Origin of the sequence: Saezia sanguinis (assembly GCF_003991585.1) — a bacterium.
Classification (GTDB): Bacteria; Pseudomonadota; Gammaproteobacteria; order Burkholderiales; family Burkholderiaceae_C; genus Saezia; species Saezia sanguinis.
On record NZ_PQSP01000002.1, the window covers coordinates 115,343 to 230,685 of the forward strand.

The 115,343-nt window shown below is 53.6% G+C and carries 92 protein-coding genes and 1 tRNA gene (1 of these 93 cut by a window edge); 56 read left to right on the plus strand and 37 right to left on the minus strand.

Annotation, left to right across the window (positions count from 1 at the left end; genetic code table 11):
* The first annotated feature begins 422 nt into the window (after positions 1-422).
* Entirely contained in the window at positions 423-11,084 is a 10,662-nt protein-coding gene (locus tag CUZ56_RS04650) for an autotransporter-associated beta strand repeat-containing protein (RefSeq protein ID WP_126978759.1), read from the plus strand.
* A 68-nt stretch (positions 11,085-11,152) separates the two neighbouring features.
* Here the strand turns inward: CUZ56_RS04650 and CUZ56_RS04655 are convergent, their stop codons facing one another.
* The 7 genes from CUZ56_RS04655 to ffh all read right to left on the minus strand — a co-directional run bounded on the left by CUZ56_RS04655 (position 11,153) and on the right by ffh (position 20,688).
* Positions 11,153-12,502 carry a biosynthetic peptidoglycan transglycosylase gene (locus tag CUZ56_RS04655; protein ID WP_126978761.1) on the minus strand — a complete coding sequence of 450 codons (1,350 nt, stop codon included), beginning with the start codon at positions 12,500-12,502 and terminating at the stop codon, positions 11,153-11,155.
* A 21-nt stretch (positions 12,503-12,523) separates the two neighbouring features.
* On the minus strand, positions 12,524-13,978 hold the full coding sequence (xrtQ, locus tag CUZ56_RS16160) for an exosortase Q (protein WP_239442044.1): 1,455 nt from the start codon (positions 13,976-13,978) through the stop codon (positions 12,524-12,526).
* Positions 13,979-14,043: 65 nt separating this feature from the next.
* Positions 14,044-16,089, minus strand: coding sequence for a VIT domain-containing protein (locus CUZ56_RS04665; RefSeq protein ID WP_126978763.1), 2,046 nt, complete (start codon positions 16,087-16,089; stop codon positions 14,044-14,046).
* Between the two features lie 143 nt (positions 16,090-16,232).
* Positions 16,233-17,738: a two-component system sensor histidine kinase CreC gene (creC, locus tag CUZ56_RS04670; RefSeq protein ID WP_126978765.1), complete on the minus strand. Its 1,506-nt coding sequence runs from the start codon at positions 17,736-17,738 to the stop codon at positions 16,233-16,235.
* A gap of 19 nt (positions 17,739-17,757) precedes the next feature.
* Positions 17,758-18,531: a two-component system response regulator CreB gene (gene creB, locus CUZ56_RS04675; RefSeq protein ID WP_126978767.1), complete on the minus strand. Its 774-nt coding sequence runs from the start codon at positions 18,529-18,531 to the stop codon at positions 17,758-17,760.
* A gap of 129 nt (positions 18,532-18,660) precedes the next feature.
* The gene (hemG, locus tag CUZ56_RS04680; RefSeq protein WP_204250827.1) at positions 18,661-19,329 is read right to left on the minus strand and encodes a menaquinone-dependent protoporphyrinogen IX dehydrogenase; all 669 of its coding nucleotides are present in this window, start codon (positions 19,327-19,329) and stop codon (positions 18,661-18,663) included.
* Positions 19,330-20,688, minus strand: a complete 1,359-nt coding sequence (gene ffh / locus CUZ56_RS04685; RefSeq protein ID WP_126978769.1) for a signal recognition particle protein — start codon at positions 20,686-20,688, stop codon at positions 19,330-19,332.
* Positions 20,689-21,036: 348 nt separating this feature from the next.
* Between ffh and CUZ56_RS04690 the strand changes: the two genes are divergently transcribed.
* Genes CUZ56_RS04690 through ampD form a run of 4 tightly spaced genes read left to right on the plus strand, consistent with a single transcriptional unit; the run spans position 21,037 to position 25,181 of the window.
* The gene (locus tag CUZ56_RS04690; protein WP_126978771.1) at positions 21,037-21,303 is read left to right on the plus strand and encodes a PP0621 family protein; all 267 of its coding nucleotides are present in this window, start codon (positions 21,037-21,039) and stop codon (positions 21,301-21,303) included.
* Between the two features lie 10 nt (positions 21,304-21,313).
* Entirely contained in the window at positions 21,314-23,083 is a 1,770-nt protein-coding gene (locus tag CUZ56_RS04695) for a sensor histidine kinase (RefSeq protein WP_126978773.1), read from the plus strand.
* A 3-nt stretch (positions 23,084-23,086) separates the two neighbouring features.
* Complete coding sequence (locus tag CUZ56_RS04700; RefSeq protein ID WP_126978775.1) at positions 23,087-24,613, plus strand: sigma-54-dependent transcriptional regulator; 1,527 nt, start codon at positions 23,087-23,089, stop codon at positions 24,611-24,613.
* On the plus strand, positions 24,603-25,181 hold the full coding sequence (gene ampD / locus CUZ56_RS04705) for a 1,6-anhydro-N-acetylmuramyl-L-alanine amidase AmpD (protein ID WP_239442046.1): 579 nt from the start codon (positions 24,603-24,605) through the stop codon (positions 25,179-25,181). Before CUZ56_RS04700 ends, ampD begins: the two co-directional genes overlap by 11 nt.
* A gap of 114 nt (positions 25,182-25,295) precedes the next feature.
* Here the strand turns inward: ampD and CUZ56_RS04710 are convergent, their stop codons facing one another.
* Positions 25,296-26,840: a YifB family Mg chelatase-like AAA ATPase gene (locus CUZ56_RS04710; RefSeq protein ID WP_126978779.1), complete on the minus strand. Its 1,545-nt coding sequence runs from the start codon at positions 26,838-26,840 to the stop codon at positions 25,296-25,298.
* A gap of 311 nt (positions 26,841-27,151) precedes the next feature.
* Here CUZ56_RS04710 and glnK point away from each other — a divergent pair, with 311 nt between their 5' ends.
* Together glnK and CUZ56_RS04720 are read left to right on the plus strand one after the other, a co-directional pair.
* Positions 27,152-27,490 (plus strand): P-II family nitrogen regulator, encoded by a 339-nt coding sequence (gene glnK / locus CUZ56_RS04715; RefSeq protein WP_126979644.1) that lies wholly within the window; start codon positions 27,152-27,154, stop codon positions 27,488-27,490.
* A 20-nt stretch (positions 27,491-27,510) separates the two neighbouring features.
* Complete coding sequence (locus tag CUZ56_RS04720) at positions 27,511-28,815, plus strand: ammonium transporter (protein WP_126979646.1); 1,305 nt, start codon at positions 27,511-27,513, stop codon at positions 28,813-28,815.
* Between the two features lie 113 nt (positions 28,816-28,928).
* On the opposite strand, the gene CUZ56_RS04725 is transcribed toward CUZ56_RS04720, so the two are convergent.
* The gene (locus CUZ56_RS04725) at positions 28,929-29,771 is read right to left on the minus strand and encodes a carbon-nitrogen hydrolase family protein (protein ID WP_126978781.1); all 843 of its coding nucleotides are present in this window, start codon (positions 29,769-29,771) and stop codon (positions 28,929-28,931) included.
* A 121-nt stretch (positions 29,772-29,892) separates the two neighbouring features.
* Positions 29,893-34,053 carry a YhdP family protein gene (locus CUZ56_RS04730; protein WP_126978783.1) on the minus strand — a complete coding sequence of 1,387 codons (4,161 nt, stop codon included), beginning with the start codon at positions 34,051-34,053 and terminating at the stop codon, positions 29,893-29,895.
* A 258-nt stretch (positions 34,054-34,311) separates the two neighbouring features.
* Here CUZ56_RS04730 and CUZ56_RS04735 point away from each other — a divergent pair, with 258 nt between their 5' ends.
* The 3 genes from CUZ56_RS04735 to folE2 all read left to right on the plus strand — a co-directional run bounded on the left by CUZ56_RS04735 (position 34,312) and on the right by folE2 (position 39,117).
* Complete coding sequence (locus tag CUZ56_RS04735) at positions 34,312-34,989, plus strand: replication initiation protein (RefSeq protein ID WP_126978785.1); 678 nt, start codon at positions 34,312-34,314, stop codon at positions 34,987-34,989.
* A gap of 247 nt (positions 34,990-35,236) precedes the next feature.
* Positions 35,237-38,077, plus strand: a complete 2,841-nt coding sequence (gene glnE, locus CUZ56_RS04740) for a bifunctional [glutamate--ammonia ligase]-adenylyl-L-tyrosine phosphorylase/[glutamate--ammonia-ligase] adenylyltransferase (RefSeq protein ID WP_239442048.1) — start codon at positions 35,237-35,239, stop codon at positions 38,075-38,077.
* 212 nt (positions 38,078-38,289) lie between these two features.
* Positions 38,290-39,117, plus strand: coding sequence for a GTP cyclohydrolase FolE2 (folE2, locus tag CUZ56_RS04745; RefSeq protein WP_404948028.1), 828 nt, complete (start codon positions 38,290-38,292; stop codon positions 39,115-39,117).
* 273 nt (positions 39,118-39,390) lie between these two features.
* Here the strand turns inward: folE2 and corA are convergent, their stop codons facing one another.
* Positions 39,391-40,377 carry a magnesium/cobalt transporter CorA gene (corA, locus tag CUZ56_RS04750; RefSeq protein ID WP_126978789.1) on the minus strand — a complete coding sequence of 329 codons (987 nt, stop codon included), beginning with the start codon at positions 40,375-40,377 and terminating at the stop codon, positions 39,391-39,393.
* A 312-nt stretch (positions 40,378-40,689) separates the two neighbouring features.
* On the opposite strand from corA, the gene hpf reads away from it, so the two are divergent.
* The 3 genes from hpf to hprK all read left to right on the plus strand — a co-directional run bounded on the left by hpf (position 40,690) and on the right by hprK (position 42,794).
* Positions 40,690-41,028, plus strand: a complete 339-nt coding sequence (gene hpf, locus CUZ56_RS04755) for a ribosome hibernation-promoting factor, HPF/YfiA family (protein WP_126978791.1) — start codon at positions 40,690-40,692, stop codon at positions 41,026-41,028.
* Between the two features lie 281 nt (positions 41,029-41,309).
* Positions 41,310-41,780, plus strand: coding sequence for a PTS IIA-like nitrogen regulatory protein PtsN (ptsN, locus tag CUZ56_RS04760; protein WP_126978793.1), 471 nt, complete (start codon positions 41,310-41,312; stop codon positions 41,778-41,780).
* 45 nt (positions 41,781-41,825) lie between these two features.
* Entirely contained in the window at positions 41,826-42,794 is a 969-nt protein-coding gene (gene hprK / locus CUZ56_RS04765; RefSeq protein WP_126978795.1) for an HPr(Ser) kinase/phosphatase, read from the plus strand.
* Positions 42,795-42,838: 44 nt separating this feature from the next.
* Here hprK and fur read toward each other — a convergent pair whose 3' ends face one another.
* The gene (gene fur / locus CUZ56_RS04770) at positions 42,839-43,267 is read right to left on the minus strand and encodes a ferric iron uptake transcriptional regulator (RefSeq protein WP_126978797.1); all 429 of its coding nucleotides are present in this window, start codon (positions 43,265-43,267) and stop codon (positions 42,839-42,841) included.
* A 173-nt stretch (positions 43,268-43,440) separates the two neighbouring features.
* Here fur and CUZ56_RS04775 point away from each other — a divergent pair, with 173 nt between their 5' ends.
* The 14 genes from CUZ56_RS04775 (at position 43,441) to CUZ56_RS04840 (ending at position 56,857) form a co-directional block, all read left to right on the plus strand.
* On the plus strand, positions 43,441-44,040 hold the full coding sequence (locus CUZ56_RS04775; protein WP_126978799.1) for an outer membrane protein assembly factor BamE: 600 nt from the start codon (positions 43,441-43,443) through the stop codon (positions 44,038-44,040).
* Positions 44,041-44,115: 75 nt separating this feature from the next.
* Entirely contained in the window at positions 44,116-44,940 is an 825-nt protein-coding gene (dapB, locus tag CUZ56_RS04780; protein ID WP_126978801.1) for a 4-hydroxy-tetrahydrodipicolinate reductase, read from the plus strand.
* A gap of 104 nt (positions 44,941-45,044) precedes the next feature.
* Positions 45,045-47,705, plus strand: coding sequence for a leucine--tRNA ligase (gene leuS / locus CUZ56_RS04785; protein ID WP_126978803.1), 2,661 nt, complete (start codon positions 45,045-45,047; stop codon positions 47,703-47,705).
* A 47-nt stretch (positions 47,706-47,752) separates the two neighbouring features.
* Entirely contained in the window at positions 47,753-48,247 is a 495-nt protein-coding gene (locus CUZ56_RS04790; RefSeq protein WP_126978805.1) for an LPS-assembly lipoprotein LptE, read from the plus strand.
* A gap of 18 nt (positions 48,248-48,265) precedes the next feature.
* Positions 48,266-49,384 (plus strand): DNA polymerase III subunit delta, encoded by a 1,119-nt coding sequence (holA, locus tag CUZ56_RS04795; RefSeq protein WP_126978807.1) that lies wholly within the window; start codon positions 48,266-48,268, stop codon positions 49,382-49,384.
* A 117-nt stretch (positions 49,385-49,501) separates the two neighbouring features.
* On the plus strand, positions 49,502-50,050 hold the full coding sequence (locus CUZ56_RS04800; protein ID WP_162615256.1) for an ATP synthase subunit I: 549 nt from the start codon (positions 49,502-49,504) through the stop codon (positions 50,048-50,050).
* Complete coding sequence (gene atpB, locus CUZ56_RS04805) at positions 50,040-50,942, plus strand: F0F1 ATP synthase subunit A (RefSeq protein WP_126978811.1); 903 nt, start codon at positions 50,040-50,042, stop codon at positions 50,940-50,942. Before CUZ56_RS04800 ends, atpB begins: the two co-directional genes overlap by 11 nt.
* Before the next feature lie 77 nt (positions 50,943-51,019).
* Complete coding sequence (gene atpE, locus CUZ56_RS04810) at positions 51,020-51,268, plus strand: F0F1 ATP synthase subunit C (protein ID WP_126978813.1); 249 nt, start codon at positions 51,020-51,022, stop codon at positions 51,266-51,268.
* Between the two features lie 84 nt (positions 51,269-51,352).
* Entirely contained in the window at positions 51,353-51,823 is a 471-nt protein-coding gene (locus tag CUZ56_RS04815) for a F0F1 ATP synthase subunit B (RefSeq protein ID WP_126978815.1), read from the plus strand.
* Positions 51,824-51,838: 15 nt separating this feature from the next.
* Positions 51,839-52,381: a F0F1 ATP synthase subunit delta gene (locus CUZ56_RS04820; protein WP_126978817.1), complete on the plus strand. Its 543-nt coding sequence runs from the start codon at positions 51,839-51,841 to the stop codon at positions 52,379-52,381.
* 34 nt (positions 52,382-52,415) lie between these two features.
* Positions 52,416-53,969 carry a F0F1 ATP synthase subunit alpha gene (gene atpA, locus CUZ56_RS04825; protein ID WP_126978819.1) on the plus strand — a complete coding sequence of 518 codons (1,554 nt, stop codon included), beginning with the start codon at positions 52,416-52,418 and terminating at the stop codon, positions 53,967-53,969.
* A 48-nt stretch (positions 53,970-54,017) separates the two neighbouring features.
* The gene (atpG, locus tag CUZ56_RS04830; protein WP_126978821.1) at positions 54,018-54,899 is read left to right on the plus strand and encodes a F0F1 ATP synthase subunit gamma; all 882 of its coding nucleotides are present in this window, start codon (positions 54,018-54,020) and stop codon (positions 54,897-54,899) included.
* A 29-nt stretch (positions 54,900-54,928) separates the two neighbouring features.
* Complete coding sequence (gene atpD, locus CUZ56_RS04835; protein WP_126978823.1) at positions 54,929-56,329, plus strand: F0F1 ATP synthase subunit beta; 1,401 nt, start codon at positions 54,929-54,931, stop codon at positions 56,327-56,329.
* Positions 56,330-56,431: 102 nt separating this feature from the next.
* Positions 56,432-56,857 carry a F0F1 ATP synthase subunit epsilon gene (locus CUZ56_RS04840; protein WP_126978825.1) on the plus strand — a complete coding sequence of 142 codons (426 nt, stop codon included), beginning with the start codon at positions 56,432-56,434 and terminating at the stop codon, positions 56,855-56,857.
* Positions 56,858-57,042: 185 nt separating this feature from the next.
* Here CUZ56_RS04840 and CUZ56_RS04845 read toward each other — a convergent pair whose 3' ends face one another.
* The 3 genes from CUZ56_RS04845 to CUZ56_RS16260 all read right to left on the minus strand — a co-directional run bounded on the left by CUZ56_RS04845 (position 57,043) and on the right by CUZ56_RS16260 (position 58,440).
* A complete protein-coding gene (locus CUZ56_RS04845; protein ID WP_126978827.1) occupies positions 57,043-57,279 on the minus strand; it encodes a hypothetical protein in 237 nt (78 codons plus the stop codon).
* A gap of 289 nt (positions 57,280-57,568) precedes the next feature.
* Positions 57,569-57,644, minus strand: a tRNA-Arg gene (locus CUZ56_RS04850).
* 151 nt (positions 57,645-57,795) lie between these two features.
* The gene (locus CUZ56_RS16260) at positions 57,796-58,440 is read right to left on the minus strand and encodes a TetR family transcriptional regulator (protein ID WP_126978829.1); all 645 of its coding nucleotides are present in this window, start codon (positions 58,438-58,440) and stop codon (positions 57,796-57,798) included.
* A gap of 270 nt (positions 58,441-58,710) precedes the next feature.
* Between CUZ56_RS16260 and CUZ56_RS04860 the strand changes: the two genes are divergently transcribed.
* Genes CUZ56_RS04860 through CUZ56_RS04870 form a run of 3 tightly spaced genes read left to right on the plus strand, consistent with a single transcriptional unit; the run spans position 58,711 to position 65,026 of the window.
* On the plus strand, positions 58,711-60,066 hold the full coding sequence (locus CUZ56_RS04860) for an efflux RND transporter periplasmic adaptor subunit (RefSeq protein WP_126978831.1): 1,356 nt from the start codon (positions 58,711-58,713) through the stop codon (positions 60,064-60,066).
* Positions 60,067-60,078: 12 nt separating this feature from the next.
* A complete protein-coding gene (locus tag CUZ56_RS16175; RefSeq protein ID WP_239442051.1) occupies positions 60,079-63,429 on the plus strand; it encodes an efflux RND transporter permease subunit in 3,351 nt (1,116 codons plus the stop codon).
* 28 nt (positions 63,430-63,457) lie between these two features.
* The gene (locus tag CUZ56_RS04870) at positions 63,458-65,026 is read left to right on the plus strand and encodes an efflux transporter outer membrane subunit (RefSeq protein ID WP_275427134.1); all 1,569 of its coding nucleotides are present in this window, start codon (positions 63,458-63,460) and stop codon (positions 65,024-65,026) included.
* Positions 65,027-65,088: 62 nt separating this feature from the next.
* On the opposite strand, the gene ptsP is transcribed toward CUZ56_RS04870, so the two are convergent.
* A complete protein-coding gene (ptsP, locus tag CUZ56_RS04875; protein ID WP_126978833.1) occupies positions 65,089-66,849 on the minus strand; it encodes a phosphoenolpyruvate--protein phosphotransferase in 1,761 nt (586 codons plus the stop codon).
* Between the two features lie 399 nt (positions 66,850-67,248).
* Here ptsP and uvrA point away from each other — a divergent pair, with 399 nt between their 5' ends.
* Both uvrA and CUZ56_RS04885 read left to right on the plus strand, forming a co-directional pair.
* Complete coding sequence (uvrA, locus tag CUZ56_RS04880; RefSeq protein WP_204250828.1) at positions 67,249-70,143, plus strand: excinuclease ABC subunit UvrA; 2,895 nt, start codon at positions 67,249-67,251, stop codon at positions 70,141-70,143.
* Between the two features lie 97 nt (positions 70,144-70,240).
* Positions 70,241-71,386 (plus strand): 2Fe-2S iron-sulfur cluster-binding protein, encoded by a 1,146-nt coding sequence (locus CUZ56_RS04885; RefSeq protein ID WP_126978837.1) that lies wholly within the window; start codon positions 70,241-70,243, stop codon positions 71,384-71,386.
* Positions 71,387-71,425: 39 nt separating this feature from the next.
* Here the strand turns inward: CUZ56_RS04885 and pyrF are convergent, their stop codons facing one another.
* The 4 genes from pyrF to tsaB all read right to left on the minus strand — a co-directional run bounded on the left by pyrF (position 71,426) and on the right by tsaB (position 74,464).
* Positions 71,426-72,274, minus strand: coding sequence for an orotidine-5'-phosphate decarboxylase (gene pyrF, locus CUZ56_RS04890; protein WP_126978839.1), 849 nt, complete (start codon positions 72,272-72,274; stop codon positions 71,426-71,428).
* 101 nt (positions 72,275-72,375) lie between these two features.
* The gene (locus tag CUZ56_RS04895; RefSeq protein ID WP_239442052.1) at positions 72,376-73,263 is read right to left on the minus strand and encodes a uracil-DNA glycosylase; all 888 of its coding nucleotides are present in this window, start codon (positions 73,261-73,263) and stop codon (positions 72,376-72,378) included.
* On the minus strand, positions 73,257-73,781 hold the full coding sequence (rimI, locus tag CUZ56_RS04900) for a ribosomal protein S18-alanine N-acetyltransferase (protein WP_239442054.1): 525 nt from the start codon (positions 73,779-73,781) through the stop codon (positions 73,257-73,259). The genes CUZ56_RS04895 and rimI overlap by 7 nt, the downstream gene beginning before the upstream one ends.
* Positions 73,782-73,792: 11 nt before the next feature.
* Positions 73,793-74,464 (minus strand): tRNA (adenosine(37)-N6)-threonylcarbamoyltransferase complex dimerization subunit type 1 TsaB, encoded by a 672-nt coding sequence (tsaB, locus tag CUZ56_RS04905; RefSeq protein WP_126978841.1) that lies wholly within the window; start codon positions 74,462-74,464, stop codon positions 73,793-73,795.
* Between the two features lie 158 nt (positions 74,465-74,622).
* Here tsaB and dacB point away from each other — a divergent pair, with 158 nt between their 5' ends.
* Together dacB and CUZ56_RS04915 are read left to right on the plus strand one after the other, a co-directional pair.
* Positions 74,623-76,110 (plus strand): D-alanyl-D-alanine carboxypeptidase/D-alanyl-D-alanine endopeptidase, encoded by a 1,488-nt coding sequence (gene dacB, locus CUZ56_RS04910; RefSeq protein ID WP_126978843.1) that lies wholly within the window; start codon positions 74,623-74,625, stop codon positions 76,108-76,110.
* Positions 76,111-76,170: 60 nt separating this feature from the next.
* The gene (locus CUZ56_RS04915) at positions 76,171-76,431 is read left to right on the plus strand and encodes a DUF4404 family protein (RefSeq protein WP_126978845.1); all 261 of its coding nucleotides are present in this window, start codon (positions 76,171-76,173) and stop codon (positions 76,429-76,431) included.
* A 3-nt stretch (positions 76,432-76,434) separates the two neighbouring features.
* On the opposite strand, the gene queF is transcribed toward CUZ56_RS04915, so the two are convergent.
* Together queF and CUZ56_RS04925 are read right to left on the minus strand one after the other, a co-directional pair.
* Positions 76,435-77,274: an NADPH-dependent 7-cyano-7-deazaguanine reductase QueF gene (queF, locus tag CUZ56_RS04920; protein WP_126978846.1), complete on the minus strand. Its 840-nt coding sequence runs from the start codon at positions 77,272-77,274 to the stop codon at positions 76,435-76,437.
* Positions 77,275-77,425: 151 nt separating this feature from the next.
* A complete protein-coding gene (locus tag CUZ56_RS04925) occupies positions 77,426-79,426 on the minus strand; it encodes a carbon starvation CstA family protein (protein WP_126978848.1) in 2,001 nt (666 codons plus the stop codon).
* A 365-nt stretch (positions 79,427-79,791) separates the two neighbouring features.
* Between CUZ56_RS04925 and CUZ56_RS04930 the strand changes: the two genes are divergently transcribed.
* Positions 79,792-80,295 (plus strand): pyridoxamine 5'-phosphate oxidase family protein, encoded by a 504-nt coding sequence (locus tag CUZ56_RS04930; RefSeq protein WP_126978850.1) that lies wholly within the window; start codon positions 79,792-79,794, stop codon positions 80,293-80,295.
* 59 nt (positions 80,296-80,354) lie between these two features.
* Here the strand turns inward: CUZ56_RS04930 and ychF are convergent, their stop codons facing one another.
* The 5 genes from ychF to alr all read right to left on the minus strand — a co-directional run bounded on the left by ychF (position 80,355) and on the right by alr (position 85,074).
* On the minus strand, positions 80,355-81,437 hold the full coding sequence (ychF, locus tag CUZ56_RS04935) for a redox-regulated ATPase YchF (protein WP_126978852.1): 1,083 nt from the start codon (positions 81,435-81,437) through the stop codon (positions 80,355-80,357).
* A gap of 92 nt (positions 81,438-81,529) precedes the next feature.
* Positions 81,530-82,897: a DNA repair protein RadA gene (radA, locus tag CUZ56_RS04940; RefSeq protein ID WP_126978854.1), complete on the minus strand. Its 1,368-nt coding sequence runs from the start codon at positions 82,895-82,897 to the stop codon at positions 81,530-81,532.
* 36 nt (positions 82,898-82,933) lie between these two features.
* A complete protein-coding gene (locus tag CUZ56_RS04945; RefSeq protein ID WP_126978856.1) occupies positions 82,934-83,314 on the minus strand; it encodes a hypothetical protein in 381 nt (126 codons plus the stop codon).
* A 107-nt stretch (positions 83,315-83,421) separates the two neighbouring features.
* Entirely contained in the window at positions 83,422-83,877 is a 456-nt protein-coding gene (locus tag CUZ56_RS04950) for an acyl-CoA thioesterase (RefSeq protein WP_239442055.1), read from the minus strand.
* A 108-nt stretch (positions 83,878-83,985) separates the two neighbouring features.
* Positions 83,986-85,074 carry an alanine racemase gene (alr, locus tag CUZ56_RS04955; RefSeq protein ID WP_126978860.1) on the minus strand — a complete coding sequence of 363 codons (1,089 nt, stop codon included), beginning with the start codon at positions 85,072-85,074 and terminating at the stop codon, positions 83,986-83,988.
* 272 nt (positions 85,075-85,346) lie between these two features.
* Between alr and lplT the strand changes: the two genes are divergently transcribed.
* The 6 genes from lplT (at position 85,347) to nsrR (ending at position 92,232) form a co-directional block, all read left to right on the plus strand.
* Positions 85,347-86,642 (plus strand): lysophospholipid transporter LplT, encoded by a 1,296-nt coding sequence (lplT, locus tag CUZ56_RS04960; protein ID WP_126978862.1) that lies wholly within the window; start codon positions 85,347-85,349, stop codon positions 86,640-86,642.
* A gap of 156 nt (positions 86,643-86,798) precedes the next feature.
* Complete coding sequence (locus tag CUZ56_RS04965) at positions 86,799-87,296, plus strand: glutathione peroxidase (RefSeq protein ID WP_126978864.1); 498 nt, start codon at positions 86,799-86,801, stop codon at positions 87,294-87,296.
* A 72-nt stretch (positions 87,297-87,368) separates the two neighbouring features.
* Entirely contained in the window at positions 87,369-88,565 is a 1,197-nt protein-coding gene (locus CUZ56_RS04970) for an amino acid aminotransferase (RefSeq protein ID WP_126978866.1), read from the plus strand.
* A gap of 247 nt (positions 88,566-88,812) precedes the next feature.
* Positions 88,813-90,483 (plus strand): hydroxylamine reductase, encoded by a 1,671-nt coding sequence (gene hcp, locus CUZ56_RS04975; RefSeq protein WP_126978868.1) that lies wholly within the window; start codon positions 88,813-88,815, stop codon positions 90,481-90,483.
* Positions 90,484-90,548: 65 nt separating this feature from the next.
* Complete coding sequence (locus tag CUZ56_RS04980; RefSeq protein WP_162615257.1) at positions 90,549-91,598, plus strand: hybrid-cluster NAD(P)-dependent oxidoreductase; 1,050 nt, start codon at positions 90,549-90,551, stop codon at positions 91,596-91,598.
* A 145-nt stretch (positions 91,599-91,743) separates the two neighbouring features.
* Complete coding sequence (gene nsrR / locus CUZ56_RS04985) at positions 91,744-92,232, plus strand: nitric oxide-sensing transcriptional repressor NsrR (RefSeq protein WP_126978872.1); 489 nt, start codon at positions 91,744-91,746, stop codon at positions 92,230-92,232.
* A 30-nt stretch (positions 92,233-92,262) separates the two neighbouring features.
* Here the strand turns inward: nsrR and CUZ56_RS04990 are convergent, their stop codons facing one another.
* Positions 92,263-93,993: an AMP-binding protein gene (locus CUZ56_RS04990; protein WP_126978874.1), complete on the minus strand. Its 1,731-nt coding sequence runs from the start codon at positions 93,991-93,993 to the stop codon at positions 92,263-92,265.
* Between the two features lie 170 nt (positions 93,994-94,163).
* On the opposite strand from CUZ56_RS04990, the gene CUZ56_RS04995 reads away from it, so the two are divergent.
* The 7 genes from CUZ56_RS04995 to CUZ56_RS05025 all read left to right on the plus strand — a co-directional run bounded on the left by CUZ56_RS04995 (position 94,164) and on the right by CUZ56_RS05025 (position 100,974).
* Positions 94,164-94,676, plus strand: coding sequence for an NUDIX hydrolase (locus CUZ56_RS04995; RefSeq protein WP_126978876.1), 513 nt, complete (start codon positions 94,164-94,166; stop codon positions 94,674-94,676).
* Between the two features lie 65 nt (positions 94,677-94,741).
* Positions 94,742-95,872 (plus strand): tRNA 2-thiouridine(34) synthase MnmA, encoded by a 1,131-nt coding sequence (mnmA, locus tag CUZ56_RS05000; protein ID WP_239442056.1) that lies wholly within the window; start codon positions 94,742-94,744, stop codon positions 95,870-95,872.
* A 524-nt stretch (positions 95,873-96,396) separates the two neighbouring features.
* Positions 96,397-97,611, plus strand: coding sequence for an amino acid ABC transporter substrate-binding protein (locus tag CUZ56_RS05005; RefSeq protein ID WP_239442057.1), 1,215 nt, complete (start codon positions 96,397-96,399; stop codon positions 97,609-97,611).
* Between the two features lie 28 nt (positions 97,612-97,639).
* Positions 97,640-98,503, plus strand: a complete 864-nt coding sequence (locus tag CUZ56_RS05010; protein WP_126978880.1) for a branched-chain amino acid ABC transporter permease — start codon at positions 97,640-97,642, stop codon at positions 98,501-98,503.
* A complete protein-coding gene (locus tag CUZ56_RS05015) occupies positions 98,500-99,516 on the plus strand; it encodes a branched-chain amino acid ABC transporter permease (RefSeq protein WP_126978882.1) in 1,017 nt (338 codons plus the stop codon). Before CUZ56_RS05010 ends, CUZ56_RS05015 begins: the two co-directional genes overlap by 4 nt.
* Complete coding sequence (locus CUZ56_RS05020) at positions 99,513-100,265, plus strand: ABC transporter ATP-binding protein (RefSeq protein ID WP_126978884.1); 753 nt, start codon at positions 99,513-99,515, stop codon at positions 100,263-100,265. The genes CUZ56_RS05015 and CUZ56_RS05020 overlap by 4 nt, the downstream gene beginning before the upstream one ends.
* Positions 100,243-100,974, plus strand: a complete 732-nt coding sequence (locus tag CUZ56_RS05025) for an ABC transporter ATP-binding protein (protein WP_126978886.1) — start codon at positions 100,243-100,245, stop codon at positions 100,972-100,974. The genes CUZ56_RS05020 and CUZ56_RS05025 overlap by 23 nt, the downstream gene beginning before the upstream one ends.
* 103 nt (positions 100,975-101,077) lie before the next feature.
* Here CUZ56_RS05025 and minE read toward each other — a convergent pair whose 3' ends face one another.
* The 9 genes from minE to CUZ56_RS05070 form a co-directional block, all read right to left on the minus strand.
* On the minus strand, positions 101,078-101,356 hold the full coding sequence (minE, locus tag CUZ56_RS05030) for a cell division topological specificity factor MinE (protein WP_126978888.1): 279 nt from the start codon (positions 101,354-101,356) through the stop codon (positions 101,078-101,080).
* Between the two features lie 6 nt (positions 101,357-101,362).
* On the minus strand, positions 101,363-102,175 hold the full coding sequence (gene minD, locus CUZ56_RS05035) for a septum site-determining protein MinD (RefSeq protein ID WP_126978890.1): 813 nt from the start codon (positions 102,173-102,175) through the stop codon (positions 101,363-101,365).
* 208 nt (positions 102,176-102,383) lie between these two features.
* Positions 102,384-103,112: a septum site-determining protein MinC gene (gene minC, locus CUZ56_RS05040; RefSeq protein WP_126978892.1), complete on the minus strand. Its 729-nt coding sequence runs from the start codon at positions 103,110-103,112 to the stop codon at positions 102,384-102,386.
* 101 nt (positions 103,113-103,213) lie between these two features.
* Complete coding sequence (locus CUZ56_RS05045; RefSeq protein ID WP_126978894.1) at positions 103,214-103,774, minus strand: phosphatidylglycerophosphatase A family protein; 561 nt, start codon at positions 103,772-103,774, stop codon at positions 103,214-103,216.
* 187 nt (positions 103,775-103,961) lie between these two features.
* A complete protein-coding gene (gene thiL, locus CUZ56_RS05050; RefSeq protein WP_126978896.1) occupies positions 103,962-104,942 on the minus strand; it encodes a thiamine-phosphate kinase in 981 nt (326 codons plus the stop codon).
* A gap of 66 nt (positions 104,943-105,008) precedes the next feature.
* Positions 105,009-105,965, minus strand: coding sequence for a Ppx/GppA family phosphatase (locus CUZ56_RS05055; protein ID WP_126978898.1), 957 nt, complete (start codon positions 105,963-105,965; stop codon positions 105,009-105,011).
* 80 nt (positions 105,966-106,045) lie between these two features.
* Positions 106,046-107,329, minus strand: coding sequence for a sensor histidine kinase (locus CUZ56_RS05060; protein WP_162615258.1), 1,284 nt, complete (start codon positions 107,327-107,329; stop codon positions 106,046-106,048).
* Between the two features lie 19 nt (positions 107,330-107,348).
* Entirely contained in the window at positions 107,349-108,044 is a 696-nt protein-coding gene (locus CUZ56_RS05065; protein WP_204250829.1) for a response regulator, read from the minus strand.
* Positions 108,045-108,123: 79 nt separating this feature from the next.
* Positions 108,124-108,756: a Spy/CpxP family protein refolding chaperone gene (locus tag CUZ56_RS05070; protein WP_126978902.1), complete on the minus strand. Its 633-nt coding sequence runs from the start codon at positions 108,754-108,756 to the stop codon at positions 108,124-108,126.
* 218 nt (positions 108,757-108,974) lie between these two features.
* Between CUZ56_RS05070 and CUZ56_RS05075 the strand changes: the two genes are divergently transcribed.
* From CUZ56_RS05075 to hisH, 8 genes are all read left to right on the plus strand, one after another.
* Positions 108,975-109,922, plus strand: coding sequence for an ABC transporter ATP-binding protein (locus CUZ56_RS05075; RefSeq protein ID WP_126978904.1), 948 nt, complete (start codon positions 108,975-108,977; stop codon positions 109,920-109,922).
* Positions 109,919-110,680: an ABC transporter permease gene (locus CUZ56_RS05080; protein WP_126978906.1), complete on the plus strand. Its 762-nt coding sequence runs from the start codon at positions 109,919-109,921 to the stop codon at positions 110,678-110,680. The genes CUZ56_RS05075 and CUZ56_RS05080 overlap by 4 nt, the downstream gene beginning before the upstream one ends.
* Positions 110,677-110,928: a BolA family protein gene (locus CUZ56_RS05085; RefSeq protein ID WP_126978908.1), complete on the plus strand. Its 252-nt coding sequence runs from the start codon at positions 110,677-110,679 to the stop codon at positions 110,926-110,928. Before CUZ56_RS05080 ends, CUZ56_RS05085 begins: the two co-directional genes overlap by 4 nt.
* A 93-nt stretch (positions 110,929-111,021) precedes the next feature.
* Entirely contained in the window at positions 111,022-112,296 is a 1,275-nt protein-coding gene (murA, locus tag CUZ56_RS05090) for a UDP-N-acetylglucosamine 1-carboxyvinyltransferase (RefSeq protein ID WP_126978910.1), read from the plus strand.
* Complete coding sequence (gene hisG / locus CUZ56_RS05095; protein ID WP_126979660.1) at positions 112,296-112,955, plus strand: ATP phosphoribosyltransferase; 660 nt, start codon at positions 112,296-112,298, stop codon at positions 112,953-112,955. Before murA ends, hisG begins: the two co-directional genes overlap by 1 nt.
* On the plus strand, positions 112,952-114,277 hold the full coding sequence (hisD, locus tag CUZ56_RS05100) for a histidinol dehydrogenase (protein WP_126978912.1): 1,326 nt from the start codon (positions 112,952-112,954) through the stop codon (positions 114,275-114,277). The genes hisG and hisD overlap by 4 nt, the downstream gene beginning before the upstream one ends.
* A gap of 229 nt (positions 114,278-114,506) precedes the next feature.
* On the plus strand, positions 114,507-115,097 hold the full coding sequence (hisB, locus tag CUZ56_RS05105) for an imidazoleglycerol-phosphate dehydratase HisB (protein ID WP_126978914.1): 591 nt from the start codon (positions 114,507-114,509) through the stop codon (positions 115,095-115,097).
* A gap of 74 nt (positions 115,098-115,171) precedes the next feature.
* Positions 115,172-115,343 carry the 5' portion of an imidazole glycerol phosphate synthase subunit HisH gene (hisH, locus tag CUZ56_RS05110; protein ID WP_126978916.1) on the plus strand. 476 nt of this gene lie beyond the right edge of the window, so only the first 172 of its 648 coding nucleotides appear in the window; it begins with the start codon at positions 115,172-115,174; the stop codon falls past the right edge of the window.

The following is a 115,343-nucleotide window of genomic DNA, read 5'->3' on the forward strand; positions in this document are numbered from 1 at the left end:
TTATGAAAAAGCTGGCATAAGCTGTGGGTGGAAGTAGAGTAGCGTTCGAGTGGACTCAATAACGCGAACAGAGAAGCCGGTTATACGGGCATGAGGCATTGCTGTCATAGGCGAATAACTGTATAAAAAAGTAACAATTCTCAGGCAATGCTTTCTTAAAGTTATATAACTGCTTGATCAAAAAGCGAAAAGTCATGCTTGAATATACCGCGTGGTTTTTCGCCAAAAAAGTGTGTTTCATAGGCATACTTTCAACTGTTGTCCCCAATTCACACAAGGTTTTTCTTTCTGTATAAAGGGCCTGCGAATCAAAAGCAATATTCGGGCAGGTGTAGCTGGCTGCAACCTGCCAAGGCCCAGTGCTTTTCTATGAAAGAAGAATAAAAAATTACAGTTGTCTAAGACTGTTACTAAGGGCTCTTATGAACTGCATCTATCGCGTTGTCTGGAACCATTCCCTGGGGTGTTTTCAAGTTGTATCCGAACTGGCCAAGGGCAGGTCAAAAAATAAATCTTCACGTACTTCGGCTGATAAACCTTTACGCAGCAGATTGCAGCGGTTTACGCTCAGCACTTTAGGTGCTGTTTTTATGCTGGGCTCCAGTGGTGCATGGGCTGATAGTTACTGGAATGCCGAAGGCGGTGTGGGTAATCTGGAAGGGGGCAGTGGAACCTGGTCAACAACCAGCGATGTGTGGACGGATTCGACTGCCTCAACACCAAATACTGCAATGGGCAGTGCAGATAACGCTATTTTTGCAGGCAATACGGCGGGTACGGTCACTATATCAGGTACGGTGGAGGCGACAGGACTGAGTTTTCTGCTGGATGGTTATACGCTGATCGGTGGTACATTAACCCTGGTGAGCGACGGAGTGAGCCCACAGTCTGCTGTGGATGTCGGGGCCGGTAACACCGCCATCATCCAAAGCGTGATCGCAGGCAGCAATGGATTGGACAAAACCGGCAGCGGAATTCTGGAACTGACCGGAAGCAACACTTATACCGGTGGCACCACAGTCAGTGCTGGCCGTTTGAAAGGCAATGCAAGCAGTCTGCGTGGCGCAATTGTCAACAATGCGGAGCTGGAGTTTAACCAGACCGCCAATGGAACGTTTGCCAGCACCAGTTCAGTGACCGGGACAGGCAATATCTATAAAACCGGTAGCGGAACACTCACTCTTCAAGGCAGTTGGACAACAACAGGTTCTGGCAGTACACAGATCCAGGACGGCACGCTGACCAGTGTCGCTGGGGCGCTGCAGGGCAATGTGGTGAACAACGCGACGCTGGTGCTGAATTCGTATTCGTCAAGCGGCACCTATACGCTCACGGGAGACATCAGCGGCAACGGTCAGGTGGTCAAGAACACAACCGGGACGTACATTCTGGTGGGCAACAACAGTTACAGCGGCGGAACCGTGATCAACAATGGCACGTTGCAAGGGGATGTGAACAGCCTGCAGGGGGCGATCACATTTGCAGACAGCACCAGTAGCAAAGGCCTGACGTTTGCGCAAGGCAGCGACGGTGTTTTTTCCGGCAACATCACCAGCCAGGGCACGGGCAGCAGCAACACGGTGACCAAGAACGGGGCGGGCGTGCTGACGCTGCTGGGCACCGGCACAGTGACCGACTACAAAGGCAACGTGGTGCTCAATGCCGGTGGTCTGACCGCGGGCAACGCGAGCGGCCTGTTGCAAGGGGCGAGCTACGCGGTCAACGGTGGGGTGCTGAACCTCAATGGGCATGCCCTGCTGGCAGCAGGCCTGTCTTCAGGCACCAGCAGCAATGGCGCGGTGGCGCTGAGTTCGGGGGCAAACCTGACGATTGAGCTGGCCAGCGGCACCTCGACGTACTATGGCAATGTGACCGGCAACGGTGCGCTGATCAAGACCGGGGTGGGCAATCAGATTCTGAGTGGTTTGTATGGCGGTGTGGCAAGCCACAGTGGCGGTACGCAGATTCAGGGCGGCACGCTGACCAGTGTCGCTGGGGCGCTGCAGGGCAATGTGGTGAACAATGCGACGCTGGTGCTGGACTCGTATTCATCAAGCTACACCTATACGCTCACGGGAGACATCAGCGGCAACGGTCAGGTGGTCAAGAACACAACCGGGACGTACATTCTGGTGGGCAACAACAGTTACAGCGGCGGAACCGCGATCAACAATGGCACGCTGCAAGGGGATGCGAACAGCCTGCAGGGGGCCATCACATTTGCAGACAATGCCAACAACAAGGGCCTGACGTTTGCGCAGGGCAGCGACGGTGTTTTTTCCGGCAACATCATCAGCTTGGGCGCTAATGCAAGTTACAGCACTGTTGCCAAAAATGGGATTGGTACACTGACATTCAGTGGTGACAATACCAGTTATGAAGGGAAAATCAATCTCAATGCCGGTGCGCTGGTGGGCAGCGCCAGCAGTTTGCACAGTGCTGAAATCAATGTGGCTGCAGGTACCCGGCTGGAATTCAACCAGGTTGCGGATGGCCTGTATGCTGGCAACCTGAATGGCAATTATGCCAATGCCTCGTTGGATAAAACAGGAGCTGGTTCGCTGGTACTGAATGGTACAGCCGGAACATTTAACGGGCAAACAACGGTTTACGGTGGGGCATTGCTGGTTGGGGCTGATACGACCGACAGTGCAGCCAAACTGGCAGGCGCTATTACGGTTAACAGCGGCGCAACGCTGGGCGGGCACGGCAGCGTGGGTACAACCGGGAAAACGGTCACGGTTGAAGCCGGCGGTATTTTGGCCCCGGGTAATAACAGCAGCATTGCTGGTGCAGTCATCGGCACGTTGACGGTTGAAGGCAATCTTGTACTTGCTCAGGGCAGCCGTTTGCAGTTTGATTTTGATGCCCCTGGAGCGTCGGCACTGATTGCAGGCGCGTCAGACAGCGTTTATGTCAAAGGCGATTTGACGCTGGACGGCACGGTGCTGGATATTACTGATGTGGCTAATTTCGGCAAAGGTCTGTACCGTCTGTTTGACTACGATGGTACGCTCACTACGACCAATGGTGGTATTTTGTTGGGGACGGTCCCATCGGGTAATCGGGTGCAGATCCAGTACCTGGCTGGTGATAAACAGATCAATCTGGTCAATGACACCGATGGTGTCGTGTTCTGGAATGCCAATGGCCTGGCCAGCACTTCCCGTCTGGGCGGCGGAACAGGTACCTGGGTTCAAAATGCCACTAACTGGGCTGATCATAAAGGAAATCCGGGCGTTATGGATCCGTTCCCCGGCTTTGCTGTTTTCGGTGGCGATGTAGGCACAGTGACCATTGATAATTCGCAGGGGGATATTCAGGCCACCGGTATGCAGTTCGCCGTGGATGGGTACATCATGGATGGACAGGCACTCACACTGGTCAGCGGAGATGACGGTGAAATCCGTGTGGGCGATGGCAGTGCTGCGGCCAGTACCTACGTGGCAACCATTCGCAACGAAATTGCGGGTTCGCAAACAGTTCAAAAAACAGGGGCCGGCACACTGATCCTGACTGGCAGCAACAGCTATACCGGCGGCATCATTGTGGCAGACGGCACCTTGCAGGGCAATACATCCAGCCTGCTGGGGGATATTGAAAACAATGCCACGCTGGTGTTTGACCAGGGTATTCTGGGGAATTTCTATGGCGACATCAGTGGCACCGGTAGCTTAACCAAGCAGGGCGCAGGCGAGCTGATTTTGCAGGGTGCCAATACGTATGCAGGTGTAACCACGGTTAATGCGGGCACATTGACTGCGGGCAGCACAACAGCACTGGCGCAAAATGGTGCTTACGCCATCAACAATACCGGGCAGTTGAACCTGAGCGGGCATAGCCTGACGATGAGCAGTTTATCTGGTAACGGCGGAACGGTTACTCTGGCCGGGGCTGCTTTAACCGTGAACCAGACTGGCAATACCAGTTATGCCGGCAATATCGAAGGTGCTGGCAGCTTCACTAAAAATGGCAGTGGATCGCTGACGCTTTCTGGCAGTAACAGCTATACAGGCCCCACCACGCTCAGTGGCGGCACACTGACGGCAGGCAGTGCCAGTGCGTTTGTCAACAATGGCGCCTATGTGGTGAATGCGGGTACGCTGAATCTGGGTGGGTATGACCTGACCATGAGCAGCCTGTCAGGCACTGGTGGTGAGGTCAGGCTGGATTCAGCCACGCTGACGGTGAATCAGGCTACCGACACCACTTTTGCCGGCAACCTGCGCAATGCGTCCGGAACGGCTGCAGATACCGTTTTCATTAAACAAGGTGCAGGAACCCTGACACTGACGGGTAACAATAACAGTTACTACAGCGGTAAAACATGGCTGCAGGACGGCACTTTGAGGGCAGGGAGCACCAATGCGTTCTCTTCTTCAAGTGCGTATGAAATCACGGGTGGCATTCTGCATACGGGGGGCTATAACGTCAGTATTGGAACGCTTTCCGGTACTGGCGGCACACTGAATATCAGCGGTGGTTCCTTGAGTATTTACCAGCAGGCAGATGGTGCGTATGCCGGTGCTGTTGCAGGTTCGGGGACTTTGTCCAAACAGGGAACAGGGCTGCTGGTGCTCAATGGCAGCAATACGCATACCGGTGCGGTGTCTGTCAATGCCGGTACATTGCAGGCCGGTAATGCTGGTGCGCTCTCGCAGAATGTGGCGTATACCGTGAACGGCGGTACGCTGGATATGAATGACTATGCGTTAACCATGTCTTCGCTGAGCAGCAGCACAGGCGCTACAGGTATCATCGATATGGGTAGCGCCCAGTTGACAGTTAACCAGTCAGGCAATACAGATTATTATGGTACCGTTACGGGTACGGGGGCGTTTGTCAAACAGGGCAACGGTGCCCTGGCACTCAACGGTGTGAATACCTATACAGGCAACACCACGGTTTCGGGCGGGACGTTGATTGTAGGCAGTACAAATATCTATGCATCAGCACAGTTGAACAGTGCCAATGTCACGGTACAAAACAATGCTACTTTGCGTGGGCATGGCACAGTCAACGGCAACGTGCTGGTCAACAGCGGCGGGCATCTGGCCCCAGGGGGCAGCAGAACGGATACAGCGTTGTTTACCATCAATGGTGATCTGACGCTGGCTCAGGGCAGCGTACTGGACTTTTCTTTCAAGAATATCGGCGTCAACGACCAGGTGTACGTGGATGGCGACCTCACGCTCAATGGCACCACACTGAACGTTGCGGATGCAGGCGGTTTCGGGCCTGGGTTGTACCGGCTGTTTGATTACAGCGGCACATTACAGCAAAGCAATGGCGGCATATTGTTCGGCACGTCACCGGCAGGCTATGACCTCGATCTGCAATATCTGGTCGGGCAGATCAATCTGATCAGTACGGCAGACGGTACGCTGAATTTCTGGAACGCACAGGGAACGGCGGGTTCGGCTGTTGTTGGTGGCAGCGGTACCTGGTCAAAAGATGCACAAGTCTGGTCTGATAAGGATGGCTACAGCAAAGATGCGATGAACCCTTATCCAGGGTTTGCCATTTTTGACCAGACCGCAGGTACGGTAACCCTCAGCGATGCGGATGGTCAGGTACAGGCTTCCGGGCTGCAGTTTGCCACCAGCGGCTATGTGTTGCAGGGCACCAGTCTGGAGCTGGTTAGCGGCAGTAATGCAGAAATCCGCGTGGGCGATGGCTCGGCTGCATCGGCAGGCTATACCGCCACCATCGGCAGCGAGATCAAAGGCACCGAAGGTTTGCAGAAAACAGGTGCAGGCACGTTGATACTGACCGGCAATAATACATACACGGGCAATACCGTTGTCAATGCAGGTACGCTTCAGGGCAATACCGACAGCATCAGGAACAATGTGGTCAACCAGGCCAAGCTGGTATTTGATCAGGCTGCGGCAGGCACATTTGCCGGCAATATCAGCGGTGCAGGTGAATTTGCCAAAGAGGGCGCGGGTACACTGCTGCTTACGGGCAATAACACATATACAGGCAAAACCGTTATTGACAACGGCACGTTGCAGGCTGGCGGCAGCCAGGCACTGGTATCAGGCCGGTATGAGTTGAACAATACCGGTGCGCTGGATTTGAATGACTACAACCTGACGATGACAAGCCTGTCAGGGGCTGCGGGCACCACAATCGACTTGGGCAGTGCACAGCTTACGGTCAATACGTCTGGCCAGAGCATGTATTCCGGCACAATGATCGGTACCGGGAACCTGATCAAGTCTGGGGCCGGCAATCTTCTGCTGGATGGCGTCAGCAGTTATTCAGGCGGCACAGTGGTTCAGTCCGGCGCGCTGATTGTGGGTTCTACCAGTGCCATGAGCTCGGCCCGTGCTGGCTCTGCCGGCGCAGCCTTTACAGTGAATAATGCGGCAAGTCTGGGAGGCTTTGGTACGGTAGCAGGCAATGTCGAAATCAGAAGCGGCGGGGTGCTGACCCCTGGCTACAGCGGCATCGGGCAGTTGAATATTGATGGCAGTCTGACACTGCAGGCCGGCAGCATTCTGAACTTTGACTTTGGCGCCGCCGGAATGAATGACCAGGTGGCTGTGAGCGGAGATGTCACCCTCAATGGCACTTCTGTGCTGAACATCAATGATAACGGCAGTTTCGCCAGCGGTATTTACAACCTGATCAGCTACACAGGCACTAAATATGGTACCGGTGTGATTGATGCCGCAGCCGGTACGGTACCTTCCGGGTATACGGTTGAAGTCAAGAACAGCACCGGGCTGATTTATCTGGAAAGCTCCTACAACGGCGGGCCGTTGAATTACTGGAACCCGCTGGCATCAACCAACGCCAACAACATGGGCGGCAACGGAACCTGGTCGACCACATCGCAGACATGGTCCGACGCTGCAGCCAGCGTGACGCAGGCAATGTATCCGCAACCTGGGTTTGCCATTTTCAAGGATAACCAGGGCGCAGTAACCGTGTCCGGCAGTGGTGTTGCGGCGACCGGCATGCAGTTTCTGGTGAACTATACATTGATGGGGGATACGCTGACACTGGCGAGCAATGGCTCAGGCCAGCAGTCGGCCATCCGTACCGGTGATGGTACAGCATCGGTAACGCCTCATGTGGCCATCAACAACGTTATTGCAGGGACCAATGGCCTGGATAAACAGGACGCCGGGACGCTGTATCTCACTGCCAATAACACGTTCAGCGGTGGCGTCAGTGTTACGGGAGGCGTGTTGTCGGTTGGTCAGGACAGCAACCTGGGTGCGGCCAGCAATGCGGTGGCATTGAAGGGCGGTACGCTTGAGGTAACCGGCGGGTTTGCATCGGCACGCAATGTGGCGGTAACCGGTACAACCAGTGCCATTCGAACTGCCGGGGCAGGTGCCACATTAACGCTGAATGGCAATGTCACAGGAGCCGGTGCACTGACCAAAGACGGCGCGGGAACACTGGTACTGAATGGTAACAACACCTACAGCGGCGCTACAACAGTGGCCGCCGGTACCTTGCGGGCCGGCAGCAGCACCGGGTTTACGCAAAATGCCGAATATGTAGTCAACGGCGGCGTGCTGGACCTGAATGATTTTGCGCTGACCGCTTCCGGGTTGTCCGGGGCTGGCGGGCAGATTGATTTGGGCAGCGCTGCATTGACGGTGGACCAGTCCACCACCGCCAGTTTTGCTGGAGATATTCAGGGCACTGGCAGCCTGACTAAAACAGGTGCTGGCGCATTGACCTTAAGTGGCAACAACACTTACAGCGGTGTAACGACCGTAACCGGCGGCACTTTGCAGGCAGGCAGCAGCACGGGGCTGGCACAGAACACCGCGTATGTGGTGAACGGCGGCATGCTGAGTCTGAACAATTACGCACTGAATGTGTCAGACCTGTCCGGCACAGGCGGTCATATTGACCTGGGCAGTGCTTTGCTGACTGTTGATCAAAGCACCATGACCAGTTATGCCGGCATCATCGAAGGTACTGGCGGCCTGACGCACGCTGGTACAGGCACGCTGACGCTGAACGGTGTGAACACGTATACCGGCAATACAACAATCAATGCAGGTACATTGATCGTTGGCGACAGCACACACCAGACGGCCCGAATTGTGGGGGGAGTCCATGTCAACAGCGGTGCCACGCTGGGCGGCTTTGGCAGGGTTGGTGACACTGGCAACGATGTGATCGTTGCCAGTGGCGGCCGCCTGTCACCGGGGGCTGGTACTGGCTCTATCGGGCAGTTGACTGTGGCGGGCGATTTGAACCTGCAGTCCGGCAGCATTGTGGACCTGGATTTTGCCGCTGCAAGCAGCATACCGTCCAATGACTACATCAGCGTTGCTGGAGAGCTGACTCTGGGAGGCAGCACGCTCAATATTCACAACACGGGCAGCTTTGGCACGGGTGTGTACGCCATCATGGGTTATGGTACGCTTAACGGCAGTATCAGCAACATCACCATTGGTAGTACTGGCGGAGCCAACCCAAGTTATCTGAGCCTGAGCAACCAGAGCAACGAGATATACCTGAATAACATCAACAATGGCGTTGCACTGAATTACTGGAACGCTGCAGGCAGCACCGGTAATCTGGTCGGTGGTGATGGTGTCTGGAGCAGCGGGGCCGCCGTGTGGACCGATGCAACGGCCAGCGTTGCCAATGGCAACATGGTGCCGCAGCCCGGCTTTGCGGTGTTTGGCGGCAGCCAGGCCGGCAATGTGACGGTCAGCGGCAATATCCAGACGCTAGGCATGCAGTTTCTGACCGATGGTTATGTTCTGAACGGCGGCGCAGCAGATTCGCTGATACTGGAAAAAGAAGCAGGGCAGTCTTATGGACGCATTGTGGTGGGGACTAACAGCAATGCATCTGCCGGTTACTCGGCAACCATCAATACGGTCATTGCCGGTATTGACGGGCTGCAAAAAGAAGGCGCAGGCAAGCTGATTCTTACCGGGAATAACACATATACCGGCGGAACGGTGATCGCACAGGGCGTCTTGCAGGGAAATGCTCAGAGCATCCGGGGCGATGTGCTGAATTATGCCGAACTGGTGTTTGACCAGGTGGCTGATGCAACGTTTGCCAACAACATTACGGGCACCGGTAATCTGACCAAAGAAGGTGCGGGAGTTCTCACCCTGAGTGGCAGCAACACGTACAGTGGTGATACTCTGGTGAACCATGGCACGTTGCAGGCCGGAGGAGCCAATGCCTTGGCGCAAGGGCATTACAGCATCAGCAGCACAGGAACGCTGGATTTGAACGGCTATGACCTGACCATGAACAGCCTGAGCGGTGATGCTGGAGCTGTGGTTGACCTGGGCAGCGCTGAACTGACGATAGACCATACCAAAGACAGCACGTTCAACGGCACTATCGTGGGTGCGGGTAGTGCTGTAAAAACCGGCAGCTACACATTGATACTGGATGGTGTGGGCAACCACACGGGCGGCACGACAGTTAACGGGGGTGCCCTGATTGTCGGCAGCACGGCAGCCAACAGCGCTGCACAGCATAACAGCGATGTGACGGTGAATTCAGGCGCCCGTCTGGGCGGGCATGGCAGCATCGGTGGTCATGTGGTGCTTAACAGTGGTGCGATACTGGCGCCGGGCAATTCGATTGGCGAGCTGACGGTGAACGACATCACATTCAATGCCGGCTCGATTTATGAGTTTGAAGTTAATCCCGATGGTTCTCACGACCATGTGAATGCACTGGGCACGGCAACCATCAATGGCGGTCATGTGCAGGTGCTGGCCGGAGCAGGGTCTTGGGCGCAGGAGAATACCTACACCATACTGACAGCAGCCAGTCCGCTTGCAGGCACCGGGGCCAGCAAGGATGGGGCGTTTGACAGTGTCAGCAGCAATCTGGTGTTTATGACGCCGACGCTGACCTCAGACACCAATCATGTGTACCTGAACTTTGCACGCAACAGCATTTCGTTTGGTGATGTGGCCTATACGGTCAACCAGCGCCATACCGGCTGGGCCATTGACCTGCTGGGTGCCGCCAATCCGGTTTACCAGCAGATTGTCAGCATGGATGCCGCCAGTGCCCGCGCTTCGTTTGACAACCTGTCCGGTGAAGCATATGCCTCTACACGCAGTGCATTGCTCAGCAACAGCCGTTATCTGCGCAGTGCATTGAATAACCGCCTGCTGGCAACCAGTGACAACCGCAGCCATGTATTCAACGGCAGCAGCCAGCTTGGGCATCAGTATGCTGATGCCAGCGGTTACAGTGGTGCAGCGTCTGATCTGCAGGGCGGGGCGGTTCAGGCCAGCAGTTTGGGCGGCTGGGTGGATGCCTGGGGCCACGATGGTGAAATAGACGGTGACGGCAATGCCACCAAAGTGGATAACAGCGGTTATGGCTTTGTTGTCGGGGTGGATACCGCGGTGGGTGAAAATTTCCGCGTGGGTATTGCTGCAGGCTATGAGCACAGCAAGATGGAGGTTAACGATAACCGCTACTCCACATCTGAAGCTGATGCACTGCACCTGGCAGTCTATGGCAGCACCAGCGCCGGCCCGATTGATTTGAGGGGTGGGTTGAGCTATAGCTACCTGGATATTGATACCGACCGGAATGTTTGGGTGGGCTCTGTTTCCGGCAAGAACAGCTCCAGCTACAATGCCCATCTGTTCCAGATATTCGGTGAAGGTAGTCATACGTTTGAGCTGACGCCTCAGTTCAATGTGACGCCTTACCTGAATCTGGCCCATGTTTACCTGGATACAGATGACGCCAAAGAAGGCTGGAGCTACTCTGGGTTGCAGGTGGAAGGCGGCAGTGACCACGTGACCTATACCACGCTGGGCGCACGGGCGCAGTGGGATGTCTCCGACAAGACTTCTCTGCACGCCGACCTGGGCTGGCAGCACGCATTCGGCGATACCGACCCGCAAACAACCAACCGCTTTATGGGCAGTTGGAACGGGTTCAGTATTCAGGGTGCACCGCTGGATAGAAACAGTGCTGTGATTGGTCTGGGGGTGTCGTTTAGGCTGAACGATGCGGCGTCTCTGAAGCTGGGCTATCAGGGGCAGATTGGCAGCGATGCATCTGACCATGGCGCAAACCTCAGGCTGGATGTCCGTTTCTGATGGTTGTCATGGGTGTGGAGGCACTTTTTAAAGTGCCTCTGCCCGCCTTGAGGGTGGGTTAACACGCCCTAGTTTGGCGTTTGGGGTTTCATGCCCAGGCTGGGGTCACGGCGCAGCGCGTTGATCACGTTTTGCCGTGCGCGCGGCCCTGAATTGGGTGCATTGCGCACATATTCTGCCACCCAGACGGCCCGGCCAAGGTTAATGCGGCCGGTGCGCTGCCAGGCCCGCGCTTCGGCGACCGGGCTGTGCAGCATGGCAGCTAGCCACACGGCCTGTTCACGTTTCAGATTGGCGGCAGTCCGCCCGAAATAGTGCTGGGCAGCCGCTTCTGCGCCACAGAGAATTTTTCCATCGGGGTAGATGCCCCATGGCGCATTATCCAGATACAGTTGCATGATGCGGGTTTTGCCGAGCGTTTGCTCCATTTCCACCGCATAGAGCAGTTCACGCAATTTGCGCGTCAGTGATCTTTCCGAGCCGGTAAACAACAGCTTGGCAGTTTGCTGGGTGATGGTGCTGCCGCCACGTATGACGGAACCCTGTAGTTGGTTGGCATCGTGGGCCGCCATCAGTTCCTGCAGATCGTAGCCCGGGTGCTCTTCAAAACGCTGGTCTTCTGCCGACATGACAGCGCGTACCAGCCAGTGGTTCATCGGCAACTGGCTGGGTTTGCCGCAGGTCGATTGTGAATGAATCAGGCGTTCTGTTCCCAGCCCGCTGACAGTGAAATCATGTGTGCGGGGATTGGAGAGCTTAAGTTCGAACGAGGGAAGTACCACCTGCGCACCCAGGCTGATGGTGCCGGTAATCACCGCATGCTTGAGCTCCGGAATGTCGGGCACCAGCGTATAAAAAATATCTGAAATAGGTAGCTCATCGGCATTGATGTGCATGGAGAATGTGTCACGCTGTAACTCTCCTTCCCAGCCTAAATACAAATGGGGTTGTTCACGGCTGCCCAGCGAGATGGTGCCGGAAAAGAAATCCGGTTTGTCCTGATGGATAAAAGCCCTGACAACCGGAATGCGCAGAGGGGCAGATGCCACACCGTCCCAGTGAATCTGGCAGTCGTTGCATAGTACCAAAAGAGACTGGGTGGAATGATCCCAAAACAGGCCGAGCTTGCCGTATGAAGTCTGTTTGCTGAGGTTGACAGGCAGCCAGTCCAGCCACTGCCCGTAGGTTGGGTCGGAAAAAAAGTTCAGCGCTTTGCGAATGCTCAGAGGTATTTCATGCCTTCCGATGCGCCATGTGTACTGCCATTCGCCCGGTGCGGGTTTGAGCCGGGTATCGTACACATACCAGAGGCTGCCCAGGGCAAGTGCCACAAGCAACAGCACCAGAAACAGAAAACGCCATAGCCAGCGCCACGGTGAGCGCTTGCGGACAGTGTCTGGTGTGCTGGACGGGGGCATAGGGACTCATAAAACAAAAAATCAAATGGCAGGAGGTATGGTGTGCCCCATGCCTGCAGGCTGGGCAATGGTAATGGCGGTCCACGGACCGGATTGTGAGGAGGTCAAAGCCGACCAGTACCATGCCGAGGTATCAGTATAAGCGCGTCCATGTGTATCTTCAATCCGCTCACATACCTGCAAGGCGTTGCCTTGGCGTATGGCGATAAAACAACGCCATAGGCGGTTATCTGCGTCGGCTTGCAGTTGCTCGTTTTTAATCTGGTAGCCCAGCCCGCGGTAACAGTCTGCGGCCGGATGCAGCATGCGGGTTGGGGAGGTGACATGGCGGAACACCAGCATTCGGCTGCCATCGGTCATGCGGGCAATGGAGCCGGGGAAACCCTGGGCAAAACGTTGTTCCACTTCACTTAAAGCCAGGGGGCGCAGCGTATTCCCATGCCACTGGTGTGGCCATTCAACAAAAGTGCTTTGCCCTGTACCCGAGGTCTCTGGCTGAGCAACCGTGGTTTTGACTGTCCATAACGTGCACAAAACAAAAAAAGCAGCACCGGCATGGTAAATGAATGGGCGTTTTTTGCTTTTGAATCCAGATCGGGGCAGCGCGGTTTCAGCCTGTGCGGCTGGCGGGTTTGGTGTTGCGGTTGTCCGGTAACCGATCAGCAAACCAATGCCCAGGCAAACCAGGCCCAGTGCCAGCAGCCCGATACCCTGGTGTAACCAGTCTGCAACATGATGATGGCTGGCCTGCAGAGCCACCAGCACGCTGTTGCGCAAAATATTGCCGGATAAAACCAGTATGCCGACAAGCGGCAGGCGCAACAGAAACTGCCGGTTGGAAAGACGCCACCACAGTGCCGTGACGCAGGCGGTGAAATACCCCAGCCACGCCATCTGCACACCGGAACAGGGGGCATCCACCATGATCAGCCGGCCATTCACCAGCAGTGTGCTGCCTTCACGCTGGACTTCATAAAACAGTGTCAGCAGCCACAGGCTGATTTCGGCGGTAATGACCCTGAGCGGATAACCGGCATAGAACTGCAAGGAGGAAAGCAGCGGCAGTGCAAGAATGGCCAGGCCGATGACCGGCAGCCGGGCCACATCATCAGGCAGAAAAGCCAGCAATGTAGCTGCAATGGCCAGCATCGAAATAACACCGGTCAATAATGCAGGCAGCGTGCCGACCGAGGCCGTGGCAGCCAGTGTGGCGGCAAGCCCCGCAAACAGCCAGGACAGGCGCGGGGTTTGAATCAGCCGGTGCCGTATCTGCCAGACAGTGAATGCCAGGGCGGCAATTGCCAGGATGCCCAGCGGATCATCAGAGCCGTCAAACATACGGCGCGACATCCACACCCAGGTAGGCCACAGGGAGAACACCTGTGCGGCCAGCCACCACCACACAGACATCTGAAAGGAAGGTCGTTGCGAGAAAGCGTCATGCCTGCAGTTTGTGACAGTGGCGGGTTTTGACATGGTGATCTCCCTGGGCGCTGGGTAAAACGTGGTTTTATGGTCTGCCGATGTTTGCCGGCACCGTATCAGGACGTTAACCGGTCTTTGCGGCGGCGCTGATGGCGTGCCAGCATTGCCAGCACAGAGCCGGCCAGCAACATGGCACCCAAAGCAGCGGGTTCCGGTGTGCTGGGCACTTCAGAGCCAATGGCTGCATCGCTCACGCCTTCAGGCATGGGGGAGGGCTGATTGACCTGGGCGCTCTGGTTCGGGCTGGTGTTACGCACAATGCGGTCAACAGCGATAAAACTGGTGTAGGGGGTGAGCAGGTTGTATTTCAGCCCCAGGCTGGTGATTTGGTCTTGGTACATATGTCCTCCGGTTAAATTTTCCTGATCCATGAAGCTGTCAATCCGGTGCCGGGCCCACAGATAGCGCAGGGCAGATGTGTCCTGGCTGATCTGGCCGGATACAGGTATGACTTGGCGGTATGCGCCATTGGCGCTGCGGCCTTCAATGATGATGTTGCCGTTGGGTTCACCACGCCATTTGCCGAATACGATGACCGGGCGCTCACCCAGCACGTCGGGCAATTTAGCGGGTTCTACGTCGTAAACATCCAGCCCTTCAAAACGGGCTGTGACGCTGGTGAGTACAGGGGAGGCAATCATCTGATGGAACCGCTTGGCCTGTTCTGCGGCCTGGTTGGCGCTGGTGATAACAAACGGCTCACCCATACCGGCGCGCGCCAGCCCTTCAATCAGGTAACGGTTGACAGAAGAGCCAATCCCAAAGGCGAACACGTTGGCTTTATCCAGATTGCGGCGTACCAGGTCGAACGCTTCACGCTCTACACTGACAAACCCATCGGTAATGATAACCACCGTGCGCGAGACATTGGGGTCTTTGGGCAGGTCATACACGCGGCGCAACGCTGGAATCAGCTCAGTGCTGCCGCTGCCGTAATAGGTGCTCAGCATTTTAAGCGCCTGTTCAATATTGGCTTGCGTTGCGGGCACAGACTTGGGCGCCAGTGTGCTGCTGCTGCCGGAGAACAGCAGAATGTTGAATGTGTCGTTCGGGCGCAGGCCAGCCATCAGCTCCTGGAGTACCTTTTTGGCCGTGTTGAGCGGAAAACCACCCATCGAGCCGGAAATGTCCACCACGAAGATGTAATCACGCGGGGGAATCTCTTCACGCGCTACCGTTTTAGGCGGCTGTACCATGGCCAGGAAAAAGTTTTCATCCTGTCCGCGGTACAGCATGATGCCGGATTCTATTTTTTCACCAGCCAGTTGGTAGTCCAGAATGAAGTCACGGTTGCTGACGTGAAATCCCTGTTCCATTTCCACCATGGCGCGTTTATCGCTTTCGCTGCGTGAAATGCGCAAGGCATGTGAAGGAGATGCGATCTCTTTAATGCCCAGTGGCGACACAATGGTTGTCTTGATGTTGAACAAGGCGGTGTTAGGCGCGCCTTCGTGAAAGTACGGGTTGCTGGTAGCGGCTGCGGCAGCACGTGAGCTGGGGGCCTGTGCGTTCGGGCTGTTATAGCGCGGGCCGACCACCATCGGGAAAACAAACTGGTAGTTGCCTGCCTGTGGGGTCAGCAGTTCGGTGTAGCGCAATTCAACGCGGATATCATCACCCGGCATGATGTTGGCAACATTCATCTGAAATACGTTAGGCAGATGCTCTTCCAGCAGTGCCGCAGTACGGCCTTCGCTGCGGGCCGTGTCGTATTCAATGCGGGCCTGCTGCTTTTCACGGACATTGGCGGTAATCAGCCTGTCACCGATGCGCACATTCATCGCGTATACGGCAGCGCGGGTGGAGCCGGGGAAAACATATTTGGCTTCAATGGCGCGTGTGCCGGTGTTCTGGTAGTGCTGCACAATGGTGACGTCGGCAATGACGCCGGAGATGCGCACATCCACATCAGTGTCTTTCAATGGCAACTGGTCCACACCGGCCTGCCCGCCGGGAATATAGAAATAAGGGCTCTCGGTTGTCTGGCGTGGATTGTTTTGCGCCCATGCACTGGGGATTGCAAGAGACGCTACAACGAGCAGAGCAAACAGCGTCAGCCAGGTCAGTGGCTGACGGTAAAATGGATTTATTTTTTTGAGCATATTGACCTCACCTGGATAAACATGCGGTATTCGCATGCCTGCAGTGTGGCGGGTCAATGAGAAAACATTTTGAAGTGCAAAAGAATTTTGTGAAGTGAACGTGAAGTTTGCGTGAAGTCTGGTTGGCTGAATGCGCTGTCAGATCACATATTTTGCAGTTTTACGTCAGCAAGAGGTAGTGTCAGGCTGGCGATGGTTCCGGTTGTTTTTTCGTTGAGTGAAGATGCCGTGTGATTTTCTTGTGCCACATTGCGCAGCGCGACTGTGCCATAGTGCAAAATAGTAATTTCCTTGACGAAGGACAGACCCAGCCCAGTGCTTTTTTTATGACTGCCAGGGCGGGCGAGCGAATAGAACTTTTCAAAAACCCGGTCCTGCGCATAATCCGGTATGCCCGGGCCCTGGTCTTGGATGTGGATGCTGACGGTGCGTTTGTGACTTTGCAGAGAAACAAGAACCTCTCCGTTGTCGGGAGAGAAATCAATGGCATTATCCAGCAGGTTGCGGATCGCGCGGTGCAATAAAAAGCGGTCCCCTTCCACCGCCAGCGTGGCGCTGTGGTCGGGGAGTTGGAGTTTGACGTCAATGTGGCGCGCTGCAGCAATGGCCTGTGCGCTGCTGACCAGTTCATCGAGCAACGGTGCCAATGCAATGATTTGCGGGTCTTTGATCGAGCGGCGCTGCTCCAGTGCCGTCAGTTCCTGCATCCGGTCGACCAATTCCTGCACGCGCCGGGTTTCTCTTTCAATATTCTGTAAAAAACGTTGCCGTTGTGCTTCCGGCATGGGTTCTTGCAGCAATTCGGTAGCACCCCGGATGGCAGATAACGGGCTTTTGAGCTCATGGGTGAGCACCTGCACATATTTGGTAACGTAATGACGGCCGGCCAGCGCATCACGCATGTTTTCGTAGCCCTGTGCAAACAGGTCCAGTGCACGACGCCCCAGGCGCGGCAGGTTAATGGATTTTTGCGCACGCACATACCGGATGTATTCGGTAACCAGCCCTAGCGGCTGTGTCAGCCAGATGGCAACAATCAGTGCCAGCAGCGCAATGGCAATGGCAGAGAAGATGCCGACATAAAGAATCTGCTTGCGTGCATTGTCGATGTACTGGCCATAACTTTGCACCGGTTTGCCAACGGTGATGGCACCGATGATTTCACCGTTCCAGCGTATCGGTGCGCTGACGTACATGACCGCGCTGCTTTTGTCGTTGGGAATATCGGAGGTGGTTCTGGCACCATACTGTCCGCGCAGTGTCAAAGCCGTGTCGCGCCAGCCGGAATAATCGGCACCTGTATTTTGTCCCAGCGAGTCGTACAGGACGATGCCCTGTTCATCGACAACGTGCACACGCAATTCAACCCGGTTTTTCTGCACACCGTAAATGTTGGCGGAAAATTCGCGCGCGTGCAGCATCTGCATCAGGTCGCGCAGTGGCGAAACGTCAATAGCGCCTCTTTGAACGTATTGCTCGGTCACGCTGGCCAGCAGGTTGGCTGTTTCCACCAGGGAGTCTTCTGCCGATTCGCGGTAACGCGGGTCGATATTTTGTATCAGGTTATAAAGCAATGCGCACACGCCAATGGTGTATATCAGCAGAATACCAATAAAAATCCGGTTGCGTGGGGTTAAGCGTAGGCGCATGACATGGAGCCGCTGTACTTTAGCACTCTGAAGGGCGTTGTGGCCACTCTTCGCTGAGCGCATATCCTATGCCGCGAATGGTGCGGATGGCATCGGCATCCGGTGCAATTTCCCTGAGTTTGGAGCGCAGCGTTTTGATATGGGCATCTACCGTGCGGTCAAAGCTTTCGTTGCCCTGGTCCCATACGATCTGCAATAATTCCTCCCGTGAAAATACGCGCCCCGGACGTTGTATCAGCAGACGCAGCAGGCGGTATTCATAACGGGAAAGGTCAAGCTGCTTGCCGTAATAGCGGATCTGCATGCGTTGCTCGTCGTGCTCAAACGGCGCTGCCATGGCTGCATGGGCAGGCGTTTTTTCGCCAGAGGTTTCTGCCGGGAGTTCTGATGGTTTGAAATCAGCAGAAGCCCTTTTCTCCAGGCGGCGCAGGATGGTGCGCACACGTGCGACCAGTTCACGCGGAGAAAATGGTTTGGCAATATAGTCGTCAGCTCCCAGCTCCAGACCGGCAACCCGGTCAATTTCGTCACTGCGGGCCGTCAGAAACAGCATGGGAACCTGTGCCCCACCCGGAACAGCCTGAAGGCGGCGGAACAGCTCAAAGCCATGCATATCCGGCAGGCCAATATCCAGCACGACAAAAGCCGGCAGTTCGTTTTGAAACCGGGTCAGCGCTTCAGAGGCTGTTGCGCACCAGATTGGGGTAAAGCCGTCGGTTTCCAGTACGTACTGAATGGTGTCGGCAATGCTGGCTTCATCTTCCACAATCAGGATTTTAGGCGGGCTGGTCATGGTGTTCTTCGTTATTGAATCAATAGTCGCATTTTGCCAGCAATTGATCTAAAGGGATACGATTGTTTAGTGTCAACACACCCTAACCTGGGGGCGGAAGACCATGCCAGCGGAAATTCAGTTGCACATTTATTCTGAAAGGGGTTGGTTTGCCTGTTCGGTTTTCTGAGGCATTTGGGTGCCAAGCTGCTGGTGGATTTGCTGCGCCAGCATATGCACCTGTTCCCAATCGGTGTATTCATATTCCCGGCTGGTATCGGTATCGCCCTTCATCATGACCATGATCAGGCGAACCATAAAACGGTCGAAAAAATTGTAAATGGGGTAGCGCAGAGCGCCTGCCGTGATGCTGATGATAGACGGTTTCCAACCGGTTTTCGCAAGCAGTTTGCGGGTATAGCTGTTGGTTTCAATCTGGCGTTTTTCCTGCCGGCGGGCGATCAGGCAGACGGGTACAAAAACGCTGAGCTTTTGATTGAGTGCGGCCAGGTTCTGTTGTACAAATGCTTTCACACGCCGGTGAAAGTGACCGTAACGGATGGAGGCAACAATCACAATGGCAGCGTAATTGTCCAGCGGTTGGGCCAAGGTGACCAGTTTTTCGATGTTTTGCAGTGTGCAGATGTGTCCTGAACTGTTCAGGTGTCCGGCTAAACGTTCTGCAATGGTACGGCTTTGTCCGAAGCGGCTTGAATACAGCAGTAAAACCGGTGCATAAGATATGTCTTGGTACATGGCTGGTGCAGTATTTGAAGTGGATAAAAACATCGCGGCCGATGCCGCTGTACTGTTTTGCATTTACATGCCGGGCAGGCCTTTCATGCCACCCAGGCGGCGCATCATTTTCATGAGCCCGCCGCCTTTCATTTTTTTCATGACATCGCGCATCTGCTCGTATTCTTTCAGCAGGCGATTCACCTCCTGTACCTGTACCCCTGCGCCAGCGGCAATTCTGCGTTTGCGTGAGGCTTTAATGAGGTCCGGCTTGCGGCGTTCCTGTGCCGTCATGCTGTTGATAATCCCTTCTTTACGGGCAATATCCTTTTCGGCTTTGCCCATGTCAAGGTTCTGTGCACGGGAAGCCAGGGCATCGGGCAGTTTGTCGAGAAATCCGGACAGGCCGCCCATATTTTTCATTTGGGAGATTTGTTGCCGGAAGTCTTCCAGCGTGAACTCGCCACCTTCTTTGACTTTGGACGCCAGTTTTTGAGCGGCTTGCATGTCGACGCTTTTATGCACTTCTTCAACCAGCGCCACAATATCGCCCATGCCAAGTACCCGGCCGGCATGGCGTTTGGCATCAAATACCTCCAGCCCGTCGAGTTTTTCGGACACCCCTACAAATTTAATGGGGGCTCCGGTGATGGTTTTCACTGAGAGCGCGGCACCACCGCGGGAGTCACCATCCAGCTTGGTGAGCACAATGCCTGTTAAGGGTAATGCCTCCTTGAACGCTTTGGCGGTGTTGATGGCGTCCTGCCCCTGCATCGCGTCTACCACAAACAGGGTTTCAGCTGGATTGAGGACGGTATGCAGCTCGCGGATTTCCTGCATCAGGGTTTCGTCAATAGCCAGCCGTCCAGCCGTGTCAACGATCAGCACATCAAAAAAATGTTTTTTCGCATAATCCAGTGCCGCTGTGGCAATGGTTGCGGGTTTTTGATCTGGCGAGCTGGCAAACCAGGTTGCGCCGGCTTGCTGGGTGACCGTTTCCAACTGTTGAATTGCGGCTGGGCGATAAACGTCCGCTGAGACGGTCAGGACTTTTTTCTTGCGTTTATCCTGCAGCAGTTTGGCCAGTTTGCCGGTGGTTGTTGTTTTTCCGGCACCTTGCAGGCCGGCCATCAGAATCACTGCCGGGGGCTGCACTGACAGGTTGATGTCTGAAATGCCATCGCCCATGGTAGCGGCGAGTTCTTTTTCCACCACCCCGACCAGTGCCTGCCCAGGGGTGAGCGAGCCGATAACATCCTGCCCCAGCGCTTTTTCTTTGACGCGTGCAATGAACTCTCTGACAACAGGCAGCGCAACGTCTGCTTCCAGCAGCGCCATACGCACCTCGCGCAACATATCGGCGATATTGGTTTCTGTGATGCGGGCCTGTCCTCGCATTTGTTTGACGATGTGGGCAAGCTTGGTGCTGAGTGTGGATGCCATGCGTGTTCTGATCAAAAGAATGAAATGACGGCCAAAACCCGGCCTTATTGAGGGGCTATAAAATCGGAATAGCCAGTAGCAGATCAATAAGTACTGGAAGGTTCAGCCTCCAGCAAGTATTATATGTGAGGCAACCAATAAGCTTAAGTAAGTGTATTTAAAGCCATTTCGCACGGTATATGGGGTGCAGTATTTTGTGGATGAATGCGACATAATTGTTATGGACAAAAATGTCACTGGAGTGCTTGCCTTGTATTTGAAATCGAAAATATGTGACAAATTTGTCTAAACCGGTGAAAAATAAAACATCAAAAACGGTTTTTTAGCACGGTTGAATGAAAGCAGATTATGGGTATCTTGTTGAAATTGTTTATTTTTTTCATGGCGATCTGTGTTGGGGCGATGATATGGCGCGTGAATTGCATGAAGAAAATACAGGTAAGAAAAGCAAAGCTATCTCAAAAGGACCATCCGCATCGGCAACCTCAAACGATTTCAGGTTGCCTGTACTGTGGCGTTTTTATACCTCAGGGTGCTGCTGTTGCAGGTTCTGGCGGTGTGTATTGCTGTAAAGCACATCAAAAGCTCCATGAACAAACATTAACAAACAAATGATAGGTTGACTGTGGAGAAGGAGCAATTCACTTTATTTCGCGATCTTCAGCAGGAAGATGCCTCTGCTTCATCGGTGCGGTTGTGGAGTGTTTTTCTGACAGCCAGAATCGCACTGGCCATGGTGCTGGTGCTGATTCAGGCAACGCTGCATTCCATACAGGCCAGTAGTGGAGAGTCTAGAGCCGATTGGATCATGACGATCCCGTTGGTTGTCTATTTTGTTGAGACGATTATCGTACGGTGGATGCTGAGCAAAGGCTTATGGCGTCATCAGCGGTTATGGTTATGGGTGCTGACCGTCGGTGTGGACCTGCTGACGTTCTCGTGGCTGTACTGGAGCGGTACCGATACAAACAGCTATTTGTCGCTGTTCATGTTCTGTATCCTGATGGTGGCATCTCTGGGGCCGCGCTGGCTGATTTATCTGGTATGCTTGTTTGCCGCAGGTTTGCTGCTGCTGCGCAGCGGTCTTTTGCAGGATAACTTTCAGGCGCCTGCAGACTTTATTGGCATCCGGCCTGTATTGCTGGCCAGTCTGGGGCTGTTTGCATTAGGAGAGCTGATTTTTCAACTGGCCAATCGCATGCGCCGGGAAGAGCATCGCGCCTATGAGGGTATATCCAGCGCCAGGCTGCAGCAAGTCCTGAATCAGATGATTGTGGCAGAGATGGGCATGGGTGTTGTGGTGGCAGATCATGAGGCGCAGCTAAAAATGGTTAACCCGGCAGCAGCAGCATTGATTACAGGCAAAGAGTTGCAGTCGGAGACAACTGATTTGCTGCCGGTACTGAATGATGCATCGGGGTGGAAGCAATTGCAGGAAGTGGTGAAAACCTTGTTTGCAAATGATGTGGGGAGCCGTTGGCTGGTATTTGACTTTATGCTTGAGCAGGGGTCGCAGGGTGGTCGCCTGTTGCAGATCAAGGGACGACTGTTGGAAACCGGGGGGGCTGAGGGCCAGCGGCTGTGTGTCTTATTTCTGTCAGACATGCGTGAAGTGGACCGGCGTATGCAGCAGGAAAAGCTGGCGGCCATGGGGCGCATGTCTGCCAGTATTGCCCACGAAATACGCAACCCTCTGGCAACCATCACTTCTGCCAATACGTTGTTGTCTGAAGGCCTGCATGACAAAGGTAGCTTGCGGTTAACTGAAATGATTTCCACCAATGCACAGCGTTTAGCCCGAATTGTTAAAGATGTATTGGATGTGGCCCATATGCAGGAAGGCGGAGAGGTTGAAGCCATTGACCTGCTGTTTGCATTGCCTGAAATTGTGAGAGACTGGGCGCGCAACAACCAGCAGATGCATCGCGTCGCAACCAAATGGCCGGATGATATTTTCGGTGTATTCATTGCTTTTGACGAAGAACATTTGCGCCGGGTCTTGATCAATCTGCTGGACAATGCGGCGCGCTATGCCAGTCAGGAGTCCGACGCCATTGTGGTCTCTTGCCAGGTATACCAACTTGCCGATAATGAAATTGTGCGGGTGTCGGTGTACAGCGATGGGGCGGAATTGGCAGTATCAACAGAAAAATCACTGTTTGAGCCATTCTTTTCCACAGAGGTTCGCGGTACCGGGTTGGGCTTGTATATTTGCCGCAGCTTGTGCAACCGGTATGGCGCCAGTCTGGATTACCAGCGTATAGATTTAGACCGGCAGGGGGTCCTGCGTGGCTATAACGAATTTTATATTACAGCCAACCGGGTCGATCCGTTGCCGGGTGAAACTAAAATATTAATAGAACAAACGCGCCATCAATGGCCGGAAGAGGAATAGCATATGACAATGGGGTCGATTTTGGTTGTGGATGATGAGCCCGATCTACGGGCTGTTTATGAACTGGCATTGGTTCGGGAAGGATATGATGTGGATACGGCCGGGACCGTGTCTGATGCGCGTGAGTTGTTGTTGAAGAACCAGTATCAGGTGATGATTACCGATATGCGCCTGCCAGATGGCCTGGGGATTGAGCTGGTCAGAATGGTGGGAGAAAACAACCGGCCGGAGAAATGTCTGGTGGTGACTGCTTATGGCTCGGCTGAAAATGCCGTGGAAGCGCTGAAGGCCGGTGCGTTTGATTACCTGACCAAGCCTGTGAATCTGAAACAGTTGCGGCAAATTGTTGCCACAGCCATCCATATCGAAGGTGGCGGACATGCGGTTGCCCCCAATTCAGCGCCGGGTGCCAAATCGCCACCACCTGATGCGGCGGTTGCGACCAGGCAATTACTGGGGCATTCGGCGGTTATGCAGCAGGTGCGCAATGTCATTGCGAAGGTTGCGCCCACCATGGCGCCTGTGCTGGTGCTGGGGGAGTCGGGGACGGGTAAGGAACTGGTCGCACATGCCATTCACCAGAGTTCACACCGTGCGGATGGTCCGTTCATAGCGGTTAACTGCGGTGCCATTCCTGAAAACCTGATGGAAGCTGAATTTTTTGGTTACCGTAAAGGGGCGTTTACAGGAGCGAATGAGGACCGCGCGGGGTTGTTTGCATCGGCGGCAAACGGCACCCTGTTTCTGGATGAAATCGGAGAGTTGCCATTGGCCATGCAGGCCAAGCTCCTGCGTGTGATTCAGGAACGTGCCGTGCGACCTGTGGGAGCCAATATCGAAGAAGCGGTAGATGTCCGCATTATCAGTGCAACACACCGCAAGCTGGCTGAAGAGGTCAAAAAAGGGCGCTTCCGACAGGATTTGTTTTACCGTTTGAATGTCATTGAAGTGCTGGTGCCTCCTTTGAGAGACCGGCAGGGGGATATTGAGGAAATTGCCCAGTACATATTGCAAAGAATATGCCGTGAATCAGGCTTGTCTGCGCCACCCAAATTAACGCCCGAAGCATTGCAGGCGTTGATGAGTTATGGTTTCCCGGGGAATGTGCGTGAACTGGAAAATATTTTGCACCGTGCAGTGGCTTTGAGCAACGGGGTTGTGATTACAAGAGAAGACTTGTCTTTGGTACACGCCCCAGGTTCAGCATCTGCGGCGGAGCCTGCCACACATGCTGAACAGATGACCGAACATGTTTTAGCCGAAGCGAAAAATATGCCGTCTCTGCCGGTTGCGCCGGTCGTGGCTGCTGGCGCGGTTCTTCGTTCTTCTGATGAGCCATTGCCAACCAACTTGAGTGATCATCTCGACCAGATTGAGCGGGGTATGCTGGTACGTGCATTGGAGATGCATAATTTTAACCGTACAGCCGCTGCTGCTCAGTTGGGTTTAACGCTCAGGCAGATCCGCTATCGCATGGAGCGTTTGGGGATTGATGTGCCGGAGTCCAGGGATAACGATAATGCCTGCTGACACGATACTTTGGCAGGACGGCTGGTATCGTTATGCCAAACATATCCGTTCACCCAATTTCGGGCAGCGGCCTGATAGTGTGTTGCCGGAACTGGTGGTGCTTCATTCCATCAGCCTGCCGCCGGGGGTTTTTGGTAATGGTGCAATTGAAGCCCTGTTTTTGAATCAGCTGGACTGGTCGGCACATTCTTATTATGAAAAAATCCGTGGGACAACGGTCTCTTCTCATTTTGTCATAGACCGCCACGGTGTATTGACACAATACGTTTCATGCAACCAGCGGGCGTGGCATGCCGGGCGCTCCTGCTGGCAGGGGCGGTCAGAGTGCAATGACTGGTCCATCGGAGTCGAACTGGAAGGACTGGAAGGGTTGCAGTTTGAGGATTTTCAATACGAAACACTCTCTGCCTTGATTGGGGCGCTGTGTGAGTGCTATCCGATTACCTGGGTGGCAGGGCACGAACATATTGCGCCGGAAAGAAAACAAGACCCTGGTCCTGGTTTTGACTGGACACGATTAAAAGCCATGACTGGCCTGTCATCACAGGCGTTTCCTCCCGAGGTATAAAACTCTGGTGCTGTGACCGGATGATTCTGCAAAGGATGGGTTTTATCCCGCGACCTTTTTTTAAACAGCGGTGCAATGCAATGTGGATGGTGGGGGTTATCCGCCAGCAGCATTTCAATTTCGAATGTGCAGTGCACGCCGGTACTGAATGGCTTCGGACAGATGCTCCGTTGTAACCTGCTGGCTTTGTGCCAGATCTGCAATGGTGCGTGCAACACGCAAAACCCGGTGAAAGCTGCGCGCACTCCAGCCCAGTTGCGTGGCTGCGCGTTGTAAAAATTGAGCTGACGATGAATTGAGCTTGCAGGCGTGGTCAAGCTGCTTGCCGGATAACTTGTGGTTGGTATGGCCCTGCCGTTGTATTTGAATGTCTAACGCCTGTGTAACACGTGCAGCAATATGGGCGCTGGATTCTGCTACTGAAGGGTGCATCAGTTCTGAAGGAGGCAAAGCGCTGACTTCTACCTGCATGTCAATGCGGTCCAGAAACGGACCAGAAAGCTTGTTCTGGTAACGGGTAATCTGGTCTGGCGTACAGCGGCAATGGTGCGCGGTATCGCCAAGGTAGCCACAGGGGCAGGGGTTCATGGCGGCAATCAGTTGAAACTGGGCCGGGTATCGTGCCCGCTGAGCTGCCCTGACGATGGTGATCTCACCGGTTTCAAGCGGTTCACGCAGTGCCTCCAGCGCATTGCGTGGAAATTCGGGCAATTCATCCAGAAAAAGCACGCCATGGTGCGCCAAAGAAATTTCACCTGGCCTGGGGGGAATGCTGCCGCCAACCAGCGCGACGGCAGAGCATGAGTGATGTGGCGATCTGAAAGGCCGCTGGCGCCAGTGTTTCAGATCCAGATGGCCATCCACACTGGCGATGGCAGCGGTTTCCAGCGCCTCTTCAATGCTCAGTGTTGGCAAAATGGTGCACAGACGTTGCGCCAGCATCGATTTGCCGGTGCCTGGCGGTCCCACCAGCAGTAAAGAGTGCCGCCCCGCAGCGGCGATTTCAAGTGCCCGTTTGGCGGTCGTTTGTCCGTGCACTTCGCTCAGGTCAATGCCATAGTCTGGTGCTATCGGAGCATGTTCTGGTTGTATGCGGGTGCATCCGGCTGTGGCCGAAGCGTCTGAAGCCATACCTTGACGACATCCAGAAATAAGAAACTGCACCACATCTGTCAGATGTTGGGCCGCATAAACCTCAATATGGGTGACCAACGCGGCTTCATGCGCACTGTGGGCAGGCAGTATCAGGGCACGCTGCTGCTGTTTGTGTTGTTGCAGTGCCATGCTCAAGGCACCCCGGATCGGGCGCAATTCGCCCCCCAGCGAGAGTTCGCCAGCAAATTCATAGCCGTCGAAAACAGCAGGGTCCAGTTGCCCCGATGCAGCCAGAATGCCGAGCGCGATCGGCAGGTCAAACCGGCCGGAATCTTTGGGCAGGTCTGCCGGTGCCAGATTCACGGTTATTCGTTTATTGCTGGGGAATTCAAAACCGCTATTGATCAGTGCTGAGCGCACACGCTCCCGGGCTTCTTTGACCTCTGTATCTGCCAGGCCCACCAATGTGAAGCTGGGCAACCCATTGGCTAAATGGACTTCAACGGTGACTTCAGGTGCCTGAATGCCAATGACTGCACGACTGTGGAGGATTGCAAGACTCATGTTTGCACCAATTCTGGGAGGTTTGTGTGAGTGGCATGCACATGATTTGTGCATTGCAACATATTGGAGATACTTGATTTTAACGTCTGCAACACAGATAAAACAGTTGGATTCATTTTCACGCACATTCTGATAAAGAAAGAACACGGACGTTTGAGCAAGGTGAAATTTCAGGCTGGCATGATTTCTGCAAAACAATACTCAGAATATCTTTTTGAAGGTTAACGCCTCTCATGCTTTCAGCGGCGGAATGCCCTTCAGAAAGAAGTAGATGAAGTATGTGTGCATTTCAACAAACGAGGATCACTATGATGAAAATGATCACCGCCATCATTAAACCATTCAAGCTTGACGAGGTTCGGGAAGCGTTGTCAGACCTGGGTGTCCAGGGAATTACGGTTTCCGAAGTCAAAGGGTTTGGCCGTCAGAAGGGACATACCGAACTGTATCGGGGTGCCGAGTATGTGGTTGATTTTCTCCCGAAAGTAAAGATTGAAGCGGCCGTCAGCTCTGAAATGCTGGAGCAGGTCATCGAAGTGATCGAGGGAGCCGCCCGAACCGGCAAGATCGGTGACGGCAAAATTTTTGTGTACGACCTGGAGCAGGTTGTGCGCATCCGAACGGGTGAAACGGGTAAAGACGCTTTGTGATGGAAGTGGGGATTGACATGATGAATAAACGATGTGCTTTAGTGGGATTGGGGGCTTTGCTGAGCGTGTTTGCAACTGCTGCAAATGCGCAGGAGGCGGCTCCTGTATTAAACAGTGGTGATACAGCATGGATGCTGACCTCCACCATGCTGGTGATTTTGATGATCATTCCCGGTCTGGCTTTATTTTATGGCGGTATCGGGCGTGCAAAAAACATGTTGTCGGTATTGATTCAGGTGTTTGCCACGTTCTCGCTGATTTCCGTGTTGTGGGCGATTTATGGCTATACGCTGGCATTTGGTGCAGAAGGCGCGGTCTTTGGGGACTTCAGTAAAGCATTTTTAATCGGAATTACACCGGATTCTCTGGCTGGCAGGGCTTTTCCTGAACTGGTGTTTGTATCGTTCCAGTTGACATTTGCCGCCATCACCTGCTCGCTGATTGTGGGCGCGTTTGCAGAGCGCATGAAATTTTCTGCGGTACTGATTTTCATGGTGATCTGGTTCACGTTCTGTTATGTGCCGATTGCCCATATTGTGTGGGGGCCTGGCGGCTTTCTGGCAAAAGATGGCGCGATGGATTACGCAGGCGGTACCGTGGTGCATATCAATGCGGGTGTTGCGGGTCTGGTGGGTGCCTATCTGGTGGGGAAACGCATTGGTTTTGGGAAAGAAGTGCTGGCACCCCATTCGGTGACACTGACAATGGTGGGCGCAGCACTGCTGTGGGTGGGCTGGTTTGGTTTTAATGCCGGCTCGGCCACTGCGGCCAATGGTGGCGCCGGACTGGCGTTTCTGAATACCATCTTAGCCACCAGTGCGGCAACACTTTCCTGGCTGGCTGTGGAAGGGTTGCTGCGGGGCAAGGCTTCCATGCTGGGTGCTGCCTCCGGCTGTGTGGCCGGTCTGGTTGCGGTCACGCCTGCCGCCGGGTTTGTCGGCCCGATGGGTTCTATTGTTCTGGGCCTGATTGCAGGTGCTGCCGGATTCTGGGGGGTAAATGGTCTGAAACACATGTTGCGTGTTGACGATGCGTTTGATGTGTTTGGCGTGCACGGTGTGTGCGGAATCATTGGAGCCATTCTGACCGGTGTTCTGGCTGCACCTGCTTTAGGGGGGTATCCGCTGGATGCCGAAACGTATTCAATGGGTGCGCAGGTTTGGATTCAGGTGAAAAGCGTGCTGGTAACGATTGCCTGGTCCGCAGTGGTGGCTTTCATTGCCTATAAAATCGCGGACATGATCGTTGGTTTGCGCGTTGGCGAAGAGGCCGAGCGCAGTGGGCTGGACCTGGCGCTGCATGGCGAAGTGGCCTACCGCGATTAGTATCAGTTGTCTACGCTATCTCTTCTGAGATGGATATTGGCCCGGCACATGCCGGGCTTTTTTTATGAATTTGTGATGCGTCTGAAACTCACGGGCAGGCCATTACGGGCAGTTTAGTCCACCAGCATGCGGTGTTTCAGTGCCGGCAACTGGGTGCGGATGGTATGAATGTACTGGCGATCCATGTCTGCAAAAATAACGCCGGTACCTTCGGCCTGCATTGACAATATCTGGCCCCATGGATCGACGATCATGCTGTGCCCCCAGGTCCGGCGCCCGGTCGGGTGTATTCCGCCCTGTGCGGCTGCCAGGATGTAACACTGGTTTTCAATCGCACGTGCACGCAGCAGAATTTCCCAATGTGCCTGGCCGGTATGGCAAGTGAATGCCGAGGGTATCAGCATGAGGTCACAGGGCATGCTGCCGGGAGCCGATAACTGGCGGTACAGCTCTGGAAAACGCAGGTCGTAGCAGACGCTTAAGCCGATTTTCAGTGTGGCACCGTCCGCTGTTGGCATGGTGAATGTTTTGGTGGTGGTGCCTGCTTCATGAACAGTGGATTCATCATAATGTTCTGAGCCGTTGTCGTAACGGAACAGGTGAATTTTGTCATAGCGTATCACCAGCTCGCCTTTGGGGTCATAGACCAGGCTGCTGCTGCGCACCAACTCAGAGGAGTCTTCGCTGCGCAGGGGAATGGTTCCCCCCACAATCCAAATGCCTAAATCTTTAGCGGCTTTGGACAATGCCGATTGTATCGGGCCATGCTGAAGGTCTGCTTCGTATTCTGCATACTGCAATTTGTCATGATCTTTGAATCCCATGGCGCAGAAATATTCGGGTAAAACGGCAAGCTGAGCGCCCCCTTGTGCGGCGGTTTGCAACAGCCTGAGTGCGGTTTCGATATTTTCGGCGACCCGTGGGGTGCTGACCATCTGGATTGCAGCAATTTTCATGTACGATACCTCCTATGAGTTTCAATCATCCCTGAAACGGGCATTTTTGGCTAGTATGACCACATGCTCTGGTGAAGTGTTATGGCTGAACCATGTGACCACTTCCTGCGAAAAGGGATGGTTATTTCCGGTTGTCTGGCGCCAGATCAGGTACTGCTGGCGCAGGGTTGGCAGGTTCAGGCGACTGGTCCGTCACATCCGGCTCTTCCCAACTGCCCGAAATGTAATAGACTTTTGTAGCCATGCGGCGCAAAGGCTCGCGCAATACCAGCTGTGCAGCCAGTGAGCCAATGCCTACGGCAGGGTTGACCGCAGTCAATGCCAGCGAGGCTGCGCCGGCATTGATTTCAGGTGCTACCGTAACTTGAAGCTGCTGGGTTTGGTTGCGCAGGTCAATTTTTCCTGTGGCGTGAACCAGCGCATTAACGCCATTGAGCTGCAGCGTATGGATTTGCATGAGGCCGTTGTCTATCAGGAAATGCCCATCCAAAGCGTTGAATGCGAGCCCGTCTTTAAACACATCCCGAAAGTCCAGTGACAGGCGGTTGGGCAATGATTGCAGGCTTAAAACGCTGAGCAGGCGGCTGGCCCGCGGGTTGGCAACCAGCAGTTGTCCTTTGCCCAGTTGCAGTGTCAACTGGCCATGCAGGGTGTTCAAGTCAAAATGGTAGGGCGCGGCATGCCAGCTCAGTTCTCCTTTCAGCGTACCAGGCGCATTGGCAATGGAATGAGACAAGTCAAGCTGTGTCAACAGTTGCCCTGCATCGGGGGTATTCAGTGCCAGTTCAAGTGAAGTGGTCGGTGCCGGGGTGTTGGCCCAGTAGCCTTTGGCCTGCAAGGTGGACGCGCCGGTTGTCAGGTTGAGCTGGTCGATTTGCCAGCGTGGCGGAACCACGGTACGGTCAGTATGGGCGGTGAATGCCAGTTTACCTAAATCAAGGGCGCCGATGGAAAGGTGATCGATGTCCATCTGAACATCGGGTAAAAGTGTGAAAATATGGTCTGGCGAAACAGCAGCGGTTTCATCTGAACCGGCAGTGCTTTCCAGATCCAGTTCAGGCAGCTTCAGGCGCGAAAGCCGAACACGCAATAAGCCCAAAGCCGTATCGCTTGTGGCAGCCTGCCAGTCCAGTTGTCCGGCTGCTTCCCGGGTATTGATTTTGGCGCCCCAGTCCCGGTTCTGGCGCTGCATTTGAATCTCGGCCTGATGAAGTGTCAAATTCGGGCTGATGATGATTTGATCGATCTGGGCTTTGACAGACTGGGGCCACCACGCTGGCAACGTTAGCGTGGTTGAGCGTGATGCGCCTGTTGTCGCTCCCGGCTGTTTTGAAAGCTCGGCTAAAAATGCCTGCCATCCGGAAATGTCCAACTGCGGAAGCTGAATCTGGGCAGTTGTGCCGGCAATCGGCATGACCGGTTCCTGATTGATGCCGATGCTTCCTTGCGTGACCGTGATACCGTTGCTGCCGGAGTCTAAAACATAGTTGGCGTGAATGGTAGGAAGTTGTTGGGTGGCAGGGCGTGTCAACAGCTCTATGCTTAAGGGCCAGAAGGTGCCGTTCTGGGCCAGCGGAGTCAGCGTGATCAGCAGTGGATATGCATCCTGTTCGGCCTTGTCCAAAGGAGATGGCAGTTTCAGTTGCATACCCACCAGATCGCTTTGAATCTGAAGGATCTGCTGCTGATTTTCGGTCCGTGCCTGAATGGTAAAACCGGTTGAGCCTGCCAGCCACTGCTGGACAAACGGCAACTGGTGGCGCCAGTTTGGGTCGTTCAGCAGGCCTTGTGCGGTCAGCCGGCCGCTGGCTTGAATGCTGAGGCCTTTGTCGATGGTCCATTGGGCTTTGCCATGTAAGGCACCCCCTAAAGTTTGGGCCTGTATCTGGTCGATGAAAAAACCTTTTTCCGTAAAGTTCAATTGTCCTTTGACCTGCTGGAGCTGCGGCATGAATGGCCACAATGACAGCGTGTTATCGGCAAAGGTGATTTGCCCTGAGACGGTGGATTCATGTACTTTTTCAATACTGATATCCAGTTTGAGTTGCGTATCCGTTTTTCCCGAGGCGGTGGCTGATGCCAGAACGTCATCCAGCAAATGGCCAATGGCTGACTGGTTAATCGCGCGCAATTGTTCGCTCAGGGGGCCACTGACTGTACCGCTGACGCGAACATGTGTATCGTTGTGGTTCCAGTCTTCGATGGATGCCTCTTGTGCAGATAGCTGGATGTCCGGCGCATCCCGTACCTGGCCTGTCACATTTTGCAGCAGCATGCCCTGGCTGGTGAAACGAAGCTGGCCATTGACGTGAGACAAAACCGGCCAGGGGCCTTGTCCGGCGGAGCGGATCACCTCCGGGGCGTAATCGAAGGTGACATCGTGACCTTGCCCTTCAATCAGGAATGTGCCGGTTCCCGGTAAGTGGAAGGGAAAGTCTTTGAGTGGCCCTTCAATATGAAAATGCCCGTCAGAAGCGGTTCCTGCAATCAGTGCGGATTTCAGATAATCACGGATTTCCTGCGGAATGGACAGTGGCAGATAACGGTAAACGTGGGTGGCATTGCCCTGTTCCAGTGTGCCGGTCAGTTGCAGGTAACCGGCCTGATCGTCAGGGTGTTCTGCAGAAGGGCGTTTCCAGTCAATTTGGGCATGAACTTTTGCACTGTCATTGAGCAGGTCGAAGACGGGGGTGCTGATGTGCATTTCGCCATTGGCCTGTTGTTTCCAGTGAATTTCGGCGAAGGCCTGTTGCACCTGGATGTCGGGTTGTTCGAACAGTCCTGGGAGGGAAACACTGCCGTCATTGATGCGAAGTTGTGCCTGCCCATCTTTTTCGTTGAATGCAAATTCTGCACTGAGCCGGCTGACCCCCGGGCGCGCAATATCCATCTGGTGTGTATCGGGTGGCTGCGGCCTGGCGGTTCCCGGAGCCAGGTCCAAACGGTTGATTTGCCCGGAAACGTTGTAGGTCATGGCATGCGCTGCATGCTGTTGCCATTGCGCATTGAGGTATTCAACCTCACCCTGGGGGTTGGCTGAACCGAGCAGTGTCTGTGCTTTTTCCGGCAGTGGCAGCCGGCGTGCCAGCTGGGCCAGCAGCCCCAGGTTGACCCGGCCGGTTTTGATGATGCCGCCATCCAGGTTGCCTTCTGTGTCGAATCGCCAGCTGATGTCCAGATGGCTGGGGTTCCATACCTGCGTATCGACAGCGCTGTGATCGGGCTGAGTCTGGCTGGCTGTGCGAAATGTGAGGTCATCTGTTTGCAGGCGGTACGTACCTTGCTGCCACGATCCTGTCACTGTGCCTTTGAAATCCTGCAGGTGCAGAACAGGCAGTTCCGGCGCTGTCTGCAGTTCCACTTCTGTCAGGTTCAGTTTGGCGCGGGTTTCAGCAAGCAGTCCTTCCTGGTTGTACTGGGCCCATACTTCAACAGCGCCGTGGCCTTGAGTCAGTTCGATTGGAAGTGCAATATAGTTTTGCAGTTGTTCAATGTTGGCTTCAGGAAAGCGGGCGTAGGCAGCACCCTCCCAATGTTGCAGTTGCCGGGCGGAAGATGCATGCGGCTGAATGAAATTGCCCTGCAGCAAAAAGCGGCTGCCCCAACTGGCAGGGGGCGTCGCTTCAATTTGAATATGGTGGTTACGTCCCTGGCGGCGTATGGATATATCGGTTTCGGTCAGGTTGAAAACAGGCACATCCAGCAGATGGTCAGTCCATCGGACCTGCCCGTTTTGAATAACCAGTTCAGATTGTTCCAGTAACCACAGAACACTTTCCGGCAACAGGGCAGCACCGGTTTCGCTCTGAGCGGAAGGGGGCGCATCGAGCATGGCCGAAATATTGATGCCGGCAATTGAAATCTGCCCATTGCTTTGACGTTCGATGTCCAGTACAGGATTTTTCAAAATGATTTTTGAGAACTGAAGATCGAACAAAAGAAGTGTTTTAAAAGATGGCACAACAGCAATTTCATTCAGTGATAAGGCTGCCTGCCCGGTTGGATTCAGTACGCGGACGCCGTGCAATGTCACCACTGGCCACAAGCCCTGGCGCTGTGCGGAGATTTGCTCAATCAGAACGGGGGCGCCCAAGTGCGTGCTGGCAAGGCGCTCAATATCTGCACGATAGTGGTCAATCCGGGGCACAACCCAGAAGTTCAGTACAGCCCAGGCCGTGATGAGCAGCACAGCAACCGCAATGAGGGCGCCCGTGATCATCCGTTTCAGCAGGCGCAGTCGTTTTGTTGTGTTGGAAGCGGGCGGAGCGGATGGCGGCGTCATGCAAAAAAGTTTTAAGTTATATGGCTATGATAGTGCACAATGATAAAGGTTCTCATTATTGGATGCCTGACGATACCATTTTATCTCCCAAGAGTTTGACGGGGATGGTACGGTGAATGGTCTGTTGGGTCAGTGTTTGTGGAAAACTGGGGGTGAGAGATTGGGGGATGTTGAAAAATGCGCATTGAAGGCGTTTTAGCGGTAAAGGTAGCGTGCGTGCGCATACGGCACGCGTTCAAATGGCTTGGAATTACATTTTTGGCAGCAGTGCTTGCATTGGTTTTATTGTTATGCATGCGCCCTTTATTTGCCGAGCAGATCAATCTGGCGGGCTACAACGCACAAACAGATGCTGAGCATTATCTTTCATTGCCTTTTTCGGGAGCAAATTTTCGCGCCAATTCTGCAATCGGCTATGGGGCCGGACGCTACTACCTGAGAGGGAAGGCTGCGGCCACTGTGGCGGCTGCTTATGAAAAGCTGTTGCACCGTTTTCCGCATGTGCGCTATGTGTACGGCGAGATGGGTTGGAATGGTGGCGGGCGTTTCTGGCCGCACCGGACGCATCGCCAGGGCATGAGCGCAGATTTCATGACCCCTGTTTATACCCTGGATCAGGCTGGCAACAGGATGCCGGCCGTTCTGCCGACGAATGTCTTGAACCTGTGGGGCTATCATATCCGTCTGGATGAGCAGGGCCGCGTTGCCTCTTATCAGCTTGATACCGCTGCGATGATCGCCCACCTTGTGGCACTGAAAGAGGCCGGTGCTGTGTATGGGGTGCGCATCAGACAGGTGATTTTTGACCCGCCTCTTTTAAAACTGTTGCGTGCAGATCCGGCATTTTCAGCATTAAAAGGAGTGTCTTTTATGGAGCGGCAGGCATGGTTTCCCCATGACGGGCATTACCATGTGGATTTTGAAAGTGTGCGTTAGCCGGTTGTTTTGGTGCTGCTGTGATGCAGGGGTGTTTTTCAGTCTGGCAGGGGCAGTATATTTATCTGCAAAAGGGGTATCCTAATCCCAGGAAAACAATGAACTACTAAGGGTCGATGACGGCAATAAACGGGTTTTTAAATTAGTGTTACATTATTTAAATAATTAGTTATAAAACGCCGGGTGGCCTTGACCTTGCGGCCAAGGATTTAAGGGCAAAAACACTCGCATCACTCTTGTTTAGACAATGCAACTTGAAACGGATTCGGCTTTTCCTTCCTCCCTGTCTGATACCGTACAGGATGCCCCTGATTCGCGTTTAATGATGATAGACGCCCAGGCGGATTATTCGCGTTTTGTGCAGCGGATAAGGCGGCGTTATGGCTATGAACTGGGGTTACTGAGCCCGGGCGTGCCGCATGCACAAAGTATCCGGGAGGTTATCTCAAAGCTGCAGGATGCCGGCAATGCCTTGCCGGTTGCGTTGCGCATTGCCCGCCAGTTGGTGCTGGAGCGGCTGGTGGTGATGGATGTTGAACACCATGTGCCGCTGACGGACGTCACGCATACCATGACCGATCTGGCTGAGGTGATGATGGATGTCGCGCTGGGGCAGGCGCATGAAGAGCTGGATGCACAGTACGGCGCGCCGCTGTGTGCCGATGGCAGCCGCTGCGCGTTCTGGGTCATCGGCATGGGCAAGCTGGGCGGGCGGGAACTGAATGTCTCGTCTGATATTGATCTGGTGTATGTCTATGAAGAGGACGGGCATACTGCCGGTATTGAAAGCGACCCTAAATACACCCAGCGCAGCAACCACGAATATTTTGCTTATCTGGCCAAGCGCCTGTACGCACTGATTGGAGAAACCACGGAGCACGGGTTTGTGTTCCGGATGGATCTGGCGCTTCGTCCTAATGGCGAATCCGGCCCACCGGCAGTCAGTCTGCCCATGCTGAAAACCTATTTCCATATGCAGGGGCGCGAGTGGGAGCGTTTTGCCTGGATGAAGGGGCGTGTCATCGCTTCGCTGGGCGACCCGTTGCAGAGCAAGGAAAGCAAGCTGTGGGAGATTGTGCAGCCTTTTGTGTTCCGGCGCTATCTGGACTACAGTTTATTGGATGCGCTGCGCCAAACGCACCAGAAGATTCGCCAGCACGCGGTGCAAAGAGCCGCAGGGCGGCCTGAGAGAGCCAACGACGTCAAACTGTCGCGTGGCGGTATCCGGGAAATTGAATTCATTGTCCAGTTGTTTCAGGTGATTCGTGGCGGACAGTATCCTGAGATACGCACCCGCTCAACGCTGCAGGCACTGGATCGGCTGCGTGATGCGGGCTTGTTGAGCGCCGAGCGTGCCAGCCAGTTGCAGCAAGCCTACATTTTTCTGCGCCGTCTGGAGCACCGTATTCAGTATCTGGATGACCAGCAGACGCATATTCTGCCGGAGCGCGATGATGATTTGTGCTGGATTGCTTCCAGCATGGACATGGTGGTCGGGCAGGAGCACGATATGGGCTGTTTTGCCGGACTGTTTTCCGTGCTGGGGCAAAGCAGGGAATGCATTGCGGCCGAATTTGACGATCTGCTGCAACTCAACGACCAAATGGTGGATGGCGTCTGTGCCAGCGGTAATTGCTCTGCACCAGCGGCAATGCTGGGGGCGGAAGCCTTTGAGGCGATGTTGCCGCCGGCTTTGCAGGAACGGGTGCATAACTGGGCGAGCAGTTCGCGCATGCGGGACTTGAAGGACAGCACCAAAAACAATCTGACCTACCTGATATTGCGGACCGCGCAGTGGCTGGTCGACGGCATGATCACCGAAACTGCCGCATTGCGCTTCATCGACTGGCTGGATACGATTCTGCGGCGTGAGAGCTATCAGGTCTTGCTGCTTGAGCGGCCCTTGATCCACCAGCGTGTATTGCGTTTGCAGGGCATGGCCCGTTGGGCTGCGCAATATCTGGCGCGTTACCCGGGCGTGATTGATGAACTGGCCAGCGCCAAAGTGTATAAAGAGCGCTTTGATGGCGAGGCGTATGAGCTGGAGTTGCAAATACGCCGCCAGGCGCTGCAGGAGTCAGGCGAGGAGGATGAAGAGGCTTTGCTCAATATGCTCAGGCGGGCTCACCATGCAGAGCTTTTTCGCACTTTGACGCGCGATGTGGAAGGGTACCTGACGGTCGAGCAGGTGGCGGACGACCTGTCATTGCTGGCGGATATCACGCTGAAAATCGCCCTGAACTGGTGCTGGGAGTTTTTGAGCAAGCGGCACCAGGCGCATCCGAACCTGGCTGTTATTGCTTATGGCAAGCTGGGCGGGAAAGAGCTGGGTTATGGCAGCGATCTGGATATTGTTTTCATCTATGACGATGAGCATGAACGCGCCAATGAAATTTATGGTGCGTATGCGCGCAAGCTGATTCAATGGCTGACGATTAAAACCGCCGAAGGTGATCTGTTTGAGATTGATACCGCATTGCGTCCAAATGGCAATTCGGGGCTTTTGGTGACCTCTGTGGAGTCTTTTGAATCCTACCAACTGGGCCGCGGCAGCAATACAGCGTGGACATGGGAACACCAGGCGTTGACGCGTGCGCGCTGTGTTGTCGGCTCTCCTGAACTGATCAGCCGTTTTGATGTGGTGCGGCATCAGGTATTGAGCGCCAGGCGGGATGCGGTGGCGTTGCGGGAAGAAATTTTGAAGATGCGGGAGAAAGTCCGGCAGGCGCATCCGGTACGCGGTGGAAAAATTGATGTGAAGCACAGTGCTGGCGGAATGCTGGATATTGAGTTTTGTGTCCAATACCTGATACTGGCTTATGCCTGTGATTATCCCCAGCTCGAAGACGATGTCGGCAACATTGCGCTGCTTTTGCGCGCCGAGCAGGCAGGCTTGTTATCGGTGCCATTTGGGCAGCAGGCTTCTGACAGCTATCGTCTGTTGCGCCAGATCCAGCACCGTTCCCGCCTTGACGACGCTTCGGTGCTTTCAGATGAGCAGTTGCATGCCGCTTGCGAAGCCGGGGTGCGGCTATGGCATCAGGTTTTTGAAGGCGGCCATAACGCGAATTTATCACATGATATATAATTTGTGGTGAGGAACACGCTAAAAGTGGCTTTTTAACGTAGAAGTATCACCCTACAATCAGGCAAGGATTCTCAAACCTGCAACAATTTCACTTTGGGAGAATGTTGAATGAGATGTTTTCCTGATCTTTGCCGGGTGGGCGTGTTGATTAAAAAATGCAGAAATATGCCCATGCCGCGTCATCAAGCGGAAATTAAAAGGTATAACCACAAGTGAATGGATTTGATAAATTGATGATGTTGCCAGATGTTCAAGCCAGTGCAGACCCCCGCCATATTGCAATTGACAGGGTAGGGGTGAAGTCTGTGCACTATCCGGTGACGATTTTGGGCGCAGATAACCAGGCCAAGCCTTCTATCGGGCTTTTTGATCTGTATGTGGCTTTGTCGGCCGAGGTCAAGGGCACGCACATGTCGCGCTTCATTGAGCTGCTGGACAGCCAGTTGGAGCCATTGTCCGTTGCGTCCATGCGCTCGTTACTGGACGTGATGCTTGGGCGCCTGGAGGCGCAGGGTGGCTCGATCCATGTCAAAGCCCCGTTTTTTGTGCATAAAAAGGCGCCGGTTTCAGGGGTTGGCAGTCTGATGGACTATGAAGTCAGCTGGGATGCCCGGCGCGACCAAGGGACCCAAACCACATCTGTTGTACAAACTGTACAGGTGCCGGTGAAAAGTCTGTGTCCTTGCTCGAAAGAAATTTCGGATTATGGCGCCCATAACCAGCGTTCTCATGTTACGATCAGCGTGGAGCTGGCTGAGAATAGTACGTTGAGTCTGGAAGAGCAGATCCGGTTTGCTGAGGACAATGCGTCCTGTGAATTGTGGGGTCTGCTGAAGCGGCCTGATGAAAAGTATGTAACCGAGCGGGCTTACGACAACCCCAAGTTTGTGGAAGATATGGTGCGCGACGTGGCCGTGAGTTTGAATCAGGACGCACGCATTGTGGCTTACAAGGTGACATCCGAGAATTTCGAGTCAATACACAATCATTCGGCTTTTGCGTGTATTGAGCATCGTAAAAAAAATGATGGCGAATTGTGAGAAAAAGTTGTTAAAATGAACAAGTATTAAAAATAGATTAATATGGTAAAAGTTTTTTACTGTGGGGCCTGCCCAGGATTTCCTGGCTGATAAATCTGGAGCGATTTTCCTCCCTCCCTCGCTCGCTTCCTCTTCGCCCAGGTTGCCCCATGGTTTTTTATTAAAAAATGCCCTGTACTCAAAAAAGTGCAGGGCATTTTCATATTGCCGACCTGGCATTTTAAATGCCCAGATGTATCGCATAAAAGCAGATTCAGGGCTTTCCAGGGAGGCTTATTTCAACCAGCCTTTGCGCCAGAAAATGATGAAAGGTGCAGCCACCGTTAGTATCATCAGGCCCAAAGCGAACGGATAGCCATATTCCCAGTGAATCTCGGGCATGATGTCAAAGTTCATGCCGTAAATGCTGGCAATCAGTGTGGGCGGGAGCAGTGCAACGGAAACCACGGAAAAGATCTTGATGATCTTATTTTGGTTGATGTTGATGAAACCCACGGTGGCATCCATCAGGAAATTGATTTTTTCAAATAAAAATGCCGTATGAGAGTCTAACGAGTCGATATCTCGCATGATCTGCCTGGCATCTTCAAACTGTTCTGCATTCAAAATGCGCGAGCGCATCAGGTAGCCCACGGTACGGCGGGTTTCCATCACGTTGCGGCGAATGCGGCTGTTCAAGTCCTCCTCCAGTGCAATGGTGGAGAGGATTTCGCCAGCCAGTTGATCGCTCATGGTGCTGGTCAATACGTTGCGGCTGACCTTGTCCAGGTCGTCATATATGCCTTCGAGTGCCTCGGCCGAATATTCCACCTCTGTGGCGTACAGCTCTAACAAAACCTCTTTGGCGCCTTCTATCAGGCCGGGCATGCGCCGGGCACGCAACCGCAGCAGCCGGAAAACGGGCAGATCTTCCGTATGAATGGAAAACAGGCGATCGGGTTGCGAGCCGTCTTTGGAGAGTTGCAAAATAAAGACAACAGGGACGTTGCGTGGCTGTTTGTCGTCATCAATCAGGAAATTGCAGCGGATATGAAACGCCCCATCAATTTCGTCTTCAAAAAACCGGGCGGATTCTTCTAGGTCGTCATTTTCCAGGTCGGTTGGCAGGCGGACCCCATATTTTCGGGCAACCCATTGTTTTTCTTCTATGGTGGGCGCTTCCAAGTCAACCCAGATCGGGTGCAGTTGTGCCAGTGCTTCCTGATGTTCAATTTCTTCTTGGTGAAGACGGCCATTGGTTAAAGAAAAAACATTGAGCATGTAAGCACTCCGTTCATGTCTTGCGAGTCATCCGAGGTCCGAGCGCAATGTGACCCTTTGTGATTATCGCATCACCCTGAGGGAAAAGTGTGAATTGATGTTATATAAAGTGATACAAAGTGCGTTGGCCGGATGCACCGAGCACAAGGATTGACTTGACACAAGAGAATCCATCTTTTTAAAGGGCTTTCATTGCGCTTATCAGGGAACCAATGCACACTGTTACTTATCTGAATTAATAAGACACGAGCGGTAGTATGCAAATTAATTCAGATCGGTAATTGTATCCTTGATGGAGTCAGGAGGTTATATATGAATTTGACGATCAGTGGACATCATGTGGAAGTGACACCTGCACTGCGTGAATATGTCAGCAATAAGCTGGAACGGGTCATGCGCCATTTCGATCAGGTGGTTGAAATTATCGTGGTGCTCTCAGTTGATAATTCTAAAGAAAAGGATCGTCGCCAGAAAGTCAGTTGTACTGTGCGTGTCAAAGGACGTGACATTTTTGTTGAAAATACGGATGCTGACTTGTATGCAGCCATTGACATCCTAGTGGACAAGCTGGATCGCCAGGTTGGAAAATACAAGGAAAAACAAACCATGAAAAAAGGGGCTGAATCAGTCAAATACATGGAAAAGGAATAATCTTCTTATAAGAGCATAGTCTCTTCAATTTAGATTGAAAACAGGCGTACCTTTTATTCCACCAGTCTGGAATTCGGGTACGCTTATGTATTTTGAGCGTAACTATTTGTTATGCGTAGAGTTTTTGCGCCGTATGCTGGTTTGCAGCCAGCCGGTGCAGGTTACTTGAGTGAGCAGGGAACTCCAATTGGGCAAGGCCGCAACATGGCTTTGTTCAATGTTCCTTATAATGCTCTTTTGTATTGGATGTGCCGGGGTGGCAACGCCCTGGGAGTAAAGTTATGAATCGTTTTGCAGCCATTTTGTCTCCCGACCATGTTCAGGTAGATGTGAGCGCAACCAGTAAAAAACGTGTGTTTGAATATATTGGGTTGTTGTTTGAGCGGCTCAACGGCATCGCACGTGCGGATGTTTCCGATAATCTGTTTGCACGTGAGCGGCTAGGGTCTACCGGACTGGGGCATGGTGTGGCTATTCCGCACGGGCGTATCAAAGGGTTGACACAGCCTTTGGCAGCGATACTGCGTTTGCAGCAGCCTATTGGTTTTGATGCCCCTGACGAGCAGCCCGTTGGCTTGCTGTTTTTTTTGCTGGTTCCCGAAGCCGCAACCCAGCAGCATCTGGAGATTCTCTCCGAGATTGCAGAAATGCTTTCCAATCGGGAATTGCGCGAACAACTGTTCCAGACAGGTGATGCGCAGCAGTTATACGATATGATTGCCCAATGGGCTCCGATGCCGTCGGCAACCTGAGCTGCCATGGTTTGTTATCCACTTCTATAAGGCCGATAAAGGCGTATGCAATTTGCAGATGTCACCATTGATATGCTTTTTGAAGCCCATCGCAGTATGCTGCGCTGGCAATGGCTGGCCGGGCAGAGCGCTGCCGAGCGGAAGTTTGCGCCACAGGCCATCGAGCGGGCCAAGTCCAGTGCCGATCTGGCAGGGTATCTGAATTTTATCCATCCGCACCGGGTGCAGGTGCTGGGTGAGCAGGAAATCGCTTATCTCCAAAGTAAACCCCAGGATGAACTGGTCCAAAGTCTGAATGCCATTGTGCCTTTGGAGCCACCGGTATTGATTGTCGCCGATGCGCAACAGGTGCCCGAGCATCTGGTGCTTTTGTGCGAAAGAGCACCCATCCCCTTGTTTACCACCAACGAATCTGCGGCCTATGTGATTGATGTGCTGCGGGCTTGGCTTTCCAAACGCTTTGCCCAGCGCACCAGTGTTCATGGCGTATTCATGGATATTTTTGGCATGGGCGTTTTGCTGGTGGGCGAGTCCGGCCTGGGCAAAAGCGAACTGGGGCTGGAGCTGATCTCCCGTGGGCATGGACTGGTGGCGGATGATGTGGTGGATTTTGCGCTGGTTGCGCAGGGCATCATTGAAGGGCGCTGCCCGCCGCTGCTGGAGAATTTGCTGGAAGTGCGCGGAATCGGCCTGCTGGATATCCGGACCATTTTTGGTGAAACTGCCATGCGGCGCAAAATGCGCCTCAAGCTGATTGTGCATCTGGTTCGCCGGGAGGTTCTGGAACGTGATTTTGAACGCCTGCCGCTGGAGCCTTTGGAGCAGGACGTGCTGGGCGTCGCGGTACGCAAGGTGATGATTCCGGTGGAGGCTGGCCGCAACATTGCCGTGCTGGTGGAAGCGGCAGTGCGCAATACAGTATTGCAACTGCGCGGGATTGATACATTCAGTGAATTTTTAAGCCGCCACCACCGGGCCATGGACGATGGCGGACAGACTGAAAGCTCAGAGTAGGTTACGCTGACGCCCTGTGTTCAGGGCGGTTTTCTCAACCATGGTTATGGATTTTTCGCAGCACAGCTAGCACACAGGCCATACATGGCCAGCGCGTGCTCCTGCAACTGGAATTTATATTTTTTGGCAATTTCATATTGCCGTTTTTCAATTTCTGAATCGACAAACTCTTCCACTTTGCCACAAGAGAGGCACACCATATGGTCATGGTGTTCGCCCTCATCAAGCTCGTAAATGGATTTACCCGGCTCGAAATTGCTGCGGCGTAACAGACCGGCATGTTCAAACTGGGTCAAAACCCGGTAGACAGTCGCCAGCCCAATGTCAGAGTGGTCATTGATTAAAACGCGAAACACGTCCTCAGCCGACAGATGGCGCTGATTGCTGGTTTTGAAAATTTCCAGAATTTTCAGTCTGGGCAGCGTTGCCTTGAGACCATTACTTTTCAGGTTGTCAATGTTGTCAGAGCTCATGTTGTCCTAATCAGCGTTACAGCCAAGCCATTTCATGAAAACAGCTGCTAAGTTGAAGGGGAATGATGGGGTAAGTTTCAGGGTTTAAACCAATATGAGATGATCTGATCTTACCCAGATTGTATCTTCCCTATTACAATAGACCATTCATCATATAAGGTTTGTGCAACTTTATGTATAAACAACAGTGTATTCCACCATTATCTGTACGTCTATTTGCCGGCGGCGTTTTTTCGCTGTGCCTGCTTTTGCTTGCAGGATGCAGTGGCGTTGACAAGGCCTCCAATTCGCTGGTTTCTGCTTTATCCCCCTATAAAATGGAGGTGGTGCAGGGCAATTTTGTTTCCAAAGAGCAGGCAGCCCTGATTCAGCCCGGGATGTCCCGTAACCAGGTGCGTACCATTTTAGGCACCCCCTTGCTGGTGGATATTTTCCATCCCGAGCGCTGGGACTATGTGTTTTCCATCAACCGTCAGGGGGTAGATCCCCTGGAGCGACGCTTTACAGTCCATTTCAGCGGTGACACCGTGGCAAGTGTGGAAGCGTCAGGCGAACTTTTGAGCGAAGAAGAGTTTGTCCGCCATCTGGATGCGGTTGTGGAAGATGATGATGAAGTCGAAATTCCTGTACTGCAAGCCACGCCAGAGCAACTGGAAGAGGCGTCCAAAGCGGCACAGGCTTATCGCGACAGAATGCAGCAGATGCAAGGCGAGGCTCCGGATTCGGCAGCCAGACCTGCGGGGTATTACCCGCCGCTGGATTCCAACTACTGATCTGATTTCGGGCGGTTGCTGTACCACCGGGCTTGTTGCCCTGAACGCGAGTTGAAGTTGAAAAGGTAAGATGTCATGGGTGCTCCATCCACACAATTGCGTATTGCCATTGCCGGCGCTTCCGGGCGCATGGGCAAAATGCTGGTTGAGGCGGTGCTGGCCGCACCCGATTGTGAGCTGGCTGCCGCGTTGGTTCCTGCGGGCGAAGCGTTGATTGGTCAGGATGCGGGCGCCTTCCTGGGGCAAACCACGGGTGTGCTGGTTCAGGCCGATACCCAGCAAGCGTTGGCGGCTTCGAAAGCGCAGTACCTGATTGACTTTACCCGCCCTGAGGGCTCGATGGCGCATGTGCAAAGCTGCGCTGCGCTGGGTATCAAAATGGTCATCGGAACAACCGGGTTCAGCGAGAGCCAGAAACAAGAAATTGCTGCGGCAGCGCAGAAGATTGCACTGGTACTTTCACCCAACATGAGTGTGGGCGTGAATGTGACTTATAAACTGCTGGAGCTGGCAACGAAGGCGCTGCAGCCCGGGTATGATATTGAAGTGATTGAAGCGCACCACCGTCATAAAGTGGATGCCCCTTCGGGGACTGCCATTGGAATGGGAGAGGTGATTGCCCGGACTTTGGGGCAGCCGCTGGAAGATATTGCGGTGTATGAGCGCTACGGGCATACCGGTGAGCGCAAGCCGGGCAGTATCGGGTTCGCCACCATCCGGGGCGGCGATATTGTGGGCGACCATACGGTGATGTATGCCGGAACCGGTGAGCGTATTGAGATCAGTCACAAATCCTCTAGCCGTGCCACCTATGCACAAGGCAGCTTGCGGGCTGTGCGGTACCTGGCGCAGAAAACCGCTGGGCTATATGATATGCAGGATGTGTTGGGTCTGAAATAATATTTCAACGCTCTGACACATCACAAAGTGCTGTGACAGGCACTTTGTTTGTTTTTTAGCCGAATTAATTCAATAACCTAACCTTAACCAATAAAGTCAGCATCATGGAAGAGAAGTTTTCACCCAGCGCCATCGAACAGCAAGCCCAGTCCTGGTGGCAGCAGGGTGACGTTTACCGGGTAACAGAAGACCAGAGCAAACCTAAATTTTATGCCTGTTCCATGCTGCCCTATCCGTCGGGAAAGCTGCACATGGGGCATGTGCGCAATTACACCATCAATGACATGCTGACGCGGCAGTTGCGGATGAAGGGCTATAACGTCCTGATGCCGATGGGGTGGGATGCGTTTGGCTTGCCGGCAGAAAATGCTGCGATGAAAAGCAAGGTGCCACCTGCCAAGTGGACGTATGACAACATCGCCTATATGAAAAAGCAAATGCTGGCGATGGGGCTGGCAATTGACTGGTCGCGTGAAATCACAACCTGTTCGCCGGACTACTATCGCTGGAACCAGTGGCTGTTTTTGAAGATGCTGGAAGCCGGTGTGGCAGAACGCCGTACCCAGGTGGTGAACTGGGATCCGGTGGATCAGACGGTACTGGCTAACGAGCAGGTGATTGAAGGGCGCGGCTGGCGTTCCGGCGCACTGGTTGAAAAACGCGAAATTCCGGGCTACTACCTGAACATCACGAAATATGCCGAAGAGCTCAATACCTGTGTGGCCGATCCTGAAAATCCCAATTACCTTAAAGACTGGCCGGCACCGGTGCGGCTGATGCAGGAAAACTGGATCGGTAAAAGCCAGGGTGTGCGCTTTGCGTTTACGCACGGTATCAAAGGTGCTGATGGCCGGTTGATACAGGATGGCCGCATGTACGTGTTCACGACGCGTGCTGACACCATCATGGGGGTTACATTCTGTGCGGTGGCGCCTGAGCATCCTTTGGCACAACATGCGGCACAGGGCAATCCGGAACTGGCCGCGTTTATTGAAGAATGCCAAAAAGGCGGCACAACAGAGGCTGAGCTGGCACTGAAGGAAAAAGAAGGCAAGCCAACAGGGCTGCATGTAGTGCATCCGGTAACCGGTGAACAGGTGCCTGTGTGGGTCGGCAATTACGTGCTGATGAGCTACGGTGATGGCGCTGTGATGGGGGTGCCCGGGCATGACGAACGTGACTTTGCCTTTGCGCTGAAATACGACCTGCCGATCAAGCAGGTGATTGCGGTTGAAGGTGAAACATTCAGCAACACGGCATGGCAGGAATGGTACGCTGACAAGCAGCGTGGAGTCTGCGTGAATTCGGGCATACTCGATGGGTTGGGGCTTGAGGCCGCCGTGGATAAAGTGGCTGAATTGCTGCAGGCCAAAGGCCTGGGCGAAAAGAAAACCACGTTCCGACTGCGCGACTGGGGTATCAGCCGCCAGCGTTACTGGGGCACACCGATCCCCATCATTCACTGTGAAAGCTGTGGTCCGGTGCCGGTGCCGGAAAAAGATTTGCCGGTGGTGCTGCCCGAAGATCTGGTGCCTGATGGTTCGGGTAATCCGCTGAACAAGAGTGAAGCCTTCCTTAAAGTGAATTGCCCATGCTGCGGCAAACCGGCACGGCGTGAGACCGATACCATGGACACGTTTGTGGATTCGTCCTGGTATTACATGCGTTACTGTGACGCGCACGACGATACACAGATGGTCGGCGCTGGTACCAAGTACTGGATGCCGATGGACCAGTACATTGGCGGCATTGAGCATGCCATTTTGCACTTGCTGTATTCGCGTTTCTGGACACGTGTCATGCGTGATCTGGGGCTGGTGTCGTTTGATGAACCGTTTACCCGCCTGCTGACGCAGGGTATGGTGCTCAACCATATTTACCGGCGTAAAACAGTCGCGGGTGGCATAGAATATTTTTGGCCCAAGGACGTAGACAATGTCTATGACGAAGGGGGCAAGATTGTGGGCGCCAAATTAAAGTCGGATGGCTCGGAAATTGAATATGGTGGCATTGGCACCATGAGCAAATCCAAAAACAATGGCGTAGACCCGCAGGATCTGATTGAACGCTATGGTGCAGATACGGCGCGCTTTTACACCATGTTCACATCGCCTCCGGATGCGACGCTGGAGTGGAATGACGCGGCCGTGGAAGGCTCGTTCCGCTTCCTGCGCCGGGTGTGGGCGTATGTGTACCGGCAGGCCGGTGTCATCTCTCAGGCCGGCAGTGATTTTGCAGGCGCTGGCGCAGTGGTGAAAGCTTTGCGCTATGAAGTGCACAGTGTGTTGCAGCAGATAGACTTTGACTACGGGCGTATGCAATACAACACAGTGGCTTCCGGCGCGATGAAGCTGCTCAATGCGCTGGAAGGGTTTAATCCCGATCAGGTCGCAGTCGCCGAACAGCCAGCCGCTACAGCGGCAATGCGCGAGGGAACCAGTATTTTGCTGCGCACGCTGTATCCGGTTTGTCCGCATGTCTGCTGCGTGTTGTGGCAGGAACTCGGGCTGGACAAGCAATGGGGCAGCTTGCTGGATGCACCGTGGCCGCAGGTTGATGCTGCGGCATTGGTGCAGGATGAAGTTGAACTGATGGTGCAGGTCAGTGGCAAGCTGCGTGGCAAAATTACGGTGAGTAAAGATGCGGATCGGGCGACCATTGAGGCTGCTGCACTGGCCAGTGAGGCGTTCCAGAAATTTGGTGGTGATGCTGCACCGAAAAAAATCATCATTGTGCCAGGGCGTCTGGTCAATGTGGTGGTGTAAAGTTTACGTGTGTTGAGTGCGATGGAATCAAAGTAAAGGCTGCAAGTATGCAAAAACAAAACCGCCGTTATTTTCTTGGAGGGCTGGCTGGCGCCGTTGCTATGCTGGGTGGCTGTGGTTTTCAGTTGCGCCAGGCGCCGGAATTTCATTTCCAGAGATTGTGGCTGGGAGGCACTTCGGAGGTGCTGGTGTTTTTGCGGCGTGAGCTGGCGCGTGTAAGCAGCGTCAAGATTGTCAGTAACCCGGCAGAAGCAGAGGTGCTGCTGGAGATTATGTCTGACGTGCGGCGTGATTTCGCGGTTGGGCAAACGCCTTATGGCGAAGTGCGTGAAATCCAGATGCGTTCAACGCTGACATTCCGTTTGTGGGCACAGGGGCAGGATCCGCTGGCAACAGAGGATGAGCTGGAGCAGTACCGCGAATACAGTTATTCAGAAACACAGGCGCTGGCAAAAGGCGATGAGCAGGACCTGCTGTTCCGGGATATGAGCCAGAGCATGGCGCAGTTGCTGTTGTGGCGTTTGGCCTCCATGCGGCCTTGATGCTAACCGGAGCAATACATGGCCCAGGTTGCAGCCCGTCAATTGTTGAGTCTCTTGTCGAAAGCACTGGGCCGGCTTTATGTCTTGGTGGGCGAAGAACCTTTGCAGCAGTTGGAAAGCGCCGATGCTATTCGGGCGGCGGCACGTACGGCGGGGTTTACCGAGCGCACGGTATTTACGGTAACTGGCGCACGGTTTGACTGGTCTGAAGTGCTGGCCGCAACCAGCGCGCAAAGTTTGTTTGCCGACAGGCAGATCATTGAAATCCGCATTCCATCGGCTAAGCCCGGGCGTGAAGGCGGGGTTGCGTTGCAGCAGTTGGCCCAGCAAACAGATGCTAACGGCGATACGCTGGTGCTGGTTTCCTTGGGAGACCGGATGGACCGCTCAGCCAAAAATACCGCCTGGTTTAAAGCGTTGGAGCAGCATGGCACGGTTGTGGCATGTGATCCTGTTGACAGGGCGGCGTTGCCGCAGTGGATTACGCAGCGTCTTGCTGCGAAGGGGCTGCAACTGCAGCCTGCGGAGGAAGGCAAGAGAGCATTGTCTTTTTTTGCCGACCATGTCGAAGGCAATCTGCTGGCCGCACACCAGGAGATTGAAAAACTATCGCTGCTTTACCCGGCAACTGGGCAAGCCTCGCGGATATTGAGTTTTGAAGAGGTTGAGTCTGCCGTCATGGATGTAGCGCGCTACGACCTGTTTCAGTTAACGCAGGTGATTTTGTCCGGGCAGGCAGAACGTTCCATGCGCATGCTTGACGGGCTGCTGCATGAAGGGCAGCCGGCGGTGCGTATTCACTGGGTCTTGTCTGACGAAATTGCCACATTGTGGCGGGTTCGCCAGTCGCTGGAGCAGGGGCAGCCGATGCCTTTGGCGTTGCGTGAAAACAGGGTCTGGGGCGTGCGCGAGCGGCTTTATGAGCGGAGCGTTGGCCGTATGACAATGCAGGCGTGTCAGCAGTTGCTGGTCAGTGCACACATTTGCGATGGGCTGGTCAAAGGGCTGCCTTATCCTGGCTGGCCTTCCAATGTGATGGAGGCATTGAGGCGGCTGGTACTGGAGATGCTCGACGCGTTGTCTGCCCGTGAAAAAACAGGGGGCGGCATGACCGGCAAACTGGCTTTGCATGGATGAGGATGACGCGGGGTTTTTGCAGATATCTGTTGGAATGAGAAATTTTTCACGTATAATCCCGCTTTTATGCACAGTAGCTTCTCTGCGGAGGGTGCAAGAAGGCAGGTATTTGTATCCATGAATCAGGTTGCTGGCACCATGGGCACAGGACAGAGTAAAAGCGGAGTGATTGGGATGCCCTTTTATGACGCAAACAATGATGATGAGGCGCAGGAATTCAAAGTACTGAGCGCTCAGGAGGCACAAGTTTTACAGGCAGGAATGCCCAAACTATCGTTGTGGTCTGTTTTGTGGCTGCAGTTAGTGGCGGGATTTACAGTCATTGCAATAGCTTCGTTTTGGAGCGGCTATGCTGGCGTGATGTCTTCCGCGCTGGCTGGCGTGATGGCTGCATGGGTGCCGTCGGCGGTTTTTGTTTGGCGCATGGCTGCGCAGGCAGATAACAAAGCCGGGGCTCTGATTCCTTTGGCGCGTTTGTTGTTCTGGGAATTCGTCAAAATCGGATGTGCAGTTGTCTTCTTGGTGATGGCTGTGTTATGGGTTCATCCTCTGGTCTGGCAGGCATTGCTGGCAGGGTTTGTGGTGACAGTCAAAGCATACGGTATCGCATGCTGGCTGTTGTTGAATAGGAAACAAACAGGTAAAGAGTTGATCAATGGCTGCTGAAGGCGAAGCTCAAACCGCAAGTCAATATATCCAGCATCACTTGCAACCTTGGCAGGTTCACTGGGATTTGTCCCCGGCGCACCAGACTGCTATCGTTGATTTCAGTGTGATTAACCTGGACTCTGTCATTTATTCGCTGCTGATCGGCGTTATTGGCTGTTTTGTTTTATGGCGCGCTGCCCGCAAGGCGACCTCTGGTGTGCCCGGACGGTTTCAGGCCGCAGTTGAATTTCTGGTTGAAATGGTGGCCAATCAGGTCAAAGACACCATCAGTGTTGAGAAAAGTCGCAAGCTGATTGCACCTTTGGCATTGACGCTGTTTGTGTGGATTTTCCTGCTCAACGCGATGGACTTGCTGCCGGTGGATTTGTTGCCCTGGCTTTGGGCCAAGTTCTATGGCGCCATTGGCGGAGACCCTGCGCATGCTTATATGCGTGCTGTGCCGACAGCAGATTTGTCGGTGACTTTGGGCATGTCCATTTCCGTGCTGATTTTGTGTTTCTTCTACAGTCTGAAGATCAAGGGCCTGGGCGGCTGGACGCATGAATTGCTGACAGCGCCTTTTGGCATGAGCAAAAATCCGATTTTTGCCATTATCTTGGCTGTAGCAAACTTATTCATGCAGATTGTGGAGTACCTTTCCAAGACTGTTTCTCACGGGATGCGGTTGTTCGGAAATATGTACGCAGGTGAACTGGTGTTCATGTTGATTGCATTGATGGGCGGTGCCTGGGCCTGGAGTCCTGTTGAAGCGGGATTCTGGCTGGGTATCGGGCATGTCATTGCCGGCTTTGCCTGGGCAGCATTCCACATTCTGATTATCACGTTGCAGGCGTTTATTTTTATGACGCTGGCGGTGATTTATCTGGGACAGGCGCATGACCATCACTGATGATTGTGAATGGTTCTGACTGCTGATTTTTGTTTTAATTTTTTAACTAACACGCTTTTTCTCTCAAAGGAGTTATCATGGAAAACATCCTCGGCCTCGTCGCTCTGGCTTGTGGTCTGATCGTTGGTCTTGGGGCCGCTGGCGCATCTATCGGTATTGCACTGATGGGCGGCAAGTTCTTGGAATCATCTGCTCGTCAGCCTGAATTGATGAATACCTTGCAAACCAAGATGTTCATTCTGGTGGGTCTGATTGACGCTGCCTTCCTGATTGGTGTTGCGATCGCTCTGCTGTTTGCATTTGCTAATCCCTTTGCGCTGGCTTAAGAATTATTGTCAGTGCATGAGTTTGAAGGCCCGACAAACCAATATGTTTGTAGGAACATCAACTGAACGAGGAAAGGTGTTGTTGTGAGTATCAACGCAACCCTTATCATCCAGATCATTGTTTTTGCGCTGCTTGTGTGGTTCACGATGAGTTTCGTGTGGCCACCAATTGCCAAAGCCCTGGATGAACGCGCAAAGAAAATTGAAGAGGGGCTGGCAGCAGCAGACCACGCAAAGGCAGAATTGAATGATGCCAACAAGCGTGTGGAAGAGCAGCTGGCCCATACACGTGAAGAGTCCACCCAGCGGATTGCCGATGCAGACCGCCGTGCTCAGGATATCGTCAACGAGGCGAAGTCGCGTGCTGTTGAAGAGGCCAACAAGATCATTGCTGCAGCCAAGGCTGAGGCAGATCTGCAGGCAACGCAGGCGCGTGAAGCCTTGCGTGAGCAGGTCGCCGCATTGGCAGTTAAAGGTGCAGAACAGATTCTCAAGCGTGAAGTGGATGCCAAGGCGCACTCACAAATGCTTGAGCACCTGAAAGCTGAGCTGTAAAAGGGGTAAGGTGCTATGGCTGAACTTGCAACGATTGCCCGCCCTTACGCAGAAGCCATATTTCAGGTGGCTAGCGACCAAAAGCAGTTTGCCCAATGGGGCGAGGTGCTCAACAATCTGGCGCTTGCCTGCGATACAGATGAGCTCAAGCTGCTTGCCAACGACCCTAAAGTTTTGGGGGAGCAGTTGGTTGGTTTGCTGATGTCTGTGACCAAGTCCGACGGCTTGCCGACAGAAGCGGTTAAACGCTTTTTGGCAGAGCTGGTTGAATATGGTCGTTTATCTGCGTTGTCAGAGGTGGCTAAGCAATACCGTGTATTGTGTGATGCAACCAATGATGTCACGGAAGTGCTGATTTACAGCGCTTACCCGATTGGCGATGCAGAACTTGCGCAGCTTTTACCTGTACTGGAAAAACGGTTTGGCAGAAAACTGAAACCACAAGTGCAAATTGACGAGTCTTTGATTGGTGGTATCTGTGCAGTGGTGGGTGATGACACATTGGATATGTCTGTCAAGGCCCGTTTGGAACAAATGAAAGTGGCGTTGATGGCCTAAACGGGCCATACGCAAAAGGAATTAGGGGAACCCCATGCAACTCAATCCCGCAGAAATTTCTGAGCTGATTAAAAGCCGGATCGAAGGTCTGACACCCAGTGCAGACATTCGCAGCGAAGGAACCGTGATCTCCGTCTCTGACGGTATTTGCCGTGTTTATGGCCTGTCTGAAGCCATGCAGGGCGAAATGTTGGAGTTTCCGCCTGCACCGGACGGCACACCGACTTTTGGTTTGGCACTGAACCTGGAGCGTGATTCGGTTGGGGTCGTGATTCTGGGGGCTTATGAGCATATTTCAGAAGGTAACACGGTTAAATGTACGGGCCGCATTCTGGAAGTGCCGGTAGGCCCGGAACTGATTGGTCGTGTGGTCAATGCGCTGGGGCAGCCGATTGACGGCAAAGGCCCGATTAACGCCAAAATGACCGACGTGATCGAAAAAGTGGCGCCTGGCGTGATTGCACGTCAGTCTGTTGACCAGCCGCTGCAGACCGGTTTGAAGGCGATTGACTCCATGGTGCCAATTGGCCGTGGTCAGCGCGAATTGATCATTGGTGACCGCCAGACCGGGAAGTCAACCATTGCCCTTGATACCATCATCAATCAGAGGGGGCAGGGCGTTACCTGTATCTACGTGGCGATCGGGCAGAAGTCCTCATCCATTAAAAACGTGGTACGCACCCTGGAAGCCAATGGCGCGATGGACTATACCGTTGTGGTTGCTGCGCCTGCTTCAGATTCTGCTGCCATGCAGTATGTATCTGCTTATGCCGGCTGCACCATGGGCGAGTATTTCCGTGACCGCGGTCAGGATGCATTGATCATTTATGATGACCTGTCCAAACAGGCTGTAGCTTACCGTCAGGTTTCCCTGCTGTTGCGCCGTCCTCCAGGCCGTGAAGCGTTCCCTGGTGATGTGTTCTATTTGCACAGCCGTCTGCTGGAACGTGCAGCGCGCGTGAACGCTGAGTATGTTGAGAAATTCACTAACGGTGAAGTTAAGGGTAAAACAGGTTCACTGACCGCTTTACCAATCATTGAAACACAGGCGGGTGACGTGTCCGCATTTGTGCCGACCAACGTGATTTCTATTACCGACGGACAGATCTTCCTGGAAACCAACCTGTTTAACAGCGGTATCCGTCCTGCGATTAACGCCGGTATTTCGGTGTCCCGTGTGGGTGGTGCGGCTCAGACCAAACTGATCAAGGGTTTGTCTGGCGGTATCCGTACCGATTTGGCACAGTATCGTGAACTGGCTGCATTCTCACAGTTTGCTTCAGATCTGGACGATGCGACACGCAAACAGTTGGATCGCGGTGCACGTGTGACTGAAATGCTCAAGCAACCGCAGTATTCTCCATTGCCCATTTCTTTCATGGCCGCTTCGCTGTTTGCCGTGAACAAAGGCTACCTGGATGGCGTGCCGGTGGAAAAAGTGCTGGAGTTTGAAACCGGTTTGCACCAGTTGCTGAAAACCAGCTATGCCGGCTGGATTGAAAAAGTGGAAGCCGCCAAAGTCATGGATAAAGATGCTGAAGCTGAGCTGACTGCAGCGCTTGATTCATTCAAGAAAAGCTTTACCTGATGGATTGTGAGATTGTGATCAGCAGGCATCAATTCAAAGGAGCTGGGCATGGCATCAGGTAAGGAAATTCGCGGCAAGATCAAATCGGTGGAAAACACCAAGAAGATCACAAAAGCGATGGAAATGGTGGCCGCCTCCAAAATGCGCAAGGCACAGGATCGCATGCGCATGGGTCGGCCATATTCGGATAAGCTGCGTAACATTACAGCCCATTTGTCGCGCGCTAATCCGGAATACAAGCATCCGTTCATGGTTGCACCAGCCACGCCAACCAAAAAAGTGGGGCTGATTGTGATCAGTACCGATAAAGGGTTGTGCGGCGGCTTGAATACCAACATGTTTCGCGTTTTGACCAATAAGTTAACGGATTGGGACAAGCAGGGCATTGAAGCACGGGCGGTGACCATCGGCGCGAAAGGTTTTGGCTTTTTGGGCCGTATCAAGGTGAAGGTAGAGGCGCAGGTTTCTCAACTGGGGGATGTTCCCCAGGTGGATAAACTGGTGGGGCCATGCAAAGTGATCATCAAAGACTTTATCGATGGCAAGCTCGATGAAGTCTACCTTTGCTACACACGTTTTATTAATACCATGAAGCAAGAGCCGATCGTAGAGCAGTTTCTGCCTTTGGCTGAAAGCCGTTTTACTCAGACAGATGAGGAAAAGCGCTCGCACGCATGGGACTATATTTATGAACCGGACGCACCGACCGTTATTGACTTTTTGATGCGGCGCTATGCTGAGGCGCTGGTTTATCAGGCAGTGGCTGAAAATATGGCCTCTGAACAGTCGGCACGTATGGTAGCCATGAAAGCGGCAACCGACAATGCAGGTAATCTCATTAACGAATTGAAGTTGGTCTATAACAAGACCCGACAGGCTGCAATTACAACCGAATTGACGGAAATTGTGGCAGGTGCTTCAGCAGTGTAACGAATAAGCGTAATCAGAAGGAACCAATCATGGCAGAAGGCAAGATTGTTCAATGTATCGGTGCAGTGGTTGACGTGGAGTTTCCACGTAACGCAATGCCTAAAATTTACGAAGCATTGAAAATGGAAGGCTCTCCGCTGGTGCTGGAAGTTCAGCAGCAGTTAGGGGATGGTATTGTTCGCACCATTGCTTTGGGCTCGTCTGACGGCCTGCGTCGTGGCATGAAAGTGCAAAATACGGGTGATGGCATTACCGTGCCGGTGGGCAAAGCCACACTGGGCCGCATCATGGACGTGCTGGGCAACCCGATTGATGAACGTGGTGATATTGACTCCTCTGAAAAGGCGATGATTCACCGCAAAGCTCCGGCGTATGAAGAGCTGGCTCCTTCCACTGAACTGCTGGAAACCGGGATCAAGGTGATTGATTTGATCTGCCCGTTTGCCAAGGGTGGTAAAGTCGGCCTGTTCGGTGGTGCCGGTGTGGGCAAAACCGTGAACATGATGGAGTTGATCAATAACATTGCAAAAGCGCACTCAGGTTTGTCTGTGTTTGCCGGTGTGGGCGAACGTACCCGTGAAGGTAATGACTTCTATCATGAAATGATGGATGCCGGCGTTGTGAATAAAGACAACTTGTCCGAATCCAAAGTGTCCATGGTGTACGGTCAGATGAATGAGCCTCCAGGCAACCGTCTGCGTGTGGCGCTGACTGGGCTGAGTATTGCTGAATCTTTCCGTGATGAAGGCCGTGACGTCTTGTTTTTCGTCGATAACATTTACCGTTTCACACTGGCCGGTACCGAAGTATCTGCGTTGCTGGGCCGTATGCCTTCAGCGGTGGGTTATCAGCCGACTCTGGCAGAGGAAATGGGTAAACTGCAGGAACGTATTACTTCAACCAAAGTGGGCTCCATCACCTCGATTCAGGCAGTGTATGTGCCAGCCGATGACTTGACTGACCCATCACCTGCAACCACATTTGCTCACTTGGATTCCACCGTGGTGCTTTCCCGTGATATTGCTGCCTTGGGTATTTATCCGGCTGTGGATCCGCTGGATTCCACCAGCCGCCAGCTTGACCCGCACGTGGTGGGTGAAGACCACTATACCGTGGCACGTCAGGTTCAGGGAACGTTGCAGAAGTACAAAGAATTGCGCGATATTATTGCGATTCTGGGTATGGATGAATTATCACCGGAAGACAAACTGGTTGTGGCCCGTGCCCGTAAGATCCAGCGCTTCCTGTCACAGCCGTTCCATGTGGCTGAAGTGTTTACCGGTTCTCCTGGCAAATACGTTCCTCTGGCAGAAACCATTCGTGGCTTCAAGATGATTGTCAGCGGAGAGTGTGATGCGGTTCCTGAGCAGGCATTCTACATGGTGGGTACCATAGACGAAGCTCTGGAAAAAGCCAAAAAGATTCAATAATTCGGCTTCTCAGCAACTGGGCTGAAAAGCATATTGCAAACGCATGGCTGACTGCTGGTAGATTTAAAACGGTGAGCTGTGTGTTTGTTAGAGGAATAAATAATGGCGACTTTGCATGTGGATGTTGTCTCTGCCGAAGAGTTGATTTTTTCTGGAGAGGCTAAATTTGTGGCTTTACCTGGGGAATCAGGTGAGTTGGGGATTTTGCCGCACCATATTCCGTTGATTACCCGCATTAAGCCGGGCGCTGTGCGTATTAGGCGTGCCGATAACGATAAAGAAGAACTGGTGTTTGTCGCCGGAGGCGTGCTGGAAGTGCAGCCGAATATGGTTACGGTATTGGCTGACACAGCGATTCGCGGTGCCGACCTTGACGAAGCAAAAGCGCTTGAAGCACAGAAAGCGGCTGAAGAGGTGCTGAAGAATGCGCAAGGGGGCATGGAGCTTGCCAAAGCCCAGTCTGAACTGGCATTCATGGCGGCTCAACTGTCGACCATACGGCGCTTTAATAACAGCAGCCGAAAATAAAGCCTGTTTTATTTTTTTGCGGATAAAGAAAAAGCCATCTTCAGATGGCTTTTTTAATGGGTGGCTTATTTTAAAGATACAGTTTTTCTATACAGCGCTATCCCATGCAGGATGGTTGCAGATGTTATCCAATGTATCTGTTGAATCTTTCCAAATGAAAAGTGCAGAGCCTTACATCAACAAAATTATTTAGCTTCTTCTTCGTTTTCCAGCGCTTTGCATGAAGGCGCACAGACGAACTGCATTTGCCCCAGCAGTTTGCGGGCTTTCAGTTGTGCACGCGGACGATGTTTGCCGCATAGAAAACAGGACATGGTTGCGGCACCAAAAGAGCCGGAAGAAACGAATGGTGAGCCATTGACTTTTGAACGATAGCGCAAACCGTCATCTGCGACTTGGGTTTTGGTAGGTGCTTTAGACATGGATGATCAATAGTTCCAGTATCAAGTTGAAAACGCTCAAACAAAAATAGGGACTTCCTTTTAGCGTTAATCAGGAAATCCTGTAAAAGGAGGATGGTATTTCAATTTAATGATTTAACCATGACATCGGCATTTCTGTTACCAGATCTGGTGTATTTCAAACGTCCTGGTATCGACTGTTTAACCACACAGATAAAGCAGATGTTTTCGTCCTTTTGTTTCTTCTTGTCTTCACTCCCGCATGACATCAGACCCAGTAATATTCAAGTGTCCGAATTTTCTATTTGTTTGGTGCGGCTGGCGGGGATCGAACCCACGACCCTTGGCTTCGGAGGCCAATACTCTATCCACTGAGCTACAGCCGCAAAACAGATTCAACCTATGCTGTGTTCAGTGAAGATACATCAGCGTTACATAAAATATAAGCTACCTATTATACGCTAAAAGCAGCCTAAAAAGAGCTATTCGCATTAAGCGCATGTTAAATATATGCGTATTATGAAAATATCTGTGTGATCAGGCTGAGGGCTGACCAGAAGAGGAAGGATGTTTAAGCCCCTGCAAGTAAGTTTTCACGCTGTACAGGGTAATTTCACGCAAGTCGAAAGATTCAGAGTCGTGCATCCAGTTGTGAAACAGGCCATCACTTAAAGCCTGCAGGCCGCGTGCCGCCCAATGCACCTGCGCTTCTGTGATGTGAATTTCTTTTGCCTGGTTTGCCAAAAGCAACAGGCGTGTAAATGTGCCTAAAGAGCGTTGCAGATGCCGAAGATGCCGCTCACTCATGACGGCAAATTCATCAACCAGCTCAATTTTATGAAACACAATATCTAAAACATTACGGATTTGCGAATTTTCATTGACCAGCGAGGTCAATTCAGAAATTAATGCAAGAATGCGATTCAGGGGGGAGATGTCATTTTGTTTTTCGATGCGTGTGAAAATTTCGTCTGCAGATAATGTGGCGCGGTCTAAAAGGGCCTGAAACAAAGCCAGCTTATCGCTGAAGTGCCAATAAATCGCGCCGCGCGTTACATTGGCTGCCTGGGCAATTTGCTGTAAAGAGGTACGTGAAACACCCTGTTGCTGAAACAATGTTTCAGCAGCGTCTAAAATGATCTGCCGTGTTTGAAGTGCTTCTTCTTTGGTTTTGCGTGCCATAATAGAGGGCTCTGTGAAAAGCTTTGTAAAATTATGTAAAGAATCCTTATTCTATCTTACATACATTCAGAAATGTATATATACTATGGGCTTCGTACAGAAATAAGCACAGATTCCGGGATTATTTGTCTATCTGTTTATACCTGATCACACTGGGTATGGCGCGACGCCTGATACAGATAGTAGCGTTTCGTTGTCATTATGTTTTGGACAGTTTTATCGATTTCATGCTCCCACCAGAAGGAGCGGTTAGGGCTATTAAGGAAGATCATGTCGGCACAATCAGCACAGACTCAAAAGAATTCAGATCAGGGAAAGCGCCAGCCTCTGTTATGGCTGTTTGCGCCATTGGCAGTTGCACTGGCTCTTACGGCTTGTGGCAAAGATGAACAGGCGGCTGGGGCAGGGGCTCCGCCATCGGTTGGATATGTTACGGTGAAAGCGCAGAATATTGGTTTGACCACAGAGTTGCCTGGGCGCCTGCAAGCGTATCGGGTGGCGGATGTGCGTGCGCGTGTGCCGGGGGTGTTGCAGCGTCGGCTTTTTGAAGAAGGCTCTGACGTAAAGGCCGGGCAGCAACTGTTCCAGATCGATGATGCCCCCTATCGTGCCTCTTTGCAAAGCGCGCAGGCTTCACTGGCGCAGGCACAGGCCAACCTGATGCAGACCAAAGCACTGGCAGAGCGGTATCAGCCGCTGGTGGCGATCAATGCAGTCAGCAAGCAGGATTATGATAATGCCGTGGCAGCTCAGAGAGCCTCTGAAGCCAATGTGCTGGCGGCTCAGGCTTCTGTTGCAACGGCCAAAATCAACTTGGGTTATGCTGCGGTGACAGCACCGATTTCGGGCCGTATTGGCCAAGCATATGTGACAGAAGGCGCTCTGGTCGGGCAGACAGACATCACATTGTTAGCAACTGTGCAGCAGATTGACACTCTATATGTCAACTTCACCCAGTCGGCAACAGAAGTGATCAAATTGCAGCAGGATGTACGCTCGGGACGTTATAAGGTGGCCAGTGATGGTTCCATTCCGATTACCGTCATCCTGGATAATGGGCAGCCTTACAGTGAACCAGGGCATTTGATGTTCACGGACTGGACTGTTGACGAAACAACGGGTCAGGTCACCTTGAGAGCGACTGTGCCTAACCCTGAAAAGTTGCTGCTGCCTAATTTGTATGTCCGGGTCCGCTTGGAGCAGATTCAGGCTGAAAATTCTTTCCTGGTGCCACAGCAGGCGGTTACCCGTGCTGCCACGGGCGATACTCTGTATGTTGTGACCCCGGAAGATACGGTTGAGCCTCGCCAAGTCGTTGTTGGTGGGCGTAATGGACAGAATTGGGTGGTAACTTCCGGTTTGAACGATGGTGACCGCGTCATGGTGGATGGTTTCCAGAAGTGGCAAATGGCTGTGAGTGGCGCCATGCAGGCTGCTGCCGCACAAAAATCGGAGGAACCCGTTGTTGTGAAGGTACAACCGGTGCCATTGGATACGCAGCCAAATACCGCACCAGCAGGAAATGTACCGGCGGCTCAGCCAGCGTCAGGAACGCCGTCAGCGGATGCTCAATCCCCTTCAGACGCGGCTGCACCAGCAGCAGCAACTGAAGAAAACAAGTCGTAAGGAGCACGGCAGATGGCCAAGTTCTTTATTGATCGCCCTATTTTTGCGTGGGTGGTGGCAATCGTCATTATGATTGCCGGAGCCGTATCCATTACGCAAATGGCAATTGAACAGTACCCACCGGTGGCGCCAACGCAGATCACGGTGAATGCAACTTACCCCGGAGCTACTGCCCAGACGCTGGAAGAGAGTGTGCTGGCCGTTATCGAGCGGGAAATGAACAGCGCCAAAGGTCTGGCGTACATGGAAACGGTGAGCAATGCCAATGGTTCAGGTTCTATTACACTGAATTTTGAGCCGGGCATTGACCCCGATATGGCACAGGTGGACGTGCAGAATCTGCTGTCTCGGGCCACTCCGCGCTTGCCTGCAAGTGTGACGCAACAAGGGGTGATTGTTCGCCAGTCGCGCTCCAACTTCCTGATGATGGTGGTGGTTACCTCCACCAATCCTAACTACAGATCGGCTGAGCTGAATGACTATGCAGCACGCAACGTGGTCGATGAGTTGAGTCGTCTCAATGGTGTCGGACAGGCGATGCAGTTCGGTGGTGAACGTGCCATGCGTATCTGGGTTGATCCTACGCTGTTGAAGGGATACAACCTCTCAATGACGGATGTGAGCAGCGCCATTTCATCGCAGAATGCGCAGGTATCTGCCGGTACCGTGGGCGATGTGCCGATTGAAGAGGGGCAAACAACCTTTTCTGCCATTGTGGTGGATGGTCAGTTGAGCACCGAGGAACAGTTCAAGAATATTGTGCTGCGGGCCAATCCGGATGGTTCTACTGTCCGTTTGGGTGATGTTGCACGCGTTGAACTGGGCACACAGAGTTATAACTTCAGCTCGCTATACAACGGGCAGGAAACTGCCGGTATCGGTATACAGCTGTCTTCCAATGGTAACGCGCTGGCGACCGCCAAGCTGGTACGCGACAAGATGCAGGAGCTGTCCCGCTATTTCCCGGAAGGTGTTGAATTCCAGGTGCCTTATGACACCACGAAATTCATCTCGACCTCCATTGAAAAAGTGGTGCATACACTGTTTGAAGCCATTGCGCTGGTGTTTGTGGTGATGTTCATCTTCCTGCAGAATGTGCGCTACACCGTCATTCCAACCATTGTGGTGCCGATTGCCTTGCTGGGGGCTTTTGCCGCGCTGTATGCGATGGGGTTCTCCATCAACGTGCTGACCATGTTTGCCATGGTGCTGGTGATCGGGATTGTGGTGGACGATGCCATTATTGTGGTGGAAAACGTCGAGCGTATCATGAGCGAAGAGGGCCTTCCGCCGCTACAGGCAGCCCGAAAAGCCATGGGGCAGATTTCCGGCGCGATTATCGGCGTGACGGTGGTGCTGGTTTCGGTGTTTGTACCGCTGGCGTTTTTCAAAGGGTCTACCGGCAATATTTACCGGCAGTTTTCCGCGACCATGGCAACGGCTATCGGTTTCTCGGCATTTCTGGCGTTGTCGCTGACACCGGCGCTTTGCGCAACTATGCTGAAACCGGTTCAGGCAGGCCATCATGCAGAGAAGAAAGGCTTTTTCGGCTGGTTCAACCGCAACTTTACAAAGACGGCCAAGGGCTATGAAAGCATTCTGGCCAGGCTGTTGCAGCGCAGCGGGCTGATGATGCTGGTATATTTGGCGATTACGTTTGCAGCAGGGTATCTGTTTTTACAGATGAAAACCTCTTTCCTGCCCAATGAAGACCAGGGGGTGGTTATCGCCATGGTGCAGTTGCCAGCAGGTGCGACATCCGAGCGTACGGAGTTGGCATTGGACCAGTTTTCTTTGTATATGCGGGGGCGTCCGGATGCAGAGCTGACGGTACAAGGTAAACCGGAAATGATTCGGAACATGGATCCGAAGAATCCGGCACATTGCTCGGCATTGCAGGCCTATGTGGGTGACAATCAGGCGTTGTTTGATGGTCTGGTGAAACCGGCAGACCGCCAGAACTGCGATGTGATTTATGCACTGTTGCGGGGTAAACCTGAAGTGGCTGACATCGTGACGGTGCGCGGTTTCAGCTTTGCCGGACAAGGGCAGAATGCGGGCTTGTCTTTTGTGCCACTGATCGATTGGAGTGACCGTACCAAACCCAACGAAACTGCACAGGCACTGGCCGGACAGGCCATGGGAGAACTGGCTGGGATTCGCGATGCGTTCATCTACACGTTGAGCCCACCACCTATTCCCGAACTGGGGATTGCCGCCGGGTTTGAATTCCGCCTGGAAGACCGTGGTGCCAATGGGCATGAGGCGCTGCTGAATGCACGTAACCAGTTGCTGGGGATGGCCGCGGGAAGTAAGATATTGTCTGGCGTTCGTCCGGATGGTCTGGAGGATTCTCCGCAGATTTATCTGAATATTGACCGCGATGCAGCGCAGGCGCAAGGGGTTGATTTCAGCATGATCAACGCGGCACTTTCCACGGCGTTTGGTTCCAGCTATGTCAATGACTTCCTGAACCGGGGCCGCTTGCAGCGTGTGATTGTGCAGGCTGATGCGCCCCAGCGTATGCAGGCAGACCAGATATTGCAGTTGACGGTGGTGAACTCCAGCGGCAAAGTGGTACCGTTCTCGTCTTTTGCGACGGTGGAGCCAACCACCGGGCCAGTGCAGACGGTGCGCTTTAACGGCTACCCAGCCATGAAAATTGCAGGTAATGCGGCCGAAGGGTACAGTACAGGCGATGCTATGGCGGAGATGGAGCGGTTAGCTGCTCAGTTGCCGGAAGGGTTTGCTTATGAGTGGACCGGCCAGTCGCGCGAAGAAAAACAGGCTGGCTCGCAGGCGTTCATTGTGTATGCGTTTGCTATTCTGGCAGTGTTCCTGTGCTTGGCAGCGCTGTATGAAAGCTGGTCAATTCCATTCTCGGTGATGCTGGTGGTGCCGCTGGGCGTGCTGGGTGTGATTCTGGCGACGTTGCTGCGAGGCATGGAAAATGATATTTACTTCCAGATCGGGTTGATTACCATCATTGGTTTGTCGGCGAAGAATGCCATTTTGATCGTCGAGTTTGCCAAGGATCTGCAGGCGGAGGGCAAGAGCCTGATGCAGGCGGCGCTGGAGGCGGCACATCTGCGGTTCAGGCCGATTCTGATGACTTCACTGGCATTTACGTTCGGGGTCTTGCCCTTGTACTTTGCCAGCGGGGCCAGCTCGGCGAGCCAGCGTGCTATTGGTACCGGCGTGACTGGTGGTATGATTACAGGGACGGTGCTGGCAATTATCTTTGTGCCGGTCTTCTTTGTGGTGATTCGCAGCATTTTCAAAGGGGACCAGGATACGTCCAAAGATGAAAAGCAACCGCAGGCAGCCGATGGAAGCCAGCCTCAGCAAACACCTTCTGTATAAGGGGTGTGTCATGAAAAAGAGTGTAAACATGGCAAAACTACGTACAAATATGATTTTGACCCGTGTCGGGGTGTCTGCTGCAGCGCTGATGCTGGCAGGCTGTACACTGGCGCCCAACTATGAGCGCCCGCAGTCTCCGGTATCAGGCGCATGGCCTGACATGAGGATTGGTGTTCCGCCGGAAGATCAGCAGGGGCTGATTGCCAGCGACTTGTCGTGGCAGCAGTTCTTTGGTGATGAGCGGCTCAAGCGGTTGATTGAGGTGGCACTGGAGAATAACCGTGATATGCGCGTTGCCATCCTTAATATTGAGAGAGCGCGGGCGCAGTATCAGGTTCAGCGTTCTGACCTGTTGCCCAGCGTTGGCGCAAGCGGCAGCATCAACCGCCAGACGACCGGTTCGGGCGGGAGGTCTGTGCTGACAGATTCTGCGGGCAATGTGATTTATAACCCGTTGTCCGAGTCGGCGCAGAATGCCAGCAGCTACAACACATACCAGGCGGCCATCGGCATTACCTCATATGAGCTGGATCTGTTTGGCCGTGTCCGCAGTCTGAGTGCGGCTGCGCTGTCCAACTATCTGAGCACTGTGGAAACCCGTAAAGCCACCCAGATCAGTCTGATTGCCAGTGTGGCAACAGGCTACTATACGCTGCTGGCTGACGATGAACTGCTCAAGCTGACGGAAGAAACACTGAAGACGCGTGAAGAGTCTTTGCAACTGACGCAACTGAAGTTCGACCATGGCGTTTCTTCAGAACTGGATGTGCGTCAGGCAGAGACGCTGGTGGAAAGTGCCCGTTCAACACTGGCGCAATTGCGCCGCCAGCGTGCACAGGATGAAAACGCCTTCATGCTGTTGATCGGCGGGCCGTTGCCTGCGGATCTGCCGCAGGGCGTATCATTTGCCCAGCAGATGACGAGCCTGCCCGAACTCAGGGCCGGGGTGCCTTCTGATGTGCTGGTGCGGCGGCCGGATATTCTGGCGGCAGAGCAGCAACTGGTTGCAGCGAACGCCAATATTGGCGCAGCGCGCGCAGCGTTTTTCCCGAGCATCAGTTTAACCGCGTCGCTGGGCAAGGCGAGCGGAGATCTTGATAATCTGTTCAGCAGTGGACATGTCTGGACATTCATGCCGCAGATTACGCTGCCGATTTTTACGGGCGGACGCAACATTGCCAATCTGGAAGTTGCCAATGTGGACCGCGATATTGCTGTGGCGCAGTATGAAAAAGCGATTCAGTCTGCATTCAGGGATGTTTCAGATGCACTGGCAGGGCGTGCCACCTATGATGACCAGTTGACTGCCATGCGGGCGCTGGTGATGGCGACCCAGAAAACGTATCAGTTGTCTGACCTGAGATACCGCAATGGGGTATCCAGCTACATGGATCTGCTGGACTCTCAACGTGCACTGTTCGATGCGCAACAGCAGGAAATTACGGCACAACTGGCGATGCTGAACAACCAGATTACTTTGTATAAAGTGCTCGGTGGGGGCTGGAGCCAGCAGGATGAAGAAAGAATGTCTGAAGAGATGAACAATGCCGGGCGCTCGTCATCCGATGGAGATCAGCAGAGTGCTCAAACGAACTGATCAATGAATCAATAAAAATATGCTGATGAATAAAGGCCGCTTTATAAGCGGCCTTTTATCATTCAGGCATTGTGAAGTGCCTGCATGGCATCGTTCAACTGCTCTGTATCTTCAGCCTGAAGGACTTTTTGTGCCAAGGGTGCCAGTTGCTGTGTGTCACTGTGGAGAATCTCTTTTTTGACTGCCAGAATCTGCGAGGGGTGCATGGAAAAACTTCGCAATCCCAGGCCCAGCAAAAGCCGGGTCATGGTTGTATCCCCTGCCATCTCTCCACATACACTGACCGCTTTTCCGGCAGCATGGCTCTGAGCTATGGTATCTGCCAGCAAGCGCAGCACTGCGGGGTGTAATGGATCAAACAGATGGGCAACGCTTTCATCTGCGCGGTCAATGGCCAGCGTGTACTGGATCAGATCATTGGTGCCGACAGAAAGGAAGTCAAAATAGCGCAGAAATGTGGGCAAAATCAGTGCCGCTGCCGGCACTTCGATCATGGCGCCGATTTTGGCGTTGCCATAAGGGATACCTTCGCTGTTCAGGGCTTCCCTGGCCCGTTCCAGCAACGTCAGCGTCTGGCGTATCTGCCAGGTATGCGTGAGCATCGGGATCAGGATGTGCAACTGGCCATGAACCGCTGCGCGCAGTAAGGCTCGTAGCTGAACCAGAAAAATATCGGGTTCGCTTAAGCTCCACCGGATGGCGCGCAGCCCCAGTGCCGGATTCAGTGCATGGTTGTTCTCGCCATAATCGAGTGGTTTGTCTGCACCGATATCAATGGTGCGAATGACAACCGGCTTGTCAGGCATGGCTTCCAGGGCCGTTTTGTATGCCAGATACTGTTCCTGCTCGTCTGGCATTTGCTGCTGCGAGCCGGTGCGGTTCATGAACAAAAATTCCGTACGGAACAGCCCGATGCCTGCAACAGCGGCTTCATTGGCTTTGACGGCGTCCTGCGGCTGTTCAATGTTGGCCAGAATTTCAATATCCTGGCTGTCCAGTGTAATCGCTGGCGTATGGCGCAGGCGGTTGAGTTTTTCACTTTCAATGGAAAACTGGCGTTGCCGGAACTGGTATTCTTCTAGCAGCAAGGGGGTGGGGTCAACAAGGACCACGCCGGCATCTCCGTCAATGACAATCCAGTCGTCCTGGCGAATCAGGCGGCTGGCATAACGTGAGCCTACCAGGGCAGGAATACCCAGGCTGCGCGCAACAATGGCGCTGTGCGATGTTTTGCCACCCACATCGGTAATAAAGCCGGTAAAAACGCTTTGCTTGAAATGCAGCATATCGGCCGGAGAAATGTCATGCGCAACCATGATCAGCGGGTCCGTACCCGCCTCAGAGGCCCCCAGTGCGGCGCAGGCAGGCTGGTTGCCGTACTTCTGGCCGGTCAGCGCATTTTGCAGCAAATTAGCTATCTGCTCCAGATCTGCACGGCGTTCGCGCAGATATTCGTCCTCCATCTTTTCAAACTGGCGGGTCAGTGTTTTAAGCTGCGTATCGAGCGCCCATTCGGCGTTGTAGTGGCGCTCTTCAATCCAGTGCTGTATGCCATCGGTCAGCATGCTGTCGTGCAGCATCATGATGTGCACATCCAGAATGGCGGCAACTTCCGCCGGGGTGTCTTTCGGCATTTGCGTGCGCAGTGTCTGTAATTCTTCTAAAACCGCGTCACGGGCGCGTAACAGGCGTTGCAGTTCCTGCTGCTCCTGCCCGGCGTCAATAAAGTAGTGATCAATATCATGGCTGCGTGATGACAGCACGACAGCACGACCGATTGCAATGCCTCGTGAGACCGGAATGCCAAAAAGAGTAAAGGCCATATGTTACTTTGCAGTGGTTTTCATGACAACAAGACAGGCCAGCAACCGGCTGCACCTTGAATGCGGGCATGAAACGTTAAAACCTGACGAATTGACAAAAGGCCGTTTTATGAATGGCCTTTATACCCAACCCTGCATGTTGCGTTGGCAATGCAGGTTGCCTCTCTGTATGGGTGGATACTTTCGGCGAGTGAAAAGTTTCACGGTTGTCAGGAATTGTACCTTTCTTGAAAAAAATCATAAAGATTTATTGGTAAGAATGGCACCAGCGGCCAATTGCTTTCTATCTTGAAAAAGATACAGGAAGTGATGCGAAATCTGCTGATACAGGTTACTATGTAGGGTTTGGCAGATACTGGCACGAAAATGGCGCAGATTCCGGATAAAACAGCATTGGCAATGAAACAGATTGAGACAAAACCGCCCTTAATCAGTGTGCGCGGTGCACGTACACACAATTTGAAGAACATTGATCTTGATATCCCTCGCTACCAACTGGTAGTGATTACGGGGCTGTCCGGTTCGGGAAAGTCCAGCCTGGCATTTGATACCCTGTATGCCGAAGGGCAGCGGCGCTATGTGGAAAGCCTGTCAGCGTATGCCCGGCAGTTTTTGCAGATCATGGACAAGCCGGATGTGGACCTGATTGAGGGGCTGGCACCGGCGATAGCCATCGAACAAAAGGCCACCAACCACAATCCGCGTTCGACGGTGGGAACGGTCACAGAAATTCATGATTACCTGCGCCTGCTGTTTGCCCGTGCCGGAACGCCTTATTGCCCTGAGCACAATCTGCCGTTAACGGCGCAGACGGTCACTCAGATGGTGGACGCTGTAATGGCGCTGCCTGCGGAAGCCAAACTGATGATACTGGCACCAGTGGTGCGGCACCGCAAAGGCAGCTACACAGAAATGTTTGCCGACCTGCAGACCCGCGGCTATGTCCGCTTTCGGGTGGATGGGCAGGTTTATGATGCAGAGGGACTGCCTGCGCTGGAGAAAAATACCCATCATGATATTGATGTGGTGATTGACCGGCTGCGAGTACGTCCCGAAATGCGGCAGCGGCTGGCAGAAAGTTTTGAACAGGCATTGCGGCTGGCCGATGGTAAAGCGCTGGCGCTGGACATGGACAACGCCGAGGAACATCTGTTCAGCGAACGTTTTGCCTGTCCGCAATGTGATTACACACTGGCCGAGCTGGAGCCACGGCTGTTTTCCTTCAATTCACCCACAGGGGCCTGTCCCCGCTGTGATGGTCTGGGAGTGGCGGAGCGTTTCGAACCACAGCGGATTGTGGCGTTTCCGTCGTTGAGCTTGGCCAGCGGTGCCATCAAGGGCTGGGACAAACGCAACGGTCTGTATTTCTCCATGATTGAGGCATTGGCCAAACATTATGGTTTTGATGTGAATACGCCTTATGAAGATTTGCCGGAGAAGGTCCGGCAGATTGTTCTGTACGGGTCCGGCGAAGAGGAAATTACCTTTGTGTACCACATGGGGGGCAAAGGCAATAAGGTGGTGCAGAAAACGCATCCGTTTGAAGGTATTTTGCATAACTTTGAGCGCCGCTTTCATGAAACCGAATCAGACGTGGTGCGTGGCGAGCTCGGCCAGTACCGGGTTTTGCAGTTGTGTTCGGATTGTGGTGGCAGCCGCCTGCGCAAAGAAGCACGCTTTGTGCGGCTGGGGCAAAACAGCCAGATGCATAATCTGCCCGAAATCAACCAGATGACTTTGCATGAAGCACAGAGCTATTTTGAAAAGCTGCAACTGGAAGGCGCAAAAGCAGCGATTGCAGAAAAAGTGGTCCATGAGGTACAGGCTCGGCTGCGGTTTTTGAATGATGTTGGGCTGACATACCTGACATTGGCCCGCAGTGCCGATACTTTGTCTGGCGGTGAATCGCAGCGTATCCGTCTGGCCAGCCAGATTGGCTCAGGGCTGACGGGTGTCATGTATGTACTCGATGAGCCCAGTATCGGGCTGCACCAGCGTGATAATGACCGGCTGATTCATACATTGCGGCACCTGCGTGATCTGGGCAACAGCGTACTGGTTGTTGAGCACGATGAGGATGCCATCCGTTCGGCTGATTATGTGCTGGATATGGGGCCGGGTGCGGGTGTGCACGGCGGCGAAGTGATGGCGCAGGGTACCCCGCAGCAGATCATAGATAATGCAGCATCGCTTACCGGCAAGTACCTCGGCGGCGTGCTTAAAATTCCGGTGCCTGCCAAACGCGTGCCATGGCAAAAAGAACCTGGTGAAACCTATGCCGCAGAGGCGCCCGGGCGCTGTGTGTGGGTGAAAGGTGCTTCGGGAAACAACTTGCAACATGTGAATGTGGCGTTCCCGGTTGGGCTGATTACCTGTGTTACCGGGGTGTCCGGTTCGGGCAAATCCACACTGGTCAATGAAACACTGTATGCAGTGGCTGCGCATGAGCTGAACCGCGCCCAGACAGAACCCGCACCGTATGAGGCAATTGAAGGGCTGGAGCAACTTGACAAGGTGATCAGCGTCGACCAGTCACCCATTGGCCGTACGCCCCGCTCCAACCCGGCCACCTATACCGGTTTGTTCACGCCGATTCGTGACCTGTTTTCACAGGTGCCGGCTGCGCGTGAGCGTGGTTATGATGCAGGCCGTTTTTCGTTCAACGTCAAAGGCGGGCGTTGTGAAGCATGCCAGGGGGACGGCATGATCAAAGTGGAAATGCATTTTTTGCCGGATGTTTATGTGCCGTGTGATATCTGTCATGGCAGACGCTATAACCGCGAAACGCTGGATATCCGCTACAAAGAAAAAAACATTGCGGATGTGCTGGACATGACGGTAGAAGAAGCGTGCGAGTTTTTCTCTGCGGTGCCGCTCATTGCCCGCAAGCTGCATACGCTGCTGGATGTGGGGTTGGGGTATATCACGCTGGGGCAAAGTGCGACGACACTCTCAGGTGGCGAAGCGCAGCGCATCAAGCTGGCGCTCGAATTGAGCAAACGGGATACCGGCAAAACCCTTTATATTCTCGATGAGCCGACAACCGGCCTGCACTTTGCCGATATTGAACTGCTGCTGAAAGTGATCAACCGGCTGCGCGATGCAGGCAATACGGTGGTGATCATTGAGCATAACCTGGATGTCATTAAAACGGCGGACTGGATCATCGACATGGGGCCGGAAGGCGGTGCAGGCGGCGGCGCGGTGGTGGCAACAGGCGTTCCGGAAGCTATTGCAGCCTGTGAGCACAGTTATACCGGGCAGTACCTGCGTTCGGTATTAAGCAAGCGGTGAGCCTGCCGCGGTTTATAATTGAAGCTTGTGCAGTGGCACAGCCTGCGCCATGTATGGTGCGGGTATGGCATGGCAAATAAAAATCAGAGCATAAACGATGAGTACAGACAATAAAGAACATGTGATTTATTTTGAATCAGGTAAATACACGGTGCGTGCAGATGAAACGGTGCTGGATGCCTTGTTGCGGCAGGGCGTGAATGTGCCTTTCTCATGCAAGGGCGGTGTGTGCCAGGCCTGCATGATGCGCTGTGTGGAAGGCGAAGTGCCTGAAAGAGCGCAGCGCGGGCTGGTGCCGGAGCAGCAAAGAAGAGGCTGCTTGTTGGTGTGCGTGTGTGAACCCCAAACCGACATGAGCCTGTTGCGCGGCACGCCGGAAGACCATGTCACAGAATGCATGCTGCATGAGGCCACGCCTTTGGCAGAGGCGGAAAATACTTTTAAAGTGAAATTTGAGCTGGCACGTGCCTGCCCGATGACTATTGGCGACAGACTGCGTGTCGTCAGCCCTGAGGGCGCGGTTGAGCCGTTGATGGAGGTCACAGCGGTGGACAGTGACTGGGATGTGACGGCTACGCTTCGGCTGACTGAAAATGCACATCGGCCGGACTGGCTGAGCGGCGACCCGTTTGGGGTAATGTTTTTTGTGCGCGGCCCTTTTGTAGAAGGTTCGCGTGATGGTTTTCAGCCGGAGCAGCCACAGCCGCAGCCGCAACCGGAAGTCTGGCAGGCGCTGGGAGACGGTGCCAAAGTCAGGGTGGTGCTGGAGGACTTTTATGACCGGGTGTATGAAGATGAAAGGCTGGCGCCTTTTTTCCAGCATGTCACCAAAGAACGGCTGGTGGAAAAACAGTATTCATTCATGCACCAGTTATTCACGGGCAAAAAGGTGTATTTTGGCAACCGGCCCCGCAATATTCACCACTGGATGGTGATATCGGATGATCTGATGGATCACCGGCGCCGCATTCTGGATGCGGCCATGCTGCGCCATGGGGTTACCGATGAGCAGCGCCATGTCTGGCATGCGTATGAAGAGAACTACCGGCCCGATATTGTCAAAGACGAAGCGTGGCCTTTGAAGGTGGGTGAAAACGAGTACGTGGACCTGGAGTCGTTTGACAAAGAGGTTTTGCTGGAAGCCACTTTATGTGACTACTGCGGCAATGAAGTGCTGGCCGGTGAAGAGGTGATCTACCACCGGCGCACAGGTAAAATCAGCTGCCCGCGGTGCAGCAGTTGATGTTTTACCGTGCTTTATCTTTTTGGGGTTGAACGCTTTTTAAACCTGCGGTTGCGGGCGTGCATGGTTCAGCTCATCGCGTAACTGCTGTGCCTGCTGCCGTGCCGCCTGGGCAAATTTGGCATCTTTTCCTGCATACAGAATGGCGCGTGATGAACTGATGACCACCGGGCTGAAGCGCCCGTCAGACCATGATTTCCAGGCGGCCTGCACGGTCGCATGGGCGTCTCCTCCTTGAGCGCCTATCCCCGGAATCAGCAGGGGAGCGGTAGGAGCCAGTTCGCGCACACGCGCCAGCTCGTCGGGATAGGTGGCGCCGACAACCAGCCCCAACTGCCCGTTGATATTCCAGGCCCCCTGGGCCTGTTTGGCAATGTGCTCATAAACACGGGGCTTGCCTTCAATTTCGAGGTGCTGGTTTTGCAGCTCGCTGCCACCGGTATTGGAGGTGCGGCACAGCAGAAAAGCGCCTTTTTCGTGGTGCCTGAGGTAGGGTTCAATCGTGTCAAAACCCATAAACGGTGACAGCGTAACCGCGTCTGCACCATAGCGTTCAAACGCTTCAATGGCATATTGTTCAGCCGTGGAGCCGATGTCTCCGCGTTTGGCATCCAGAATCACCGGAACGCCGGGGGCATTGCGGTGAATGTATTCGATCAGTTGCTCCAACTGGGGCTCGGCACGGCGGGCCGCAAAATAGGCAATCTGGGGCTTGAATGCGTTGACCAGATCAGCCGTGGCATCCACAATGGCAGCACAAAAGTCAAAAATACGGTCGGTCTGATTTTGAATGGGCTCAGGGAAGCGCGCCGGGTCAGGATCGAGCCCGACACACAGCAAAGAGTTGTTCTGGCGTGTGGCGCGGGTAAGCTGTTCAATGAAAGTCATAGGGATTTGAGGCTAGGGAAGTACTGGGTGAATTGTACCTTGTGCTGCAATACCGGCAGATTATTCTGTTGTGTGGCTTATTTGTCAGCGTAAAACGCCGGTTACAGCTGGGCTTTGTCAAAAGTGTCCGCTGCCAGGCACAAATCTGCCCAGGCCTTTCGTTTATCTACCGGGTTACGCAGCAGATAAGCAGGGTGGTAAGTCACAATGACCGGAATATTTTTATAGTGGTGTACCTGCCCGCGCAGCCGGCCAATAGCCTCATGGCTGCCCAGCAGTGTTTGCACCGCAAAGCGGCCGGTGGCCATAATGAGTTTGGGTTGTATCAGCTCGATCTGCCGCTGAAGATAGGGCGCACACTGTGCCATTTCGGCCGGTTCCGGGTTGCGGTTTCGCGGCGGACGGCATTTCAGCACATTGGCAATGTAAACGGGAAGCTGGTCTTTTTCCGGCCTTCGGGCCAGGTTCAGGTACATCAGCATGCGGTCCAGCAGTTTGCCGGCCTGGCCGACAAACGGCTCGCCTTGTTTGTCTTCATTTTCTCCCGGCGCCTCTCCCACAATCATCCATTGTGCCTGCGGCTGGCCAACGCCAAAAACCGCCTGTGTCCGTGTTTTGCATAACTGGCAGGCGGTGCACTGGGAGACTGCCTGTGTCAGTTCGTCCCATGACATTTGTGCAATGGATTCACGGCTTTGCCGCTCTGCATCAGATAAGGGAGTAACCGCGGACGGATGTTCCGGTTTTGGATGCACAGAGGCTGATGGCTGGCTGGCGGTTGTGGTGGGGGCAGCAGAGGCAGAAACAGGTTTAGGCTGCTGCTGCCTTTGCGCCGGTGCAGCAGGCGGGATGCTTGCCGCTACAGTTTGCTCAGCGTGCTCAGAAGCAGTATGGCTGGTCTTTTCTGCTGGTGCGGTAGGTTGCTGCCAGGGTAAGTCAATGCCCATGGCTTTGAGCATGGCCTGTTGGTGTGGGTTGATATTCAGCATACGCGTAACGACATGAGCACAGCATGCTCATGACCTCCATCGGGGGTCGGATAGTAGTTTTTCCGCCGGCCAACCTCTTTGAAGCCAAACTGCCGGTATACATGTAATGCCCGGGTATTGCCTTGCCGTACCTCAAGCCACAGCCACGTCAGTTGCTGCGACACGGTCCATAAGCGCAGCGTTTCCAGCAGCATGCAGGCACAGCCCTGCTGCTGGTAAGCAGGGGCAACCGTCAGATTGAGCAAATGGGCTTCTTCCACGCCTTTCATGGCTACATAATAGCCCATGATGTCACCTTCTGCATGGGTGAGCAGTGCCATCGCGTGGTAACCGGCATTCAGCGCGTCCATGAAATTACCATACGTCCAGGGGTGTGAATAGCAGGCCTGCTCAATGGGGGCGACTTTTTCCAGCAGATTCATGGCTAAGGGGACCATGCATGGCTGCTGCAACGATGCATGTGCCGGGTCTGAATGGTCTGGGCAGGGGGAAAATGCTTTTGCACAATGCTTATTCATGGCGGCGCATCTCAGGCAGGCTCGCCTTGCTGTTTGCCGGCATGTAATGCAATGCGTTCAGCCGTGGTCAGGGCAACTTTGTTACGCAGATACAGTGGCAGTGCCTGCTCCGGGGTTATCAAGTCGTTTTTCTGCCATGCCTGTTCAGCCAGTGAAAGCATGCCGGTCATTTGCGGGGTGATCATGGTCAGCAGGTGGAGCGGCTGATGCTGGTTCAGATAAGCCTGCAATTCCTGCGGTTGAGTCAGGCAGGCAGGGGTGCGGATATGCCAGGATAAATCTTTCCACTGGTAATGTGCACAATACCATTCATCCATACGGGCATCTAAACGCACCACCAGGTCAACAGTGTCGGGGGAAGGGTTGCATTGCAGCCGGTATTGTTCGGCCGCAGCCAATAGCGTGACGATAGAAATCAGTGGCAGGCCTGCGCCAAGCGCCAGCCCTTGTGCAACAGAACATGCCGTGCGCAACCCGGTGAATGCTCCCGGGCCGCAGCCAAATGCGATAGCATCCAGGTCGTTGATACGTATGCCATTTTCTGCCAGTATCTGCATGATCAGCGGCAGCAGTGCGTCAGAAGCATGGGCGCCCCCTTCTGTTTCAACCACACGGGTCTGCCCATCGCAATGCAGTGCGACGCCAAGCGTTTGGGTAGAGGTGTCAAAAGCCAGCAGTTTCATGGCAAAAATAATTGGAATTCAACCGGAATATACCAATTTAACATTGTCTCATTATCAGAGATAGCCTTGAAACTGCTCCAGTTTTTCCGTCAAAATGGGTATTTGCAAAGCCCATAGGGCTTTCATCTCTAGCCGTCTCGTTACATAATGGCAAACTTGTGGCTGATAATATTGAAGAATACATGATGATTCAGTTGTTAACGTTCAAAAAAATGCGGAAATTTCTGCTGGTGTGTGCTACAGCATGCCTGTACAGCGGTGCAGCCATGGCGCAGTTATTGCTGCCCGAAAGTGTCAGTCAGGCACTGCAAAAAGCGGGGATTGATCAAAAAGATGTCGCCATTGTTGTGGTGGATGCTGAACCAGGTGGAAAAAGCTGGCTGCTGCACAATGAACAGGCCATGATGAATCCGGCATCGGTGATCAAGCTGGTGACCACCTATGCGGCACTGGACATATTGGGGCCGGGCTATACCTGGAAAACCGGTGTATTTGCCGATGGACCGGTTGAAAATGGGGTGTTGCAGGGGTCTTTGTACATTCGGGGTTCTGGTGACCCTTCAATGACGGCAGACCGCTTGCGTGACCTGCTGTTAGAGGTGCGTGCCGCCGGCATCCAGAATATCCGTGACAATCTGGTGATTGACCGTTCGGTCTATGCGATTCCGGAAGTTGCCCCAGGCGCTTTTGATGGCGAGCCGTTCCGTCCGTATAACGTACGGCCGGATGCTTTGCTGGTGAATTACAAATCCATTGTGTTGATTTTTAACCCGTCGCTGGCAACGGCTGGCGGGCAGATTCCGATTGTCAGTGATCCGCCGTTGACGGGCGTGCAACTGGATTCGCATGTCACAGTGGGGGACCAGCGCCAGTGTGGCGACTGGCAGAAGACGCTGTCGGCAGATTTCAGCGACCCGCTGCACATTCGCATCAAAGGCACATTTCCATTGGTTTGTGGCAACAAGCGCTGGTATGTGGCGTATGCTGAACCGTCAAGTTACGCGTTGCGCGTGACCGGCGGGCTGTGGCAGCAACTGGGTGGCGATGTGCAGGGGCGGGTCACCACCGGTACGGTACCGCCGGGTGCCAGGCTGGTAGCGGTGGGTGAATCCAAGTCGATGGCCGAAGTGGTGCGTGACGTCAATAAATTCAGCAACAATGTGATGGCGCAATCGGTATTTCTGGCACTGGCTTTGCCAGACCAGAAAGGCCTGCTTTCATCTGCTGCGGTGAGTTCTCCTGCCACTTTGGAGCAGGCAAGGCAGCGTGTTGCCGCTTGGTGGAGCCAGCAACTGCCACGGCTGACACCACCGGTAATGGACAACGGCTCAGGATTATCCCGCTCAGAATCAATTGCGGCCATTTCCCTGGCCGGAATGCTGCAATCTGTCTGGCACAGTGCCGTGATGCCGGAATACGTCAGCTCATTGCCGATTGCCGGGGTGGACGGCACCATGCGGCGCAGCAATGCGCAGGCCAGCGCCCACATTAAAACCGGCAGTATGAACGGCGTGGTCGCGCGGGCCGGCTACGTGGTGGGGAATAATGGGCAACGGCGTGTGATAGTGTTTCTGATCAACAGCCCCAAGTCTTATGCAGCCAAGGAAGCACTGGATGCATTGATTGACTGGAGCGCCAGCTTCTGATGAGAAAAATGTGTATCTGGACTCAAATAGAAGTGGCTTAATTTGAATGAAAAGGTTGATATGTTTGAACAATTGAAAGAGCAGGCCAGTAAGCTGGAGCAGGAAGTCAAGCTGAAAAAAGAGCTTGAGGCAGAAGACAAAGAAGTGCTCAAACAGCTTTCACTCGACTTGAATGCGCATGCGGCTGGTGAGAGTGCAGATCAGCGCGATGCACTGATTGAACGTCTGAATACATCATACGGAAAATTCCACGAAAAGCATCCGGAGCTTTCCGTGGTGCTGCAAAGCGCCATGCAGATTTTGCAGAATATGGGCGTTTGACTTTTATTGCCGGACCAGCCGCCGGTTGTGAAATACGCCATGGGCGTCCAGCGTGCGGTATGGGTTGATGTCCAGCCCGCCGCGTCTGGTGTAGCGTGCATACACCTCCAGTTGCCGCGGCGCCAGCAGCGTATAGATATCCATAAAAATACGTTCTACACAGTGCTCGTGAAAGTCGGCATGCTGGCGAAAGCTGATGATGTATTGCAGCAGGCTGGCCTGATCCAGCTTGTTATCTGCCTGGTAATTGATAAATACGCTGCCCCAGTCAGGCTGTCCGGTCACCGGACAGTTGGATTTCAGCAAATGGCTGCACAACTGCTCAGTGGTGTCATGACAGGCAGATGCTTTGAGCATGGACACAGATGGATGGCTGTATGAGGCTATCTGAACTTCCAGTGCATCAATGCACTGGGCATGTGGCGATGTTACCGAGTAAGCCGACGTGTCATGGATATCTGAAAGCCTGACAGCGACACGGCTGCCTGCAGCAGCACTCAAGTCGTGTTCAAGTATCTGCCGGATTTTTTCCAGCGAATCAAAAACGGTCTGATTGAACGAGTTCAGGTACAGCTTAAACGATTTGGATTCAATGAGGTTTGGAGAATTGGCCGGAACCCTGAACTCCACCAGTGCAACGGCTGGTTTGCCTGATGGGGTCAGCCAGGAAAATTCATAACTGTTCCAGATGTCAACGCCATCAAATGGCAGTGCAGCATTGTCTGTTATGCCAAGCTGCAACCGGTTGGTGCTTCTTGGAATGGGAAACAGAAGTTCGGGGCTGTAAGTGTCGCGGTATTCGCTGGATTTGCCCAGCGGCGACGATGCTGCAGAGTTGCTCATGATTCAAGGTGTAACAGAGATTCAGAATTGGTGACTGGCCAAGCATGCATTGTACGTCAGCCGCAGTGTGTGCAGGGCGGTGCCTGTTGTGGTGTCAATAAAAAAGGCTGCCAGTCAAGGCAGCCTTTTAAGAAGATTCCTGCTATTTTATTTACTCGGGAACCAGTTCTTTTACTTCATCACCATAAGCATCGGTCACCAGGGTTTTAATGCCCATCAGTTCTATCCATTTCTTAAATGCACCGATAAAGACAATCACCATCAGCACCATCACCATCACTGCAAGGGATGACAGCAGATACTGCTGCTTGGGCCAGTACTGGGTGGTGACCTGCAGGTAACCGGCCCACAGGGTAACGGCGGCCATCAACACACCAGGAATTGCTGTGCACAGGCAGTATTTGCCCCGGTTCATGCGCAGCAGCATGGTGGTGCAGACAATGAGCGCACAGGCGGCGAGCAACTGGTTGCTGATACCAAACAGCGGCCAGATGCTGGAGATGTTGCCGGTGTACAGCAGGTAGCCCCACAGGAACGTGAAGATCGCGCTGGTCACAATAACGCCGGGCATCCAGTCTTTGTCGCTGAATTTGGGGATAACACGCCCGACCATTTCCTGCAGGAAGAAGCGTCCGACACGGGTACCGGCGTCAATGGCGGTCAGAATGAAGACCGCTTCAAACATGACGGCAAAGTTGTACCAGTAGGCGATGAGCTGATCCATGTATGGAATTTTATGGAAGATATGTGCCATACCGACCGCCAGCGATACCGCGCCACCCGGCCGGTTGGCCAGGTTGATGCCGATGTGCTCGGAGTAGTAGGCCAGGTCGTGTGTCTGGCTCAGGGCTGCAGGTGCGGTAGCCAGGAATGCATCGTAGCCTGACTTGGCCGTGTTGATCGCAAAGTAATCGCCCGGTACCAGTGTACAGGCGGCAATCAGGGCCATGATGGCGACAAAACCTTCCATCAGCATGGCGCCATAGCCGACGAACAGAATTTCCCTTTCGTTGGAAACCATCTTGGGGGTGGTTCCGGTACCGATGATGGCATGGAAACCGGAAATGGCACCGCAGGCAATGGTGATACAGATAAACGGCAGTACCGGGCCATTGATGATCGGGCCGCCGCCGCTGATGAAGTCGGTCAGGGCCGGCATTTGCATGTCGGGCATCACAAAGCAGATACCTACGGCAAGCATCAGAATGGTACCGATTTTCAGGTAGGTGGACAGATAGTCACGCGGCACCAGCAGCAGCCACACCGGCAGCACAGATGCGAAGAAACCATAAATAGGAATGGCCAGTGACAAAGAGTTTTGTGACCAGTCAAAGTAATAGCCCAGCCCGCCCTTGAACAGCGGGAAGTCTGCCAGGCTCAGTTTGCCTTGAACCAGTAGTTCCTGCATTTGCGGGGTCAGTACATCGTATTTGGCGGCCAGTGCCTGCGCCTGATCAGCCGGAACGGCAACGCCCTGGGTGATCAGTTCTCTGAGTTCCAGCGGGATCTGTGTGAACGGGTGCCCCAGCACAATGGCCAGGAACAGCAGGCCAATACCGATCAGGCTGGCCAGTAGAACATTGTGGCTTGCGCGCATGACCATGCCCATGATGATCGCAATGGGGATGGTGACCGCCACGATGAACAGCGACCAGGGGGCTTCATGCATCGCATTACGGCAGGCAATGGAAAGGCCTGCCAGCGTCAGTATCAGGATGAACAGCACCGCAAAGCCGGCAACGGAACCGGTCAGCGGGCCGATTTCTTTGCGTGCGATGGTTGCCAGGCTTTGCCCTTTGTGCCGCACCGAGGCAAACAGCACAACCATGTCGTGTACTGCGCCACCTAGCACGCATCCGACCAGAATCCACAGCGCACCCGGCAGAAAGCCGAACTGTGCAGCCAGTACCGGGCCTACCAGGGGGCCCGCTGCTGCAATGGCTGCAAAATGGTGGCCGAACAGCACATTTTTATTGGTGGCAACGTAATCATGGCCGTCGGCATATTTAACGGCCGGGGTTGCACGGTTCCTGTCAAGTTTGAGAACCTTGTTGGCTAAAAAAATACCGTAAATACGGTAGGCGATTGCAAAAATACAAAGCGATGCAAAAACCAGCGTTAATGCATTCATTCCATCCAGTGCTTGAAACATAATATGATCCCACTTGCTAGGTGCTATATATGACATAGAAGCAGCAAAATGCGCCGGCTTGCTATTGACGCAGAAAAACCTGATAGCCAGGTGCCAGCAGGTTTGTCCCGATTTGTACAGATATGTTGCTCACTATAGCACTGCATTGCGGAACAAGAGAGGCGTTAGTTTGATTAGCATCAACATAATGCAGGAGAAAGTGCCATTCAGTTGTCTTCGTGCCATGCGATAAAAATGCATATATACTGGATTCAGCACTCTGGTTTCCATTTGTTTAACCAGGGTCAAAGCTGTGCCTTGTATAAAGAGGATCATATGCAGCCATTGCAATTGTTTTAAATGCATATTTGGTTTTGGGGATATGGATGGGCGGTAAGTTTTCAGCGTTAGTTAAAACCAACCAGGCGACGCTGACAGACCGTGTCAAAAACTGCATTGAGCGCAGCATATTCTGCTGGCTGGCCACAGTAGACCGCAATGGCGAGCCGCATGTTTCTCCGCGGGAGATTTTTGCAGCGCATGAGGACACTTATTTTTTAATTGCCAATGTGTTTTCCCCCGGCAGCATCCGTAACATCAGGGGCAATCCAAAGGTCAGCGTCAGTTTTGTCGATATGTTTCTTCAGCAGGGGTTCAAGCTGCAAGGGCAGGCCATGGTTGTGAGCCCTGTGGATGCCGTGTTTAAAAACATCTCTCAACCTTTATTCCTGATGGCAAACAGGGAGTTCCCTATCCATAACATCATCTCGATACAGGTGGAAGATGTGACCCCGCTCATCGCGCCCAGCTACAAACTGATGCCCGAGGTGGTGCCTGAAGCGCAGGCCCGGTTACTCCCGGGCGAAGACAGTGCCGGTCATGCCGGCTAGCAAATGAAACAGGAAGCAAGGCGGTCAGGCATTAACCTGCCGCCGTAAATTCATTTGACTTACAGGAAGTGCATCACGTCGCCGTCACGCACCACGTAATCCTTGCCTTCAGCCCGCATTTTGCCGGCCTCTTTCGCACCTTGTTCCCCTTTGTACTCGATGAAGTCATCAAAAGAGATGGTCTGGGCACGAATGAATTTTTTCTCAAAGTCTGAGTGAATGACGCCTGCGGCCTTGGGGGCCGTGTCCCCTTCATGAATGGTCCAGGCACGCACTTCTTTGACGCCGGCGGTGAAATAGGTTTCCAGCCCCAGCAATTTGTAGGCAGCGCGAATCAGGCGGTTCAAACCGGGCTCGGTCTGGCCCATTTCGGCCAGAAAAATTTCTTTTTCCTCATCGGCCATATCCGCCAGATCAGCTTCAATTTTGGCGCAGATGGCTACCACGGGAGCGCCTTGTTTTTCAGCGTATGCTTTCAGGCGGTCAAGCAGGGGGTTGTTTTCAAAACCATCTTCTGCCACGTTACCGACAAACATGGCTTTTTTCACTGTAATCAGGCACAAGGGTTTGAGCAGCAGCAGTTCCTCTTTGGTCAGATCCATGTTGCGCACCGGGGAGCCTTCATTCAAAGACGCCTGTACTTTTTCAAGCACAGCAACCAGGGCCTGAGCTTCCTTGTCGCCTGAGCGTGCCACCTTGGAATAGCGCACAACCGCTTTTTCTACTGTAGACAGGTCTGCCAGACACAGCTCGGTTTGAATGACTTCAATATCTGAAATCGGGTCAATTTTGCCGGCCACGTGCACAATGTTATCGTCTTCAAAGCAGCGCACCACATTCACAATGGCATCGGTTTCACGAATGTGCGATAGGAACTGGTTGCCCAGGCCTTCGCCTTTGGAGGCGCCGGCGACCAGCCCGGCAATGTCCACAAATTCGACAATGGCCGGAACAACGCGTTCGGGCTTGACAATTTCTGACAGTTTATCCAGCCGCGGATCGGGCACCTCAACCACGCCCACGTTTGGCTCAATGGTGCAAAAAGGATAGTTTGCCGCTTCAATGCCCGCTTTGGTCAGCGCATTAAACAGGGTGGATTTGCCGACATTGGGCAGGCCGACGATACCGCATTGCAAACTCATGGTGTATGGACTTTCTGTGGTGCAAAATGTTCCATTTTAATGCCTTCGTGCATATTTGGCCCGGCAATGCTGATCAGCTTTGGGGTGTTTGCCTATTCGGCCAGTGTCCGCATCAGGTCAACGGCCTGCTCGACTCGCTCGACCGGGTGAATGGTCAGGCCTTCAATCGGTTTTTTCGGCGCATTGGCTTTGGGGATAATCGCGACGGAAAACCCGAGCTTGGCCGCTTCTTTGAGGCGCTCCTGCCCGCGCGGGGCCGGGCGGACCTCGCCGGCAAGCCCCACTTCGCCAAACGTGACAAAGCCCTTGGGCATGGCTTTGCCGCGCAGGCTGCTGTGTATGGCCATCAATACTGCCAGGTCGGCGGCCGGCTCGCCAATGCGCACACCGCCGACGGCGTTGACAAACACATCCTGGTCAAATGTCGTAATACCGGCATGGCGGTGTAAAACAGCCAGCAGCATGGCCAGGCGGTCGCGGTCCAGCCCGACAGACAGGCGGCGCGGGTTGCTGCCGCTGGCATCGACCAGTGCCTGCACTTCAACCAGCAAGGGGCGGGTGCCTTCCAGCGTGACCAGAACGCAGGAGCCTGCAACAGGCTCACTGTGGGTAGATAAAAAGATAGCGCTGGGGTTGGACACACCTTTGAGGCCGTGCTCGGTCATGGCAAAAACGCCGATTTCATTGACCGCTCCAAAACGGTTTTTGACGGCCCGGATCAGCCGGAATGTGCTGTGCGTGTCACCTTCAAAATAGAGCACGGTGTCAACCATGTGTTCCAGTACGCGGGGACCGGCCAGGGCACCTTCTTTGGTGACATGGCCCACCAGAATAATGGTGATGCCGTTGGCCTTGGCGGTGCGGGTCAGTTGTGCAGCGCATTCGCGGACCTGTGCGACTGAGCCGGGGGCTGAACTGAGCTGGTCGGAATAAACGGTCTGGATCGAGTCGATAACGGCAATGGCGGGTTTTTCGGCCTCCAGCGTTCCCAGAATTTTTTCCAGTTGAATTTCTGCCTGAAGCCGTACTGCAGACTGGTGCAGTCCGAGCCGGCGGGCCCTGAGTGCAACCTGTGCGCCGGATTCTTCACCGCTGACATACAGTGTGGGCAGCTGGCGCGCCAGGGCGTCGGTTGCCTGCAGCAGCAGGGTTGATTTGCCGATGCCCGGGTCGCCCCCAATGAGCACGACACCACCGGCCACCAGCCCGCCGCCGAGCACCCGGTCAAGCTCCTGAATTCCGCAAGGGGTACGGGTCACTTCCGAGGCTTCAATTTCTGCCAGTGTTGTCACCGGAGCGGTGGTTGAAAGTGCCGCAAAACGGTTTTTGCTGGGGGCCGAAGTCTCGGCAATGCTTTCAACCAGGGTGTTCCATTGGCCGCAATGCGGGCATTTGCCCAGCCAGCGTGGTGTGGTGCCGCCGCAGGCATTGCAGACATAAATGGTTTTTTCTTTAGCCATGGCGTATTGTACTGTTTGGCTGTGAAAGCAAGGCAATCAGCTCCAGAGCAGGAGTTTTAAAAGCATCAGAAACAGCACAGCGCAGGCGCATATCAGAATACGTGAGCGGGTGCGCAGCTTATCCACGACCTCAACCAGACGCTGGTGCTGCTCGGCCATGGCGTTTACCAACTGGGCGGCTTCCAGCGCATTGGCCTGGGCCTGCGTACGTTCTTTTTCCAGCAGGGCGACCCTGGCCTGCAGGTTGGCTACCGGGTGGGCAGAAGCATCGGGTATCTGTTCAGGCTGGGTGGGCGCGGTATTATCCTTGCGGATGCTTTGCCATAATTGGCGCGCACCCATGACAACGGCAGGAGCGGCCTGGATCACGTCTTTCCAGGGAATGATTTTGAGTGCTGAAAGCCAGCCGATTGCCATAGCGGGTGCTCCTTGTCAAAGGTGTGTTGTGCATGCAGCAGAGAGGGAAATAGCTACTGCATACTAGATACAGATGGTGCGAAGGAATGGCATTTCAAGGCATCCGGCTATTCTTTGGCCAGAATTTCAAGCGAACGTTTGGCATATTCCTGTTGCAGTTCGCGGCGTAACTGGGCCGCACGGTAGCGTCTTTTTTCGTCCGGCGTGGCAGGTGTGAGCTTGGGGACGGCGGTGGGCTGGCCCTGAGCGTCTACCGCGACCATGGTGAAAAAGCAGCTGTTGACATGCCGTACGACTTTTTCTTTGATGTTTTCGGCAATGACTTTGATGCCGATTTCCATCGAAGTGTTGCCGGTGTAGTTGACGCTGGCGAGAAACGTCACCAGTTCTCCGACATGGATCGGTTGCCGGAAAACGACCTGATCAACCGAAATGGTGACAACATATTCCCCGGCGTAACGCGACGCGCAGGCAAACGCGACCTGATCGAGCAGGCGCAACAGATCGCCGCCGTGTACGTTGCCGGCGAAGTTGGCATAGTTGGGCGTCATCAGAACTGACATGATCAGGTGATGGCTGGGTAATAGAACTTGGGAGGCGTCTTCAGGGTGCATGATGAATGTTCAAAGTGGTGATAGCCGTCATTGTATGCAACACGGGAAAATGTGTTTTTAATCAGTGACATGGACCGGCACGCGGGGAGCCAGCGCGCACATCAGCTCATATCCGACCGTATGGGCGGCCAGAGCCACCTCATCAACCGATAACAAGGTCCCGTTTGGCGCCTGCCCCCATAACGTCACGCTACTGCCAGGCTGGGCGGCCGGAATATGGGTGATGTCTGCAACCATCATGTCCATGCTGATGCGCCCGACGGTGCCGGTGCGTATGCCGTCTACCAGAATCGGGGTGCCGGAAGGGGCAATACGCGGATAACCGTCGGCATAACCACAGGCCACGACCCCGATGCGCATGGGGTGTTGTGCAACGAATGTGCTGCCGTAACCCACTGTGTCGCCAGGTTTCAGCGTCTGTGTGGCAATGATCTGGCTTTGCAGGGTCATGGCCGGGCGCAGTCCCCAATCCTCGCTGGTATGGGCTGGGTAGTCAAAAGAGGCGCCATACAGCACAATGCCGGGGCGGCACCAGTCGCTGGGCGCTTCGGGGTGATCCAGGCTCGCGGCTGAATTGCATAAGGTTCTTTCACCGGGCAGGTCTGCGGTCGTTGCCTGAAAGGTTGCTAGCTGGTCGGCAATGCCGCGTGGGCCATCGGCATCTGAAAAATGCATCATCAGCCCGATTTCTCCCACCTGGGGCAGGCTGTTCAGGCGCGCCCAGGCGGCGCGGAATCTTTCAGGTGTGAACCCCAGGCGGTTCATGCCTGCGTTCATTTTCAGAAAGACATGATGCGGTGCTGTGGTTTTATGCGAAGCCAGCCAGTCAATCTGCGCATCGCGGTGTACCGCGTGTGTCAGGTTCAGCCGGGAGCAGATTTCAAGGTCGCGCGGCTCAAAAACACCTTCCAGCAGTAAAATGGGGCCTCTCCAGCCGAGTTGGCGTATCCGCTGTGCTTCGGCCAGATCCAGTAGCGCAAAACCGTCTGCGGCCCTGAGCGCAGGAAAGACGTTTTCAATGCCGTGTCCGTAAGCGTTGGCTTTGACGACTGCCCACAGGCGTGCGTCGGGCCGGGCCTGTCTGACCCGTTGCAGGTTGTGCGTCAAGGCCGTTGAATGGATCAGTGCTTGTATCGGGCGGGGCATGGTAAAACAATCCGGGTTGAAGGCTGGAATAGGTATGTTGAAATGATCATGCAGGGTATGCAGGTTGATTGTACTGCGCGCAAAAGCATGATTTGTCAAATGCCTATGAATATATTTCCTTGGATTTTATATTTGTCTTGACCCAGGAGGATTCCGGATTACATAAACGTGATATAAAGAGAAGCTTTATCGGGCAAAAAGGTGATGTCAGGCGCATGTATCTAGATGGAATGTCATGGCACCTTGGTTTGGTCAATTGAATCCTCAGAAGTATGAAAAAAGGTTTTTACTGGATTATCTCTACGCAGTTTTTAAGCTCGTTTGCAGATAATGCGCTGTTGATTGTGGCAATTGCCTTGCTGCAGGAGTTGAGCGCTCCTGACTGGGCCACACCCATGCTCAAGTTCACGTTCACCATTTCTTATGTGCTGCTGGCGGCTTTTGTAGCAACATTTGCAGATTCGCGTCCGAAAGGCCGGGTGATGTTTGTCACCAACCTGATCAAAATGGTTGGTTTGCTGACGATGCTGTTCTGGGTGCATCCGTTGCTGGCCTATGGCATCGTGGGTATCGGCGCAGCGGCCTATTCGCCGGCCAAATACGGCATTTTGACCGAGTTGCTGCCTGCTGAAAAACTGGTGGTTGCCAATGGCTGGATTGAAGGGACCACCGTGTCTTCCATTATTCTGGGAATGGGCGTTGGCGGTTTTCTGGTGAGTCCGACGATGTCGGAATTTTTATTGGGGCTGCATTTGCCCGGGGCAAAAACGGCAGCGCAGTCAGCGCTTTGGGTGGTGTTGTGTATTTATCTGCTGGCCACGCTGTGCAATTTGCGCATTCCTGATACAGGCGCACGTTATAAAAAACCGGTCTGGCGGGTTGGTCCGATGCTGATGAATTTCAGCCGCAGTGTGCGTGTGCTTTGGAGCGATAAGCTCGGCCAGATTTCGCTGGCGATTACCACATTGTTCTGGGGTGCCGGGGCAACTTTGCAGTTTATTGTGCTGAAGTGGGCTGAGACAGCCCTGGGGTTGCCGCTGCATGATTCATCATGGCTGCTGGGTGTGGTGGCGATCGGCATTGCTGCAGGCGCGATTCTGGCGGCAGCCACAGTGCCTTTGAAAAAGGCCTTGAACGTCATGGGGCTGGGCGTTGTGATGGGGCTGATGTGTGTGGTGCTGGCGTTTTATAACATGGATGCCATTCCTGAAGTCAGTATCGTCGGTATTCCTTTGTATCTGGTGATTGCAGCCCTGTTTCTGATGGTCATCGGCGGCCTGGCCGGCTTCTTTATGGTGCCGATGAATGCCTTGCTGCAGCATCGTGGGCATGTGCGGTTGTCAGCCGGGCATTCCATTGCGGTGCAGAATTTCAATGAGAACATTGGTATTCTGGTCATGCTGGCGATGTACGCCTTGCTGATCATGCTGGGGTTATCCACACGGGTCATCATCATTCTGTTTGGCATATTCATGATGGGTGCCATCTATGCGGTTATATTGTGGAACAAGGCCAATATGCGTGAAAAGGACTGGACGCAGTTGATTGGTGAGGAAAAGCACTACTGACCTGTGTCCGTTTTGATCCAGCGCATAATGAAAATTCAAAAGAAAGTGCGCTGGTTGTGAATAGTGCATAAACAGCACTCCTGGCGTTAGACAAAACTTTTGTTTTCCATGGCTTGGCAGGCCATGGTCGGCTGTCCTCTACCGTGTGGAGTGTTTATGAGTTTCGTATACGATTTCTCTGTGAAAGACATCCGTGGCAATGATTTGGATTTTTCGAGCTACCGCGGGAAAGTGCTTTTGATTGTGAACACTGCCAGCCAGTGTGGCTTCACGCCGCAGTTTGCCGGGCTGGAGGCGCTGTATCAAAAGTACAAGGACCAGGGGCTGGTGGTGGTTGGTTTTCCATGCAACCAGTTTGGCCAGCAGGACCCTGGCAGCGCATCAGAAATAGCGCAGTTTTGCCAGATCAATTACGGTGTGACATTCCCGATGATGGCCAAGGTGGATGTCAATGGCCCTGATGCATCGCCGTTGTGGGTGTGGCTGAAACAGTCTGCTTCCGGCGTGCTGGGGACAGAGGCCATCAAATGGAACTTCACCAAATTTCTGGTGGGCGGTGATGGCAAAGTGATCGATCGTTATGGTTCGGTCATCAAGCCTCAAAGTCTGGAGGCGGATATTGAGGCTGCACTGCAACAGTTGCCGGGGCTGTGATGTTGTGCGCCAGTGCTTAAATGGATGTATCATGCACAGTTGCCTTCGTAAAAAAATTTAATTTGATACACCATGTTTGAACACATTCCTGCCTATGCCGGTGACCCGATTCTGTCGCTGGTGGAACAATTTTTACGCGATGAGCGTGCCACCAAAGTCAATCTGAGTATTGGCCTGTTTTATGATGATGATGGCAATATCCCCCTGTTAGAGCCGGTGCAGGAGGCGGAGGACCGCTTGGTGGCTCAACACCGTGCGCGCAGTTATCTGCCGATGGACGGGGATGCCGAGTTTCGTGAAGCGGCGCGTGCCTATGTGTTTGGGGATAAACATGAGGCAGTGACTTCGCACCGGATTGCTTCGGTGCAGGCCATTGGTGGTTCTGGCGCGCTGAAGCTGGCGGCAGATCTGGTGCACCGTTATTTCCCGCAGTCGGAAGTTTGGATCAGCCAGCCGACCTGGGACAACCACCGTGCCATTTTTGAAGCTGCGGGTGTGAAGGTGAATGAGTATCCTTATTACGACCGCGAAAATAACCGGATCCGGTTTGACGAGCTGCTGGCCTGTATTCAGACCTTGCCTGCTCGCAGCGTGGTGCTGATGCACCCATGCTGCCATAACCCGACCGGGATGGACTTGTCCCATGAGCAGTGGCAACAACTGATTACTGTGTTCAAACAAAACAACCTGATTGCCTATTTGGATATGGCATACCAGGGGTTTGGGCAAGGCATTGAGGAAGACGCCTGGACGGTTCGCGCGTTTGCGGCAGCAGGGCTGTCCTGTTTTGTCGGATCTTCCTTTTCCAAAAGCTTTTCCTGGTATGGTGAGCGTGCAGGCGCCTTGCATGTGGTCTGTGCCAGTGCCAAAGAAGCCGATTGTGTGCTGGGGCAACTGAAAGCAATTGTGCGCCAGATCTATTCCAGCCCGCCTGTGCATGGTGCTGCGGTGGTTAATATGGTGCTGCGCGATCCGATTCTGCGCACCCGCTGGGAGCAGGATGTCAACCACATGCGTGCGCGTATCCAGGAAATGCGCCAGGTGCTGCAAAAAATCATCAGTGCCAAAGTGCCGGGGCGCAATTTTGACTACTTTACCCAGCAACAGGGCATGTTCAGCTATACCGGACTGAGTGCTGAGCAGGTGGACCGGCTGCGCGAGGAGTTTGCCGTGTATCTGGTGCGTTCCGGGCGCATGTGTGTGGCCGGGCTGAATCATCACAATGTGGAGTATGTGGCGCAATCCATGGCGCAGGTGCTGCAAGAATGACATTTCCTTAGAGCAGCGCGACTTTACAAGCAGGCCCCGGCATCAGCCCGGGGCTTTTTTATGGCTGTTTCCCATATCCTCAATGTCCGAGCGTCGTGAAGGTACTTGATTGTACTTTTTGTCTTTAACATGTATTATTTTTACATGTTTTGATGTCAGGCTGATTTTGAAACGAAATATCAAGACATGACGCATAGATGAAACGATGAGAACGTAACCATTCCAGACACAAGAGGAAGGAATCACGATGTTTTGTATACAGTGTGAACAGACAATCAGAGGCCCGCAGTCCAGCGGGTGCAGTTATGCGCAGGGCATGTGCGGCAAAACTGCTGACGTATCCGATTTACAGGATATTCTGATCAAAAGCATGCAGGGTGTTTCGTATTGGGCATCATTGGGGCGGCAATACCAGATTGTCGATCCGCAGGTTGACCGCTGGTCCATACAGGCATTTTTTGCCACGCTGACCAATGTGAACTTTGATGCACAGCGCTTTTTTGAATATATCCGGAGTTCAGAGAGTTTCAAAAAGAGGCTGCAAGAGCAGGTCACGCAGGCTGCAAAAGCAGCCGGCCAGGCTCTGCCGCCGTTGACAAAGGCCGCACAGATGAGCATGTCAGCAGCTCAGACAGAACTGCTGAAGTATGCGCCTGTTGCTGCCTTGAACCATGACCGTTCCGAAATCGGAGATGATGTTATGGGGTTGCGGTTGCTGTGTCTGTATGGACTGAAGGGGGCCGCCGCTTATATGGAGCATGCTGCGGTTTTAGGGCAGGAAGCCCCGGATATTTATGCCGAGTACCACCGCATCATGTCGTATCTGGGGGATGATCCGAAAGACATTGGCGCATTGCTTGACACTTCCATGCAGATCGGTGCACTGGGCTTTAAAGCACTTGAAATGCTGAATCGTGCCGAGACTCTGACAATGGGCGATCCAGAGCCGACCACCGTCAATGTGAACCCGGTCAAAGGAAAATGCATTGTGGTTTCCGGGCACGATCTGGAAGATTTGCGCGAAATACTGGAGCAGACCCAGGGTAAGGGCATCAATGTGTATACCCATGGTGAAATGCTGCCGGCGCACTCTTATCCGGCGCTGAAAAAATATCCGCATCTGGTGGGCAACTATGGCGGCGCATGGCAAAAACAGCAAACAGAGTTTGCAGACTTTCCTGGCGCCATTGTGATGACTTCCAACTGCATCATTGACCCCAACGTCGGACGCTACGCTGACCGCATTTATACACGCAGCATTGTCGGCTGGCCTGGCGTGAAACATATTCAGGGCAATGATTTCAGTGAAGTGATCGAAAAAGCGCTGTCGTTGCCGGGCTTTGCGGAAAGCGAGCCGGAGCATCGGATCACCATCGGGTTTGGCCACAAGGCATTGATGGCCGCAGCACCGGCGGTGATTGAGCAGGTCAAGGCAGGCCATATCAAACACTTTTTCCTGGTCGGCGGCTGTGATGGCGACAAACAGGAACGCAACTACTACAACGAGTTTGCTTTGCAGGCGCCGAAAGACAGTGTGATTTTGACACTGGGATGCGGGAAATACCGTTTCAACAAAGAGGAGTTTGGCGATATCAACGGGATTCCACGCCTGCTGGATGTGGGGCAGTGTAATGACTCTTATTCTGCCGTTTTGCTGGCACTGGCGTTGAGCAAGGAGTTCAACTGTGGTGTCAATGAACTGCCGCTGACGTTGGTGCTGTCGTGGTTTGAGCAGAAAGCCATTGTCATTTTGCTGACCCTGCTTTCTCTGGGGGTGAAGGGCATTTATGCCGGCCCGTCACTACCGGCATTCCTGACGCCGAATCTGGTCAAGGTGTTGCAGGAAAAATTCGATCTGCATCCTACCGGTGTGGTTAAAGAGGATATGGATACGATCCTGAACCGTAAGGCAGCTTAAACAAAGCAGTCATCGCAGGCGGTTTGATGGAGAACCGCCTGCCAATTCAAATTGATAAGAGACCTATGATGGCAGATACCTGGAACCCGTCGCTCACGCCACTGGTATTGGTACGTAAAACGTTTGAGACGCAGGACACGGCTAATTTCTTTTTTGCCACGCCGCAGCATCACACTTTCACTTTCAAACCCGGGCAGTTTGTTACAGTGAAGGCAGACATTGAAGGGCAGACGTATGCCCGCTCCTACTCCATCAGCTCGTTGCCGGAAAAAGCGGAACTGCAGCTCACCATCAAGCGGGTGGCGGGCGGTGTTGTTTCCAACTGGCTGATAGACCACCTGCTGCCTGGCGATTCGCTATGCACCTATGGCTTTGCCGGAGATTTCAATATTGTGGATTGCCCGCCGAAAGACAAAGTGCTGATGATCAGTGCCGGCTGTGGTATCACTCCGGTCATGGCCATGACCAGGCATCTGCTGAATGGGGCTGCGCAGCCTGTAGCAAAAGTGGATTTTCTGCACTGCGCCAAAGATATTGAAAATGTCATTTATCTGGACGATATGCGGCATATGGCCAAAGCGCACCCCCGTTTTCAGGCGCATTTGCTGTTGGAGCAGATAGGCGATCAGTCGGGTTCTGAGCGGACGTATGAAGGACTGATCAGCCTGGCGCATTTGCGGGCCTGTTGCCCAGATTATCTGGATCGTTCGGTTTATTTATGCGGCCCGGCCAGATTCATGGAGGTGGTTGAAGGCATTTTCCGTGACAGCGGTTTTGACATGGCCTGTTTTTTCAAGGAAAGTTTTCTACCGTCAAATACCTGTGACGCCACGGTGGCAGCCGATGCTGCACAGTGCACCGTGAATGTACCTGATTTTCAGGTCAGCCAGCAAGTGGCTGCGGGTTCTGTTTTGCTGGACGTGTTGGAGCAGGCTCATGTGCCTGTCATCGGCGCATGTCGCTCCGGCGTGTGCGGTTCGTGCAAATGCAAGGTGACGCGGGGGAAGGTGGCGTCCAGCAGCCATGCCACATTGACCGAGCAGGAACAAGCGGATGGTTATGTGCTGGCATGTTCCAGTAAAGTGGTGGAAGATGTTGATGTGGCTTTGAAATGAATGCGGAAATGAATGCAGTTTTGTGGGTGAGATGGCGTATACATCGCAAACACACATAGGGTCGTTTATAATATAGCCCAGACCCGAACAGACTGTGCGCTGACGGGACAAGAGTTGATTTTCATGCAACCTAGGCAAGATTACTGTGCAACTATCCAGATTCACTGACTACAGTATCCGTGTTCTGATTTATCTGGCGACATTACCGCCGGGGGAGTTGACGCGCATTAACGAAGTCAGTGAGCTGTATGACATTTCCAAAAACCACCTGGTCAAAGTGATTCATAAACTTGGGCAGTTGGGGCTGATCGATACCATTCAAGGCAAGAATGGCGGCATACGGCTTAAACTGTCGCCAGAGCAGATTGGAATTGGTCAGGCACTGCGCCAGTTGGAACCGTTGCACCTGCTGAATTGCAGTGTGGAAAGCTGCTGTATCAGCCCGGCGTGCCGTCTGAAGCGGTATCTGGTGGATGCCAAAGAGGCTTTTTTAAAAGAGCTGGATAAATACACGATACAGGATTTGCTGGTAGATAACCAAAAGCTGTATTCTTTTTTTCAAAAAGAAAAGCCGGGAAGCCAGTCTCCACCCAAAAAGCAAGCCAGGCGCATACGCATCAAAGAAAAAGCCTGAGACCACAGGCTTTTTCTTTTTGGCCTGAAATTATTGCTGCGATGTTTTGTCAGCAGGTTCACTCAACAGTGCACGCAGTTCGCGGCGCAAAATTTTACCGACAGTGGATTTGGGCAGGCTTTCGCGAAATACCACGAAACGCGGGCGTTTGTAGCCTGTCAGGCGTGTTTTACACCACTGTTTGACCTGTTCTTCTGTCAGTTCGGGATCTTTCTTCACCACCAGCACCATCACTGCTTCACCGGATTTTGGGCTGGGTACGCCAATGGCAACGCATTCTTCCACCCCTGACATCAGGGCCACCACATCTTCAATTTCGTTCGGGTAGACATTAAAGCCCGATACCAGAATCATGTCTTTTTTGCGGTCAACAATCCGGATCCAGCCGCTTTCATCCATCACGGCAATATCGCCGGTGCGGAAAAAACCATCTTTGGTCATGACCTTGGCGGTTTCTTCCGGGCTGTTCCAGTAGCCGGCCATCACCTGCGGGCCCTGTACCGTGATTTCCCCCGGCGTACCTAACGGAACCGGCTGGTCGTTGTCATCGCGCAATACGACCGTGGTTGACGGAACCGGGTAGCCAATGCCCATGCGCTGGTCATTCACATCTGTAATGTCCACACGGCTGGCACAGATCACGGGCGATGTTTCAGACATGCCGTAGCCTTCCACCATGCCACAGCCGGTCAGCTTGTACCAGGCCTGTACCGTGGCCTGCTGCAATGCCATACCACCACCGACCGACAGGCACAGCGAACTCCAGTTGACAGAGGATGCCTCCGGGTGATTGACGATGGCATTAAACAAGGTGTTCACGGCAGGCAGCACGTGAAAGGGCTGGCGCCGCAATTCGCGCAGCATGCTCGAGAGGTCACGCGGGTTGGGAATCAGGATGTTGTTGCCGCCCAGATAAAAGGTGATGAGCAGGTTCACATTAAAAGCGAAGATGTGATAAAGCGGCAATGCACCAACCAGCACAATCTGGTCTTTTCCTGATAGGTTGGTTTTCAGTGCGGGCAGAATCCAGGCGTATACCTGCAGCACGTTACTGACCAGGTTGCGGTGCAATAAGGTGGCGCCTTTGCTCACACCAGTGGTGCCGCCGGTATATTGCAGTATGGCAATATCGTCAGGGCCGATTTCAGGCTGCTGGTAGTCTGGCAGCATGTATTCACCGCGCAGCAGCGCTTCTTTTAAAGAGATGCTGTTTGGCAGATCAAAGTTCGGCACCATGCCTTTGAAGCGGATGGCTTTGTTGATGAACCAGCCTTTCAAGCCGCCAATCAGGTCTCCGATACCGGTGAGAATCACGTGCCTGACCGGGGTGGTGAGCATGGCTTCAGCCAGTGTATGGGCGAAGTTTTCGGCAATAAAAATAGCCTGCACATCGGCATCTTTGAGCTGATGCTCCAGTTCACGTGCGGTATACAGCGGGTTGACATTCACCAGGATGAAGCCGGCACGCAGTATGGCCGTGGCAATCACCGGATACTGCGGGATATTGGGCATCATGATGGCAACGCGATCGCCTTTTTTCAACCCGACAGACTGCAGGTAAGAGGCAATGTTCATAGAGAACTGGTCAATCTGTGCATAGCTGAATTTTTTACCCATGAACGTTTGTGCGGTACGGTGCGGGTAGGTCTTAAAACACTGCTCAAACAGTTCGGCCAGCGATGAGAAACGTTGCGAATCAATTTCCGCCGGCACTTCTGCGGGATAGTTCTTGAGCCAAATACGATCGGTTTTCAAAGTCATTCTCCGTAACAGGAATGATGTCAGTTTAGCGATCAACTGCACCTTCCCGGGTATAAATTCTACGAGTAGCCGAATACAGTACTTTTAGTATCAGATGCCTATCCCGTCATTTATTTACATTGTATTCAAAGCGGAGGATAAAATACCTGCTGTAAACGAGAACTCAGGCTATGAATAAGAAATTAGTGCGCTGGTCCCCCCGAACCACCGTTGCAGCTATTATTGAGCGCGAAGGTCTTTTTTTGCTGGTTGAAGAGGATACCGTTGATGGCCTGCGCCTGAACAACCCTGCCGGGCACCTGGATCAGGGGGAATCGCTGTTGCAGGCGTGCACACGTGAAACGCTGGAAGAGTCCGCCTGGCAGTTTACGCCTACAGCGCTGGTGGGTATTTATATGCACCGTTTTGTTGCCAGCCGGGGTGGCGATATGACGTATTTGCGTTTTTCTTTCTGCGGAAGCCTGGGTGAGCACGAGCCTGACAGGGTATTGGATGAAGGAATTGTGCGTGCGGTATGGATGAGCTATGAAGAGATTCAGGCCTGCCCTGAGCGGCACCGCACGCCATTGCTGATGCAAGGGCTTGATGATTACCGGCAGGGGTGTCGTTATCCGCTGGAGATTCTGACAGCCAATGCCAGTATTTACCGGCAACAACCCGATACGTTTGTTGCCAGTGTGTAGGGGAGTGTAGGCAGAGTATTCGTGAAGCAGGAAGTTGAATCGTTGAACAGAAAAGAGAGATGTGTGTGGCACCAAAGCGTGTGATTGTCGGCCTGTCTGGCGGCGTTGATTCCGCAGTGAGTGCCTATTTGCTGAAAAAACAGGGTTATGAAGTCATCGGGCTGTTCATGAAGAACTGGGAAGATGATGACGACTCTGAATACTGCTCGTCCCGGCAGGACTGGCTGGATGCTGCCAGCGTGGCCGATGTGCTGGGCATTGATATTGAATTTGTTAATTTTGCTTCAGAGTATAAAGACCGGGTGTTTGCCGAGTTCTTACGCGAGTACCAGGCCGGGCGCACACCCAACCCGGATGTGCTGTGTAATGCCGAGATCAAGTTCAAGGCGTTTTTAGACCATGCCATGCGGCTGGGTGGCAGCAAAATTGCCACCGGCCACTATGCGCGCGTTCGCGAACGTGAGGGCCGGTTTGAATTGCTCAAGGGGCTGGATCCGGCCAAGGACCAGAGCTATTTTTTGCATCGCTTGAATCAGGAGCAGTTGTCGCGCACGCTGTTTCCCGTGGGAGAGTTGGAAAAAACGGAAGTACGGCGCATTGCCGCAGAAATCGGCTTGCCCAATGCCGGTAAAAAGGATTCAACCGGGATTTGTTTCATTGGCGAGCGGCCGTTCAGAGAGTTTTTAAACCGCTATCTTGCACATCGGCCCGGCCCGATCCGCGATGATCGCGGGCGTTTGCTGGGAGAGCATGTTGGGTTGAGTTTTTATACGCTGGGCCAGCGTAAAGGTATTGGTATTGGCGGCATCAAGGAAAAGGGTGCTTCGCGTGGCGGTGGCGAGCATGCGCCCTGGTTTGTTGCCCGCAAAGACATGCAGGCCAATACGCTGTATGTGGTGCAGGGGCATGATCACCCATGGCTGTTATCGACACAACTGGTCAGTGACCAGGCATCGTGGGTGGCAGGTATTCCGCCCGAACCCGGACTGTATGCGGCCAAGACGCGTTACCGTCAGGCAGATGCCGCATGTACGTACGCGCCAGTACAGGCGCAGGATAATTTACCAGAGCATCGTTTTGCGCTGAAGTTTGACGCTCCCCAGTGGGCTGTCACACCAGGCCAGTCTGCCGTTTTATATGATGGCGAGGTTTGTCTGGGGGGCGGTATCATTGATCAGGTTCTGGCTCTGGCATGATGGCTGCCTATAAAAGCATCTGAGCGGACAGGCTGTTCATCAGATCATTTAAAAGAGTATGGGCAGCCAGCACCGGTCGGTATGTATCTGTTTTTGTTTTTAAATGACTGTTTTGGTCAAGTGGGTATCAGCTTAATTCCCATGGGGTGGTAATCAAGATTTACCAACGTGGTCATAGGTAACCCCCGTTTTGTATACAGCGCCTGTGTGCCTTCTATGAGAGAAGGCATTTGTTTCTTTTGCAAAAATTGTTGCATGAGGTGACCGGCCTGCAAAATACTTTTGCTGTAACCCATGTGCATCGGGGTTGAGCATAAGGGTTTGTGCTAGGTCCGTGCCCTAGCCGGAAGTCTACAATCATTCAGGATATGGCGGCATGATACCCAGTGGTATTGTGCCGAGATGACCGTATAGAAAGGGATTCCACGAAGAAGTAAATACGGCTGAATGACATTCCAGATAGATATAAGTACAACGCGTTTTAGTTTCTAAAGCGCTATTTCAGTAAATGCAGGAGACAAATTATGAAACGAGGTTTTGCCGGGCTTTTCGGGGCTGCAGTCGTTGCATTGAGCATGATGACTGCGGGTGTGGCTGCATATGCGCAGCAAAAGATTGTGTTGGGCGCTTCGGTACAGTTGACCGGCCCGATCGCCAACACGGGGCGCTACTACCGGGATGCGTATCAACTGACGGTTGATCGTATCAATGCAGCCGGTGGTGTGACGGTGGATGGCAAGCCTTACCAGCTTGAACTGAAGATTTATGACAACCAGTCTGACGTGGGCTTGAGCGTGCGCCAGTATACACAACTGGTGTCACAGGATAAAGTGAATTTCCTGCTTGGCCCGTTTGCCAGCAATTTTGCTCTGGCTGATTCTGTGGTGTCTGAACGCTACAAAATCCCGATGGTGCAGGGCGGCGGGGCTTCGGACCAGATTTTTACCCGTGGCTTCAAGTACATTTTCGGCACATTGCCGCCGGCCACGCACTATTACAGCAGTACGGTCGATTTGATGAAGACGCTGCAGCCCCCGATCAAAACCGTGGCGTTGCTGTATGCGGACGACTCGTTTGATGTTTCTGTGGCCGAAGGTACGCGTCCACTGCTGACCAATGCCGGGTTTCAGATTGTGATGGATGAAAAATTCAGCACCAATGCCACCGATTTCAGCTCCTTGCTGACCCGAATCAAAAGCCTGAATGCAGACGCCGTTTTTGTGGCCGGGCATGAAACCGAGATTTTGAACTTTATCCGTCAGGCCAAGAGTCTGGCTGTTTCTCCCAAGCTGTATTCGTTTACGGTGGGGGTTCCCAGTGAGGATTTCCGCAAAGCGCTGGGGGCTGACGCCAACTACGCTTTTGGCATGACCGCCTGGTTGCCCACGCCTGATATGAAAGACCGCTGGTTTGGTGATGCGGCTGAATTTGCCAAGGTGTATACAGCCAAGTTTGGTTATGACCCTGATTACCATGCAGCCTCAGGTGCAGCAGATGTCCAGGCGCTGGTGATGGCCATTGAAAAAGCCAATTCGTTGGACCCGCAAAAGGTGCGCGATGCACTGGCCACAATCAAGTTTGACAGTCTGTATGGTCCGATTGCGTTTGACGAACGCGGCCAGATTGATCTGCCGCAGATTGTCGTGCAGGTGCAGGATGGCAAGGTGGTTGAAATCCATGGCCCCAAAGGCCCTGTGAATCCGCCCAAATATCCTATGCCGGCCTGGAACGCCCGCTAAATAGAACGTATAAATACAGCGAGATCATATGAATATTTTTATTCAGACGTTAATCAACGGCATTTTGCTGGGCGGCTTATATGCTGTCATGGCACAGGGGCTGGCGTTGGTGTGGGGTGTGCTGAACATTGTGAACCTGGCGCATGGTGCTTTCATCATGCTGGGCGGTTACCTGACATGGACGCTATTTACATACTGTGGCATCGATCCTTTTGTAGGGTTGGTGCCCACAGCCATCATCATGTTTGTTTTGGGTTACCTGATCCAGCGCGGATTGCTCAATTTTGTGGCGCGCGGGCCCATGTTCAATACGCTGCTGATCACTTTCGGTCTGGAAGTGATTCTGGCCGATGTGGTGCAGATTATTTATTCTGCCGACTTTCAGGCCATTAATCCTTCCTATGCCGGCAGCAGCATCTCGCTGGGTGAAATTGCGGTGCCTAAGGTTAACCTGGCCGCTTTTGCGGTGGCGTTGGCAATCAGTATTGCGATGTGGATGTTTTTGCTGCGGACCCGGCTCGGGCGTGCCATTCGCGCCACGGCGCAAAATCTGGTTGCAGCCCGCCTGTACGGGGTGGAGCCGCGCCATCTTTATGCCGTGACCTTCGGTATCGGCCTGGCACTGGCCGGGGCTGCCGGCGGGTTGTATGGCATGGTGTCCCAGATCAATCCGTACATTGGCGTGTATTTAACGGCCAAGTGCTTTGCCATTACCATCATCGGCGGGCTGGATAATCCGCTGGGCGTGATTGTCGGTGGGCTGTTGCTGGGCGTGATTGAGCTGATGACCATGCAGTATGTCGGCGCCACTTACCAGAACGTTGTCAGTTTTGGGGTGCTGATCCTGGTACTGATTTTGCGGCCAAGCGGTCTTTTGGGGAAAACAGCATGAATAATTCACGTAAAACGGTGATTCAGGGGGCTGTTGCCTTGATTGTGCTGGTGATTGCTGCAGCATTGCCCTGGATTGGTGCTCAAACACTGGCGCTGTTCGGGTTCAGTATCCGCTCTGATGTATTGCTGGAGTTTGGTTTTAATGCGCTGATTCTGGCAATTCTGGCACAGGGCTGGAATGTGATCGGCGGCTTTACCGGCTATGCGTCTTTTGGTAACGCGGTGTTCTTCGGGCTGGGCGCTTATGGCGTTGGCATTGCCATGGTTCAATGGGGGCTTTCGTTTGGCACCGGCATGTTGTTTGGCGTGTCCATGGCAGTGATTTTTGCGCTGCTGCTGGGCATTCCCATTCTGCGCTTGAAAGGCCATTATTTTGCCATTGCAACGCTGGCACTCTCGCAGGTGATGGCAGCCATCATTTCCAATATTGATCTGGCCGGGGCCAATCAGGGACTGCCGTTCTTGTCATTCCTGGATGTGTCTTTTATCAGCACGGAAGCGGCATTTTATGAAATGGCATTGGTCGTGCTGGCGTTTGCAACGGCGGTGGTCTTTTGGCTCAAGCGCAGCCGTCTGGGGTTTGGTCTGATTGCCATTCGTGAAAACGAGGACGGTGCTGCGGCAATGGGCGTGAATACAACGTTGTATAAAGTGCTGGCGCTGACTCTGGCCGGTATTTTCAGTGCCATGGCTGGTGGTATTTATGCCTACAAGATGGCGTATATTGACCCGGACCAGGTGTTTAATGCCAGTTGGAACGTCAAGATGATCATCATGGCGGTGTTTGGGGGCGCCGGTACGGTATTTGGCCCGATTTTCGGGGCGGTAACGTTGTCTGCCATCTCTGATATTCTAGCCAGCGTGCTGACCAATGTGGCAGGGCTGTTCTTTGGCGTTGTGATTATTCTGGCCGTGTTGCTGACACCACGCGGGCTGACCGACATGCTCATCGGGGTGAAGAGATGCGGCTTGAGGTATTTCATCAATAACATAAGGGCAACCAAGCTATGACAGCGATTCTTGAATTGCAGAATGTCACGCGCCGGTTCGGCGGGCTGGTTGCTGTCAGCGATGTCAGCTTCAAGCTCGAGAAGGGTGAAATTCTGGGGCTGATCGGTCCCAATGGTGCGGGTAAAACCACACTGGTGAGCCTGATCAGCGGTACGGTGGAGCCCAGCTCAGGAGAGGTGCGTTTTCAGGGCAACTCCATTCACAGTTTGCCGGCGTATAAAAGAGCGCGCCTTGGCATCGGGCGCACGTTTCAGATCATGAAACCTTTTCCTGGCCTGAGTGTGCTGGACAATGTGGCCGTTGGTGCCTTGTTTGGCCGCGCCAAGCATGGCACCGGCCTGAAGCAGGCGCGTGAGCAGGCTGCGCATTATCTGGAGTTTGTGGGGCTGGCTGCAGCCATTGGCAAACGTGCAGAAAATCTGGGCGGGCCTGACCGCAAGCGGCTTGAACTGGCCAAAGCGCTGGCCATGCAGCCTACGCTGCTGTTGTGCGACGAAGTGATGGCAGGGTTGAATCACGTCGAAATTGACGAGGTGATTGAGGTGATTCGCAAAGTGCGTGCCGAAGGCATCAGTATCCTGGTTATTGAGCATGTGATCAAGGCGATTAAGAGCCTGTCGGACCGCCTGCTGGTATTGCATCATGGTCAGCAGATTGCCGAAGGCGCGCCTGACAAAGTGCTGTCCGATCCGGCAGTGGTTGAAGCCTATCTTGGAAAGAAAAGACATGAATCAGCCGAACAACAATAAACAAGCATTGCTTCAGGTGGATAACCTGAGTGCCGGCTATGGGTCGGTGCTGGCGATACAGGGCATCACAATGTCGATTTATGAATCTGAAATTGTGGCGCTGGTGGGCAGCAATGGGGCCGGGAAAACCACTTTTCTGCGAGCCCTTTCCAGGGTGATCCACAGTTCCGGTTCAGTCACCTACAAAGGGCAGGATCTGGAGCAAATGACGCCGGAAGAGGCATTCGCTCATGGCATTGTTCAGGTGCCTGAAGGACGCCAGTTGTTTGATCACATGACGGTGCAGGATAACCTGCTGATGGGCGCTTACAAGCGCCGGGATAAAGCGGGGGTCAAGCGTGACCTGGATATGGTGTACGGCATTTTTCCTAAAATGGCCGACCGGCGCAAACAGATTGCAGGCAGCATGTCTGGCGGAGAGCAGCAGATGTGCGCAATGGCACGGGCGCTGATGGCTGCTCCGACGCTACTGTTGGTGGATGAAATGAGCCTGGGGCTTGCCCCTGTGGTGGTTGACCAGTTGATGGATGTGCTCAAGCAGATCCGCAGCAACGGTGTGACGGTGCTGCTGGTGGAGCAGGATATTTATCTGGCGCTCGAAGGATCAGACCGAGGCTATGTGATGGAAACCGGGCACATTGTGCATAGCGGTGAGTCGCATGCACTGATCAACGATCCCGAGGTCCAGCGCGCCTACCTGGGTGTATAGCACTCAGAGTCAGATGGTTGTTGGCTGCTCTGGCAGACCGGCATAAAAAAACAGACCCGCCCTGAAAAGGCGGGTCTGTTTGCAAGAAGCAATACTGACGGTGTTACACCGCTTCACGCTGGTTATCCGGTAGTTCAATTTTGACTTCCAGCACTTCCAGATCGTCCTGCCGTTCCAGATGAACCTTGATATCTTCCGGATTGATCGGGATGTATTTGGAAATCACCGCAACCAGCTCTTTTTGCAGCGCAGGCAGATAGTCGGGACTGGTGCCCGCATTATGGCCGCTACGCTCGTGTGCCAGAATAAGCTGCAAACGTTCCTTGGCGACGCTGGCAGTCGATTTTTTCTTCTCGCCCAAAAAGAATGAGAGGAAAGACATGGTGTGTTACCTCCCGAAAATACGTTTAAAGAAGCCGGGCTTTTCCGCGTCAATGAAACGCAGAGGTTTATCTTCGCCCAGAAAGCGGTCAACCACATCAGCGTAAGCCTGGGCTGCGGTGCTTTCTTTGAGGTTAATCACGGGGGTTCCCTGGTTGGATGCCTGCAAAATGGCTTCGGACTCCGGGATCACGCCGATCAGCGGAATGCGCAGAATGTCCTGAATGTCTTCCAGTGACAGCATATGGCCGCCTTCAACCCGTGTCGGGTTGTAGCGTGTGATCAGCAGGTGCTCTTTAATCGGTTCGGCACCGTCAATGGCTCGCTTAGTTTTTGAACTCAGCATGCCCAGAATACGGTCGGAGTCACGTACGGAAGATACTTCGGGGTTGGTCACAATCAGCGCTTCATCGGCATAATGCATGGCCAGCAGTGCGCCGGTTTCAATACCTGCAGGGGAGTCGCACACAATGTATTCAAAACCCATTTCACCAAGCTCTTTGAGCACGCGCTCGACGCCTTCTTGCGTCAGCGCATCTTTGTCGCGTGTCTGGGAAGCGGCCAGGATGTACAGCTTGTCGCAGCTTTTATCTTTGATCAGCGCCTGGTTCAGGGTGGCTTCCTGATGGATGACATTGATGAAGTCATACACGACCCGGCGTTCACAGCCCATGATCAGATCCAGATTGCGCAAGCCGACATCAAAATCAATGACGGCTGTTTTGTGGCCTTTAAGCGCCAGACCGGCTGCAAAACTGGCGCTGGTTGTTGTTTTGCCTACGCCTCCTTTACCGGAGGTCACTACGACAATCTTGGTCATTGGAGTCCCGTTTCTTTGATCAACAATCAATAAATTTCAAACGCAAAAGCAATATGCCCCAGGTCAACCCCGGTATATACCTTGTAAAACAGCTGATAATCATAGCATAACAGGTATTCAAGGGCGGAAAACCATGCTGGCTTTTACCTGTATCAGCACAGGCACATGCAGCAAGCAGAATGGCAGGTGGCGCATGTCAAAAATCAATTCAGCGATGGCTGATCTGAATCGGTGTCATCACGAGTGATTCACCCTGCAATTGCACCATGGTGGGCTTGCCGAAAATGTCTTTAGGCAGCGCTTTCTCAGTGGTCTGGTAAATGCCGGCAATGGAAAGCAGTTCGGGTTCAAAGCAGGTGGCATAAATGCGGGCATCTGTATTGCCTTGTGCGCCTGCAATGACACGTCCGCGTAATGGTGCATACACATGGACATTGCCGTCCGCGATGATTTCAGCGCCAAAGCTGACCAGCGATGTCACAATCAGGTCGGCGCCGCGGGCATATATCTGCTGACCGGAGCGCAGCGGTTTGTCAATCACCAGGGTGCCAACGGAAACAGGGACTTCCTTGATGATCTCCTGCATGGCGTGTTCTGTACGTGGTGCCATCGGGGTGATATCAGGGGCATGCAGCAGCCCCGCAGCCAGTGCGGCCTGCATCTGTTCGCCGGAGCCGCCACGCACTGAAAAAGGCTGTATGCGCAGGCTTTTCAACAGCTTGAGTAGTACAGCAAAATCAATCGGTGGGTTTTCAGCCGCGAGTTCGCTTAAATCGATCACCGCCAGGTCATTGTCAAAATAGTCAGGCTGGCTGCCATACTGGCTGGTCAGTTCTGAAGCCAGTGTCTCCAGGTTGGCACTTTTGAGGATAAAGGAAATCAGCGGCAGGTTGGCGCTTTTCACGTCAAAAGTGGTTCGGGTTTGTCTTGTGGCCATGGATAGATGTTGATGCGGCTAAAGAAGCTATTCTAGTGAATGTTGTAAATCATGGCGCACCGGGTATGCAATTCAGCACCAAACCCGTGAAGACAGAAGCGTTAAAAAAAGAAGCGCCAGATGGCAAAAATCAGCAGGGTCAAGAATGCAGCAACCAGATCATCAAGGATGATGCCGATGGCGCCTTTATAGCCCCAGCCTTTGAATGCTTTGTCTGCCCAGCGTACCGGCCCCGGTTTTAACGCGTCAAACAGACGGAACAGCACAAACGCGGCGCATTGCCCCCAGAATGTGGTGGGCATGATAAGCCATAAAACAAGCCAGAATGCAATGATTTCGTCCCAGACAATGCTGCCCGGGTCCTGCACCTGCAGGGCAGTCGCTGTGCGCTGGCAGGCCCATACGCCAACCAGTAAAGAAAGCAAAAGCAGAATACCCCAGGCCAGGTCATTGAGCCAGGGGTAGAGCAGTGCAAAAATGGCCCAGGCAAACAGGGTGCCCGCAGTACCGGGCGCTTTGGGGCTGAGGCCGCTGCCAAAGCCGATGGCAATCATGTGGGCGGGGTGTTGGCGCAAAAACAGCCAGTCAGGTTTTCGAGCAGAAGCGTGCTCCTCCGGTGGTGGGGGAGAAGAGGGTTCAGTGAAATGCTCGTTGTGGGTCATATTGTCAAACGCGGCTAAAGCTGCTTGCAGATTCGATTCATACGGTCAATGCTGTTTTTGCGGGTATTGTCAGTACCGCGGCAATGGCAATCAGTTGTATTGCTGACAGCCTGACCATCAGGCATAGGGCATTATCGGTCAACTGGGAAAAGGGTGCAAAGTACCATGCCAGGGCCAAGCTTTGCTCTTAGTTTTTGAAATGGTCAAATGAATGGTACGAGTTGGAAACATGATTGCCGCGCGCATCATACAGGCGAACGCCGGGTTGCATTTCGATGCGACCGATGGGGGTAACTGCCAACTGGCAATGATGTGCGGCAGTCAATACCTGTGCACGTCTGGCGATGGGTGCCGTAAATATGAGTTCATAATCATCACCACCGGACAGTGTGCACAGACGCTGTATGGCGACCGGCTGGTTATGCAGCGCATGGCTGCGTGGCACGCTGTCGACTTCGATGCTGGCGCCCATCCGACTGGCTTTTAGAATATGCCCGAGATCGCCCAGCAAACCGTCTGAAAGGTCAATGGCCGATGTGGCAATATTGCGCAAAGCCATGCCCAGTGCGACGCGGGGGGTAGGTTGCTCCATGCGCTGCAGCGTTTGTTCAAATGCATCGGCGGACTGGTGTGCCTGAGAGCGCAGTGTTTCCAGTGCAAGCCGTGCGTCGCCGATGCCACTCTGAATGGGATGGCTGACGTAAATATCATCTCCTGCCTGCGCGCCCGAGCGGCGCAATGCCAGATGGTGCGGTATTTCACCAAAGACGGTAATGGAAATACACAGAGGGCCGGCAGTGGTGTCGCCCCCGATCAACGTGCACTGGTGTTCGTCAGCCAGTGCAAACAAGCCTTTGGCAAAGTCTTCACACCATGCAGGATCGATGCGTGGCAAAGCCAAAGAAAGGGTGAAGGCCAGCGGTTTGGCGCCCATGGCGGCCAGATCGGACAGGTTGACCGCCAGGGATTTATGACCCAGACGCTGGGGCGCGATGGTAGGCAGAAAATGCCGGCTTTCCAGCAGCATGTCTGTCGAAATGGCCAGCGACATGCCGGGTGAAGGCGCCAGCAACGCACAATCGTCCCCAATACCCAGTTGCACATGCGTGGGATCTGTGGGTGTTGTTGTGCGTTGAAAATAGCGGGTAATAAAGTCGAATTCACCCATAAAAGCCGGGTCCGTATTCAGAGTCAGAAGGTGATGGTAACAAGTTATGAAAAAAATGGATCGGTATCAAGGATTTTCGATCATTTTATACAGAACACCCTGGCGAAGTGCGCCCCGGGCCGGCACCAGTGTACGCAGGTTCGGGAACGTATCGAACAAAGCCAGCATGACTGAAAGTCCGCCGCCAATAACGTCTTTACGGTCCCCCAGCCCAGTCATCTGGAGTGCATCAATTGAGCCGGCGCGGATAAGCTGCTCATAAATCCAATCCAGCCCCGGACGGGTAATTTGGCCATCGCTTATCTGGTTATTTTTCAGTACGCTGCTGATGGCACCAATGGTGCCTGATGCGCCATAAGCCTGCTCCCAGAGCAGTGGCGCGTTGCTGTCATGCTGCATTTGCTGAGCCGCCTGTTCGAAATAGGTGTGGGCATGGGCAACAGCCTGGCTGAACTGGGGCGGGGTCAATTGGTTATCTGCAAAATAATCCATCGAAAGCCCTACACTGCCGACCGGGCATGACTGGGCTGCCAGGGCCTGCATGTCCTGCCCGATGATCACCTCTGTAGAGCGGCCGCCGATATCCACCACAAATCTTTTTTCGGGGGGCAGTGAATCGCCGGGTGTTTTGTCTTCATTCAGTACGGCGGATACACCCAGGTAAATCAGGTGCGCTTCTTCTTGGCCTGAAATGACTTCTATCGGACAGCCTAACAGCTTCTGCCCCTGTTCAATGAATTCCATCCGGTTATTGGCCTGGCGCAACGTCTGTGTTGCCACGGCGCGCACGTAGCGGACTTTCTGCTTGTGCAAAATGTCGTTAAAGTTTTTCAGGCAATTCCAGCCGCGCTCCATTGCGCTGTGGTCCAGCGAGAGGTCTTCATGAAGCCCCCTGCCTAAACGCACAGGTTCTCGGATGTAGTCTTTACGCAGCAGGCGGCCTTTGTAATACCGGTCAATTTCCAGCCGAAAACTGTTGGACCCCAGGTCCACAGCCGCTAACAAACAGCTCTTTGGCAACATGCAGTGTTCTATATGATGTTGATTCTGGCTGTAAGCATACCATGTTGCAGTAAACCACCTATCTATCTGAGGATTGGTGGTTATGCGGCCTGGTAATTGGCAGTAACCGGATGAACAGGAATGCGCAGTTCAAAACGGCTGCCTCCGCCTTCACGTGGCAGACAGACGACAGACCCGCGATGGCGCAGCGCAATTTGCTTAACCAGTGACAAACCAAGGCCGGTGCCACCGGGGACAGCATTTTTCACCCGGAAAAAGGGTTCAAAAATACGCTCACGATCAGCGTCAGAAACACCTGGCCCCCGGTCTGAAACGCTGAAACATACCTGCGCCGGATGCCCCTGGCGTGCTGCTTCGTAAGTAATATGCAGCTCTATGAGGGTATCAGGCGCATAACGCTCGGCATTGATCAGCAGGTTGCGCAACGCCCGGCGCACCAGGGCCTCATCGGCCTGGACTTCAACGCTCTGCCCGTGCAGCTCAGCATTGGTGCGTGAGGCTTCTTCTGCAGCCAGGGCCAATGCGTCAAAAGAGGTGATGTGAAGCGCATCCGGAGCGGCATCCAGCCTGCTGGCCAGTAAAATTTCACCAACCAGTTCGTCCAGCTCTTTGATGTCTGTTCTCAGGTCGTCTGCGATTTGCGGCATTTGTTCAGCAGCAAGCTCGGTGCTCATGCGTAGCCGTGCCAAAGGTGTGCGAAGCTCATGCGAAACCTGCGCCAACAGTTGCTTGTGCTGGCTGACCAAAGCTTCAATATGCTGCGCGCTGATATTAAAGCTGTGAGCGAGTAAAGAGACTTCATCATGTCCGGTAATATCAACCCGGGTTTTCAGGTTGCCGGAGCCAAAATTCTCAACCCCCCGCTGTAATTTTTCCAGCCGCCTTGTCAGTTTGCGGGCAATCGGGTAGGTGGCAGCACCCATGACAATGACCATCAGTCCCAGCCAGATCCAGGGTTTGAATATGCCGGGGGGCTCATTGTTGTGCATTTCACTGCCGGGGCCTCTGCCTCCGTGTCCGAATCGGGCCGGGCGCTCAAAGTCAAATGCAGGCACAGGTGTTCCGGGGGGGGCGTGCTCTCGCCATTCCAGCAACTGCCGGTAGTAACTGTCGCGCTGTTCGCGGATATATTGATGGTACTCCTGCCGGGTTTGCTCGTTTTCCATCCGTATGGCTTCACGCTCTGCAATGATGCTGGGGGCAACCAGAAAGCGGAAAATCAGTGCGGTTGTAATGCCGTAAATAAAAACCGTGGCAATCAGCGTGATCCAGATGCTCCACCATAAACCCCGGTACCAAGGCAGGGATTTGCTGGGCGGTGGGGTTTGAGATGCCGTGGCTGCTGATCTGGAAAATAAAACCATGTTGTGCCCTATGACAGCGTTAGTCCTGCGCCTTGGCAAATACATAGCCCACGCCGCGTACAGTCACAATGCGTCGCGGGTGTTTGGGGTCGTCCTCAATGGCGGCGCGGATACGGGACATATGCACATCAATTGAGCGGTCAAACGCTTCAAGCGATTCCCCTTTGACTTCGTCCATCAGGTATTCGCGTGAAAGCACGCGGCCAGGGTGTTGTGCCAGTGCATTCAACAAATCGTACTGGTAGGAAGTTAATGTTTTTTCTTCGCCATCCAGGCGCACGGTTCGGGCATCATGGTCGATCTCAAGCCTGCCAAAGCGGGAAATGGCTTGCGGAGCCGATGAAGCGGTCTGCCTTCGCAGAATGGCGCGCAGCCGTGCCAGCAGTTCCCGGGGTTCGAAGGGTTTGGGCAGATAGTCATCAGCCCCCATTTCCAGGCCGATGATACGGTCTGTGGGGTCTCCCCGAGCCGTCAGCATCATGATGGGAATGTGCTGGGTGGATGACTGGCCGCGCAACTGGCGGCACACATCCAGCCCGTCGCCATCAGGCAGCATCAAGTCCAGAATAATGGCGTTCAACGGGGTGGACTGGGCAAGCGCCAGCGCTTTCTGTACCGTTGGCGCATGGCTGACGCTGAAGCCGAATTGCTCCAGGTAGCTTATCGTCATACGGGCCAAACGCTCGTCGTCTTCAACCAATAAAATCTGCGGCATAGTGCGGTGTGTCCATCCATGGTAAAAGAGGTAAGTGCCTTTTCTGTCTGAGTTCAGGCACTTACCTTATGAGGAAGTATCAGCGCATGGGCATGGGTACCAGCAGCCAATTGTAGTTGGCCTGCGGGTTCGGGCCTGCTCCAGGGCCACGAGGCGCGTTCGGCGCGGCTGACCACTGTTGACGCCACGCTTCAACCTGTTGGTTCAGGGTGGTGCGTTGCTCAACTGTCAATACTTCGGCAGCCTGAATGCGTGCTTCGAGTGTACGGGCTGAGAGCTTTTGGGTCAGGTCTGCCTGCTGAGCCTGTAATTTGGCGATGGCTGCCTTGTCCAGTTGGGGCTTGATCAGCTCGAGGTTAAGCTGGACACGGGTTTCATGCAACTGGGTTCTCAGTGCCTGGGCATCGGTAAAAGAGGCCTGTGCAATGCCGCTCAGTTGTTCTTTCTGGGCATCGGTGAGGTTCAGCGATTCAATGGCCTGATAATTCCAGTATCCGCCACGGTGGCCGCCTCCCCAGTGATGACCACGCATGGGTCCGGGGCCTGGGCCTTGGCAGGGCGCATAAGTGGCGCCATCACCCTGCATGGGAGCGCCTTGGGCGCAGGGGCCATAGCCCATCGGCTGGGCATAAACGGTTGCGGCAACCAGCAGTCCGCCCAGGGCCACGCCAACACGGGCCAGTGGGGATGAAATTTGCGTTTTTTTGAACATGAATGTCCTCCTTTGAGTATTGGGTTGATGTCAGTGTAGGGCCAACACATTGGGGGAAGGTGTCTGAAATGCAAAGATTTGTAAAGACGATTATGGTCCTTTCAGCGTAACGCATCAACCTGTATGGGTAAGCCGGATATGCGGCATAAAAAGACGAAGGGGCCAAGGGGATGCGTTAAATAAATTACAATAGCAGACTGTTTATTTTATTGTCTCCCATGTCATTATCCGTTACGCCCGCTTTGTCGTTTCAATCGGTCAGTAAAGTGTATACCACTTCGCGGGGGCCGTTTCAGGCGCTGGATGGTATTTCATTTGAAATTCAGCCCGGAGAGTTTTTTGGTTTGCTGGGGCCCAACGGGGCCGGTAAAACGACGCTGATCAGTATTCTGGCCGGCTTGTCAAAGGCGTCTTCAGGGGCGGTACAGGTTCTGGGACATGATGTGCGGGCCGATTTTGCTGTGGCCCGCCGTAATCTGGGTGTGGTACCGCAGGAGCTGGTGTTTGACCCGTTTTTCAGCGTGCGGGAGACTTTGCGGCTGCAATCTGCGTATTTTGGCATTACCCATAATGATGGCTGGATTGATGAATTGCTGGCCAATCTGGGGCTGCTGGATAAGGCGGATCTGAATATGCGCCAGCTTTCCGGCGGCATGAAGCGGCGTGTGCTGGTCGCGCAGGCGCTGGTCCATCGTCCTCCTGTCATCGTGCTGGATGAGCCTACTGCCGGGGTGGATGTTGAATTGCGCCAGACCTTGTGGCAGTTTATTTCACGGCTCAATCGTGAGGGGCATACTGTATTGCTGACCACGCATTATCTGGAAGAGGCCGAAGCGCTGTGCGGACGCATTGCCATGCTGCGGCATGGCAAAGTGGTGGCGCTGGATACAACCAGCGCGTTGCTGCAGTCTTCCGCCAGCAATGTATTGCGTTTTAAAGTGGATGCGCCGTTGCCTGCTGATCTGGCCGAGCGTGCGCGGGTGACCGGTCGTATTGTCCAGTTGAATGTACGCGATGCGCAGGAGGTGGAGCGGATTCTGGCCCGCCTGCACGAAGAGGGTTATGTGGTACAGGATATGGAAGTGCGTAAATCGGATCTGGAAGATGTGTTTTTGCATTTGATGGAAGATCCGTCAGCCGGCGAGGCAGGGGAGGTGCAGCCATGAATTGGACCGGTTGGCAGGCCTTGCTCTATAAAGAGGTATTGCGGTTTTGGAAGGTGGGGTTTCAGACGGTGGTGGCACCGGTGCTGACAGCGTTGCTGTATATGTTGATTTTCAGCCACGCCATGGGCGACCGCATCCGGGTCTATGAGCATGTGGAGTATGTGGCATTTCTGGTGCCGGGGCTGGCGATGATGAGCCTGCTGCAAAACGCGTTTGCCAATACCTCTTCTTCATTGATTCAAAGCAAAATCACCGGGAACCTGGTATTTGTGTTGTTGACGCCTTTGTCCTACCGGGACTGGTTTGTGGGGTATGTGGGTGCGGCTGTGGTGCGTGGTGTGCTGGTTGCCGTAGCCATTATTGCAGCCACGGCGTTTGTTGTGGTGCCGCAGTTCAGCCAGCCGCTGTGGATTTTGGTTTTTGGCTTCTTGGGGGCCATGCTGCTGGGGGCATTGGGCCTGATTGCCGGTCTTTGGGCCGATAAATTTGACCAACTGGCGGCATTTCAGAATTTTATCATCATGCCGGGCACTTTCCTCTCTGGCGTGTTTTATTCCATTCCATCGTTGCCGCCGTTCTGGCGGGCGGTGTCGCATGCCAACCCGTTCTTTTATCTGATTGACGGGTTCCGGCATGGTTTTTTTGGCGTGTCTGATGTCTCGCCCTGGCTTAGCCTGAGTGTGGTCAGCGTCAGCACATTGGTGGTGATGGTCATTGCCATGCACCTTCTTCGCATTGGGTACAAAATACGCTCATGACAAACTATCCTACACCTGAACAGGTCCGCGGTTATATTGCCGCAGGTTTAAACTGCACACAGCTTGAAGTCGATGGCGATGGCCAGCACTTTGAGGCAACCATTGTTTCGGCTGAATTTGAGGGTTTGCGTCAGGTAGCGCGACATCAGCGTGTTTATGCGGTGCTTGGCGATAGAATGAGGGAAGAAATTCACGCATTGTCAATGAGAACCTACACGCCGGCTGAATACGAGGCCATGCTTGGCTGAAAAGGCCTGTTTGCACGCACAGAAGCCGCCTGAAAATGGTGACGGCTTTGGTGGCAGGTGCTTTTGCCCGCCACAGTAAAAAGATAGAAACAGATGGATAAACTGAAAATTCAAGGTGGCCGCCGCCTGCAAGGCGAAGTTGCTATTTCGGGCGCTAAAAATGCGGCATTGCCGGAGCTGTGTGCCGCACTGCTGACGGGCGATGCGGTAACGCTGCAAAATGTGCCGCGCCTGCAGGATGTGAACACAATGCTGAAGCTGTTGCGCAGCATGGGTATGCGCGCAGACTGGCTTGCAGAAGTGGGCAGCCCCGGTGCTTATACCGTGCATTTGCAGGCTGGCGAGCTGAGCCATCTGGAGGCGTCTTATGACCTGGTGAAAACCATGCGTGCTTCTATTTTGGTGCTGGGGCCGCTGCTGAGCCGTTTCGGGCAGGGGCGGGTGTCTCTGCCAGGCGGCTGTGCCATTGGCTCACGCCCGGTTGACCAGCATATCAAAGGGTTGCAGGCCATGGGGGCGGAAATAGAGGTTGATCATGGTTATATTGTGGCCAAAGCCAAGCGGCTGAAAGGCGCACGCATTACGACCGATATGATCACCGTGACCGGAACCGAAAATCTGCTGATGGCGGCAACTTTGGCGCAAGGCGAAACGGTGCTGGAAAACGCCGCGCAGGAGCCCGAGGTTGTTGACCTGGCCGAAATGCTGATCGGCATGGGCGCGCGTATTGAAGGGCATGGCACCAGCAGTATCCATGTGCAAGGTGTTGATGCGTTAAATGGCTATACCCATACCGTGGTGCCGGACCGCATCGAAGCCGGTACTTTTCTGTGCGCGGTTGCCGCAACTGGCGGTACGGTGGTGCTGAAGCAGGCACGTGCTGAACATCTGGACGCTGTTATTTCCAAACTGCGGGCCGCTGGTGCGCAGATTGAGGCGGGGGCAGATTTTATCCGTATCCGTGCCGCAGGGCGTATGCAGGCGCAGAGCTTTCGCACCGCAGAATATCCCGGCTTTCCAACCGACATGCAGGCACAGTTCATGGCTTTGAACAGTATTGCCAAAGGGCGGGCAACGATCACGGAGACTATTTTTGAAAACCGTTTCATGCATGTGAACGAGCTGCTTCGCCTGGGTGCGCAAATTCATGCGGATGGCCGTGTTGCCGTGGTTGATGGTGTAGAGCACCTTTCAGGAGCGACAGTGATGGCTACGGATCTGCGCGCATCTGCCAGCCTGGTGATTGCCGGGTTGGTGGCGCAGGGAGAAACACTGGTGGATCGGATCTACCATCTGGATCGGGGTTATGACTGCATGGAAGGCAAACTGCGTGCGTTGGGAGCCAAAATTGAAAGGGTCAAAGCATGATGAGCGACACGATCACACTGGCCCTTTCCAAGGGACGTATTTTTGATGAAACACTGCCTTTGCTGCAGGCTGCAGGCATTGAAGTCACGGAAGACCCGGAAAAATCACGCAAGCTGATTTTGTCGACCAATCAGCCCGGTGTGAAAGTGGTGCTGGTGCGTGCGACCGATGTACCTACCTATGTGCAGTATGGTGGCGCTGATATGGGGGTGGCTGGCAAAGATGTTTTGCTGGAGCATGGCGGAGAAGGTTTGTACCAGCCGCTTGACCTTAACATTGCCCGCTGCCGGATGAGTGTGGCAACACAGGCCGGGTTTGATTATGCCGGCAAGGCCCAACAAGGAGCGCGCATTAGGGTGGCGACCAAATACCCCGCAATTGCGCGTGAGCATTTTGCGCACAAAGGGGTGCATGTGGATATCATCAAGCTGTATGGCTCGATGGAACTGGCCCCGCTGACAGGGCTGGCTGATGCCATTGTGGACCTGGTGTCCACGGGCAATACCTTGCGTGCCAACCATCTGGTGGAAGTGGAAAAAGTCATGGATATTTCATCGCGGCTGGTTGTGAACCAGGCGGCGCTGAAACTCAAGACAGAAAAAGTACGCCATCTCATCGACACATTTGCCAAGGCCTCTTCTCAGGAGGAAAACGAATGAGCACACAACAAGAGCAACTGGTGCGCTGCCTGCGCACAACCGACAGTGATTTTGAAGCGGAATTTGCCAGGCTGCGCCATTGGTCGGCTGAAACCGACAATGCCATTGAGCAGCGCGTAGCCGACATTTTGGCCGATGTGCAAAAGCGCGGTGATGCGGCTGTGCTGGAATACACGGAACGTTTTGATGGGTTGAAGGCAGCTTCTATGCAGGCGCTGGAGTTGCATCCGCAGGAGCTGGAAGATGCGTTTAAAACACTGCCGGCCAAACAGCAGGATGCATTGCAGTTTGCTACAGAACGTATCCGGCGCTACCACGAAGCGCAAATGGAAGCCTGCGGACGCAGCTGGCAGTACCGGGATGAAGACGGTACGCTGCTGGGGCAGAAGGTTACCCCGCTGGACCGGGTGGGCGTGTATGTGCCTGGCGGCAAGGCTGCATATCCTTCCAGCGTGCTGATGAATGTGGTGCCCGCGCATGTGGCCGGCGTCAAAGATATTGTGATGGTGGTGCCCACCCCACGCGGTGAAAAAAACGCACTGGTACTGGCTGCTGCCCACGTGGCTGGTGTGACGCGCGGCTATGCCATTGGCGGCGCACAGGCAGTTGGCGCTTTGGCGTATGGCACGCAGCACATTGCCCCGGTAGACAAGATTACCGGGCCGGGCAATGCCTATGTCGCATCAGCCAAGCGGCGGGTGTTTGGCACCGTGGGTATTGACATGATTGCTGGGCCCAGCGAAATTCTGGTGGTGGCTGACGGTTCTACCAACCCTGAGTGGGTGGCGATGGATTTGTTCAGCCAGGCCGAACATGATGAACTGGCGCAGTCGATTCTGCTGTGCCCCGATGCGGCGTATATTGAACAGGTGCTTGGGCATCTGGAGCGTTTGCTGCCGGCCATGCCGCGTGCGGAAATCATCCGCAAATCACTGACAGGCCGTGGCGCGCTGATTCAGACGCGCAGCATGGAAGAGGCATGTGAGATTTCCAACCGCATCGCACCGGAGCACCTGGAAATTGCCTCGCAGGAGGCCAGCCGCTGGGAGCCTTTGCTCAAACACGCAGGCGCCATATTCATTGGGGCTTATACCAGCGAATCGCTGGGCGACTACTGTGCAGGGCCGAATCATGTGCTGCCAACATCCGGCACGGCGCGTTTTTCCAATCCGCTGGGCGTGTATGATTTTACCAAGCGCAGCAGCCTGATTGAGGTCAGTGCAGATGGTGCTCAGAAACTGGGTGTGGTGGCTGCCGAACTGGCGTACGGCGAAGGCCTGCAGGCGCATGCGCATTCGGCAGAACTGCGGCTTAAAAAGTAAAGCAGCTTGTGTCAGAGCCGTAAGCATGGGACGGTGTGGTCTGGCGTGAAATGGAGTCCGCGCTGGAAAGCAGGCTGGGGGAAATAAGCTCTGAGCCCGTTATAATGCGGCAAATGATTGAAAAACAACAGATAATGGCATTCCAAGTTGCTGCCAAAGCAGCTTAAATGACACAATTATTATTTCTTATGGTTTATATAACGGTGCTCAGACAAGCACGGCGTGAAAAATGACTCGAACAGCGCAAGTAACCCGCAATACCCGCGAAACCCAGATCCGTGTTGCATTGGATCTGGATGGCAGTGGCCAGTCTGAACTGCATACCGGAATTGGTTTTCTGGATCATATGCTGGATCAAGTGGCTCGCCATGGTCTGATTGATCTGGAAGTACAGGCACAGGGTGACCTGCATATTGATGGACACCATACGGTAGAGGATATTGGCATTACACTGGGGCAGGCTGTTGCGCAGGCGGTGGGCGATAAAAAGGGCATTTGCCGTTATGGCCATGCTTACGTTCCTTTGGATGAAGCGCTCTCGCGTGTTGTGATTGATTTCTCCGGCCGTCCGGGGCTGGTGATGGATGTGCTGTTCACTGCGCCGGTGATTGGTACGCTTGATACGCAGTTGATCTCGGAGTTTTTCCATGGTTTTGTGAACCATGCCAATGTCACGCTGCACATTGACAATCTGCGGGGCGAGAATGCGCACCACCAGTGTGAATCTGTGTTTAAGGCATTTGCGCGTGCCATGCGTATGGCACTGACGCCTGATATGCGTATGCAGGGCGTTATTCCTTCGACCAAGGGGGCTCTGTAAGCCTGCCTGATCCATTCCACTCATGATTTGTAAAATGAGACTTCCATGCCTAACTGCCTGATGATTCTGCCGGTATGAGAACTGTTGCCATCATTGATTATGAAATGGGGAACCTGCGCTCGGTCGCACAGGCTGTGCTGCATGTGGCTGCCGGCGAAAACGTGCAGGTCATTACAACGGATGATCCGGAGCAGGTCAGGAAGGCAGAGCGCATTGTGCTGCCGGGCCAGGGGGCTATGCCTGACT

Coding starts and splice junctions, on each gene's coding strand:
- CUZ56_RS04650 (WP_126978759.1), top strand. CDS start 423: ATGAACTGCATCTATCGCGTTGTCTGGAACCATTCCCTGGGGTGTTTT.
- CUZ56_RS04655 (WP_126978761.1), bottom strand. CDS start 12,502: ATGCCCCCGTCCAGCACACCAGACACTGTCCGCAAGCGCTCACCGTGG.
- xrtQ (WP_239442044.1), bottom strand. CDS start 13,978: ATGTCAAAACCCGCCACTGTCACAAACTGCAGGCATGACGCTTTCTCG.
- CUZ56_RS04665 (WP_126978763.1), bottom strand. CDS start 16,089: ATGCTCAAAAAAATAAATCCATTTTACCGTCAGCCACTGACCTGGCTG.
- creC (WP_126978765.1), bottom strand. CDS start 17,738: ATGCGCCTACGCTTAACCCCACGCAACCGGATTTTTATTGGTATTCTG.
- creB (WP_126978767.1), bottom strand. CDS start 18,531: ATGACCAGCCCGCCTAAAATCCTGATTGTGGAAGATGAAGCCAGCATT.
- hemG (WP_204250827.1), bottom strand. CDS start 19,329: ATGCAAAACAGTACAGCGGCATCGGCCGCGATGTTTTTATCCACTTCA.
- ffh (WP_126978769.1), bottom strand. CDS start 20,688: ATGGCATCCACACTCAGCACCAAGCTTGCCCACATCGTCAAACAAATG.
- CUZ56_RS04690 (WP_126978771.1), top strand. CDS start 21,037: ATGGGTATCTTGTTGAAATTGTTTATTTTTTTCATGGCGATCTGTGTT.
- CUZ56_RS04700 (WP_126978775.1), top strand. CDS start 23,087: ATGACAATGGGGTCGATTTTGGTTGTGGATGATGAGCCCGATCTACGG.
- ampD (WP_239442046.1), top strand. CDS start 24,603: ATGCCTGCTGACACGATACTTTGGCAGGACGGCTGGTATCGTTATGCC.
- CUZ56_RS04710 (WP_126978779.1), bottom strand. CDS start 26,840: ATGAGTCTTGCAATCCTCCACAGTCGTGCAGTCATTGGCATTCAGGCA.
- glnK (WP_126979644.1), top strand. CDS start 27,152: ATGAAAATGATCACCGCCATCATTAAACCATTCAAGCTTGACGAGGTT.
- CUZ56_RS04720 (WP_126979646.1), top strand. CDS start 27,511: ATGAATAAACGATGTGCTTTAGTGGGATTGGGGGCTTTGCTGAGCGTG.
- CUZ56_RS04725 (WP_126978781.1), bottom strand. CDS start 29,771: ATGAAAATTGCTGCAATCCAGATGGTCAGCACCCCACGGGTCGCCGAA.
- CUZ56_RS04730 (WP_126978783.1), bottom strand. CDS start 34,053: ATGACGCCGCCATCCGCTCCGCCCGCTTCCAACACAACAAAACGACTG.
- glnE (WP_239442048.1), top strand. CDS start 35,237: ATGCAACTTGAAACGGATTCGGCTTTTCCTTCCTCCCTGTCTGATACC.
- corA (WP_126978789.1), bottom strand. CDS start 40,377: ATGCTCAATGTTTTTTCTTTAACCAATGGCCGTCTTCACCAAGAAGAA.
- hpf (WP_126978791.1), top strand. CDS start 40,690: ATGAATTTGACGATCAGTGGACATCATGTGGAAGTGACACCTGCACTG.
- ptsN (WP_126978793.1), top strand. CDS start 41,310: ATGAATCGTTTTGCAGCCATTTTGTCTCCCGACCATGTTCAGGTAGAT.
- hprK (WP_126978795.1), top strand. CDS start 41,826: ATGCAATTTGCAGATGTCACCATTGATATGCTTTTTGAAGCCCATCGC.
- fur (WP_126978797.1), bottom strand. CDS start 43,267: ATGAGCTCTGACAACATTGACAACCTGAAAAGTAATGGTCTCAAGGCA.
- CUZ56_RS04775 (WP_126978799.1), top strand. CDS start 43,441: ATGTATAAACAACAGTGTATTCCACCATTATCTGTACGTCTATTTGCC.
- dapB (WP_126978801.1), top strand. CDS start 44,116: ATGGGTGCTCCATCCACACAATTGCGTATTGCCATTGCCGGCGCTTCC.
- leuS (WP_126978803.1), top strand. CDS start 45,045: ATGGAAGAGAAGTTTTCACCCAGCGCCATCGAACAGCAAGCCCAGTCC.
- CUZ56_RS04790 (WP_126978805.1), top strand. CDS start 47,753: ATGCAAAAACAAAACCGCCGTTATTTTCTTGGAGGGCTGGCTGGCGCC.
- holA (WP_126978807.1), top strand. CDS start 48,266: ATGGCCCAGGTTGCAGCCCGTCAATTGTTGAGTCTCTTGTCGAAAGCA.
- CUZ56_RS04800 (WP_162615256.1), top strand. CDS start 49,502: ATGAATCAGGTTGCTGGCACCATGGGCACAGGACAGAGTAAAAGCGGA.
- atpB (WP_126978811.1), top strand. CDS start 50,040: ATGGCTGCTGAAGGCGAAGCTCAAACCGCAAGTCAATATATCCAGCAT.
- atpE (WP_126978813.1), top strand. CDS start 51,020: ATGGAAAACATCCTCGGCCTCGTCGCTCTGGCTTGTGGTCTGATCGTT.
- CUZ56_RS04820 (WP_126978817.1), top strand. CDS start 51,839: ATGGCTGAACTTGCAACGATTGCCCGCCCTTACGCAGAAGCCATATTT.
- atpA (WP_126978819.1), top strand. CDS start 52,416: ATGCAACTCAATCCCGCAGAAATTTCTGAGCTGATTAAAAGCCGGATC.
- atpG (WP_126978821.1), top strand. CDS start 54,018: ATGGCATCAGGTAAGGAAATTCGCGGCAAGATCAAATCGGTGGAAAAC.
- atpD (WP_126978823.1), top strand. CDS start 54,929: ATGGCAGAAGGCAAGATTGTTCAATGTATCGGTGCAGTGGTTGACGTG.
- CUZ56_RS04840 (WP_126978825.1), top strand. CDS start 56,432: ATGGCGACTTTGCATGTGGATGTTGTCTCTGCCGAAGAGTTGATTTTT.
- CUZ56_RS04845 (WP_126978827.1), bottom strand. CDS start 57,279: ATGTCTAAAGCACCTACCAAAACCCAAGTCGCAGATGACGGTTTGCGC.
- CUZ56_RS16260 (WP_126978829.1), bottom strand. CDS start 58,440: ATGGCACGCAAAACCAAAGAAGAAGCACTTCAAACACGGCAGATCATT.
- CUZ56_RS04860 (WP_126978831.1), top strand. CDS start 58,711: ATGTCGGCACAATCAGCACAGACTCAAAAGAATTCAGATCAGGGAAAG.
- CUZ56_RS16175 (WP_239442051.1), top strand. CDS start 60,079: ATGGCCAAGTTCTTTATTGATCGCCCTATTTTTGCGTGGGTGGTGGCA.
- CUZ56_RS04870 (WP_275427134.1), top strand. CDS start 63,458: ATGGCAAAACTACGTACAAATATGATTTTGACCCGTGTCGGGGTGTCT.
- ptsP (WP_126978833.1), bottom strand. CDS start 66,849: ATGGCCTTTACTCTTTTTGGCATTCCGGTCTCACGAGGCATTGCAATC.
- uvrA (WP_204250828.1), top strand. CDS start 67,249: ATGAAACAGATTGAGACAAAACCGCCCTTAATCAGTGTGCGCGGTGCA.
- CUZ56_RS04885 (WP_126978837.1), top strand. CDS start 70,241: ATGAGTACAGACAATAAAGAACATGTGATTTATTTTGAATCAGGTAAA.
- pyrF (WP_126978839.1), bottom strand. CDS start 72,274: ATGACTTTCATTGAACAGCTTACCCGCGCCACACGCCAGAACAACTCT.
- CUZ56_RS04895 (WP_239442052.1), bottom strand. CDS start 73,263: ATGCTGAATATCAACCCACACCAACAGGCCATGCTCAAAGCCATGGGC.
- rimI (WP_239442054.1), bottom strand. CDS start 73,781: ATGAATAAGCATTGTGCAAAAGCATTTTCCCCCTGCCCAGACCATTCA.
- tsaB (WP_126978841.1), bottom strand. CDS start 74,464: ATGAAACTGCTGGCTTTTGACACCTCTACCCAAACGCTTGGCGTCGCA.
- CUZ56_RS04915 (WP_126978845.1), top strand. CDS start 76,171: ATGTTTGAACAATTGAAAGAGCAGGCCAGTAAGCTGGAGCAGGAAGTC.
- queF (WP_126978846.1), bottom strand. CDS start 77,274: ATGAGCAACTCTGCAGCATCGTCGCCGCTGGGCAAATCCAGCGAATAC.
- CUZ56_RS04925 (WP_126978848.1), bottom strand. CDS start 79,426: ATGTTTCAAGCACTGGATGGAATGAATGCATTAACGCTGGTTTTTGCA.
- CUZ56_RS04930 (WP_126978850.1), top strand. CDS start 79,792: ATGGGCGGTAAGTTTTCAGCGTTAGTTAAAACCAACCAGGCGACGCTG.
- ychF (WP_126978852.1), bottom strand. CDS start 81,437: ATGAGTTTGCAATGCGGTATCGTCGGCCTGCCCAATGTCGGCAAATCC.
- radA (WP_126978854.1), bottom strand. CDS start 82,897: ATGGCTAAAGAAAAAACCATTTATGTCTGCAATGCCTGCGGCGGCACC.
- CUZ56_RS04945 (WP_126978856.1), bottom strand. CDS start 83,314: ATGGCAATCGGCTGGCTTTCAGCACTCAAAATCATTCCCTGGAAAGAC.
- CUZ56_RS04950 (WP_239442055.1), bottom strand. CDS start 83,877: ATGTCAGTTCTGATGACGCCCAACTATGCCAACTTCGCCGGCAACGTA.
- alr (WP_126978860.1), bottom strand. CDS start 85,074: ATGCCCCGCCCGATACAAGCACTGATCCATTCAACGGCCTTGACGCAC.
- lplT (WP_126978862.1), top strand. CDS start 85,347: ATGAAAAAAGGTTTTTACTGGATTATCTCTACGCAGTTTTTAAGCTCG.
- CUZ56_RS04965 (WP_126978864.1), top strand. CDS start 86,799: ATGAGTTTCGTATACGATTTCTCTGTGAAAGACATCCGTGGCAATGAT.
- CUZ56_RS04970 (WP_126978866.1), top strand. CDS start 87,369: ATGTTTGAACACATTCCTGCCTATGCCGGTGACCCGATTCTGTCGCTG.
- hcp (WP_126978868.1), top strand. CDS start 88,813: ATGTTTTGTATACAGTGTGAACAGACAATCAGAGGCCCGCAGTCCAGC.
- CUZ56_RS04980 (WP_162615257.1), top strand. CDS start 90,549: ATGATGGCAGATACCTGGAACCCGTCGCTCACGCCACTGGTATTGGTA.
- CUZ56_RS04990 (WP_126978874.1), bottom strand. CDS start 93,993: ATGACTTTGAAAACCGATCGTATTTGGCTCAAGAACTATCCCGCAGAA.
- CUZ56_RS04995 (WP_126978876.1), top strand. CDS start 94,164: ATGAATAAGAAATTAGTGCGCTGGTCCCCCCGAACCACCGTTGCAGCT.
- CUZ56_RS05005 (WP_239442057.1), top strand. CDS start 96,397: ATGAAACGAGGTTTTGCCGGGCTTTTCGGGGCTGCAGTCGTTGCATTG.
- CUZ56_RS05010 (WP_126978880.1), top strand. CDS start 97,640: ATGAATATTTTTATTCAGACGTTAATCAACGGCATTTTGCTGGGCGGC.
- CUZ56_RS05015 (WP_126978882.1), top strand. CDS start 98,500: ATGAATAATTCACGTAAAACGGTGATTCAGGGGGCTGTTGCCTTGATT.
- CUZ56_RS05020 (WP_126978884.1), top strand. CDS start 99,513: ATGACAGCGATTCTTGAATTGCAGAATGTCACGCGCCGGTTCGGCGGG.
- CUZ56_RS05025 (WP_126978886.1), top strand. CDS start 100,243: ATGAATCAGCCGAACAACAATAAACAAGCATTGCTTCAGGTGGATAAC.
- minE (WP_126978888.1), bottom strand. CDS start 101,356: ATGTCTTTCCTCTCATTCTTTTTGGGCGAGAAGAAAAAATCGACTGCC.
- minD (WP_126978890.1), bottom strand. CDS start 102,175: ATGACCAAGATTGTCGTAGTGACCTCCGGTAAAGGAGGCGTAGGCAAA.
- minC (WP_126978892.1), bottom strand. CDS start 103,112: ATGGCCACAAGACAAACCCGAACCACTTTTGACGTGAAAAGCGCCAAC.
- CUZ56_RS05045 (WP_126978894.1), bottom strand. CDS start 103,774: ATGACCCACAACGAGCATTTCACTGAACCCTCTTCTCCCCCACCACCG.
- thiL (WP_126978896.1), bottom strand. CDS start 104,942: ATGGGTGAATTCGACTTTATTACCCGCTATTTTCAACGCACAACAACA.
- CUZ56_RS05055 (WP_126978898.1), bottom strand. CDS start 105,965: ATGTTGCCAAAGAGCTGTTTGTTAGCGGCTGTGGACCTGGGGTCCAAC.
- CUZ56_RS05060 (WP_162615258.1), bottom strand. CDS start 107,329: ATGGTTTTATTTTCCAGATCAGCAGCCACGGCATCTCAAACCCCACCG.
- CUZ56_RS05065 (WP_204250829.1), bottom strand. CDS start 108,044: ATGCCGCAGATTTTATTGGTTGAAGACGACGAGCGTTTGGCCCGTATG.
- CUZ56_RS05070 (WP_126978902.1), bottom strand. CDS start 108,756: ATGTTCAAAAAAACGCAAATTTCATCCCCACTGGCCCGTGTTGGCGTG.
- CUZ56_RS05075 (WP_126978904.1), top strand. CDS start 108,975: ATGTCATTATCCGTTACGCCCGCTTTGTCGTTTCAATCGGTCAGTAAA.
- CUZ56_RS05080 (WP_126978906.1), top strand. CDS start 109,919: ATGAATTGGACCGGTTGGCAGGCCTTGCTCTATAAAGAGGTATTGCGG.
- CUZ56_RS05085 (WP_126978908.1), top strand. CDS start 110,677: ATGACAAACTATCCTACACCTGAACAGGTCCGCGGTTATATTGCCGCA.
- murA (WP_126978910.1), top strand. CDS start 111,022: ATGGATAAACTGAAAATTCAAGGTGGCCGCCGCCTGCAAGGCGAAGTT.
- hisG (WP_126979660.1), top strand. CDS start 112,296: ATGAGCGACACGATCACACTGGCCCTTTCCAAGGGACGTATTTTTGAT.
- hisD (WP_126978912.1), top strand. CDS start 112,952: ATGAGCACACAACAAGAGCAACTGGTGCGCTGCCTGCGCACAACCGAC.
- hisB (WP_126978914.1), top strand. CDS start 114,507: ATGACTCGAACAGCGCAAGTAACCCGCAATACCCGCGAAACCCAGATC.